We start from the raw sequence: 91,722 nt of genomic DNA on the forward strand, positions 1-91,722 counted from the left end.
TGCTCCACCGCGTCGGCGACCCGGTGCACCGCAGTCGCCGCGTCCTGGTCGAGACGGCCCAGCCGCACGATCCGGGCGGCCGCGCCACGCGGGGTCAGCGACTCGTCCGGCGAGATGCCGTGGTCCCACGCGGTGTCCGTCAGCTCGTCCCACAGGGCCAGCACGTACGGCGCCGCGTCCGCCTCCGACCGGCCGTGCCCGCCGAGCCGCACCGCCCGGACGCGCAGCCGCCACAGCACCGGCGACAGCGGCAGCGCCAGCACGGCGAGACCGGCCAGCGCCCACAGCAGCAGCCCGTACCACTTCGGTCCGTCACCGCCCGCGGGCAGCGCCACCTGCGGCGATTCGCTGCCGCACCCGTCCAGCCTCCTGCGCTCCGGCGAGCAGCTCTCGCTCTGCGAGGGCGCCGCGGACGACTCCTCCGGCGCGGCCTGGGACGGCCGGGCCGGATCGGGCACCGAACTGTCGGCGGCCTCCGGCACGGTGTACGACGGTGTCGAACCCCGGGTCGGGGTCGGCTCGAAGCGGGTCCAGCCCACGCCCTCGAAGTACAGCTCCGGCCAGGCGTGCGCGTCCCTCAGCCCGACCGCGACCGTGCCGTCCGCCTGCGGGGTGCCGGGCGCGAAACCCACCGCGACCCGCGCCGGAATGCCCAGCGAGCGGGCCATCGACGCCATGGCGAAGGAGTAGTGCACACAGAAGCCCTGCTTGTCCCGCAGGAAACGAGCGATCGCCTGCGAACCGCTGCCGACGTCGACCTGGGTGTCGTACTCGAACCCGCCGTTCAGCGTGAAGTACTCCTGGAGCTTGACCGCCTGGTCGTAGGCGCTGTCCGCGCCCGCGGTGACGTCACGGGCCGTCCGCGACACCACGGCCGGCAGTGAATCCGGCAGCTCGGTGTACTCGCGCTTCATGGCGGGCGACGGCTCCGGCGCGGCGGCCAGCTGCTCGGCGGTGGGCCGCACGTCGAGGCTGCGCACCTCGTACGACAGACCGCGGGTGTCCTGGCCGTGGTCGCCGACCAGGGTCATGCCGACGGGCTCGTAACGCCACTTGCCGCGGATGCTCACCCCGCTCGGCGGGTACGGCATCGGCAGCCAGGTCTGGCCGTACCAGTCGGCGGTCGAGATCGTCGTGCCGACCTCGGTGCGCCCGATGTCGGGGCCGAGGCCGGGCGGGGTCGGGAAGCGGTTGTCGGGCACCGTCGTGATGGACCGCTTCGACGGCTTCCACGTGGTGCCGTCGAAGTCGTCCAGGGACACGATCCGCAGGTACAGGTCCGACACGTCCGCCATCTCGGAGCGCACCGACAGCACCTGGCGGTCCTCGTCCACGTTCAGCGAGTCGCGCAGCGACACCAGCGGGTTCACCGCGGAGATCGTGCCGCCCCCGCCGCCGCCCGAGCCGACGCCCGAACCGGTGGGGTCCAGCAGGCCGCCGTTCATCGCGGGCAGGCCCAGCGGCACCACCAGGGCGATGCCGACCGCGAGCACACCGATCCGGCGCCCGGTGCGCACCGGCGCGACGGCACCCGGCTGGTCCTGGCCCGGGCCGCGCGCCGTGCCGCTGAACACCCGGCCCCACTGGGAGAGCCGCTCGCGCCCCTCGGCGAGCAGCAGCATCAGATAACCGGCCGCCGCCAGCAGGAACCACAGCCAGTCGATGCCGTTGTCGGACAGTCCCGCGGCCACCGAGTACAGGGCGAGCAGGGGGAGCCCGGCCGGGGCCGCGCTGCGGAAGGTCACCGCCAGGGTGTCCACCAGCAGGCCGATCACCAGGACCCCGCCGACCAGCATCAGCCGGATGCCGTCGGACAGCGGTGCCGGGATCGCGAACCGGTTGACGTCGTCGGCGCCCTGCTCCAGCAGCTCGGCGAAGAAGCCGAAGGCGTCCGGCCCGGGTATCAGCCCCGCCAGGGCGTGCTCACGCGCGAAGAACAGGGTCAGCAGCATCAGCGTCACGAGGACCTGCGCCGCCACGGTCACCGGCCGCGCCAGCGGTATCCGCCGGGCCGCCGCGCCCACGCCCGACTGCACGCCCAGCAGCAGCGCCGACTGGACGATCCAGGTCGCCGAGTCGACCAGCGGCAGCAGGGCGCACGCCGCCATGAGTGTGGCCGCCCACGCACAGAGGGCCAGCCTCGCCCGCCCGCTCATCACGGTCCCTCCCCACCGCTCGCCGCGGCCAGGCCCGACCGCTCCCGGTCCGCCTGCCGCCACAGCTCGTCCAGCGAGGCACCCCGCGGCACTCCCAGGGCGGTCCAGCCCGCCTCGCGCAGCATCCGCAGCCGCTCCTCGCCCTCGTCCGACGGGCCGGGCACCTCGGCCGGTTCGCGCAGCCAGGCCCCGCTGTCCAGGACGAACGCCAGGGCGCCGCCGCTGCGGTGACGCATCCGGGCCAGCACCGCGGCCTGCTCCTCGTCGAGGTCGCCGAGGAAGGCCACCAACAGCCCCTCCCCGCCACCGCGCAGCACGTCGTAGGCACGGGACAGCCCGTCCTCGTCGGAGTGGTCCACCACGGCGAGGGTGTCCATCATCAGCCCGGCCGCGTCCGCCGACTCCTGGTTCGCCCCCGCGAAACCGTCGGACCCCTCACCCGGCACCGACGTGCCGGTGTCGGTCAGCAGCCGCACCGAGAAGCCCCGCTCCAGCATGTGCACCAGCACCGAGGCCGCGCCGGACACCGCCCACTCGAACGCCGAGTCCGGTCCCGCGCCCTCGTAGGCCACGGCCCGGGTGTCCAGCAGCACCGTGCACCCGGCGCGCTGCGGCTGCTCCTCGCGGCGCACCATCAGCTCGCCGTAGCGGGCGGTGGAACGCCAGTGCACCCGGCGCAGGTCGTCGCCGTAGCGGTAGCCGCGCGGGATCACGTCGTCCTCGCCGGCCAGGGCCAGCGACCGCTGCCGCCCGTCCCCGTACCCCTTCGCCTCGCCGCTCAGCCGCACCGGCGGCAGCGGCTCCACGCGCGGGATCACCGTCAGCGTGTCGTACGTGGAGAAGGACCGGGTCAGCTCGCACATCCCGAACGGGTCGGACAGCCGCAGTTGCAGCGGGCCCAGCGGGTAGCGGCCGCGCAGGTCGGAGCGGACCCGGTAGGACACCTCGCGGCGGCCGCCCGCCTCCACCCGGTCCAGCACGAACCGCGGACGCGGACCGAGCACGTACGGCACCCGGTCCTGGAGCATCAGCAGGCCCGTGGGCAGCCGGGAGACGTTGTCCATCCGCAGGTGCACCCGTGACTCGGAGCCGGCGGGCACCCGCCCCGGGGAGAGCCGGCGGCTGCCGGCGACACGGTAGCGGGTGCGGTACAGCACCCCCGCGCACACCAGCGGCAGGACCGCCAGCAGCAGCCCCACCCGCAGCAGATCGCTCTGCCCGAGCACGTACGCGCAGACCGCGGCGGCCACACCGGCCGCCAGGAAGGAACGCCCGCGGGTGGTGAGCCCCGCCAGGGCGGTCCTGACGCCGCTCCGGTCGCCCCTGTCGCCCTCGGCGTGGGCCGCGCCGGGGGCGGTCATCACAGCCTCCGGGGCGGCTGCTGGCCGTAGTCCGGGCCACCGCGGCCCAGACCGAACCCGCTCGGCCGGCCGGCCGCCGCGGGCACCGGCGTGCGCTGCAGGATCTCCTGCACCACCTGCTCGGAGGTACGGCGGTTGAGCTGGGCCTGCGCGGTGGGCAGCAGCCGGTGGGCGAGCACGGCGACGGCGAGCGCCTGCACGTCGTCCGGCAGCGCGTACTCCCGGCCGCTGAGGGCCGCGGACGCCTTCGCCGCGCGCAGCAGGTGCAGCGTCGCGCGCGGCGAGGCGCCGAGTCTCAGGTCGGGGTGCGAGCGCGTGGCGGCCACCAGGTCCACCGTGTACCGCCGGACCGCCTCGGACACGTGCACCCCGCGCACCGCCTCGACCAGCTTCACGATCTCGTGCGCGTGCGCCACCGGCTGGAGGTCCTCCAGCGGGGAGGGACCGCCGTGCACGTCCAGCATCTGCAACTCGGCCTCGGCGCTCGGGTAACCGACCGAGACACGGGCCATGAAGCGGTCGCGCTGGGCCTCCGGCAGCGGGTAGGTGCCCTCCATCTCGACCGGGTTCTGTGTCGCCACGACCATGAACGGGCTGGGCAGCTCGTAGGTCTTGCCGTCGATGGTGACCTGGCGCTCCTCCATCGACTCCAGCAGCGCGGACTGCGTCTTCGGCGACGCGCGGTTGATCTCGTCGCCGATCACCACCTGCGCGAAGATGGCTCCCGGCTTGAACTCGAAGTCACGGCGCTGCTGGTCCCAGATGGACACACCCGTGATGTCCGAGGGCAGCAGGTCCGGTGTGAACTGGATCCGCCGCACCGAACAGTCGATCGACCGCGCCAGTGCCTTGGCCAGCATCGTCTTGCCGACGCCGGGGACATCCTCGATGAGCAGATGTCCCTCGGCGAGCAGCACGGTCAGCGAGAGCCGTACGACCTCGGGCTTTCCCTCGATCACGCCTTCCACCGAACTCCGCACGCGCTCCACCACGGCGGTCAGATCAGTGAGGCTCGCTCGATCGTCATAGGTCGTCACCCGGCCCTCCTCGGCCTTTCCCCGCGCTCCGGCAAGGAGCGGGGTCACCCCAAATGTCCCGGGCCGACGCCTTGCTGTGCGGACCGGCCCACCCCGAATCACGGACACCACGCGGGAAAAGTTCCGCGTGGCGCCCCTCACGCATTCTTGCCGCCGTTACCGATTCGTGTCACTCGCCTGTGGACAACTGACAGCGATATGTCAGGTCCTACGACCGGGAACGGCTCCGGAACTCACAGCAGCTCCGGGACGGGCGGCCAGGTCAGGCGGGGTCGACCTCGCGCAGCAGCCCCGACTTCACGTCGAAGACGAATCCGCGCACGTCATCGGTGTGCAGCAGGAACGGGGAGGTCCGCACCCGCTGCATCGACTGGCGCACGTCCTGGTCGACGTCCCGGAAGGCCTCCACGGCCCAGGCGGGGCGCTGGCCCACCTCCATCTCCAGGTCGTGCCGGAACTCCTCGGTGAGGGATTCCAGACCGCAGTTGGTGTGGTGGATGAGGACGACGCTGCGGGTGCCGAGCGCCCGCTGGCTGATGGTCAGCGAGCGGATCACGTCGTCGGTGACGACGCCGCCCGCGTTGCGGATGGTGTGGCAGTCGCCGAGCGAGAGGCCCAGCGCGTCGTGGAGGTCCAGGCGTGCGTCCATGCAGGCGACCACGGCCACGTGCAGCACGGGGCGGGCGTCCATGCCGGGGTCGGTGAAGGCGGACGCGTACTGCTCGTTGGCCTTGACCAGGCGGTCGGTGACCGAGCCGGGGGCGGCGTTCGCGGAGCCTGCGGGAACCGATGCGGAAGTCGTCATACTCATGACGTTAATGGTCAGCAGGGTGCCGGGCCCGTTGTGAGACGGGACAAAGAACAACAGAGATCCTTGTTGTGAGCTAATCCACAGCAGTGGTGTGACTCGCCACCCGGGAACGATCCGCCCGCCGCGTCCCCCGTCCCCTGGCGCGGGCCGCGACGCGCAGGCCGGTTGATTGACCGGGCGGGGGCGTGGACTAAAGTGACGCCCGGCGGGAGGCGAGAGAGCCCGCCGCACCGAAGTCCCCCGGAGGCCCCCGGCCACGACCAGGGGACCTCCCCGCGTGCGCGGAGCGTACGTACGGCTCGGCCTCCTCCCGCCGCCGCTGGGCCGACGCCTTCCGGCGCCGGCTCCCCTTCCCACCGGGGGAGGGCGGGGACCCGGCGGTGCGTGACGCCGCGCCGGATCTGAGAGGGCCCCTTGAGTCAGAGTCGACACGTCCCGGTGATGCTCCAGCGGTGCCTGGACCTGTTGGCACCCGCGCTGGAGCGGCCCGGAGCGGTGGTGGTCGACTGCACCCTCGGCCTCGGCGGCCACAGCGAGGCCCTGCTCCAGCGGTTCCCCGAGGCCCGGCTCGTGGCCCTGGACCGCGACAAGGAAGCCCTGCGCCTGTCCGGCGAGCGGCTCGCCCCCTTCGGCGAGCGGGCCACCCTGGTGCACGCCGTCTACGACGAGCTCCCCGACGTGCTCGACCGCCTCGGCGTCCCGCGCGTCCATGGCGTCCTGTTCGACCTCGGGGTCTCCTCCATGCAGCTCGACGAGGCCGACCGCGGCTTCGCCTACGCCCAGGACGCCCCGCTCGACATGCGCATGGACCAGACCACCGGGGTGAGCGCGGCCGAGGTCCTCAACACCTACCCGCCCGGTGAGCTCGTCCGCATCCTGCGCGCCTACGGCGAGGAGAAGCAGGCCAAGCGGATCGTGGCCGCCGTCGTGCGCGAGCGCGAGAAGGAGCCGTTCACCAACAGCGCGCGCCTGGTCGAGCTGATCCGTGACGCGCTGCCGCAGGCCGCCAAGCGCACCGGCGGCAACCCGGCCAAGCGCACCTTCCAGGCCCTGCGGATCGAGGTCAACGGCGAGTTGTCGGTGCTGGAGCGGGCGATCCCGGCGGCCGTGAAGGCCCTCGACGTGGGCGGGCGGATCGCCGTGCTGGCGTACCACTCGCTGGAGGACCGTCTCGTCAAGCAGGTCTTCGCGGCCGGCGCCGCCACCACCGCCCCGCCCGGACTGCCGGTCGTCCCCGAGCAGTACCAGCCCCGGCTCAAGCTGCTCACGCGCGGTGCCGAACTTCCCACCGAGGAGGAGATCGCCGAGAACCGCCGCGCGGCCCCCGCGCGGCTGCGCGGCGCCGAACGGATCCGGGCGGACGTCGGCTAGGCACGGACGGCACGTGAGGCGGGTGACGGGCCGGGCACACGGTGGGACGAGCGAACCCAGGGGAGCGTGAGTGAGCAGGAAACCCGAACCGCGGGGACGGCCCGAGCTGAGGGGACGGGCGGCCCGGCTCGCGCAGCTCCTGCCCACCGGCCGCGCCCAGGCGGCCCGCACCCCCTTCGTCCTCCTCGTCGTGCTGCTCCTCGGCGGTGGTCTGATCGGCCTGCTGGTGCTGAACTCCGCGCTCAGCGAGGGTGCCTTCCAGCTCGACGACCTCCAGCGGGAGACCAAGGACCTCACCGACGAGGAACAGGCCCTGCAGCGGGACATCGACGCCTACTCCGCACCCGACGCCCTCCAGCGCCGCGCCCGCGAACTCGGCATGGTGCCAGGCGGCGACCCCGCCTTCCTGGACGCCGACGGCAAGGTCAGGGGCGTACCCAGCGCCGCCTCCGCCGTCCGCGCCCCCCTGGTCCTCGCCCCCGAGGCGCTGGCCACCGCGACGGCCCCGCCCCCCACCGGGGCGCCGGGCCCGTCGGCGGCCGCCCCCTCCTCCGCATCGACCCCGACTCCCGGCAGGTGACGGAAGTGTCCGACAGGGAACCGCCCCGCCGCCGGGTGCCCGCACCCGCCAGGTCCGCCCGTCCTGGGACCGTCCGGCGCCCGGGACCCGGCGCCCGCCCGGCCCGGGGACCCGCGGGGCCCCGGCCCGGGGCGCCCAAGGTCATCCGCCTGGGCAGCCCGCGCCCCCGGCTGCGCCTGATCGGCGTGGCCCTGACCCTCGTCCTGCTCGCCTTCGTCGTACGGCTGTTCCAGGTGCAGGCGGTCGACGCGAGCACCTACGCCGGCAAGGCCGAACAGAACCGCTACGTCGGCCAGGTGCTGGCCGCCGAACGCGGCGAGATCACCGACCGCAACGGCGTGGCCCTCGCCACCAGCGAGGACGCCTACGACATCACCGCCGACCCCACGATGTTCGCCCCGGACGAGCTGGAGATCGGTGACGGCCCCGAGCAGGCCGCCGCCCTGCTCGCCCCGATCCTCGGCACCGACCAGGAGGCGCTGGTCAAGAAGCTGCGTCCGGAGAACGAGGCGCTGCGCTACGTCAAGCTGGCCGGCCGCCAGACCCCGCAGGTCTGGAACCAGATCAAGGAACTCAAGCGCGCCCTCGCCAAGAAGGCGGAGCACGACGACTCCACCGTCAACGTCCTGGCCGGTGTCTTCTCCGTGCCCACCAGCAAGCGGGTGTACCCCAACACCGAGCTCGCCGCCGGGATACTGGGCTGGGTCAACGCCGAGGGGGAGGGCGGCGGAGGCATCGAGCTCCAGCTGGACAAGCGGCTGGCCGGCGAGGACGGCAAGATCCGCTACGCCCAGTCGGGCGGCCGTCTGGTGCCGACCGCGGGCGGCTCCACCGAAACCCCGGCCGTGCCCGGCAGCGACATAGAGCTGACCATCCACCGCGACATCCAGTGGGCCGCGCAGAACGCCATCAGCGAGCAGGTGGAGAAGTCCGCGGCCGACCGCGGCTACGTCATCGTCCAGGACACCCGCACCGGCGAGGTCCTGGCCATGGCCAACGCGCCCGGGTTCGACCCCAACAACCTCTCCGAGGCCGATCCCGGGGCGCTCGGCAACGCGGCCGTGCAGGACGCCTTTGAACCCGGCTCCACGGCCAAGGTCCTCTCCATGGCCGCCGTCCTCGAGGAGAACGTCGCCACCCCCGGCACCCACGTCGTCGTGCCCAACCGGCTGCACCGCGGCGACCGGCTGTTCAAGGACGACATCGACCACCCGACCTGGTACCTCACCCTCAACGGCGTGCTCGCCAAGTCCAGCAACATCGGCACCATCCTCGCCACCGGCCAGCTCGGCAAGACCCAGGCCCAGGCCAACAAGGTCCTCTACGACTACCTGCGCAAGTTCGGCCTCGGCAGCCACAGCGGTCTCGGCTTCCCCGGCGAGACCAAGGGCATCCTCGCCCCGCCGGACACCTGGTCCACCTCGCAGCAGTACACGATCCCTTTCGGCCAGGGCGTCTCCGTCAACGCCATGCAGGCCGCCTCCGTCTACTCGACCATCGCCAACGGAGGCGTCCGGATCGAGCCCACGCTCGTACGCGGCTCCAAGGGGCCCGACGGACGCTTCACCCCCGCCCCGAAGCCCGAGAGGACCCGCGTCGTCAGCGAGAAGACGGCGAAGACGCTCGCCCGGATGCTGGAGTCGGTCGTGGACGACGAGGAAGGCACCGGAACCAAGGCACGTATCCCGGGCTACCGGGTAGCGGGGAAGACGGGTACGGCGAACCGCGTGGATCCGGCCACCGGCAAGTACCACGGCTACACGTCGTCCTTCGCCGGGTTCGCACCCGCCGACAAGCCCAGGATCACCGTCTACTGCGTCATCCAGAACGCCACCGAGGGCAGCTACTTCGGCGGCCAGATCTGCGGACCCGTGTACAAGCAGGTCATGGAGTTCGCCCTGAAGACCCTCCAGGTGCCGCCCACCGGGGCGGCCCCCGCCGCCCTCCCGGTCACCTTCACACCCTGACCCGTACCGAGCACCGAGCCACCAGGAACCACCTCGTGACAACGATCACCCCCGACCCCGGGAACCAGAACACCCCTCCCACCTCGCTTGGCCCCTCCACCGCCGCGCCCGGTACGCTCACCGCCGTGCCACACGCTGATCAGTCCCACATCGCCCAGAAGGGTCACCCCGTGACATATCCGGGGCCGCCCCGCCCGGACCGGGTCTCCGCCACACCCCTCGCGGAACTCGCCGGTCAGCTGGGCGCCGCCACGCCGGAGCGGGCGGCCGAGGTCACGGGCATCACCCATGACTCGCGTGCCGTCCGTCCCGGCGACCTGTACGCCGCACTCCCGGGTGCCCGCGCCCACGGCGCCGACTTCGTCACCCAGGCCGCCGGCCTGGGCGCGGTCGCCGTGCTGACCGACCCGTCCGGGGCCGAGCGCGTCGCCGCCGCCGGACTGCCGGCCCTGGTGGTCGACGACCCGCGCGCCCGGATGGGCGAACTGGCCGCCACCATCTACGGCCACCCGGGACGCGACCTGCTCCAGCTGGGCATCACCGGCACCTCCGGCAAGACCACCACCGCCTACCTGGTCGAGGGCGGCCTGAAGACCGTCCGCAGCACGGGACTCATCGGCACCGTGGAGATGCGCATCGGCGACGAGCGCATCAAGTCCGAGCGCACCACGCCCGAGGCCACCGACCTCCAGGCACTGTTCGCCGTGATGCGTGAACGCGGCACCGACGCGGTCGCCATGGAGGTCTCCAGCCACGCTCTGGTCCTCGGCCGGGTCGACGGCTGCGTCTTCGACATCGCCGTCTTCACCAACCTCAGCCCGGAGCACATGGAGTTCCACTCCGGGATGGAGGACTACTTCCAGGCCAAGGCGCAGCTGTTCACACCCGCCCGCAGCCGCTTCGGCGTGGTCAACGTGGACGACGAGTACGGCCGCCGCCTCGTCAAGGAGGCCGGCGTCCCGGTCGTCACCTACTCCGCCGAGGGCCACCCGGACGCGGACTGGCGCGCCGAGGACGTCGAGGTCGGCCCGCTGGACTCGACGTTCACCGTGGCCGGCCCGAAGGGCGAGCGGATCACCGCCCGCTCGCCGCTGCCCGGCCCCTTCAACGTGGCCAACACCCTGGCCGCGATCGTCGCCCTCGCCGCCGCCGGACTCGACCCGCAGGCCGCCGCCGACGGCGTCGCCGCCGTACCCGGGGTGCCGGGCCGGCTGGAGCGCGTGGACGCCGGACAGCCCTACCTCGCGGTGGTCGACTACGCCCACAAGACCGACGCCGTGGAATCGGTGCTGCGCGCCCTGCGCAAGGTCACCGAGGGGCAGGTGCACATCGTGCTCGGCTGCGGCGGCGACCGCGACGTCACCAAACGGGAGCCGATGGGCGCGGCCGCCGCGCGGCTCGCCGACACAGCCGTACTGACCTCCGACAACCCCCGCTCCGAGGACCCCCTCGCGATCCTCGCCGCCATGCTCCAGGGCGCCGCCTCGGTGCCCGCCCACGAGCGCGGCGAGGTGGCGGTCTTCGAGGACCGGGCCGCCGCGATCGCCGCCGCCGTCGCCCGGGCGCGGCCCGGCGACACCGTGCTGGTCGCGGGCAAGGGCCACGAGCAGGGCCAGGACATCGCCGGGGTGGTGCGTCCCTTCGACGACCGCCAGGTGCTGCGCGAAGCCATCAAGAAGACCCAGGGATGAACTTGTGATCGCCCTCTCCCTCGCCGAGATCGCAGAAGTCGTCGGCGGGCAGACGCACGACATACCGGACCCGTCCGTCCAGGTCACCGGGCCGGTGGTCCGGGACTCGCGGGAGGCGGGTCCGGGCAGCCTGTTCGTCGCCTTCGTCGGCGAGCGCGTCGACGGACACGACTACGCGGCCGCGGTCGTCGAGGCGGGTGCCGCCGCCGTGCTGGCCTCCCGGCCCGTCGGCGTGCCCGCGATCGTCGTCGAGGACGTCCAGGCGGCCCTCGGCGCCCTCGCCCGGCACGTCGTCGGCCGGCTCGGCGCCACCCTCGTCGCGCTCACCGGCTCGGCCGGCAAGACCAGCACCAAGGACCTCATCGCGCAGGTGCTCGGCAGCAGCGCGCCGACCGTCTTCACCCCCGGCTCCCTCAACAACGAGATCGGGCTGCCGCTCACCGCGCTCACCGCCACCGAGGAGACGAAGTTCCTCGTGCTGGAGATGGGAGCGCGCGGAATCGGCCACATCCGCTACCTCACCGGTCTGACGCCCCCGAAGGTCGGCCTGGTGCTGAACGTCGGCTCCGCCCACATCGGCGAGTTCGGCGGCCGGCAGCAGATCGCCCAGGCCAAGGGCGAGTTGGTGGAGTCCCTGCCGCCGGCCGGGGAAGGGGGCGCCGCGATCCTCAACGCGGACGACCCCCTCGTACGGGCCATGGCCTCCCGTACGAAGGCGAAGGTGATCCTTTTCGGAGAGTCCGGCGAAGCGGACGTTCGGGCCGAGAACGTGCGACTCACGGACAGCGGACAGCCTTCCTTCAGGCTTCACACACCCTCCGGTGCATCCGATGTGACCATGCGCCTGTACGGTGAGCATCACGTGTCGAACGCGCTCGCCGCGGCCGCCGTCGCCCACGAGTTGGGCATGTCCGCTGACGAGATCGCCCGCGCGCTCTCCGAGGCGGGCTCCCTCTCCCGCTGGCGGATGGAGGTCACCGAGCGCCCGGACGGCGTGACGGTCGTCAACGACGCCTACAACGCGAACCCCGAGTCCATGAAGGCCGCGCTGCGCGCGCTGGCCGCAATGGGCGAAGCCTCACGGGCGAAGGGGGGTCGGACGTGGGCGGTGCTCGGCAAGATGGCCGAGCTCGGGGACGAGGCGCTCGCCGAGCACGACGCGGTCGGACGGCTCGCCGTCCGGCTCAACGTCAGCAAGCTCGTCGCGGTCGGGGGCAGGGAAGCCGCCTGGCTGCAACTGGGCGCATATAACGAGGGTTCGTGGGGTGAGGAGTCGGTGCACGTGTCCGACGCACAGGCGGCGGTCGACCTGTTGCGCAGCCAATTGCGCCCGGGGGATGTCGTACTCGTGAAGGCGTCCCGTTCGGTCGGGCTCGAGAGCGTGGCGCAGGCGCTGCTCGAGACCGGTGCCGAGGGTGAGGTCTCGGCCCGATGATGAATCAGATCCTGTTCGCAGGAGTCATTGGTCTCTTCCTCACCCTGATCGGCACCCCGCTGCTGATCAAACTGCTCGCCCGCAAGGGGTACGGGCAGTACATCCGCGACGACGGCCCGCGCGAGCACGCCAGCAAGCGCGGTACGCCGACGATGGGCGGTATCGCCTTCATCCTGGCGACGCTCGCCGCCTACTTCCTGTCCAAGGTGATCACCGGCAAACCCCCGACCTTCTCGGGACTGCTGGTGCTCGGCCTCATGGTCGGCATGGGCATGGTCGGCTTCCTGGACGACTACATCAAGATCGTCAAGCGGCGTTCGCTGGGTCTGCGGGCCAAGGCGAAGATGGCCGGCCAGCTGATCGTCGGCATCGCCTTCGCGGTGCTCTCCCTGCAGTTCGCGGACTCCCGCGGGCAGACCCCGGCGTCCACGAAGCTGTCGTTCATCACCGACTTCGGCTGGACCATCGGCCCGGTGCTGTTCGTCGTCTGGGCGCTGTTCATGATCCTCGCCATGTCCAACGGCGTGAACCTGACCGACGGTCTGGACGGCCTGGCGACCGGCGCCTCCGTCCTGGTCTTCGGCGCCTACACCTTCATCGGTGTCTGGCAGTTCCAGGAGTCCTGCGCCAACGGCGACACGCTGACCAACCCGGGTGCCTGCTACGAGGTGCGCGATCCGCTGGACCTCGCGGTCGTCGCCTCCGCGCTGATGGGTTCCTGCCTCGGCTTCCTGTGGTGGAACACCTCCCCGGCCAAGATCTTCATGGGCGACACCGGTTCGCTGGCGCTCGGCGGCGTGCTCGCGGGACTCGCGATCTGCTCCCGCACCGAGCTGCTGCTGGCCATCCTCGGCGGCCTGTTCGTCCTCATCACCATGTCGGTGGTCATCCAGGTCGGCTCGTTCCGGCTCACCGGTAAGCGGGTCTTCCGGATGGCGCCACTCCAGCATCACTTCGAACTCAAGGGCTGGTCCGAAGTCCTTGTGGTGGTCCGCTTCTGGATCATCCAGGGCATCTGTGTGATCGTCGGACTCGGCCTCTTCTACGCGGGATGGGCAGCGGACAAGTGACCGACTGGCAGGGGAAGAACGTCACCGTCGCCGGCCTCGGCGTCTCCGGAGTCCCGGCGGCCAGGGTGCTGCACGGGCTCGGCGCGAAGGTCACCGTCGTCAACGACGGGGACGACGCGCGCGCCCGGGAGCAGGCCGCCGGACTGGAGGCGCTCGGCGTCACCGTGCGCCTCGGCGACGGAGACACCCTGCCCGACGGCACCGAGCTGATCGTCACGGCCCCGGGGTGGAGGCCGGACAAGCCGCTCTTCGCGGCGGCGGAGGCGGCCGGGGTGCCGGTGTGGGGCGACGTCGAACTCGCCTGGCGGCTCAGGAGGCCCGGCGCGGCCCCCTGGCTCGCGGTCACCGGCACCAACGGCAAGACCACCACCGTCCAGATGCTCGCCTCCATCCTCCGGGCGGCGGGACTGCGCACCGAGGCCGTCGGCAACATCGGCGTCTCCCTCCTCGACGCGGTGCTCGGCGAGGAGGAGTACGACGTGCTCGCCGTGGAGCTCTCCAGCTACCAGCTGCACTGGGCGCCCTCGCTGCGCGCCCACTCCGCGGCCGTCCTGAACCTGGCCCCGGACCACCTCGACTGGCACGGCTCCATGGAGGCGTACGCCGCCGACAAGGGCCGGATCTACGAGGGCAACCGCGTCGCCTGCGTCTACAACGTGGCCGACAAGGCCACCGAGGACCTGGTCCGCGAGGCCGACGTCGAGGAGGGCTGCCGCGCGGTCGGCTTCACCCTGGGCACGCCGGGGCCCTCCCAACTCGGCGTCGTGGAGGGCATCCTGGTCGACCGCGCCTTCGTCGAGGACCGGCACAGGAACGCGCAGGAACTCGCCGAGGTCTCCGACGTCAGGCCCGCCGCGCCGCACAACATCGCCAACGCCCTCGCGGCCGCCGCCCTCGCGCGGGCCTACGGCGTGCCCGCGAGCGCCGTACGGGACGGCCTGCGGGCCTTCACCCCGGACGCGCACCGCATCGCGCACGTCGCCGACCTGGACGGCGTCGCCTGGGTCGACGACTCCAAGGCCACCAACACCCACGCCGCCGCCGCCTCGTTGGCGGCCTACGAGTCGATCGTGTGGATCGCCGGCGGCCTCGCCAAGGGCGCCACCTTCGACGAACTGGTGGCGGACTCGGCGAAGCGGCTGCGCGGCGCCGTACTGATCGGCAGGGACCGCGCGCTGATCCGCGAAGCCCTGGCGCGACACGCCCCTGAAGTACCCGTGGTCGACCTCGGGCGGACCGACACTGGGGCGATGCTCCAGGCTGTCCAGGAGGCGCGACGGCTCGCACGGCCCGGCGACACGGTACTGCTGGCCCCCGCCTGCGCCTCGATGGACATGTTCGCCAACTACAACAAGCGCGGTGAAGCGTTCGCACAGGCGGTGCGCGAGCTCGGCGCCTGACCCCCGGCCCGCCTGGCGCCGGGCGACCTTGGGAGGGACGCGTGGGACCGTCCAAAGCCGCATGTCCGGCGTACGGGGGAGGCCGTGATGCCCAGTAGCCGTACCGGCCGGCCGCCGGTGCCGCGGGCCGCGCGCCGGCCCGTCGCGCCCGGGCCCCCGCGGGAGAACCCCGTGCGCACCCTGGTCGTCCGGGCGCGCAAGGCCTGGGACCGGCCGCTGACCGCCTACTACCTGATCCTGGGCGGCAGTCTGCTCATCACCGTGCTCGGCCTGGTGATGGTCTACTCGGCCTCCCAGATCACCGCGCTGCAGATGTCGCTGCCGGGCTCCTACTTCTTCCGCAAGCAGCTGCTGGCCGCGGGCATCGGCGCGGTCCTGTTGCTCGCCGCCTCCCGGATGCCCGTGAAGCTGCACCGGGCGCTGGCCTACCCGATCCTCGCGGGCGCCGTCGTGCTGATGGCCCTGGTGCAGGTGCCGGGGATAGGGGTCGCGGTCAACGGCAACCAGAACTGGATCGCCCTCGGCGGCTCCTTCCAGCTCCAGCCCAGCGAGTTCGGCAAGCTCGCGCTGGTGCTGTGGGGCGCCGACCTGCTGGCCCGCAAGCACGACAAGCGGCTGCTGACCCAGTGGAAGCACATGCTGGTGCCGCTGGTCCCGGCCGCGTTCATGCTGCTCGGGCTGATCATGCTCGGCGGCGACATGGGCACGGCCATCATCCTGACGGCGATCCTCTTCGGCCTGCTGTGGCTGGCGGGGGCGCCGACCCGGCTGTTCGTCGGCGTGCTGTCGGTGGCCGCGCTGCTCGGCGCGATCCTCATCCGCACCAGCCCCAACCGCATGGCCCGGCTGGCCTGCCTCGGCGCCACCGAGCCCCAGGCGGGCCCGGTCGACTGCTGGCAGGCCGTGCACGGCATCTACGCCCTCGCCTCCGGCGGCATCTTCGGCTCCGGACTCGGTGCGAGCGTGGAGAAATGGGGCCAACTGCCCGAAGCCCACACGGACTTCATCTTCGCCATCACAGGTGAGGAACTGGGCCTGGCGGGGACACTGTCGGTGCTCGCCCTGTTCGCGGCTCTAGGCTATGCGGGTATCCGCGTGGCCGGACGCACGGAGGACCCCTTCGTGAGGTATGCCGCGGGAGGCGTGACCACCTGGATCACGGCCCAGGCCGTGATCAACATCGGTGCGGTGCTCGGCCTGCTGCCGATCGCCGGTGTCCCGCTCCCGCTGTTCTCCTACGGAGGGTCCGCCCTGCTGCCGACCATGTTCGCCATCGGGCTGCTGATCGCCTTCGCGCGTGAGGACCCCGCTGCGCGGATGGCGCTTGCGATGCGGCAACCCCGCTTTGGTAAAAAGCGGGTAAGGGGCTCTCAGGGGTCCCGCAGATGGAACACGATGCGACGGCGCGCCCCGGTGGCGCGTCCGTCCGGAGAGCGGTGAATTTCGGTGCATGTCGTACTCGCCGGCGGAGGAACCGCGGGCCATATCGAGCCCGCGCTCGCCCTCGCGGATGCCCTGCGCAGGCATGATCCGGCCGTGGGCATCACGGCCCTGGGCACGGAACGCGGCCTCGAGACCCGTCTCGTACCCGAGCGCGGGTACGAACTGGCGCTGATTCCCGCCGTACCGCTGCCACGCAAGCCGACCCCCGAGCTGATCACCGTCCCGGGGAGGCTGCGCGGCACCATCAAGGCGACCGAGCAGATCCTGGAGCGCACCAAGGCGGACGCCGTGGTCGGCTTCGGCGGCTACGTCGCCCTGCCCGGCTACCTCGCGGCCAAGCGGCTCGGTGTGCCGATCGTCGTCCACGAGGCCAACGCCCGCCCGGGCCTCGCCAACAAGATCGGCTCGCGCTACGCCGCCCAGGTCGCCGTCTCCACGCCGGACAGCAAGCTGCGCGACTCCCGCTACATCGGCATCCCGCTGCGCCGCTCCGTGGCCACCCTGGACCGTGCCGCGATGCGCCCGGAGGCACGCGCCGCGTTCGGCCTCGACCCCAACCTGCCGACGCTGCTGGTCTCCGGCGGTTCGCAGGGCGCCCGCCGGCTCAACGAGGTCGTGCAGCAGGTCGCTCCGTGGCTCCAGCAGGCCGGGATCCAGATCCTGCACGCGGTCGGCCCGAAGAACGAACTGCCGCAGGTGCAGCAGATGCCGGGTATGCCGCCCTACATCCCGGTAAGTTACCTGGACCGGATGGACCTCGCGTACGCCGCCGCGGACATGATGCTCTGCCGCGCGGGCGCGATGACCGTCGCCGAGCTCTCCGCCGTCGGACTCCCGGCCGCCTACGTCCCGCTGCCCATCGGCAACGGCGAACAGCGGCTCAACGCCCAGCCGGTGGTCAAGGCCGGCGGCGGACTGCTGGTGGACGACGCGGAACTGACGCCCGAGTGGGTCCAGCAGAACGTGCTGCCGGTGCTCGCCGACCCGCACCGGCTGTACGAGATGTCCCGCGCCGCCGCCGAGTTCGGCCGCCGGGACGCCGACGACCTGCTCGTCGGCATGGTGTACGAGGCGATCGCCGCCCGTGCCCACCGCTAGAGGCGCATGACGGAAGGGCAGGGAGCGTGGCCGGATCGACCACCGCGGAGCGCGGTGAACGCAAGCGGGAGTCGTCCGGCCCGCCGCCCGTCCGGCGGTTCCACCGTCGGCGTCTTCGTCGGATCATCGCATCGGCAATTGCCCTGGTGTTCCTCGGCAGCGGCGCGTTCTGGCTGCTGTACGGGTCCGATCTGGTGCGCGTGGAGCGCGTCTCGGTGTCGGGAACCCGTGTCCTGACGGCCGCCCAGGTGCGCGAGGCCGCCGACGTCCCGCTCGGGGAACAGCTGATCTCCGTAGACACCGGGGCGATCGAGGCCCGGATCGCCAAGGCATTGCCCCGAATCGACACGATTGACGTGGTCCGTACCTGGCCGCACGAAATCACGTTGAAAGTGACGGAACGCACCCCGGTTCTTCTCGTCCACAAAGAAGGAAAGTTCATCGAAGTGGACGACGAAGGTGTCCGGTTCGCCACGGTTTCCAAGGCCGTCAAAGGTGTACCCGAGCTGAAATGGGAAACCCCGGGAAGGGGTTCGGCCTCGGCGAGCCTGCGCCGGTTCGGCGAGGACCGGCTGGTGCGGGCGGCGGTGCGGGTGGCCGGCGCCCTTCCGGACCCCGTGGCGGGGGCCACCCGGAGCGTCAAGGTCCGTTCCTACGACGACATCTCGCTGGAGCTGGCGGACGGCCGCACGGTCGACTGGGGGAGCAGTGAGAAGGGAGCCGAGAAGGGCCGTACTCTCGGCGCGCTGATGAAAGCCGAGCCCCGCGCGCGGCACTTCGACGTCAGTGTTCCCACGGCTCCGGCGTCATCGGGGAGTTGACGGGTATCCGTGCAGGCCAGCACCCTGGTTGGGCAGCGCTACGGCTGATCACATAGGGTGAAAAGAAAAACGGGAGGTTCGGCGTGTTCGTTGAACGTGCGCCGCTTGTCGACTTAGTGTCCTGTTCAGAAGACTCCAGGGAACAGACACACTGGTAACCCTAAACTTCAACGTTAGGGTTCGGGTCGGCGCTACGGACCGTCCCATTCGGCATCAGTCGTCGGATCGCGGCGCTTCCGCGAGAAGACGACACGTAACTCGAGGCGAGAGGCCTTCGACGTGGCAGCACCGCAGAACTACCTCGCAGTCATCAAAGTCATCGGTGTCGGCGGCGGTGGTGTCAATGCCATCAACCGGATGATCGAGGTCGGTCTCAAGGGCGTCGAGTTCATCGCCATCAACACCGACGCGCAGGCGCTGTTGATGAGCGACGCCGACGTCAAGCTCGACGTCGGCCGCGAACTCACCCGCGGACTCGGCGCCGGAGCCAACCCGGCCGTCGGCCGCAAGGCCGCCGAGGACCACCGCGAGGAGATCGAGGAGGTCCTCAAGGGGGCCGACATGGTCTTCGTGACGGCCGGCGAGGGCGGCGGCACCGGCACCGGCGGCGCGCCCGTCGTGGCCAACATCGCCCGCTCGCTCGGCGCCCTCACCATCGGTGTGGTCACGCGCCCGTTCACCTTCGAGGGACGGCGCCGCGCCAACCAGGCCGAGGACGGCATCGCGGAGCTCCGCGAAGAGGTCGACACCCTCATCGTGATCCCGAACGACCGGCTGCTGTCCATCTCCGACCGCCAGGTGTCGGTCCTCGACGCCTTCAAGTCGGCGGACCAGGTGCTGCTCTCCGGTGTGCAGGGCATCACCGACCTCATCACCACCCCCGGTCTGATCAACCTCGACTTCGCCGACGTCAAGTCGGTCATGTCCGAGGCCGGTTCGGCGCTCATGGGCATCGGCTCGGCCCGCGGCGACGACCGTGCGGTGGCGGCGGCCGAGATGGCCATCTCCTCGCCGCTGCTGGAAGCCTCCATCGACGGCGCCCGCGGCGTGCTGCTGTCCATCTCCGGCGGCTCGGACCTCGGTCTGTTCGAGATCAACGAGGCCGCCCAGCTGGTCAGCGAGGCCGCCCACCCCGAGGCCAACATCATCTTCGGCGCCGTGATCGACGACGCCCTCGGCGACGAGGTCCGGGTCACCGTGATCGCCGCCGGCTTCGACGGCGGCCAGCCGCCCGCCAAGCGGGACAACGTGCTCGGTTCGTCCTCGGCCAAGCGCGAGGAGCCGGCCCCGGCCCGCCAGCCGGAGAGCCGCCCCTCCTTCGGCTCGCTCGGCAGTGTCACGCCGAAGGAGGACCCGGAGCCGGTCGCCCCGGAGCCGCTGGCCGACCTCCCGCCCGTCCAGCCCCCGGTGCCGCCGTCGCGGACCTACGACAGCGCGGCCGAGGAACTGGACGTACCGGACTTCCTGAAGTGATAGGACCGCGCGAGAGCGTGAGCGGCGCGCACTTCGCCTTCACCGACCGGTGGGGCGGGGTGAGCGCCGCTCCGTATGAGGCACTCAACCTGGGCGGAGCGGTCGGCGACGACCCCGGGGCCGTGGGCGTCAACCGTGAACTGGCCGCCAAGTCGCTCGGCGTGGAAGCGGCCCGTGTGGTCTGGATGAACCAGGTGCACGGGGCCGACGCCGTCGTCGTCCACGAACCGTGGGGCGACCGCCCGGTCCCGGAGACCGACGCGATCGTCACCGCGCGGCGCGGACTCGTCCTCGCGGTGCTCACCGCCGACTGCGTGCCGGTGCTGCTCGCCGATCCCGTCGCCGGGGTCGTCGCGGCGGCCCACGCGGGCCGGCCCGGCATGACCGCCGGGATCGTGCCCGCGGCCGTGCGGGCCATGACCGGACTCGGCGCCGACCCCGCGAGGATCGTCGCCCGCACCGGACCCGCCGTCTGCGGACGGTGCTACGAGGTGCCCGAGGAGATGCGCGCCGAGGTGGCCGGGGCCGAACCGGCGGCCCACGCCACGACGAGCTGGGGCACCCCGGCGGTCGACGTGGCCGCCGGGGTGCACGCCCAGCTCGAACGGCTGGGCGTGCGCGACCGGGAGCGGTCGCCGGTGTGCACGCTGGAGTCGGCGGATCACTTCTCGTACCGCCGCGACCGCACCACCGGGCGGCTCGCGGGCTATGTGTGGCTGGATTGATGGGACATGACGGACCGTAAGCGCGAACTCGCCACGAACCTGGCGAAAGTGGAGGAGCGGATCGCCGCCGCGTGCGCCGCCGCCGGACGCGCGCGCGAGGAGGTGACCCTCGTCGTGGTCACCAAGACCTACCCGGCCGGTGATGTGCGCATGCTGGCGGAACTCGGTGTGCGGCATGTCGCCGAGAACCGCGACCAGGACGCCGCGCCCAAGGCGGCCGCGTGCGCGGATCTGCCGCTCACCTGGCACTTCGTGGGACAACTTCAGACGAACAAGGTGCGCTCGGTGGTCGGTTATGCCGACTTCGTGCACTCCGTCGACCGGTCCCGGCTGGTGACGTCCCTCTCCAAGGAGGCCGTGCGGGCCGGCCGCGAGATCGGCTGCCTGATCCAGGTGGCGCTCGACGCCGGGGCGAGCGGCCGGGGCGAGCGCGGGGGCGTGGCGCCCGCCGGGATCGCGGAGTTGGCCGGTCTGGTCGCCGGGGCCGAAGGGCTGCGGCCGGCCGGGCTGATGACCGTCGCCCCCCTCACCGGGGAGTACGCCGGACGTGAACAGGCGGCTTTCGAGCGGTTGATGGATTTGTCGACGGACCTGCGCAGGGACCATCCGGCTGCGAACATGGTCTCGGCAGGGATGAGCGCGGACCTCGAACAGGCCGTGGCCGCCGGAGCGACACATGTGCGCGTCGGCAGTGCGGTACTCGGAGTCCGCCCCGGGCTCGGGTAACGTCGCCAAGAAGTCGGACCACAGCAGAAAATATGGTCAGTTCCGCCGAACAGCGGACGTAAAGACCTTGTGGATCGCGGGCACTTGGCGGTCGTCAGCGGATCCACCACAGAGCGGAGGACTCGGAGCATGGCCGGCGCGATGCGCAAGATGGCGGTCTACCTCGGCCTCGTGGAGGACGATGGGTACGACGGCCGCGGATTCGACCCTGACGACGACTTTGAACCCGAACTCGACCCGGAGCCCGAGCGGGACCACCGGCGGCACGAGCCGTCGCACCAGCCCCACGGCTCACATCAGTCCCAAAGGGACGAAGAGGTACGAGTCGTGCACCCCCCCGCGCCGCGCGAGCCGGTCGCCCGTGCCGCCGCGCTTCCCGCGGAGTCGCCACGCCCGGCACGGATCGCGCCCGTGGCATCCATCACACAAGAACGCGCAAGCCTGGAGAAGAACGCACCGGTGATCATGCCCAAGGTCGTGTCGGAACGAGAGCCTTACCGGATCACCACACTTCACCCCCGGACCTACAACGAGGCCCGTACCATCGGGGAACACTTCCGTGAAGGCACACCGGTGATCATGAATCTCACTGAGATGGATGACACAGATGCGAAGCGACTTGTCGACTTTGCGGCCGGTTTGGTGTTTGGTCTTCACGGCAGCATTGAGCGGGTGACGCAGAAGGTGTTCCTGCTGTCTCCTGCTAACGTCGATGTCACGGCGGAGGACAAGGCCCGCATCGCAGAGGGCGGGTTCTTCAACCAGAGCTGAGACGCAGGACCGGATCGAGCAGTGCACAGGGGAGAGGGAAAAGCAGGCCATGAGCGTGTTCGCGCAGGTGATCTACATCGCGCTGATGGTGTTCCTCATCGTGCTCATCTTCCGGTTGGTCATGGACTACGTGTTCCAGTTCGCCCGCTCGTGGCAACCCGGCAAGGCGATGGTGGTCGTCCTGGAGGCCACCTACACTGTCACCGATCCACCGCTGAAGCTTCTGCGGCGGTTCATCCCGCCGCTGCGTCTCGGGGGCGTGGCGCTCGACCTGTCCTTCTTCGTACTGATGATCATCGTCTACATCCTGATCTCGATCGTGGGCAATCTCGCGAGGTGACTGTGGACGATACGGTCTTGCCGACTGCCGATGACTACGTTGAGGTGAAGAGATGCCGTTGACCCCCGAGGACGTGCGGAACAAGCAGTTCACGACCGTCCGCCTCCGAGAAGGCTATGACGAGGACGAGGTCGATGCCTTCCTCGACGAGGTCGAAGCCGAACTGACGCGCCTGCTCCGCGAGAACGAGGACCTGCGCGCCAAGCTGGCCGCTGCCACGCGTGCCGCGGCGCAGAACCAGCAGAACATGCGCAAGCCTCCCGAGCCGCAGGACCAGCAGCAGCAACAGGGGCCGCCTCCGGGCATGCCCCAGCAGGGCATGCGAGGTCCCGGCGCTCCGGTGCCCGCCGGCATATCGGGCCCGCCGCAGCAGCAGATGGGTGGCCCCATGGGTGGCCCGCCCCAGCTGCCGAGCGGTGCTCCCCAACTGCCCGCCGGCCCCGGCGGACAGGGCGGCCCGCAGGGTCCCGGCCCCATGGGCCAGGGCCCCGGCCCGATGGGTCAGGGTCCCGGGCCGATGGGCCAGGGCGGCCCGATGCAGGGGCAGATGGGCCACGGCGGCCCGATGGGCGGTCCCCCCATGGGCGGCCCCGGTCTTCCCGGTCAGGGCGGCCCCGGCGGCGACAGCGCCGCACGGGTGCTGTCGCTGGCCCAGCAGACGGCCGACCAGGCGATCGCGGAGGCCCGTTCCGAGGCCAACAAGATCGTGGGCGAGGCGCGTTCGCGTGCCGAGGGTCTCGAGCGCGACGCCCGTGCCAAGGCCGACGCCCTGGAGCGGGACGCGCAGGAGAAGCACCGCGTCGCGATGGGCTCCCTGGAGTCCGCCCGCGCCACGCTGGAGCGCAAGGTCGAGGACCTGCGCGGCTTCGAGCGCGAGTACCGCACGCGGCTGAAGTCCTACCTGGAGTCGCAACTGCGTCAGCTGGAGACCCAGGCGGACGACTCGCTCGCCCCGCCGCGCCAGCCCGCGAGCGCCGCTCCGTCGCTCCCGCCGTCCCCGGCGCCGTCGATGGCTCCGGCCGGTGCCGGTGCGCCGTCCTACGGCAACCAGGGCATGGGCGGTGGCCCCGGCGGTCCGGCCGGCCCGTCCTACGGCGGCCAGCAGCAGATGCAGCCGGCCATGACGCAGCCCATGGCGCCGGTCCGCCCGCAGGGCCCCGGTCCGATGGGTCAGGCGCCCTCGCCGATGCGCGGCTTCCTGATCGACGAGGACGACAACTGACGGCCCCATGGCCATGAGTACGGCGTAGCAGTCGGCAGCGTTCAGGGCGGGGCCCCGGGTTCACCAACCCGGGGCCCCGCCCTTTCGCTACGCGCGTTCACGGAGTATGCGCCGTTTGTTCGGAGCGGGGCGGGGTGTCCGACGTACGCAATGCCGAAGGCCCGGGCCGGACAGGATTCCTCCTGTCCGGCCCGGGCCTCGTACGCGGCGGGCGCCGAGGCGCGCGCCCCTACGCCTTGCGCAGCCGGAACGTCAGGGACAGGCCCTCGTCGGTGAACGGGGTGCCGTACGTGTCGTCCGCCTCGCCCCGGTCGAAGTCCGTCGCCAGGACCTCGTCGGCGATCAGCCCCGCGTGCTCCGCCAGCGCGGCGTCCGTCGCCGGGTCCGCCGACGTCCAGCGCAGCGCGATCCGGTCGGCCACGTCGAGGCCGCTGTTCTTGCGGGCCTCCTGGATCAGCCGGATCGCGTCACGGGCCAGGCCCGCGCGGCGCAGTTCCTCGGTGATCTCCAGGTCGAGGGCGACCGTGGCGCCGGCGTCGGACGCCACCGACCAGCCCTCCCGCGGGGTCTCCGTGATGATCACCTCGTCGGGAGCGAGGGTGACCGTCTCGCCGTCGACCTCCACCGAGGCCGTGCCCTCGCGCAGCGCCAGGGACAGCGCGGCGGCGTCCGTGTGCGCGACCGCCTTGGCGACGTCCTGGACGCGCTTGCCGAACCGCTTGCCCAGCGCACGGAAGTTGGCCTTGGCCGTGGTGTCCACCAGCGAGCCGCCCACCTCGGACAGCGACGCCAGCGACTCGACGTTCAGCTCCTCGGTGATCTGCGCGCGCAGTTCGGCGTCGAGGCGGTCGAAGCCGCCCGCCGCGATCAGCGCCCGCCTCAGCGGCTGGCGGGTCTTCACCCCGGACTCCGCGCGCGTGGCCCGGCCCAGCTCCACCAGACGGCGCACCAGCACCATCTGCCGGGACAGCTCCGGGTCGATCGCCGACAGGTCCGCCTCCGGCCAGGAGGACAGGTGCACCGACTCCGGCGCGCCCGGCGTGACCGGGACGATCAGGTCCTGCCAGACCCGCTCGGTGATGAACGGGGTCAGCGGCGCCATCAGCTGGGTGACCGTCTCCACGACCTCGTGCAGCGTGCGCAGCGCGGCCTTGTCGCCCTGCCAGAAGCGGCGGCGCGAGCGGCGCACGTACCAGTTGGAGAGGTCGTCGACGAACGCGGACAGCAGCTTGCCGGCGCGCTGGGTGTCGTAGCCCTCCAGCGCCCTGGTGACCTGGTCGGTGAGCGCGTGCAGTTCGGACAGCAGCCAGCGGTCGAGCACGGGACGGTCGGCGGGGGCCGGGTCGGCCGCGCTCGGCGCCCAGCCGGACGTACGGGCGTACAGGGCCTGGAAGGCGACCGTGTTCCAGTACGTCAGCAGCGTCTTGCGGACGACCTCCTGGATGGTGCCGTGGCCCACCCTGCGCGCCGCCCACGGCGAACCGCCGGCCGCCATGAACCAGCGGACGGCGTCCGCGCCGTGCTGGTCCATCAGCGGGATCGGCTGCAGGATGTTGCCCAGGTGCTTGGACATCTTGCGGCCGTCCTCGGCGAGGATGTGACCGAGGCAGACGACGTTCTCGTAGGAGGACTTGTCGAAGACCAGCGTGCCGATGGCCATCAGCGTGTAGAACCAGCCGCGGGTCTGGTCGATGGCCTCGCAGATGAACTGCGCCGGGTAGCGGGCCTCGAACAGCTCCTTGTTCCTGTACGGGTAGCCCCACTGCGCGAACGGCATCGAACCCGAGTCGTACCAGGCGTCGATGACCTCCGGCACGCGGGTGGCCGTCGCACCGCAGCCGTCCTGCGGGCAGGCGAAGGTGACCTCGTCGATGTACGGGCGGTGCGGGTCGAGGCCCGACTGGTCGGTGCCGGTCAGCCCGGTGAGCTCCGCGCGGGAGCCGACGACCGTGAGGTGGTCCTGCTCGCAGCGCCAGATCGGCAGCGGGGTGCCCCAGTAGCGGTTGCGGGAGAGCGCCCAGTCGATGTTGTTGTTCAGCCAGTCCCCGTAGCGGCCGTGCTTGACGGTGTCGGGGAACCAGTTGGTGTTCTCGTTCTCCCGCAGCAGCTCGTCCTTGACGGCCGTGGTGCGGATGTACCAGGACGGCTGCGCGTAGTAGAGCAGCGCGGTGTGGCAGCGCCAGCAGTGCGGGTAGCTGTGCTCGTACGGGACGTGCCGGAAGAGCAGGCCGCGCTCGTCGAGGTCGGCGGTGAGCCGCTCGTCGGCCTTCTTGAAGAAGACGCCGCCGACGAGCGGCACGTCCTCCTCGAAGGTGCCGTCGGGGCGGACGGGGTTGACCACGGGCAGGCCGTAGGAGCGGCAGACCCTGAGGTCGTCCTCACCGAAGGCGGGGGACTGGTGCACCAGACCCGTACCGTCCTCGGTGGTGACGTACTCGGCGTTCACCACGTAGTGGGCCGGCTCCGCGAACTCCACCAGCTCGAAGGGGCGCCGGTACGTCCAGCGCTCCATCTCGGCACCGGTGAAGGTCCGGCCGGTGGCCTCCCAGCCCTCGCCGAGGGCCTTGCCGAGCAGCGGCTCCGCGACGACCAGCTTCTCCTCACCGTTCGTCGCGACGACGTAGGTCACCTCGGGGTGCGCGGCGACGGCCGTGTTGGACACCAGGGTCCACGGCGTGGTCGTCCACACCAGGAGGGCGGCCTCGCCGGCCAGCGGGCCGGAGGTGAGCGGGAAACGGACGAAGACGGAGGGGTCGACGACCGTCTCGTAGCCCTGCGCCAGCTCGTGGTCGGACAGGCCGGTGCCGCAGCGCGGGCACCAGGGGGCGACGCGGTGGTCCTGGACCAGCAGGCCCTTGCCGAAGATCTCCTTCAGGGACCACCAGACGGAGTCGACGTACTCCGGGTCCATGGTCCGGTAGGCGTCGTCGAGGTCGACCCAGTAGCCCATGCGGGTCGTCAGCTCGGAGAAGGCGTCGGTGTGCCGGGTGACCGACTCGCGGCACCGGGCGTTGAACTCGGCGATGCCGTACGCCTCGATGTCCTGCTTGCCGGAGAAGCCGAGCTCCTTCTCCACCGCCAGCTCGACGGGCAGGCCGTGGCAGTCCCAGCCGGCCTTGCGGGCCACGTGGTAGCCGCGCATGGTGCGGAAGCGGGGAAAGACGTCCTTGAAGACGCGGGCCTCGATGTGGTGGGCGCCGGGCATGCCGTTGGCGGTGGGCGGACCCTCGTAGAACACCCATTCGGGGCGTCCCTCGGACTGCTCCAGGCTCTTGGCGAAGATCTTCTGCTCGTCCCAGAACTTGAGCACCGTGTGCTCGAGGGCGGGCAGGTCGACCTGGGCGGGTACCTGGCGGTACGTCGGCGATGTCATCAGCGGGCTTCCTCCGGCGGACTTGCTGCCTTCCGTCCGGAGGGACGAGAGCTGTCGTGATCTCCTGCGCCGCCGTCGGCGCGCTCCCGCGGTACCACCCTCCTTGGCCCCCCGGCGCGACCCGCGCTCCGGTGAGCCCCCTCATTGGGGTCGCGATGCCGGTTCTACTCGCCGCGGTCGCGGCTTTCCTCCGGCGGCTCCGGGGTGATCTTCACGTCGCGCTCGCCCCCGGGCTCACACCGTCCCCGGGTCGCTCTGGGCTGCGTACGCCGCTACTCGTCCCCATCCACGCTTTTCGCTCCGCCCAGTGTACGGCGCGACGCGGAGAGCGGCCGACCGGATGACCGCTCAGCACATGACCTGATGTGCCCCGAATGGAGCGGTATGCCTGTTCGGATCCCGTGACGTCCTCCCGGGCGGCATACCCGGCGGGGAGCTGGGCACAACGCTTGCAGGCTCGCCGCGCCGCGTGCGCGGGGCGGGGTGACCGGGCGGTGCGCCCCGTTGCCGCGGGACCCGGGTCGATTTATCGTCCCAGCACGATTCGCGCGCAAGATCACATATGTGAAGGGGTCGCGGCCATGGTGGCGAAGAAGACCGCGCGGGGCACGGAGCAGGCGGACCCGGCGGCGGAGCCGACCCCGGAGAAGATCCCGCCGGCCGGGGGGACCGCCGTCCGCGGACGGCCGCCCTCCGCGGAGGCGTCCGGCGAGCGGACGGCGAAGGCGCCGGCCCGGACACCTTCCGGGAAGAAGACGGGCAGGAAGGCGGCTCCGGCGTCGAAGAAGACGGCCACCGGGAAGACCGCTGCCGGGAAGGCGTCCGCCGAGGAGGCGCCGTCCGCGAAGGCGGCCCGCGGCGGGGCGGAGCGGACGCCCGCGGGGAAGACCGCCGAGCGGACGGCGGACGGCGGGCAAGCGGGGCGGCGGGCGGCCGGGGAGGCGGCCACCGCCGGGACCAGTGGGTCCCCTCAGGATGTGGCCGGGCACAGCGCGGCCGATGACGCGGGCGCGGCGGAGGCCGCGGCGCAGACGGGAGTGACGACAGTGGGTGCGAAGAAGACCCCTGGCCCGGCGGCCACGGCGGAGAAGACCGCCGTACCCCAGGCCCGGTTCGCGGAGGTGGAGCCGGGCGAGCTCGCGGTGCGTCCCGGCGAGGAGCCCTGGACGACGGAAGAGGTCGAGGAGGCGCGGGCCGAGCTGATGTCCGAGGTGCTGCGGCTGCGCGAGGAGATCACCAACTCCGAGCAGGCGCTGGCCGGCCTGATGCGCGACTCCGGGGACGGCGCGGGTGACGACGACGCCGACACCGGCACCAAGAACATCACCCGCGAGCACGAACTCGCGCTCGCCGCGAACGCGCGCGAGATGCTCAGCCAGTTCGAGCGCGCCCACCAGCGCCTCGACGCCGGCACCTACGGCCTCTGCGAGAACTGCGGCGACCCCATCGGGAAGGCCCGTATGCAGGCCTTCCCGCGGGCCACCCTGTGCGTGGAGTGCAAGCAGAAGCAGGAGCGCCGGTACTGATCGGCGGGCGTGCGGACCGTGCCGTACCCTCGTCCTCAGTCAGGTACCTAGGCTGAGGGACTCACGTGGCAGAGGCGGAGCGCATCATCGGTACGCCGGACATCCCGGACGCGGACCGGGACGAGCAGGACCGGGACGGACAGCGGCGGGCCGGCACCGAGGGTACGGCGGCGGACACCGGGCGGCCCGGCACCGACGGTGCGGCGGCGGACACCGGGCGGCCCGGCACCGACGGTGCGGCGGCGGACACCGGGCGGCCCCGCGGCAAGCGGCGGATCGCCGTGCTGTTCGCCGTCGCCGCCTTCGCCTACGCCCTCGACCTGATCAGCAAGATGATCGTGGTCGCCAAGCTGGAGCACCACGAACCGATCGAGATCGTCGGCGACTGGCTGCGCTTCGAGGCGATCCGCAACGCGGGCGCGGCCTTCGGCTTCGGCGAGGCCTTCACCGTGATCTTCACGGTGATCGCGGCGGCGGTGATCGTCGTGATCATCCGCCTCGCCCGCAAGCTCTACAGCCTGCCCTGGGCGATCGCCCTCGGCCTGCTGCTCGGCGGCGCCCTCGGCAACCTCACCGACAGGATCTTCCGCTCACCGGGCGTCTTCGAGGGCGCGGTCGTCGACTTCATCGCGCCCAAGCACTTCGCCGTGTTCAACCTGGCGGACTCGGCGATCGTCTGCGGCGGCATCCTGATCGTGCTGCTGTCCTTCCGGGGCCTCGACCCGGACGGCACCGTCCACAAGGACTGAGCCCTCCGGCCTCCCGTACGGGAGTGCCGGAGCCGTCCGGCATACTCGACGGGTGAGCACGATTCCCGAGATCCGTACCCTGCCCGTGCCCGACGGCCTGGAGGGCGAGCGCGTCGACGCCGCCATCTCCCGCATGTTCGGCTTCTCCCGCACCAAGGCGGCCGAGCTCGCCGCGGCGGGGAAGGTCACGGTCGACGGATCGGTGGTCGGCAAGTCCGAGCGGGTCAGCGGCGGCGCGTGGCTCGAGGTGGAGATGCCGGGGGCACCCGCGCCGGTGCGGGTCGTCGCCGAGCCCGTCGAGGGCATGGAGATCGTGCACGACGACGACGACGTCGTGGTGATCGTCAAGCCGGTCGGCGTCGCCGCGCACCCCTCGCCGGGCTGGACCGGTCCGACGGTGATCGGCGGCCTGGCCGCCGCCGGGTACCGCATCTCGACCTCCGGCGCCGCCGAGCGTCAGGGCATCGTGCACCGCCTCGACGTCGGCACCTCCGGCCTGATGGTCGTCGCCAAGTCCGAGTACGCGTACACGTCGCTCAAGCGCCAGTTCAAGGAGCGCACGGTCGACAAGCGCTACCACGCGCTGGTCCAGGGGCACCCCGACCCGACCAGCGGCACCATCGACGCCCCCATCGGCCGTCACCCGCAGCACGACTACAAGTGGGCGGTCACCGCCGACGGCAAGCCGTCCGTCACCCACTACGACCTCATCGAGGCATTCCGCGCCGCGTCGCTGCTCGACATCAAGCTGGAGACCGGGCGCACCCACCAGATCCGCGTCCACATGGCCGCCCACCGGCACCCCTGCGTCGGCGACCTGACCTACGGCGCCGACCCCACGCTCGCCAAGCGGCTGCGCCTGACCCGCCAGTGGCTGCACGCCGTGCGGCTCGGCTTCGAGCACCCCGGCGACGGGCAGTGGGCGGAGTTCTCCTGCGACTACCCCGAGGACCTGCAGAAGGCCCTGGACCAGGTCCGCGAGGAGACCTACGCGTGAGCACCCCCTGCGTCGTCCGGGTGGCGCGCGACGCCGCCGACCGCGAGGCGTGCTTCGCGGTCCGCAAGGACGTCTTCGTCGCCGAGCAGGGCGTCCCCGAGGACATCGAGTACGACGCCCACGACGCCGGCGCGGTGCATGTCCTGGCGGTCGCCGAGGACGGCACCCCGCTCGGCACCGGACGGCTGCTGCACGGCCCCGCCGCCGCCGCGAAGAACGGCGGCGACCGGGCCGTCGGTTCCCTGGGCCGGCTCGCGGTGACGCGCCGGGCGCGGGGCCTGGGCGTCGGCGCGGCGCTGGTGCGGGCCGTCGAGGAGGCGGCCCGCGAGCAGGGCCTCACCGCCGTCGACCTGCACGCGCAGACCCACGCCCTGGGTTTTTACGAGCGCTTGGGGTACGAGGCCTACGGACCGGAGTTCCCGGACGCCGGTATGCCGCACCGGGCCATGCGGCGCGCGCTGTAGCCCGGATCGGCGAACGCCCTGGTGGGGGCGGCCGGCGTGGCAGTCTGGACTCCGCCGGCCGATCATCGACCCCTGGGAGCGCTGACCGTGGATCAGTTGGCCCTGCTGTTCGCCCTGCTGCTCGGGGCCGTGGTGAGCGTCCCCGTCGGGGAGCGGCTGAGGCTGCCGGCGCCGGTGCTGATGACGGTCCTCGGCATCGTCCTGGCCCTGCTGGAGTTCGTCCCGAACGTCGACGTCCCGCCGGAACTCATCCTCCCGCTGCTGCTGCCGCCCCTGCTCTACGCCGCGGTGCGCCGTACCTCGTGGCGCCAGTTCGCGGCGAACGTCCGGCCGATCCTGCTGCTGGCCGTGGCCCTGGTCTTCGTCACCACCCTGTGCGTGGCCGTCGTCGCCCACGCCATCGTGCCCGGGCTGCCGCTGGCCGCGGCCGTCGCCCTCGGGGCGCTGGTCGCGCCGCCCGACCCGGTCGCGGCGACCGCCGTCGCCGGGAAGCTGGGGCTGCCCCGCCGCCTGGTGTCGATCCTGGAGGGCGAAGGGCTGTTCAACGACGTCACGGCCATCGTCCTCTACCACGTGGCGATCGCCGCCGCGGTGAGCGGCACCTTCTCGCCCTGGCGGGCCGGTCTCGACCTGGTGCTGTCGGCCGTGGTGGCGATCGCGGTCGGGCTCGCGCTCGGCTGGGGCACCAACAAGGCGATCAGCGCCCTCGGCGACCCGACCCTCCAGGTGGCCCTGACCCTGCTGGTGCCGTTCGCGGCCTACGTCCTGGCCGAGGAACTGCACGGCTCGGGCGTCCTCGGGGTGCTCGTCACCGCGCTGTTCCTGGTGGAGTACGCCACCGACGCCGACGACGTCATGGCCCGGCTCGCCGGGCACACCTTCTGGGACATCGTCGACACCCTCGTCACCGGTGTCGCGTTCGGACTGGTCGGCCTCGAACTGCACAACGCGGTCGAGACCGCGGCCGGCCACTGGGGCGAGCTGCTCACCTGGGCGGGCGCGGTCGTCGGTGTGGTCGTCCTCGTCCGGCTGGCGTGGCTGCTGCCGGCCACCTGGCTGACGAAGCGGCTGCACACGTCGCGGGACGTCGGCGAGGACATCCCCGTGAGCTGGCGCGAGACCGTGGTGATGTGGTGGTCGGGGATGCGGGGGGTCGCCTCCGTCGCGCTGGCCCTGGCCATTCCGCTGGAGACCGACGGCGGGGACGCCTTCCCCGCGCGGGGCGAGATCGTCTTCATCGCGTTCGGCGTGGTGCTGGCGACGCTGCTGGTGCAGGGACTGAGCCTGACCTGGCTGGTGAACCGGCTCGGAGTGCGGGGCGACACCGAACGCGAGATGGAGTTCGAGCGGCAGCTGGCCCTCCGGGCGGCGAAGGCCGCCAAGCGCAGGCTGCGGGAGATCGAACAGGTCGAGGAACTGCCGGAGGAGCTCTCCGAGCAGATGCTGCGCCGGTCGTTCGACATCGGGGTGCGGATCAGCCCGGACATCGCGGAGGACGAACGGCGCGAGGCCTACCGGCAGCGGGCGCGGCGGCTGAAGCGGGTGCGGCGGATCGAGGGGGAGATGCTCAGCGCCGCCCGGCACGAGGTGCTGACGGCGCGCAGCGAGGCGGGCGCCGACCCCGAGGTGGTGGACCGGGTGCTGCGCCATCTGGACGTGCGCAGCCTGCGCTGAGCACCGCCGGCCACGCGTTGTTCGTAGGGTCGTGGCATGACTCGCAACGTTGTGATCAGTGGGGGCGGCACCGGGATCGGACTGGCCGCCGCGCGGGCGTTCGCCGCCGACGGGGACCAGGTGCTGCTGCTCGGCCGGCGCGGGGACGTCCTGGAGCGCGCGGACGTGCCGGGCGCCCTCACGTACGCCGCCGACCTGGCCGACCCGGAGTCGGTGCGGGGCGTCGCCGGCTTCGTGGGCCGGGAGCTGGGGGCGGTGGACGTACTGATCCACAGCGCCGGCGGCAACGGGCTGCTGGAACCCCCGGCCGGCGGTGACGATCCGTTGGAGGCCGTCGCCCGCGAATGGACCGTCAACTTCCGGCTCAACGTACTGACCGCGGTGCTCCTCACCGAGGCCCTGCGGGACCGGCTCGCCGAACCGGGCGGGCGGGTGCTGTTCCTCAGCTCCATCGCCGCCTACCGGGGCTCGGGGCGGGTGTCGTACGCGGCGGCCAAGGCGTCCCTGCACCCGTACGCCCACGACCTGGCCCGGCGGCTCGGCCCGCACGGCATCACCGTGAACGTGGTGGCGCCCGGCTACGTCGAGGACACCGCCTTCTTCGGTGACGGCCTGGACGAGGAACGGCGGGCCCGGCTGGTCGCCGAGACGTCGAACAAGCGCGCGGGGACGCCCGGGGACGTCGCGGCGACCCTGCACTGGCTCGCCTCCCCGGGCGCCGGACACATCACCTCGCAGATCGTCCAGGTCAACGGCGGCGCCGAGCGCGGCCACTGAGGCCGCTCAGCGCTCCCTCTGGTGCTGGTGCACCCTCCGGGCCGCCGGTATCCCGTCGGGGGAGCGGCGCCCGTTGAGCTGGGGCGGCAGCACCGCGTCGGCCGCGTTGACCCGGGGCAGGGCGTAGGGGTGCTCGGCGGCTAGCCAGCGGATCATCTGCTCGCGGACCGTGACCCGTACCGTCCAGATGTCGTCCGCGTCCTTGGCCGTCGCCAGGGCCCGGACCTCCATGGTGCTCGGGGTGCTGTCGGTCACGGTCAGGTTGTAGGTGCGGCCGTCCCAGGCCGGGCACTCCCGGAGGATGTCGCGGAGCTTGTCGCGCATCGCGTCCAGCGGGGCCGAGTGGTCGAGGTGCCACAGGACGGTGCCCGTCATCTGCGGGGTCCCGCGCGACCAGTTCTCGAACGGCTTGGACGTGAAGTACGACACCGGCATGGTGATCCGGCGCTCGTCCCAGGTGCGCACGGTCAGGAAGGTCAGCGTGATCTCCTCGACCGTGCCCCACTCGCCGTCCACGGTCACCGTGTCGCCGATGCGGACCATGTCGCCGAAGGCGATCTGCAGCCCGGCGAACATGTTGCCCAGCGTGGACTGGGCGGCCACACCGGCGACGATGCCGAGGATTCCGGCCGAGGCCAGCAGGGAGGCGCCGGCCGCGCGCATCGCCGGGAAGGTCAGCAGCATCGCCGCCACGGCCACCACCCCGACGACCGCCGTGACCACCCGCTGGATCAGCGTCACCTGGGTGCGCACCCGGCGGACCCGGGCGGGGTCCCGTTCGCGGTGGGTGCTGGCGTAGCGCGTGTACGAGGTCTCCACGATCGCGAGCGCGATCCGGATCGCCAGCCAGGCGGCCGATCCGATCAGCACCAGCGACAGGATCCTGCCGATGGCGACCTCGTGGTCCGGCAGCAGCCGGGCCTCGTCGTAGGAGCCTCTGAGCAGCGCCGCGCAGAGCACCAGCTGGTACGGGACGCGGGCACGGCGCAGCAGCCCCCACAGCGGTGTCTCGTGGTGGCGTTCGTCGGCCTTGCGCAGCAGCAGATCGGTGGCCCAGCCGAGCAGCAGCGTGAGCACGACCGAGCCGCCGACCACGATCAGTGGGCGGAGCACGTCATCCATGCCCCCGAACCTAACCGGCTCCGCGCGGGCATGAACATGTGACTTACGCACGGTCGCGGGTACTGCCGTGATCCGGTCCCGTCACACCTGCTGGCACCATGGGCGGCATGAACATCATGCTCTTTCACTCGGCCTACGGACCGAGGCCCGCGGTGGCCGAGGCCGCCGGCCGGCTGCGCGCGGCCGGTCACGAGGTGTGGACGCCCGACCTGTTCGAGGGCCGTACGTTCGACTCGGTCGAGGAGGGCGTGGCGTACAAGGAGGAGACCGGCAAGGACGAACTGCTGAAGCGGGCCGTGCTGGCGGCGGCGCCCTACTCGGAGCGCGGGCTGGTGTACGCGGGCTTCTCCTTCGGCGCCTCGGTGGCGCAGACGCTGGCCCTCGGCGACGACAAGGCGCGCGGACTGCTGCTCCTGCACGGCACGTCGGACATCGCGGAGAACGCCGCGGTGGACGAACTCCCGGTGCAGCTGCACGTCGCCGAGCCCGACCCGTTCGAGACCGACGACTGGCTCACCGCCTGGTACCTGCGGATGGGCCGGGCCGGGGCCGACGTCGAGGTGTACCGGTACGCGGGCGCGGGCCACCTCTACACCGACCCCGGGCTGCCCGACTACGACGAGGAGGCCGCCGAGGCCACCTGGCGGGTGGCTCTCGGCTTCCTCGACTCGCTGGAGGACTGACCGGGCGGGCCGGTCAGACGGGTTCGTACACGCGCTCGGCCTTCTGCGTGCCGCTGCGGGTGCGGTAGGAGCGGGCCCAGGCGGACGTGGCGTCCGCCCGCGTGCGGCTGGACACCACGTAGTAGTCCATCTGCGCCCGCTCGGCGGTGACGTCCAGCACGCCGTAGCCGTGGCGGTCGGTGTCCACCCAGTGGACGTGCCGGTTGGCGGCCCGGATCACCGGGGCGGCGAGCGCGGTGACGGTGCCCTCGGGGACCTTGACGATGTCGTCGAGGTTGTCGGAGGTGACGGAGGTCACGACGAACTCCGTGGCGGCCGAGGGCGACAGCGGATAGGTGCCGGCGTTCACCGGCACGTCGTTGGCCCACGCCATGTGGATGTCGCCGGTGAGGAAGACCGTGTTGCGGATGGCGTTCGCCCGCAGGTGGGCGAGGAGTTCACGGCGGTCGTCGGTGTAGCCGTCCCACTGGTCGGTGTTGATGGCGAGCCCCTCCTGCGGGAGGCCCAGCAGCTTCGCGAGCGGCTTCAGCACGCTCGCGGGGAGGGAACCCACGGCGAACGGCGAGATCATCACCGAGGTGCCGACCAGCCGCCAGGTGGTGTCGGACGCCGTCAGGCCGGCCTTCAGCCAGTCCAGTTGGGCGCGCCCGGTGAGGGTGCGCTCCGGGTCGTCGACGTCGCCGTCGCCGGTGGAGACCTGCTGGGAGCGGAAGGAACGCAGGTCCAGCAGGGACAGGTCGGCGAGCCTGCCGAAGCGCAGCCGGCGGTAGGTGGTGCCGGCCAGCGCGGGACGCACCGGCATCCACTCGAAGTAGGCCTGCTTGGCCGCGGCCTGACGCGCGGCCCAGGTGCCCTCCGCGCCCTCGGTGTGGTTCTCGGCGCCGCCCGACCAGGTGTCGTTGGCGATCTCGTGGTCGTCCCACATGGCGATGACCGGCGCCGTGGCGTGCAGGGCCTGCAGATCGGGGTCGGTCTTGTACGTCGCGTGCCGGAGCCGGTAGTCGGCGAGGGTGACGATCTCGTGGGCGGGCGCGTGGGCGCGGACGGCCTGGCCGCGGGTGCCGTACTGGCCGGCGGCGTACTCGTAGATGTAGTCACCGAGGTGCAGCCAGGCGTCCAGGTCGCCGCGGGCCGCGAGGTGGCGGTACGCCGAGAAGTGGCCGGCCTCCCAGTTGGAGCAGGACACCACCCCGAAGCGCAGACCGGTCACGACGGCGTCGGCGGCCGGGGCGGTGCGGGTGCGGGCGGCGGGGGAGTCGGTGGTGCCGGCGGAGAAGCGGAACCAGTAGTCGGTGGCCGGCCGCAGGCCGCGGATGTCCGCCTTGACGGTGTGGTCGGAGGCGGCGGTGGCGAGGGTCGAGCCCCGCGCGACGACGTCGGTGAACGCCTTGTCGCGGGCCACGGTCCAGCTCACCTCGGTGTCGGGACCGAGCCCCGAGCCGGGTATCGCCTCCGGCACGGGCGTCACCCGGGTCCACAGCAGCACACCGTCCGGCAGCGGGTCGCCGGAGGCGACTCCGTGCAGGAAGGCGGGGGCCTGCTGGACCGCCCGGGCGGGCAGGGCCGCGGCCAGCGGTCCGGCCAGCGCCGCGGTGGCGGCGGCCGCCTTGACGACCGTACGGCGGCGCGGGGTGAGGGAGTGGGCGTCCGCGGTGGCGGAGACGGCGCTCTCGGATGATCTGTGTCGACTGGTCACAGCCGACCAGGCTACTGACAGGTACACGCGAAAGCGGGCGAACTCGAGGAAGTTCGCCCGCTCTTCGGCGCGCCGTCAGCCGGCCCGGGGATCAGCCCTTGAGGGCCTTGTCGATGGCCGTGGTGAAGTCCTCGGGGGTCATGGGGGTGCTCTGCCCGTCCGCGCCGGTGACCTTCTTGCCGTCCATCATCAGGCTCGGCGTGCCCTCGACCTCGCTGTCGTCGAACGTGTCGGACATCTCCAGCGCCCACTTGTCGTAGGTGCCGTCCTTCACGGCCGCCTGGAACTCCTTGTTGTCCTTCAGGGCGTCCACCGAGTTCGCGATCTTGATCAGGTACGCGTCGTCCTTGAACTTGTCGTCGGACTCCTCGGGGTGGAACTCGGCCGAGTAGAGCGCGCTCTTGTACGCCAGGAACGCCTCGGGGCTGACGTTCAGCGCGGCGCCCAGGGCGCTCAGCGCGTTCTTGGAGCCCTCACCGGTCAGGTTGCGGTCGAGGAAGGAGGCGCCGATGAAACGGATCTTGTACTTGCCGTCCTCGACGTCCTTGTCGATGGTCCCGCCGACCGACTGCTCGAACGAGGCGCAGATCGGGCAGCGCGGGTCCTCGTACAGCTCCAGCGTCTTCTTCGCCTCGGGCTTGCCGATGACGACGGTCGTGCCGTTCTCACCGCTGGAGTTGGCGGGCTTGACCAGCTTGTCGTCCGCCGCGGCCTCCCAGTAGTCGGGCTTGTTCGCCTGGACGACCGCGTAACCTATGCCGCCGGCCACGGCCAGGATGCCCACGGCCGACAGGGCGACCACGGCCTGCCGCTTGGCCTTCGCCTTCTTCGCCTGGCGCTCGCGCTCCTCGCGCAGGCGCTCCCGGGCCGCCGTCTTCGCTGCCTGGCTGTTCCGCTTGCTCATGGTGATGTCTCCACGGGGGGACGCACACGGGGGTGTGCGGGATGTGTACAGGGGGACTGCTGGTGCTCGGAGGGTCGCCTCAGGCGGAGGCGGCGGAGCACGGCGGTCCGCGGCGTCCCAGGGAGTGCGCGAGGAGCGGGGTCCGGGCGACGGCGGTGCGGACGGCCGGGCGCGCCGGACGGAGGATCTCCGGGGCCCGGCGCACGGACACCGCCGCGACCGCCAGCAGCAGCGGCCGGACCGCCGTCGAAGCGGTCGCCGCGAGCGCGCTCAGCAGCTGCTCCAGCGCGCGCTCGCCCCGGCGCAGCCAGGCGGCGGCGAGCAGACCGACCCCGACGTGCGCGCCGAGCAGCATCCAGGCGGTGGCCGGGTCGGCCTGGGAGAGCAGCACCGCCAGCCGGTCGCCGCCTTCGCCGGCGGGCCCGGTGACATGGGCGAGGGGCGCGCCCACGCTGGTGCCGTCGCCGCAGAGCACGTCGAAGCCGACGGAGCGCAGCGGGCCCGCCACGGGGCCGCCCATCCGGCCGTAGCAGAGGTGCTGGCCGGTGGTGAAGACCGTGTCGGCGGCCAGCTCCAGCGGGATCAGCAGGGCGGCGATCCGTCCGAAGGAACGCTCCCGTCCCGCCAGGGCGTACGCCAGGAGGAACACGGCGGCGGCGATGGCGACCACCGTGTTCAACGGCAGCGGAGCCCCGGACAGCAGCACGTGCGACGCGGCGCTGAGGGTCACGACGACTGCCGTGAACAGCGCCGCGCGTACGGCTCTGAGCTGGGTTCCGGATATGTCCATGGCGGGAACGAGTGTGTCACGAGCTCCGGTAAGGGATCCCTAAAGGGGCCCGGTGGGTGTGCGGAAGGTTACAGCCCTGGGATCCTGCCGTTGCGGAACAGGTCCAGGAAGGTCTGGTGGTCGGCCCGGGCACGGGCGCCGTAGGTGTGGGCGAAGTCGACCAGGAGCGGCGCCAGGGAGTCCTCGTCGGCCGCGATCGCGGCGTCGATGGCGCGCTCGGTGGAGAACGGCACCAGCGACTCGCCGGAGGTGTCGTCCGCCGCCGCGTGCATGGTCGCGGTGGCCCGGCCGAGGTCGGCGACGACCAGGGCGATCTCCTCCGGGTCGTCGATGTCGCCCCAGTCCAGGTCCACGGCGTACGGCGAGACCTCGGCGACCAGCTGCCCCGAGCCGTCCAGCTCGGTCCAGCCCAGCCACGGGTCGGCGTGCGCCTGCAGGGCACGCTGGGAGATCACCGTGCGGTGCCCCTCGTGCCGGAAGTAGTCGCGGATCGCCGGGTCGGTGATGTGCCGGGAGACCGCCGGGGTCTGGGCCTGCTTGATGTAGATCACCACGTCGTTCTCGAGGGCGTCGCTGTGGCCCTCCAGCAGGATGTTGTACGACGGCAGCCCGGCCGAGCCGATGCCGATGCCGCGGCGGCCCACGACGTCCTTCACGCGGTAGGAGTCGGGACGGGCCAGCGAGGCGTCGGGCAGCGTCTCCAGGTAGCCGTCGAAGGCCGCGAGCACCTTGTATCGGGTCGCGGCGTCCAGCTCCACCGCGCCGCCGCCGGGCGCGAAGCGGCGCTCGAAGTCGCGGATCTCGGTCATCGAGTCCAGCAGCCCGAAGCGGGTCAGCGAACGGGCGTCGCGCAGCACGTCCAGCAGCGGCCCCTGCGCGGTGTCCAGGGTGAACGGCGGCACCTCGTCGCTCTTCGCGCCGGTGGCCAGCGCGTGGATGCGCTCCCGGTAGGCGGCCGCGTACACGGTGACCAGCTCGGTGATCTGCCCGTCGCTGAGCGCCTTCGCGTAGCCGATCAGCGCCATGGAGGCCGCGAAGCGCTTGAGGTCCCAGGTGAAGGGGCCGACGTAGGCCTCGTCGAAGTCGTTGACGTTGAAGACCAGGCGGCCGTTGGAGTCCATGTACGTGCCGAAGTTCTCCGCGTGCAGATCGCCGTGGATCCACACCCGCGAGGTCCGCTCGTCCAGGTAGGGGCCGCTGTACGTCCTCCCACCGCCCCGCCCGGCGTTCTCCGCGTCCAGGTCGTGGTAGAAGAGGCTCGCCGTCCCGCGGTAGAAGGCGAACGCGGAGGCCGCCATCTTCCGGAACTTCACCCGGAAGGCGGCCGGATCGGCGGCCAGGAGCTCGCCGAACGCGGTGTCGAGGACGGCGAGGATCTCCTCGCCGCGGTGCTCGTCATTGAGCTGCGGGACCGACATCGCTGTGTGCCTCCAGGTGCGGGATGTCTCGGGACGGCTGGTCCGTCCCCTGCCCTAACGTGTGACGGATCACGGGAGTGCCCGTGCCCCGCCCGAAGGTACGTCGCCGCGGGCTCCGGGTGTCAGTGCCGGGGCATAGACTTCGACGCTGTCCCCCGGACTGTCCGCCCGCCCGTCGCCGTGAGCCCCCCTGTCGTCCGGCCACCGCCCGTCGCCGGGAGGCGCTCCGCGCCACAGCGTTCACCTTTGGAGGCCGCACCGTGTCGAAGCCGCCGTTCACGCACCTGCACGTCCACACCCAGTACTCGCTGCTGGACGGTGCCGCGCGGCTGAAGGACATGTTCGACGCCTGCAACGAGATGGGCATGTCGCACATCGCCATGTCCGACCACGGCAACCTGCACGGGGCGTACGACTTCTTCCACTCCGCGCAGAAGGCGGGGGTCACCCCGATCATCGGGATCGAGGCGTACGTCGCCCCCGAGTCCCGGCGCAACAAGCGCAAGATCCAGTGGGGCCAGCCGCACCAGAAGCGCGACGACGTCTCCGGTTCCGGCGGCTACACCCACAAGACGATGTGGGCCGTGAACAACACCGGCCTGCACAACCTCTTCCGCCTGTCCTCCGACGCCTACGCCGAGGGCTGGCTGCAGAAGTGGCCCCGGATGGACAAGGAGACCATCGCCCAGTGGTCCGAGGGCATCGTCGCCTCCACCGGCTGCCCCTCCGGCGAGGTCCAGACCCGCCTGCGCCTCGGCCACTTCGACGAGGCACTCAAGGCCGCCGCCGACTACCAGGACATCTTCGGCAAGGACCGCTACTTCCTGGAGCTGATGGACCACGGCATCGACATCGAGCACCGGGTCCGCGACGGACTGCTGGAGATCGGCAGGAAGCTCGGCATCCCCCCGCTGGTCACCAACGACTCGCACTACACGTACGCGCACGAGGCGACCGCCCACGACGCGCTGCTGTGCATCCAGACCGGCAAGAACCTCTCCGACCCCGACCGCTTCCGCTTCGACGGCACCGGCTACTACCTCAAGTCCACCGACGAGATGTACGCCATCGACTCCTCGGACGCCTGGCAGCAGGGCTGCGCCAACACCCGGCTGATCGCCGAGATGGTCGACACCACGGGCATGTTCGTCAAGCGCGACCTGATGCCGAAGTTCGACATCCCCGACGGTTTCACCGAGGTCACCTGGTTCCAGGAGGAGGTCCGCCGGGGCATGGCGCGCCGCTTCCCCGGCGGCGTCCCCGAGGACCGCCAGAAGCAGGCCGAGTACGAGATGGACGTCATCATCCAGATGGGGTTCCCCGGCTACTTCCTCGTGGTCGCCGACTTCATCATGTGGGCCAAGAACCAGGGCATCGCGGTCGGCCCCGGCCGAGGCTCCGCGGCCGGTTCGATCGTGGCGTACGCGATGGGCATCACCGACCTCGACCCGATCCCGCACGGCCTGATCTTCGAGCGGTTCCTCAACCCCGAGCGTGTCTCCATGCCCGACGTCGACATCGACTTCGACGAGCGCAGGCGCGTCGAGGTGATCCGGTACGTGACGGAGAAGTACGGCGCCGACAAGGTCGCCATGATCGGCACCTACGGCAAGATCAAGGCGAAGAACGCCATCAAGGACTCCGCGCGCGTGCTGGGCTACCCGTACGCCATGGGCGACCGGCTCACCAAGGCCATGCCCGCCGACGTCCTCGGCAAGGGCATCGACCTCGACGGCATCACCAACCCCTCGCACCCGCGGTACAACGAGGCGGGCGAGATCCGCGCGATGTACGAGAACGAGCCGGACGTGAAGAAGGTCATCGACACCGCCAAGGGCGTCGAGGGCCTGGTGCGGCAGATGGGCGTGCACGCGGCCGGCGTGATCATGTCCAGCGAACCCATCGTCGACCACGCCCCGATCTGGGTGCGGCACACCGACGGCGTGACCATCACGCAGTGGGACTACCCCCAGTGCGAGTCGCTGGGCCTGCTCAAGATGGACTTCCTGGGCCTGCGCAACCTCACGATCATGGACGACGCCATCAAGATGGTGAAGGCCAACAAGGGCATCGACCTGGAGATGCTCTCCCTCCCGCTGGACGACCCCAAGACCTTCGAACTGCTCTGCCGCGGCGACACCCTCGGCGTCTTCCAGTTCGACGGCGGCCCGATGCGCTCGCTGCTCCGCCAGATGCAGCCCGACAACTTCGAGGACATCTCCGCCGTCTCGGCCCTCTACCGGCCGGGCCCGATGGGCATGAACTCGCACATCAACTACGCGGAGCGCAAGAACGGCCGCCAGGAGATCACGCCGATCCACAAGGAGCTGGAGGAGCCGCTCCAGGAGGTGCTGTCGGTCACCTACGGCCTGATCGTCTATCAGGAGCAGGTGCAGAAGGCCGCCCAGATCATCGCGGGCTACTCGCTCGGCGAGGCCGACATCCTCCGCCGCGTCATGGGCAAGAAGAAGCCCGACGAGCTGGCGAAGAACTTCGTCCTCTTCCAGGACGGCGCCCGCAAGAACGGCTACAGCGACGAGGCGATCCAGGCGCTCTGGGACGTGCTGGTCCCCTTCGCCGGCTACGCGTTCAACAAGGCCCACTCCGCCGCGTACGGACTGGTGTCGTACTGGACCGGCTACCTCAAGGCGAACTACCCGGCCGAGTACATGGCCGCGCTGCTCACCTCCGTCAAGGACGACAAGGACAAGTCGGCGGTCTACCTCAACGAGTGCCGCCGCATGGGCATCAAGGTGCTCCCGCCCAACGTCAACGAGTCCGAGTCGAACTTCGCCGCCCAGGGCGACGACGTGATCCTCTTCGGCCTGTCGGCGGTCCGCAACGTCGGCACCAACGTCGTCGAGTCGATCATCAAGTCCCGCAAGGCCAAGGGGAAGTACGCCTCCTTCCCGGACTACCTCGACAAGGTCGAGGCGGTCGTCTGCAACAAGCGCACCACGGAGTCGCTGATCAAGGCCGGCGCCTTCGACTCCATGGGGCACACCCGCAAGGGCCTCACCGCGCAGTACGAGCCGATGATCGACAACGTGGTCGCGGTCAAGCGCAAGGAGGCCGAGGGGCAGTTCGACCTCTTCGGCGGCATGGGCGAGGCGGAGACCAGCGAGCCCGGCTTCGGCCTGGACGTCACCTTCACCGACGACGAGTGGGACAAGACGTACCTGCTCGCCCAGGAGCGGGAGATGCTCGGCCTCTACGTCTCCGACCACCCGCTGTTCGGCCTGGAGCACGTGCTGTCCGACAAGGCCGACGCGGGCATCTCCCAGCTCACCGGCGGCGACTTCGGCGACGGCGCGGTGGTCACCATCGGCGGGATCATCTCGGGCCTCCAGCGCAAGATGACCAAGCAGGGCAACGCCTGGGCGATCGCGACCGTGGAGGACCTCGCGGGCTCCCTGGAGTGCATGTTCTTCCCCGCGACGTACCAGCTCGTCTCGACCCAGCTCGTCGAGGACGCCGTGGTGTTCGTCAAGGGGCGGCTCGACAAGCGCGAGGACGTGCCCCGGCTGGTCGCGATGGAGCTGATGGTCCCCGACCTGTCCAACGCGGGCGCCAACGCGCCCGTGGTGCTCACCATCCCGGCGACGCGCGTGACCCCGCCGATGGTCAGCCGGCTCGGAGAGATCCTCACCCACCACAAGGGCGACAGCGAGGTGCGGATCAAGCTCCAGGGGCCGACGAAGACGACGGTGCTGCGCCTGGACCGGCACCGTGTCAAGCCCGACCCGGCCCTGTTCGGCGACCTGAAGGTCCTCCTCGGACCGTCCTGCCTCGCCGGGTAGGGACTTCCGCCCGAGGTCCCGAAGGGGGCCCGGCGGCCGCTTTCCCCGCGCACGCTCGAGGGGCGCACCCTGTGGTGGGTGCGCCCCTCGTCATCTGCCCGGGCCGCAACGGCCCGTCACGCGGATGTCAGTTGTGGCCGAAGCGCTTCTGCCGGCCCTTGCCCGGGCCTACCTCGCCCGGCACGACCTGCGTGGTGCGCTGCTCGTCGGGCGTCTCCATCGCGGTCGGCTGCGCCGCGCGCTGGGTGTGCTCGGCCCGGGGCTGCTTGCGGTCACGGTTCTTGTTCTTGGCCATGGTGGTGCCTCCTGTGGGGGACTAGGGGCCAGGGCCGGAACCAGATTCACACAGCCGGATGACACACGCATGTCGGACAATTACCGTGTGTGACCAGGGTGGTCGGGGGAGGAAGTGTGGAAACGCCACGCCGAAGATCGAGTTCGGGCCGTTAACCCCGGCGAGGTCGGGCAGACTCGAAGCAAGCCCGAAGCAAACCTCCCGGAAAGAGGGTGGACCGCGTGGACCGCTGCATCGTCCTGGTGGACGCCGGGTATCTGCTGGGGGCCGCCGCGAGTCTCCTCGCCGGGGAGCCCTCGCGGTCCCGCATCACCGTGGACCACGCGGCCCTCATCCAGGGCCTGCGCGACCGCGCCGAGAACGACACGCGGCAGCCGCTGCTGCGCATCTACTGGTTCGACGGCGCCCCCGACCGCGTGCCGCAGCCCGAGCACCGGCGCCTGCGCGTGATGCCCCGGGTCACCGTCCGGCTCGGCGCGCTGACCCGCAGCGACGGCCGCTGGGCGCAGAAGGGCGTCGACGCGGCGATGCACGCCGAACTGACCGAACTCGCCCGCAACCGCGCCTGTTCCGACATCGTCCTGGTCACCGGTGACGGCGATCTGCTGCCCGGCATGATGGCCGCGAAGGAACACGGCGTCGCCGTCCACCTGTGGGCGGTGCAGGCCGCCGACGGCGACTACAACCAGTCCGAGGACCTGGTCGCCGAGGCCGACGAACGCCGGGTGCTGGACCGGGCGTGGATCACCCGGGCCGTACGGGCCAAGGAACTCGCCGGAGTGTGCGCGCCGCCGCCCGTGCCGCGCCCGGAGATCGCCGCGATCCTCTCCGCCCCGCTGCCGGACTCCGCGCTCGGCGCGGCCGCCGAACGCACCGCGCAGGAACCGCGCCACCCGGCCTCCGCGCACAACGGCACCGCGGAGCGGACGTCCACGGCGAAGGGCGTCCCCACCCCGAAGGACCTGGCGGCCCTGCGCGGCCCGGGCGCCCAGCAGCCCCAGCAGCCGTCCTCCGCGACGCTGCGCTGGTCCTCCGACAAGGGCTGGGTCGACCGGCCCGCCGCCGAACCGCCCGAGGCCGCCTCCATGCCGACGCTGGCCCAGCTGACCACGGCGGAGCAGCGATGGGCCGACCGCGAGGAGGACATCACCACCGTCGGCGGTGACCCCTTCGAGGTGGGGCAGGTCTTCGCCCGGCGCTGGGTGGAGCGGCTCGGCGACCAGAGCCACATCCAGAAACTGTCCGGCATGTACCCCCGCATCCCGCACCGCGTCGACGGGGAGCTGCTCCGCTACGCGGCCCGCTTCGGCCTCCTCGCCCACAAGGACGACCAGATCGACGAGCGTGACCGCTACGCCATCCGGGCGGGCTTCTGGCGCGAGCTCGACCTGCGCACGGGCACCGAACGGGCGCCCGCCGGGGAGTGACCGGCGCCCGCCCGGCCGGTTCCGGTCAGCCCTGGTCGCCGAGCTCGGTGAAGAGGGTCAGCTGGAGGGCGCCCGGCGCTTCCAGCCGGGCGTTCAGGGAGTTCCAGGGGGTGCGGGTCGGTTCGGCGACCACCTCCGCTCCGGCGGCGGCCAGCTTCGCCGTGGTGGCGGCGGAGTCGTCCACCTGGAAGGCGACCCGGACGTGACCGGCCACCCGGCGCCCCACCTCGACCTCGTCGATGAAGGCGGCGTGGTGGGGATCGGTCAGCTCCAGGGTGGCCCGGCCCGCGTCGAGGATGGTGACGTGGCCGTCGGGTGACGAGAACGCCGCGCGCTCGGTCAGTCCTAGGACGTCGCGGTAGAAGCGCAGCGCGGCGTCGTAGTCGTCGGCGGTGACCACCAGGCGCAGCTCGCGGACGGCGGGTTCGTCGGTCATCTCGGCTCCTGCGGGATCATCGGGTGCGCGACCGGTGAACACGGTGAGCCACCGGATGATTCCCCGGAGTCCGCCGGTCGCGGCCGTGGTGTCCGGTGCGTCCGGTGCGTCCCCCTCCGGCGGGCGCGGCGCAAGGGCGACCCGAGGACGGGCAGGGGTTCCCGACCCCGTAGGCTCGTCCCTTGTGAATACGCGCGCGGCACAGGGATCCCGGCACGGCGGCGATGTCGTGTGCGCGGTGCGCGGGCTGACCAAGACCTATCCCGCGGTGCGCGGCCGGCGCGGGGTTCCCGCGACGCCCGAGGTCCGGGCCACCGACGACGTGGCGCTCGACATCCGGCGCGGTGAGATCTTCGGCCTGCTCGGGCCGAACGGCGCCGGCAAGTCCACCCTCGTGCGCCAGCTGACCGGACTGATGCGGCCCGACCGCGGCAGCGTCGGCATCCTCGGTCACGACATCGTGCGCCACCCCGAGCGGGCCTCGCGCATCCTCGCCTACCTCGGCCAGGAGTCCACCGCCCTCGACGACCTCACCGTGTCCCTCGCCGCCGAGACCACCGGCCGGCTGCGCGGCCTCGACGCACGCCGGGCACGGGCCGAACGGGACGACGTCCTGGACGAACTGGGGCTCGCCCCGCTCGCCGGGCGCCCGCTGCGCAAGCTCTCCGGCGGCCAGCGCAGACTCGCCTGCTTCGCCGCCGCGCTGGTGGGGCGGCGGCCGCTGCTGGTGCTCGACGAGCCCACCACCGGCATGGACCCGGTGGCCCGGCGCGCGGTGTGGTCCGCCGTGGACCGGCGCCGCGCCGAGCACGGCGCGACCGTCCTGCTGGTCACCCACAACGTCATCGAGGCCGAGACCGTCCTCGACCGTGTCGCGGTGCTCGACCGCGGCCGGGTCATCGCCTGCGACACCCCGTCCGGGCTGAAGGAACAGGTCGCCGGCGAGGTCCGGGTCGACCTGGTGTGGCGCGAGGCCGCGCCGCTCCACGTGCCCGAGGTCGCCGCGCTGCGCGACCGCGTCGTCGAGTCCGGCCGCCGCTGGACCCTGCGGCTGGCGCCCGAGGAGGCCCGTACGGTCGTCGCCACGGTCACCGGCGGTGCCGCCTTCGCCGCCCTGGACGACTTCACGCTGGCCACGCCCAGCCTGGAGGACGTCTATCTGGCGCTCGGCGGTGCCGTACGACAGGGACTGGTGAAGGCGTGAGCACACGGGCCGTGTCATCCGTACGGAACGGGGCGGGTGCCCGCGCGCATCCGGGCGAAGCTCCGAGCGAAGGAGAGCAGCACGACGTGAGTGTCGTACCCGCCGATGTCCTGCCGGGCGGTGCCCTGACCGCGGGGGCGGCCGCGCCGGAAACGGCCGAGCTCGGCCCCCGGGCGCGGCTGTGGCCGTCGCTGGCGGCCGTGTACCGGGCGCAGCTGTCCCGGGCCCGGGTCGCGCGGATCCCGCTGCTGTTCGTGGCGACCTTCCAGTCGGTCGGCATCATGATCCTGATGCGCGGCGTCGTGGACGGCGGCGGTGAGGCGCGGGCCGTGGTCGCCGGCTCGGCGGTGCTGGTCGTCGCGTTCGTCGCGCTGAACCTCCTTGCCCAGTACTTCGGCCAGCTGCGGGCCGGCGGCGGACTCGACCACTACGCGACCCTGCCGGTGCCACCGGCGGCGGTGGTGCTGGGCGCGGCCGGCGCGTACGCCTCGTTCACCGTGCCGGGCACCGTCGTGACCGCCGTCTTCGGCTGCGCGCTGTTCGGGCTGCCGCTGGCGCACCTGTGGGTGCTGATCGCGGTGATCCCCCTCGCGGGCGCCGCGCTCGCCGGGCTCGGAGCGGCGCTCGGCCTGCTCGCGCCCCGGCCGGAACTGGCCACGCTCCTCGGCCAGCTCGGCATGTCCGCGGCGCTGCTGCTGGGCGTGCTTCCCCCGGAGCGGATGCCGGAGGTGGTGCGTCTCGCCCGCGACCTGCTGCCGTCGACGTACGGCGTCGAGGCCTTCGCGCGGACCTTCGCGCCGCACCCCGACTGGGCCCTCGTGCTCGGTGACCTCGCCGTGTGCGGGGTCGTCGGAGTGCTCTCGCTGGCGGTGGCGACCTGGGCGTACCGCAGGGCGGCCGTCCGGTGACGCGCCGCACGGCCGGGCCTGGCACGATGGCGGGGTGAGCGCTCCCCTGACACCACCGCCGCCCCCGCACGAGCATTCCGCTCAGGACCCGTGGCAGCCGCCGTCCGGCCCGGCCGCGGAGGCCTCGGCCGGGCACGCCGGGAAGTCCGCGTATCCCCGGAGCGGCTGGTGGGACGACCAGGACGGTCCCGGGATGAAGCGGGAACTGCGGGAGGCCGCGGTGATCCTGGTGGCGGTGGCGCTCGGCGGGCTGCTGCTCGGGGTGATGTGGTGGTGGCTCGCGCCGCGCGTGCCGCTGGTGGGCGAGGTGGCCGGCGACAACTGGGCCGTCTACCTCAAGGACTCCGAGGGCGAGCAGGGTATCGGGGTGGACGGGACGTTCACGCTGCTCGCGCTGGGATTCGGCGCGGTGAGCGCGCTGGTGGTGTTCCTGGTGCGGCGGCGGGGCGGTGTGCCGCTGGTGGTGGCACTGGCGGCGGGCGGGCTGCTCGCCTCGGTACTGGCCTGGCGGCTCGGGGTGTGGCTGGGGCCGGCGCAGGACGTGATGGCGCAGGCCCGCAGCGCGGGCAAGGGCGTCACCTTCGACGCGCCGTTGCAGCTGAGCGCGAAGGGCGCGCTGCTGGCGTGGCCGTTCGCGGGACTGGTGCTGCACCTGGGGCTGACGAGCCTCTTCGGCCCCCGCGACCCGGAGGCCCTCCCGCCGGATCCGCACGTGCCGGGAGCCGGGTCCTAGGTTCCGGGGCCGGGGGCGCGGGGGTGGGCGCGGCGGGCGTACCGCAGGGGGCGTCCCCGCCTGCCCGGTCCGCTCTCGGCTTCGTGCGGGCAGGGATGACCCCGGCGCCCCAAGGGCACGCCTGTCCGCCCGGGCGTGGTGGGCGGGTGCCGCCGGTGGGGCGGAGCGGCGTGATCGGCCGGTGCTCGATCGCTCCCCTGAGCGGTGAGCCGTACGGCCGGTCGCGATCGGATGCCGGTGCGCCACTCGCGAGGGCCCCGAGGGCGGGGTCGTCACGACACGTCCGTGCCCGGCGCCCGTGCGGGGCACGGACGTCGGGCGGTCAGGCGCGTCCGATCGGGGCCAGGACGGCCGAGGTCAGGTCCCTCAGGTCGGCCGGGGAGAGCTCGACCTCCAGGCCGCGCCGGCCGGCCGAGACGCAGATCGTCTCGTGCCGCGCCGCCGATTCGTCCAGCACCGTCGGCAGCCGCTTGCGCTGGCCCAGCGGCGAGATCCCGCCCCGCACGTACCCGGTGGTGCGTTCCGCCAGCGCCGGATCGGCCATCGCCGCCCGCTTCCCGCCGGCCGCCGACGCGAGGGCCTTCAGGTCGAGCTGGCCCGCCACCGGCACCACCGCCACCGTCAGCGCCCCGTCGACGTCCGCCACCAGCGTCTTGAACACCCGGTCCGGTGAGACGCCCATCGCCTCGGCCGCCTCCTCGCCGTAGGAGGGATGGGACGGATCGTGGTCGTAGGAGTGCACGGTGAACGGCACCCCGGCCGCCGTGAGGGCCACCGTCGCGGGCGTTCCCCCCGGCTGCTGCTTCCTGGACTTCTTCGCCATTGCGGCCGTCACCCCGGACAGTCGTACGTCAGTTGAGACTCATCGGGCCGCGCGTCAGCTCCGACGCCGGCAACGACGGCAGATTACGGATGATCGCCGTCTCGGTGCGAAGGAGTTTCAGCTCGTCCCGCAGCCGGGAGGCGGTGTCCGGCGCCTGGAGCAGACGCTGCCGCGTCGGCGTGTCCAGCATCATCGCCGCGGCGACCAGGTAGGAGACCACGCCCGGCTCGTCCGGCAGGTCCGCGCCGGTCGCCAGGGACCGCTCCCGCGCCCCCGCCAGCCGCTTCTGGTACTGGCGGAACGCCCGCAGCACCACCTCCGCCGACGCCCCCGGATCGTCGCCGGGTTCCTCCTCCAGCGGCTCGAGGTCGGCCGTCAGGAACGGCCCCGAGGCGTCGACCGACAGCAGCCGCACCCGGGTCGTCCCCGTCGCCAGCACCTCGAAGGTGCCGTCGGCCCGCTCCCGGATCGTCGCCGCGTCGGCCACGCAGCCCACCTTGTGGAAGGCGCGCAGCGGATCGCCGCCGAAGCCCGCCGCCGGGCCCCGCTCGGGCTCGGCCGTCGGATCGGGCAGTCCGGGAGCCGTCTGCGCCACCTCGTGGCCGTCGCGGATCGCCACGACGGCGAACCGGCGTGGCTCGTCCTCCGGCGTCTTCAGCAGCTCGCGCATCATGGCGCGGTAACGCTCCTCGAAGACGTTGAGCGGGAGCACGAGCCCCGGGAACAGCACCGTGTTCAGGGGGAAGAGCGGGAGCCGGACGGTGGTCACGACGTAAAAGCCTAATGGGCGCCGAAGCGGAGTCGACCGCCCCGCCCGCGGTCCGGACGGTCGGGGAACGGGACGGAGCCGCCGGAACCGGGCCCCCGGGCACCGGACGCGACCAAGGCGCCCACGCCCTGACGCACCTCCAGGAACCGGCCCAGCGGGTCCTCCGCCTCCCGGTCCCAGGGGAACGACGTCGCGTACGGGCCGGTCAGCCGCAGCTGCTCCAGGGCGTCCTGCCAGCGTTCCAGCCGGACCAGGACGTACGTCAGCAGATTGCGCAGCTCGGCCGGCCAGGACTGGTCCGCGGGCAGCCCCGCGGACAGCGCGACGGCGCGGTCGGCCGCGTCCTCCAGCCGTTCGCGCGGCACCTCGGGACCGCAGCCGTCGGTCAGGTAGCCGTACGCCGCCCGCAGCGGCAGCGCCCGCGTGAGCGAGGTCTCCGGCGCGTCCTGGGCGGCCCGGTCGGCGAAGTCGAGGCACTCCCGGTGCGAGCCGTGCCACGAGGACGCCAGGTAGCGCAGGGCCGCCACATGGCAGCCGTAGTGGTGCGGGGCGCGCCGGACGGCCGCCTCCCACAGCTCCTCGACGTAGGTGTGGCCGGCCCGCGCGCCCCGGGCGTGGTCCAGGGCCAGCCGCCAGGGCACCGGGTCGCGGTTGTCCGCCCGCGCGGCGGCCGTGATCAGCGGGCTCACCTCGCGCAGCAGTTCGCCGCGCGCCGGAGAGTCCCAGGCGCGGTCCACCGCCCGCTGCGCGTCCACCACGGTGGCGTCCGGGTCGAGCGGGGCGAGCGCGCGCCAGGTGTCCAGCCACTCCGGGCGCGCCCGGGCGAACGCGGCCAGGCCCCGCACATACCGGTCGCGGTGGTCCCAGGCGCCGGCGCGCCGGGTGGCGGCGAGCAGCTCCGCGGCGGGCCCGTGGTCGCCGTCGGCCGCGCCGACCAGCGCCGGGCCCAGGACGTCGTCGGGCGCGTCGAGCAGCACCTCGTCGTCACCGGGCAGCCGGACGGGGACGGGGGACGCGTCGCCCGTCGACTTTCCTCGCACCCGGGACGTACGGATGAACGCGTGCAGCAGAGCCATGGTGTCGACCATTGAAAGTCCGCAGGTCACAGCGGCGCCAGAGCCCACACGCAAGTCGCGGAAAGTTGTACGGGGATCGGTCAAGGCCCGGTAAAAAGCAGACGGGCCCTCAGGGCGGCCCGGAATTCCGCCGTGTGACCCGTCCCGCGGGTCGCGCGCCGGCGGACTACGTGCGGCGCAGCGTCCGGGTCGCGCCCGCCGCCACCGTCGTCGCCAGGATCCAGCCCAGCAGGACGAACGCGGCCGACAGCCACTGCCAGCCGCCGCGCAGCTGCCAGAAGCCCACCTGCCCCAGGTCGATCACCGGCAGCAGCAGGTCCAGCGCGAACAGGGCCGGGTTCCAGGGTGGGTGCTCACCGCTCTTCAGCGGCGGGTGGTCGGAGTGGGCGAAGGCCAGCGAACCGGCCGCCCACAGCACCGCCATCCACACCGCGGCCCGGCCCGGACGGTATCCGTACGCGACCGTCCAGTCCTGCGCGTAACCCCACAGCTTGGCCGCGAGCGGCAGGCTCTCGCGGCGCCGGCGCTGCTTGGCGAGCAGCACCTCCCGGGCGTCCTCGTCCTCCCCGCCCTCCCGCAGCACGGCGGCCAGCCGCTCGTACGGCTCCGGGTTGTACTCGGCGCTCGCCGCGTCCACCCAGCGCAGCCGCAGCTCCAGCGGGAAAGGACCGCGCGGCACCAGGTTCTCGTAGGTGAAGCCGCCCATGTGCAGCCGGCCGGGGCCCGGCCAGCTGTCCGCCCGGTCCATCAGGTTCACCACCCGCGCACCCGACAGCACCACCCGGCCGCGCGCCGGCCGCTCCCCGAGGAAGCGCAGCTCCGGCGTCTGCACCCGGCGCAGCGACAGCTCCTGCTCGTCGGTGAGGACGAACCGGGCCCCCTCGAAGTCGACCGCGTCCCCGAACCGCCCGTCGTCCAGCCGTATCCCGCCCCGGCACTCGAAGCGCTGGATCCGCGTGCCGCGCGCCGGTGTCATCCCGCTGCGGGCCTGGGCACCGACCCCCGCCGGGGTCAGGTACAGCGAGCGCTCCACCGTCAGCTGCGGCGCGTTCAGCGCGAGCCGGGTCTGCGAGTTGCCCAGCCGCGCGCCGCGCAGGCTCAGCGAGACGCCGATCGTCGCGCTGCGCAGGCTCAGCTCGCCGTGCGACTCCAGCATCTCCGCCTGGAGGTCCTGCCCGACGCTCATCCCGTCCGCGGCGATCGAGCGGCCGCTGCGGTCCCGGTGCACCACCGCCTGGTTGAGCAGCAGATCCGTACCGATCCGCGCGTCGGTCAGGCGTATGCCGCCCAGGAACCGGCAGCGCGGCAGGTGCAGATCGCCCTCGGTGTGCAGCCGGGCCGCCTCCAGACGGGGCAGGGCGCAGTCGACCATCCGCACGGTCGTGAAGCGGCTCTCCGGCAGCAGCACGTCCCGCTCGAAGCGGCAGCCGCGCAGCTCCCAGTAGGGCACCACCGTGCCACCGGCCAGGTCCAGCACGCCGCTGATCCGCACCCCGACGAGCTTCAGCGACGACACGCGGCCGGCCAGCGCGGGCGGGCCGTGCAGCAGCAGCCAGCACACCACGCGCGCCCGGACGGTCCGCTCCGGACCCCACGGATGCCCGCCGTGCGGATCGTCGACGACCGTGTCGCCGCTGCTCAGGTCGTACACGCTGCCGTTGCGGAAGGCCTGCCACATGCCCGCCTCCGCGGCGGTCAGGTCCTCCGGCGGCTCCGTGCCGCCCGGTCCCACACCGTGGGTCACGGATCTCCCCTCCTCCTCACCTACTCGTCGGTTCGTCCCTTCGTACAACCGGTGATGCCCGGTACGGTGACCTGTTGAACACGGAAAGTGAAGAGGATCTCGCATATGTGCGCGGACCGTCACCGTGAGGGGTCCGTATCAGCCACTGGAACGGGCGGACGGTTCGCGATCCCGGTCTGAGAGAATTGAGCACGTGATCTCACGAATCGATCTGCGCGGCGACGCCCTCCCCGAGGGGGCCGCCCTGCGCGACCTGCTGCCCCGAGCCGACTTCGACGTCGCGGCCGCCCTGGACAAGGTGCGGCCCATCTGCGAGGACGTGCATCATCGGGGCGACGCGGCGCTGATCGACTACGCCGAGCGCTTCGACGGCGTGAGGCTGGAGCAGGTGCGGGTCCCGGCCGCCGCCGTCGAGCGCGCCCTGGAGGAACTCGACCCGGCCGTGCGCGCGGCCCTGGAGGAGTCCATCCGGCGCGCCCGGCTCGTCCACCGCGCGCAGCGCCGCACCACGCACACCACCCAGGTCGTGCCCGGCGGCACGGTCACCGAGAAGTGGGTGCCGGTCGACCGCGTGGGGTTGTACGCGCCGGGCGGCCGCGCCGTCTACCCGTCCTCCGTGATCATGAACGTGGTGCCCGCCCAGGAGGCCGGCGTCCCGTCCCTGGCGCTCGCCTCCCCGGCCCAGGCCGACTTCGGCGGGCTCCCGCACCCGACGATCCTCGCCGCCTGCGCCCTGCTCGGCGTCGACGAGGTCTACGCGGCCGGCGGCGCCACCGCCGTCGCGATGTTCGCCCACGGCACCGAGTCCTGCCCGCCCGCGAACCTGGTGACCGGCCCCGGCAACATCTGGGTCGCCGCCGCCAAGCGCTACTTCACCGGGAAGATCGGCATCGACGCCGAGGCCGGCCCGACCGAGATCGCGATCCTCGCGGACTCCACGGCCGACCCGGTGCACGTCGCCTCCGACCTGATCAGCCAGGCCGAGCACGACCCCCTGGCCGCCGCCGTCCTCGTCACCGACTCCGCGGAACTCGCGGACGCGGTGGAGCGGGAACTGAAGCCGCAGGTCGAGGCGAGCAAGCACACCGAGGAGCGGATCGTCCCGGCCCTGTCCGGCCGCCAGTCCGCGATCGTCCTGGTCGACGGCATCGAGGAGGGACTGCGCGTCGTCGACGCCTACGGCGCCGAGCACCTGGAGATCCAGACCGCCGACGCCGCCGCGGTCGCCGACCGGGTGCGCAACGCGGGCGCGGTCTTCGTCGGCCCCTGGGCGCCGGTCTCCCTCGGCGACTACGCCGCCGGTTCCAACCACGTGCTGCCCACCGGCGGTTGCGCCTGCCACTCCTCGGGCCTGTCCGTGCAGTCCTTCCTGCGCGGCATCCACATCGTCGACTACACCGAGGACGCGCTGGCCGAGGTCGCGCACCACGTGGTGACGCTGGCGGAGGCGGAGGACCTGCCCGCGCACGGCGCGGCGATCAAGGCGAGGTTCGGCTGGAAGGTGCCTGAGAACAAGTGAGCTTCGGAATCGACGACCTCCCCGTTCGGGACGAACTGCGCGGCAAGTCCCCCTACGGCGCGCCCCAGCTGGACGTCCCCGTACGGCTGAACACCAACGAGAACCCCTACCCGCTGCCCGAGCCGCTGGTCGAGCGGATCACCGAGCGGGTCCGCGAGGCCGCCCGGCACCTCAACCGCTACCCCGACCGGGACGCGGTCGAACTGCGCACCGCCCTGGCCGCCTACCTGACGAGGACCGCCGGCCACCCGGTCGCCGTCGGGAACGTCTGGGCGGCCAACGGCTCCAACGAGGTCATCCAGCAACTGCTGCAGACCTTCGGCGGGCCGGGCCGTACCGCGATCGGCTTCGAGCCGTCGTACTCGATGCACGGACTCATCGCGCGCGGCACCGGCACCGGATGGATCTCCGGGCCCCGCAACGAGGACTTCACCATCGACCTCGGCGCGGCCGAGAAGGCGATCGCCGAGCACCGGCCCGACGTCGTCTTCGTCACCACCCCCAACAACCCCACCGGCAACGCGGTCCCCGCGTCCACCGTCGTCGCGCTGTACGAGGCCGCCCAGGCGGCCGGGCCGTCGATGCTCGTCGTGGACGAGGCGTACATCGAGTTCAGCCACGGCGGCTCGCTGCTGCCGCTGCTCGACGGACGACCGAACCTGGTGATCTCCCGCACCATGTCGAAGGCGTTCGGCGCGGCGGGCCTGCGCCTGGGCTACCTGGCCGCGCACCCGGCCGTCGTCGACGCCGTCCAGCTGGTGCGGCTGCCGTACCACCTGTCGGCGGTCACCCAGGCGACCGCGCTGGCCGCCCTGGAACACACCGACACGCTGCTCGGTTACGTCGAGCAGCTGAAGGCCGAGCGCGACCGGCTGGTCGCCGAACTGCGCGCCACCGGCTACGACGTCACCGAGTCCGACGCGAACTTCGTCCAGTTCGGCAGGTTCGAGGACTCCCACGCCGTGTGGCGCCGGATCCTCGACCGGGGCGTCCTGGTCCGGGACAACGGCGTACCGGGATGGCTGCGGGTCACCGCGGGCACCCCGGCCGAGAACGACGCGTTCCTCGACGCGGTACGTGAAATCAAGAAGGAGCAGAGCGCATGAACCGCGTTGGACGCGTGGAACGCACCACCAAGGAAACGTCCGTCCTCGTCGAGATCGACCTCGACGGCACCGGGAAGACCGAGATCTCCACCGGGGTCGGCTTCTACGACCACATGCTCGACCAGATCGGCCGGCACGGTCTGTTCGACCTGACCGTGAAGACCGAGGGCGACCTGCACATCGACTCCCACCACACCATCGAGGACACCGCCCTCGCGCTCGGCGCCGCCTTCAGGCAGGCGCTCGGCGACAAGGTGGGCATCTACCGCTTCGGCAACTGCACGGTCCCGCTGGACGAGTCCCTCGCCCAGGTCACCGTCGACCTGTCCGGCCGCCCCTACCTCGTGCACACCGAGCCCGAGAAGATGGCGCCGATGATCGGCGAGTACGACACGACGATGACCCGGCACATCCTGGAGTCCTTCGTCGCCCAGGCCCAGGTCGCCCTGCACGTGCACGTGCCCTACGGCCGCAACGCGCACCACATCGTGGAGTGCCAGTTCAAGGCCCTCGCCCGCGCCCTGCGCTACGCCTCCGAGCGCGACCCGCGCGCGGCCGGCATCCTGCCCTCCACGAAGGGCGCGCTGTAGACCATGAACGGTCTGTCCACCGTCCTGATCGTCGTCGGCCTGTTCTTCGTCGGCGGGATCATCTCCTTCGTCAAGCAGAAGATGCCCACGAGCCTCGTCGTGCTGCTCTCCATCGGCGCGGTGCTGTGCGTGGGCACGGGCCTTCTGTACCTGGAGGTGTGAGCCCTTGAGCACCACCAAGAAGGTCGTGGTCTTCGACTACGGCTTCGGCAACGTCCGTTCCGCCGAGCGTGCCCTCGCCCGCGCCGGAGCCGACGTCGAGATCACCCGTGACTTCGACGCGGCCATGAACGCCGACGGGCTGCTGGTGCCCGGCGTCGGCGCCTTCGCCGCCTGCATGAAGGGCCTCAAGGAGGCGCGCGGCGACTGGATCGTCGACCGCCGGCTGTCCGGCGGACGTCCGGTGATGGGCATCTGCGTCGGCATGCAGATCCTCTTCGCGCGGGGCATCGAGCACGGCGTGGAGAGCGACGGCCTCGACGAGTGGCCCGGCTCGGTCGAGCCGCTCCAGGCCGACATCGTGCCCCACATGGGCTGGAACACCGTGGACGCCCCGGCCGGCTCCGAGCTGTTCGCCGGCCTCGACGCCGACGCCCGCTTCTACTTCGTGCACTCCTACGCCGTCCACGACTGGAGTCTGGAGACGACGAACCCGGCGATGCGCGCCCCGCTGGTCACCTGGTCCACCCACGGCAAGCCCTTCGTGGCCGCCGTGGAGAACGGCGCCCTGTGGGCGACCCAGTTCCACCCCGAGAAGTCCGGCGACGCCGGTGCCCAGCTCCTCACCAACTGGATCGGAACCCTGTAGAGACATGGCCAAGCTCGAACTCCTCCCCGCCGTCGACGTCCGCGACGGCCAGGCCGTCCGCCTCGTGCACGGCGAGTCCGGGACGGAAACGTCCTACGGCTCCCCCCTGGAGGCGGCGCTCGCCTGGCAGCGCTCCGGCGCCGAATGGCTGCACCTGGTCGACCTCGACGCCGCGTTCGGCACCGGCGACAACCGCGCGCTGATCGCCGAGGTGGCCGGGGCGATGGACATCAAGGTGGAACTGTCCGGCGGCATCCGCGACGACGACACCCTCGCCGCCGCCCTCGCCACCGGCTGCACCCGCGTCAACCTGGGCACCGCCGCCCTGGAGACCCCCGAGTGGGTCGCCAGGATCATCGCCGAGCACGGCGACAGGATCGCCGTCGGGCTCGACGTACGCGGCACCACCCTGCGCGGCCGCGGCTGGACCCGCGACGGCGGCGACCTCTACGAGACGCTGGAGCGCCTCGACAAGGAGGGCTGCGCCCGCTACGTCGTCACCGACATCGCCAAGGACGGCACCCTCCAGGGCCCCAACCTGGAGCTGCTGAGGAACGTCTGCGCCGCCACCGACCGCCCGGTCGTCGCCTCCGGCGGCGTCTCCTCCCTGGACGACCTGCGGGCCATCGCCGAGCTCGTCCCGCTGGGCGTCGAGGGCTCCATCGTCGGCAAGGCCCTGTACGCCAAGGCGTTCACCCTGGAAGAGGCCCTGGAGGCTGTGTCCCGATGACGTTCGATGCCGTACGGCGCGTGCAGAGCCAGAACCCCTGGGAGGAGACCCTCGGTTCCGCGCGCGCCGTGGCGGCGGGCGACCGCGTCCTGGTGGCCGGCACGACCGCGTTCCGGGGCGACGTGCTGTACGGGGAGGGCGACCCCTACGAGCAGGCCAAGGTGGCCTTCACCAACGCGCTGGAGGCGATCGGGGAGTTCGGGCTCGGCATCGGGTCCGTGATCCGCACCCGCATGCACCTCGCCCACGTGCGGGACGTCGACGCCGCCGGGCGCGCGCACAAGGAACTGTTCGACGCGGTGCGCCCGGTCACCACCCTGCTGGTGGTCGAGGGCTTCGTCGACTCGCGCGTACTGGTCTCAGTGGAACTCGAAGCATTCAGAGGAGCCGTGGATTCATGACCCTGGCGGTCCGAGTCATCCCCTGCCTGGACGTGGACAACGGCCGGGTCGTCAAGGGTGTCAACTTCCAGAACCTGCGCGACGCGGGCGACCCCGTCGAGATGGCCAAGGTGTACGACGCCGAGGGCGCCGACGAGTTGACGTTCCTCGACATCACCGCCTCGTCCGGCAACCGCGAGACGACCTACGACGTGGTGCGCCGCACCGCCGAGCAGGTGTTCATCCCGCTGACGGTGGGCGGCGGTGTCCGCACCACCGAGGACGTGGACCGGCTGCTGCGCGCGGGCGCCGACAAGGTCGGCGTCAACACCGCGGCCATCGCCCGGCCCGACCTCATCCGTGAGATCGCCGAGCGCTTCGGCCGGCAGGTCCTGGTGCTGTCCGTGGACGCCCGGCGCACGGAGTCCGGGTCCTTCGAGGTCACCACGCACGGCGGCCGCCGGGGCACCGGCATCGACGCCGTGGAGTGGGCGCACCGCGCCGCCGAACTCGGCGCGGGCGAGATCCTGCTGAACTCCATGGACGCCGACGGCACCAAGGACGGCTACGACCTGGAGATGATCGCCGCCGTCCGGAGGCACGTCACGGTGCCGGTGATCGCCTCCGGCGGCGCCGGGAAGCTCGGCGACTTCCCGCCCGCCGTCGAGGCGGGCGCGGACGCCGTCCTCGCCGCCTCCGTCTTCCACTTCGGCGATCTGCGCATCGGCCAGGTCAAGGACACGCTGCGGGGCGCAGGCCACCCGGTGCGCTGAGGCTCAGCCCTTCGGCTGGGCGAGCTGGATCAGGTTGCCGACCGTGTCGTCGAGCACCGCGGCGATCACCGGGCCCTGCTCCCGCGGGTCCTCGACGAAGTGGACGCCCTCCCCGCGCAGCCGCTCGTACTCCGCGCGGAGGTCGTCCACCGAGAACACCATCGCCGGCAGCCCCGCCTCCCGCACGGCCCGGCGGTACGGCTCGGCGATGGGGCCCTGGCCCGGCTCCAGCAGGAGCTCCAGGTCCCGCTGGGCGCCCCCGCGGGCGCCCACGGTGACGAACAGCGTCCCGTCGCCGAGGTCCATGTGGGTACGCGTCTCGAAGCCGAGGACACCGGTGTAGAAGGCGTGCGCCTTCGCCACGTCGTCGACGTACACACTGGTCATGGCCACTTTGATCACGAGGTGCGCCTTTCGGGTGCGGATCAGATGCCGAGCTGTTTGGTCTCGCGCAGCTTCGCGATCGCGTCCTCGTCGCCCTCCAGTCCGACCTTGGCCGCGCTCTGCCGGCCGTAGGCGAACAGCACCAGTTCGGACGGCTCCCCGGTCACCGTGACCACGGGCGTGCCGCGGTGCGCCACCACCGTCCGGCCGTCCGGGCGGCGCAGCACCAGCCCCGTCGGAACCCCGCGCCCCATCAGACGCGCCGAGCGCTCCAGCCGCGACCACAGGGCGTCCTGGAACACGGGATCCAGTTCGCGCGGCGTCCACTCCGGCTGGGCCCGGCGGACGTCCTCGGTGTGGACGTAGAACTCGACGATGTTCGACAGCTCGTCGACCTGCTTGAGCGAGAAGGGCGAGAAACGCGGGGGACCGGTCCGGATGAGCTGGATCAGCTCCTCGTAGGGCTTGGCGGCGAACTCCGCCATCACCCGCTCCAGACGCGACGCGAGCTGCTTGACCAGCATGCCGCCGGCCGCGTCGGGGCGGCGCTCCCGCACCACCACGTGGGCGGCGAGGTCCCGGGTCGTCCAGCCCTCGCACAGGGTGGGGGCCTCGGGGCCCGTGGTCTCCAGCAGATCGGCCAGAAGGAGTCGTTCACGCTTCGCATGGGTCGACATGCCAGCCAGCCTACGGCCGGCCGGCACGTCCGCCCACCCGGTACCCGGCCACCGCACCTCGACGGGTGGCCCGAGCGACACCGTTCCCAATCGGTGGACGACTGCGCGGGCGCACCCGGCCCTCGCGGCACAATGGTCCGCATGACCAGCACGCCCGCCCGTCGCCCGGCCACCCCTCCTCACCAGGACGCCGCGCGCCCCGGTGCTCCCGCCGGCGGCCTCGACCCGGAGATCGCCGCGCGGCTCAAGCGCAGCCCGGACGGCCTCCTGCCCGCCATCGCCCAGCAGTACGACACCGGTGAGGTGCTGATGCTGGGCTGGATGGACGACGAGGCGCTGCACCGCACGCTCACCACCGGCCGCTGCACCTACTGGTCGCGCAGCCGCCGGGAGTACTGGGTCAAGGGCGACACCTCCGGCCACTTCCAGTGGGTGAAGTCGGTCGCCCTGGACTGCGACGCGGACACCGTGCTGGTCAAGGTCGACCAGGTCGGCGCGGCCTGCCACACCGGGGCCCGCACCTGCTTCGACGCCGACGTGCTGGTGGCGGGCGTCCCCGCCGCGGATCAGTAGGGTCGGCCGGTATGGACCTCGAGACGTTCCGCAAGCTCGCCACCGACCGCCGGGTCGTCCCGGTGACCCGCAAGCTCCTCGCCGACGGCGACACCCCGGTCGCGCTCTACCGCAAGCTCGCCGGCGAACGCCCCGGCACGTTCCTGCTGGAGTCGGCGGAGAACGGGCGGTCCTGGTCCCGCTACTCCTTCGTCGGCGTCCGCAGCGCCGCCACCCTCACCGAACGCGACGGACAGGCCCACTGGGAGGGCACCCCGCCCGTCGGCGTCCCCGTCGACGGCGACCCGCTCGGCGCCCTGCGCGCCACCCTCCAGGCCCTGCACACCCCGCGCGACCTCACCCACGACCTCGGCCTGCCGCCCTTCACCGGCGGCATGGTCGGCTACCTCGGCTACGACATCGTGCGCCGCCTGGAGAGGATCGGCCCCGGCGAACGGGACGACCTGCGACTCCCCGAGCTGACCATGCTGCTCACCAGCGACCTCGCCGTCATGGACCACTGGGAGGGATCCGTCTGGCTGATCGCCAACGCGATCAACCACAACGACCTGGAGACCGGCGTCGACGAGGCGTACGCCGACGCCGTGGCCCGCCTCGACGCCATGGAGGCCGACCTGACCCGCGCGGTGGCGCAGCCCCCGGCCGTGCTGCCCCCGTCCGAACTGCCCGGGTACACCGCGCGGTGGGGCGGCCCCGACTTCCGGAAGGCCGTGGAGGACGTCAAGGAACGCATCCGCGCCGGGGAGGCCTTCCAGGTCGTCCCCTCCCAGCGGTTCGAGACCCCGTGCACGGCGAGCGCCCTCGACGTCTACCGGGTACTGCGCGCCACCAACCCGTCCCCGTACATGTACCTGTTCCGCTTCGACGGCTTCGACGTCGCCGGTTCGTCCCCCGAGGCGCTGGTGAAGGTCGAGGACGGGCAGGCCATGCTCCACCCCATCGCCGGCACCCGGCACCGCGGCGCCACCCCGCAGGAGGACCAGGCCCTCGCCGACGAACTCCTCGCCGACCCCAAGGAGCGGGCCGAGCACCTCATGCTCGTCGACCTGGGCCGCAACGACCTCGGACGGGTCTGCGAACCCGGCTCGGTCGAGGTCGTCGACTTCATGTCCATCGAGCGCTACTCGCACGTCATGCACATCGTCTCCACGGTCACCGGCCGGGTCACCGGCGACCGCACCGCCTTCGACGTGCTCACCGCCTGCTTCCCGGCCGGCACGCTCTCCGGCGCGCCCAAGCCCCGCGCGATGCAGATCATCGACGAACTCGAACCGTCCCGGCGCGGACTGTACGGCGGCTGCGTCGGCTACCTCGACTTCGCCGGGGACTCCGACACCGCCATCGCCATCCGCACCGCCCTGCTGCGGGACGGAACCGCCTACGTCCAGGCCGGGGCCGGGATCGTCGCCGACTCCGACCCGGTCGCCGAGGACACCGAGTGCCGCAACAAGGCGGCGGCGGTGCTGCGCGCGGTGCACACGGCGAACCGGCTGCGGCCGGCCTGAGACGTCCGGGACGAACCCCCGGCTGTCGGTTCGCCCGGGGTTCAGGCGATAGTGGAGGGCGTGACTGCCGTACCCACCCCCCGTCCCGAGGCCGCCGGCTCCGCCCGGACCAGCCGCCTCACCCTCGCCGTCGCCCTGCTGTCCGGCGCCCTGGGCGCGGCCGTGGCCCTGCTCGCCTCCCGGCAGCAGTGGTCCGAGGGCACCGTCACGGTGGCCGGAGGCCCCTTCCCGCTGACCGCCCGGGGCAGTGACGTCACCGGCGTCCCGGCCTCCCTGGCCGTCGTGGGCCTGGCCGCGCTCGTCGCCGTGTTCGCCGTCCGCCGGGCCGGCCGCCTCGCCGTCGCCGCGCTGCTCGCCCTCTCCGGGGCGGGCACCATCGCGGCGGCGCTGCTCGGGGCGTCCGACCGGGGGGCGCTGGACGAGCAGGCGGCGAAGGCGTCCGGCGACACGTCGGCGACGGTGGAGGCCCTCAGCCACACGGCGTGGCCGTACGTCGCCGCGGTGGGCGGCGCGCTGCTGCTGGTGGCGGGGCTGCTGGCGCTGCGGTACGGGCGGCTGTGGCCGGCGATGTCCGGGCGCCACGAGCGGGACGGGGCGGCGGCGCGGCCCCGCCGGAAGCAGGCGGCGCGGGTCGACCCGGACCGTCCGGAGGACCTCTGGAAGGCGCTCGACCGGGGCGAGGACCCGACGGGGGCCTGACGGGTCCCCGCGACCGTCCCTCACCCGTCCGGTACCCCCGGTCACCCGGGACGGCCGGGTGCGGGACAATGATGCCGAGCGCCCTGCTCAGACACGTACACAGCAACGAGGAGCATGCAATGGCGGGCAGCAACCACGGTCACACCCCGGCCGCCTGGACCGGTGTCATCATCGCCTTCATCGGTTTCTGCGCCGCGGGCGCGTTCATGGTGATGGACCAGCCGGTGGGCTTCTGGGCGAGCATGGGTGTCGTACTCCTCGGCGGTGTCGTCGGCGCCATCATGCGCTCGATGGGCATGGGCCAGCCGAAGAGCGCCCACCCCGTGCACCGGACCACCGGTGAGGACGCCCCGGCCGCCGCCCGCGGCTGAGTACCGGCCTGCACCCGTGACAGGGGCGGCGCGGCCCGCACGGCGGAGCCCGAACCGCCCCTGACCCGTTCCCGGGGCACAATGCACCCCGTGAACGCCCCCAGCCCCAGCGCGCCCCGCCGCGCCGGCCGGGCGGCCCGGCCGGCCGTCCCCGCCGCGATCCTCGCCGCCGTCGCCGGAGCCTTCGCCTACGTCGGTGCCGTCGACCCCAACGAGCCCGGCCACTACCCCGTCTGTCCGCTGCTGCACCTCACCGGCCTGTACTGCCCCGGCTGCGGCGGACTGCGCAGCGCGCACGCCGTCGCCCACGGCGACCTGCCGGCCGCGCTGCAGGCCAACGCCCTCGCCGTGCTCGCCTATGCGTGCTTCGCCGTGCTGTGGACCGTCTGGGTGGTCCGCGCGGTACGCGGCCGGCCGCCCCTGCGGATCGACCCGCCCCCGGTGCTCCTGTGGTCCCTGGGAGGTTTGCTGCTGGTCTTCACCGTTGTCCGGAACCTGCCGTTCGGCGGCTGGTTGCATCCTTGACCAGCGGGTGAATGTCCAGCTAGTGGACCGTGGAGCGGCCGGATGCGAGGCAAACGCCCTGCTCCGGATACCATCGCAGTGACCACGGAAGACCGACCGCAAGGAAGGGGGCCGCTCGCGTGAGTGTGCTCGACGAGATCATCGACGGAGTCCGTGCCGACCTCGCGGAGCGGCAGGCGCGCGTGAGCCTCGACGAGCTCAAGGAGCGCGCGGCGAAGGCCCCCGCGGCCAAGGACGGCGTGGCGGCCCTGCGCGGCGACGGCGTCAAGGTGATCTGCGAGGTCAAGCGGTCCAGCCCCTCCAAGGGCGCGCTGGCCGCGATCGCCGACCCGGCCGCACTGGCCGCCGACTACGAGGCGGGCGGCGCCGCCGTCATCTCCGTGCTCACCGAGGAGCGCCGCTTCGGCGGCTCGCTGGCCGACCTGGAGGCCGTCCGGGCGCGCGTGGACATCCCCGTGCTCCGCAAGGACTTCATCGTCACCTCGTACCAGCTCTGGGAGGCCCGCGCGTACGGCGCCGACCTCGCGCTGCTGATCGTGGCGGCCCTCGACCAGGCGGCCCTGGAGTCGCTGATCGAGCGCGCCGAGTCGATCGGGCTCACCCCGCTCGTCGAGGTCCACGACGAGGACGAGGTCGAGCGCGCGGTCGACGCCGGCGCCAAGGTCATCGGGGTCAACGCGCGCAACCTCAAGACCCTCGAGGTCGACCGCGGCACCTTCGAACGGGTCGCCCCCGAGATCCCCGCCCACCTGGTCCGGGTCGCCGAGTCCGGCGTCCGCGGCCCGCACGACCTCATCGCCTACGCCAACGCGGGCGCCGACGCCGTCCTGGTCGGCGAGTCCCTCGTCACCGGCAAGGACCCCCGGACGGCCGTCTCCGACTTGGTGGCGGCGGGCGAGCACCCGGCCCTGCGCCACGGCCGCGGCTGAACCGCCGGTAGGCTGACCCCGATGACGATCTCCCGCCTCGCCCGTGGCTGCCGGCCCCGCGGCTGCCGTGCCCCCGCCCGCAGGGTGCACGGCCGCAGGGTCCGCTACGTCATCGGCGACGAACCGGGACAGGTGAACGGGCGGCGATGGCAGCGCGCCCCACAGGGGCGCGGGGCTGTCACGGAACATCCCACTCCGTCGCGCGAGCGCGACCGGCCGCGTACGGCCTGAGGCCGGCCGACCACCCCGCCCCCACGGCGAACAGTGCCCGACACACACTCACCGTGAGGTTCACGCATGCCCAGCACCTTCTTCATCCCCGATCCGGAGGGGCAGGTCCCCAGCGCCGAGGGCTACTTCGGCGCCTTCGGCGGCAAGTTCATCCCCGAAGCCCTCGTCGCGGCGGTCGACGAGGTGGCCGTCGAGTACGACAAGGCCAAGGCCGACCCCGAGTTCGCCCGTGAACTCGACGACCTGCTGGCCCACTACACCGGCCGCCCGAGCGCGCTCACCGAGGTCCCCCGCTTCGCCGCGGAGGCGGGCGGCGCCCGGATCTTCCTCAAGCGCGAGGACCTGAACCACACCGGCTCGCACAAGATCAACAACGTGCTCGGCCAGGCCCTGCTCACCAAGCGCATGGGCAAGACCCGCGTCATCGCCGAGACCGGCGCCGGCCAGCACGGCGTGGCCACCGCCACCGCCTGCGCCCTCTTCGGCCTCGACTGCACGATCTACATGGGCGAGATCGACACGCGGCGCCAGGCCCTGAACGTGGCGCGGATGCGCATGCTCGGCGCCGAGGTCATCGCCGTGAAGTCCGGCAGCCGCACCCTGAAGGACGCCATCAACGAGGCGTTCCGCGACTGGGTCGCCAACGTCGACCGCACCCACTACCTGTTCGGCACCGTCGCCGGCCCGCACCCCTTCCCGGCGATGGTCCGCGACTTCCACCGCGTCATCGGCGTCGAGGCCCGCCGCCAGCTCCTGGAGCGCGCCGGACGGCTGCCCGACGCCGCGATCGCCTGCGTCGGCGGCGGCTCCAACGCCATCGGCCTGTTCCACGCCTTCATCCCGGACGCGGACGTACGCCTCATCGGCTGCGAGCCGGCCGGGCACGGCATCGAGACCGGCGAGCACGCGGCCACCCTCAGCGCCGGCGAGCCCGGCATCCTGCACGGCTCCCGCTCCTACGTCCTCCAGGACGACGAGGGCCAGATCACCGAGCCGTACTCCATCTCGGCCGGACTGGACTACCCGGGCATCGGACCCGAGCACTCCTACCTCAAGGACAGCGGCCGCGGCGAGTACCGCGCGGTGACCGACGACGCCGCCATGCGGGCCCTGCGCCTGCTGTCGCGCACCGAGGGCATCATCCCCGCCATCGAGTCCGCCCACGCCCTCGCCGGCGCCCTGGAGGTCGGCAGGGAACTGGGCCCGGACGGGCTGATCCTCGTCAACCTGTCCGGCCGCGGTGACAAGGACATGGACACCGCCGCCCGCTACTTCGGGCTGTACGACACCGACGCCGAGGTCGCCGCCGACGAGGCCGGCACCGCCGAGATCGAGGGGGACGCCAAGTGAGCGGCAACGTGCGACTGCTGGACGACACCCTCGCCGCGGCGAAGGCCGAGGGCCGCTCCGCCCTCATCGCCTACCTCCCGGCCGGGTTCCCGACCGTGGACGGCGGCATCGAGGCGGTCAAGGCCGCCCTGGAGGGCGGCGCCGACGTCGTCGAGGTGGGCCTGCCGCACAGCGACCCGGTCCTGGACGGCCCGGTCATCCAGACCGCCGACGACATCGCCCTGCGCGGCGGGGTGCGGATCGCGGACGTACTGCGCACGGTCCGCGAGGCGCACGCGGCCACCGGCAAGCCGATCCTCGTCATGACCTACTGGAACCCCGTCGACCGCTACGGCGTCGAACGGTTCACCGCCGAGCTCGCCGAGGCGGGCGGCGCCGGCTGCATCCTGCCCGACCTGCCCGTGCAGGAGTCGGGACCGTGGCGGGAGCACGCGGAGAAGCACGGGCTCGCCACGGTCTTCGTGGTCGCGCCCAGCAGCAGGGACGAGCGGCTCGCCGAGATCACCGCGGCCGGCAGCGGCTTCGTCTACGCCGCCTCCCTGATGGGCGTCACCGGCACCCGCGAGTCGGTCGGCGCGCAGGCCGAGGACCTGGTGCGGCGCACCCGCGCCACCACCGGCATCCCCGTCTGCGTCGGCCTGGGCGTCTCCAACCCCGCCCAGGCGGCCGAGGTCGCCCGCTTCGCCGACGGGGTGATCGTCGGCTCGGCCTTCGTCAAGCGGATGCTGGACGCCCCCGACGACGCGGCCGGCGTCGAGGCCGTCCGCGCGCTCGCCGGCGACCTCGCCAAGGGCGTACGCGGACGGGCGTGACCGGGCGGGGACCACGCGAGTAGTCGTACGAGTCCCTCGTACGGGTGGACCTGGGACCGGGGAGGCGCTGAGCGCCTCCCCGGTTCGTTCTGCGGGGTGTGAGCGAGAAGAACCGTGAGGGAAAGCGCACCGCCCGGGAGCGGCTGGCGGTCGAGCGCGAGAAGCAGAAGGCGGCGGAGAAGCGGCGCCGCGCCCTGATCGTGGGCGCGAGCGTGGTCTGTGTCCTGGGGCTCGCGGCGGTGATCGGGGTCGTCGCGGCCAACTCCGGGGGTGACGACGGCGAGAGCGCGTCGTCGGGCCCGGTCGTGGCGCCCTCCGGCGCCCTCGGCAAGGACGGCACCGCCATCCCGGTCGGCGAGCCGGGCGCCAAGGCGACGCTCACGGTGTGGGAGGACTTCCGCTGCCCGGCCTGCAAGTCCTTCGAGGAGGCCTACAGCCCCACCATCCACGAGCTGACCGACGCCGGCCGGCTCAAGGTGGAGTACCACCTGGTCACGCTGATCGACGGCGCGCTGGGCGGCACCGGCTCCCGCGCCTCGGCCAACGCCGCGGCCTGCGCCCAGGACGCCGGGAAGTTCACCGCGTACCACGACGTGCTGTTCCGCAACCAGCCGCTGGAGCGCGACGACACCTTCGCCGACAACGACAAGCTGATCGACCTGGCCGGCAAGGTCGACGGCCTCGACACCCCCGCCTTCCGCTCCTGCGTCGAGGACGGCACGCACAACAGCTGGGTCGTCAAGTCCAACGACGCGTTCCAGAAGGGCGGCTTCGGCGGCACGCCCACCGTGCTCCTCGACGGCAAGAACATCTACCAGGACAACTCGATGACCCCGCAGAAGCTGAAGCAGATGGTGCAGGACGCCAACAAGGGCTAGCGCCGACTCCCCGGGGAATCCGGGGGTTCCTGTTATGGAGCCGTTGCCGGGCCGCCCGCCGCACGGCCGGTCCGGCACGGTAGCGTCGACCTTGCCATGGAACTTGCCTACATTCCCAGCCCGTCGAGCGGGGTGCTGTACCTCGGCCCCGTTCCGCTGCGCGGCTACGCGTTCTGCATCATCATCGGCGTCTTCGTTGCCGTCTGGCTCGGCAACAAGCGCTGGGTCGCCCGGGGCGGGCGGGCCGGCACGGTGGCCGACATCGCTGTCTGGGCGGTGCCCTTCGGCCTGATCGGCGGCCGGCTGTACCACGTGATCACGGACTACCAGCTGTACTTCAGCGAGGGCCGTGACTGGGTGGACGCCTTCAAGATCTGGGAGGGCGGCCTCGGCATCTGGGGCGCGATCGCCTTCGGTGCGCTGGGCGCCTGGATCGGCTGCCGCCGCCGGGGCATCCCGCTGCCCGCCTACGCCGACGCCGTGGCGCCGGGCATCGCCTTCGCGCAGGCGATCGGCCGCTGGGGCAACTGGTTCAACCAGGAGCTGTACGGGCGGGCCACGGACCTGCCGTGGGCGGTGGAGATCACCTCCTCCTCCGACGGGCGGGTCCCGGGTACGTACCACCCGACGTTCCTGTACGAGTCGCTGTGGTGCATCGGTGTGGCGGTGCTCGTGATCTGGGCCGACCGGCGCTTCAAGCTCGGGCACGGGCGGGCGTTCGCGCTGTACGTCGCCGCGTACTGCGCGGGGCGGTTCTGGATCGAGTACATGCGGGTCGACGAGGCGCACGAGATTCTGGGGCTGCGGCTGAACAACTGGACGTCGGTCCTGGTGTTCCTGCTGGCGGTGCTGTACATCGTGCTGTCGGCCCGGAAGCGGCCGGGGCGGGAGGACGTCGTGGAGCCGGGTGCCTCCGGCGGTGGTGAGGGTGACGGGGCGGCGGGGGCCGGGGCGGGTGCCGGTGAGTCCGAGGGGTCCGAGGACTCGGAGGACAGCAACGGCTCCAAGGACTCCAAGGACTCCAAGGACTCCAAGGACTCCAAGGACTCCAAGGACTCGGAGACCTCCGAGGACACCGGTGACGGTGGAGACGCCGAGGGATCGGGCGGCCTCAAGGAGTCGGAGGACTCGACGGACGGGGCCCGGTCGCTGAAGAAGAGCTGACCGCTCGCTTGTACTGCGCCGAGGGCGCCCGGGGTTTCCGGGCGCCCTCGGTTCTTGCTGGGCGGGGGGTGCGGCGCGGCCCGGCGCCGACGGGGTGCCGTCGCGCCCACCCGTGCCGCCCCAGCGGCACGACTGCCCGCGGAGTGTGTGGAGGGTGGGGGTCGGGCGCGAGCGGTGCGGAGGGTGGGGGTCGGGCGCGGAGGCGATGTGGTGTGGGGGTGCGGAGGGCTGGTGCAGGGGCGGGGGAGGGGTCAGGGGGTGCGGGAGAGGGTCAGGGTGCGGTGGGCTGCCGCTACTACGGCGGTGTCGATGAAGGTGCCGTCGGGGAGGGGTCAGGGGGTGCGGGAGAGGGTCAGGGTGCGGTGGGCTGCCGCTACTACGGCGGTGTCGATGAAGGTGCCGTCGGGGAGGGCCTGGGCGCCCTGCGTCACGGCTGCCGCCTTGAGCACGGTCTCGGCCTGCTCGATCTCCTCCGCCGTGGGGAGGTAGGCCCGCCGGATGGTCGGCAGCTGCCGGGGGTGGATGGCGGCCCGGCCCAGGAAGCCCAGGGCGCGGCCGCGCAGGCAGGAGGCCAGGAGGCCGTCCAGGTCGCGGGTGTCCGGGTGGACGGACTGGGTGGGCGGGGGCAGGCCCGCCGCCCGTGCGGCGACGACCACCCGGGAGCGGGACCAGTCGAGGCCGGAGTCGTCGCGTACCCCCAGGTCGGCGCGGAGGTCCGCCTCCCCGATGGCGATGCCGCGCAGGGAGGGGTGGGCGGTGGCCACCGCGTGGGCGCGCTCGATGCCCAGGGCCGTCTCCAGCAGCGCGTGCAGGGGCGGCACGCCGCCGCGCGCGGAGACCACCCGGCGCGCGACCCGCACGACGTCGGAGGGGGAGGACACCTTGGGCAGCCGCAGACCGGACAGCCCTCGGGCGGGGGCGACGGCCGCGAGGTCGGCGCGGCCCCAGGGACCGGACAGGGCGTTGACGCGGACGTGGACCGGGACGGGCTGGCGATCGCGCAGCAGTTCGGCGGTGGCCGACCGGGCGTAGGCCTTGCGGTCGGGGGCGACCGCGTCCTCCAGGTCGATCACCACCACGTCGGCCCCCGAGGTGAGCGCCTTCGCCACCACGGAGGGCCGGTCGCCGGGCGCGTACAGCCAGGTCAGCGGGAAACCCGTCACAGGGCGCCCTCCGCGCGCAGTTCCGCGAGGTCGGCCGGGGTGAGGCCCAGCTCGGTGAGGACCGCGTCGGTGTCGGCGCCGTGCGGGCGGCCCGCCCAGCGGATCGCGCCGGGAGTGGCGGAGAGCCGGAAGAGGACGTTCTGCATGCGCAGCGGGCCCAGCTCGGGATCGTCGACCGTGGTGATGGTGTCCAGGGCCTGGTACTGGGGGTCGGTCATGACGTCCCGTACGTCCTGGACGGGGGCGACGGCCGCCTCCGCCTTCTCGAAGGCGGCCAGGACGTCGGTACGGGTGTGCCGGGCGATCCAGCCGCCGACCGCCTCGTCGAGGACGTCCGCGTGCCGGGCCCGGTCCTCCCCGCTGGCGAACCAGGGTTCGTCGATCAGGTCGGGGCGGCCCACCAGCACCATCACCCGCTCGGCGATCGACTGGGCCGAGGTGGACACGGCGACCCAGGTGCCGTCGGCGGTGAGGTAGGTGCCGCGGGGGGCGTTGTTCTGGGAGCGGTTGCCGGTGCGCGGCTGGACGTGGCCGAGCTGGTCGTACCAGGTCGGCTGGGGGCCGAGCGCGGTCAGGATCGGTTCGATCAGCGCCATGTCGACGACCTGGCCCTCGCCCGTCCGGTCGCGGGCGGCGAGCGCCGTCATCACCGCGTACGCCGTGGTCAGGCCCGCGATGGAGTCGGCCAGACCGAACGGCGGCAGCGTCGGCGGCGCGTCCGGTTCGCCGGTGATCGCGGCGAAGCCGCTCATCGCCTCGGCGAGGGTGCCGAAGCCCGGACGGTGCGCGTACGGGCCGAACTGGCCGAAGCCGGTGACCCGGGCCATCACCAGGCGGGGGTTGACGGCGGACAGTTCGGGCCAGCCCAGGTCCCACTTCTCCAGGGTGCCGGGGCGGAAGTTCTCGATGACGACGTCGGCGGTACCCGCCAGGCGCAGCAGGGTGGCCCGGCCGCCCGGCGTGGACAGGTCGAGGGTGATGGTGCGCTTGTTGCGGCCGAGCATCTTCCACCACAGGCCGATGCCGTCCTTCGACGGGCCGTGGCCGCGGGAGGGGTCCGGTTTCCTCGGATGCTCGACCTTGACGACGTCCGCGCCGAAGTCGCCGAGCAGGGTCGCGGCGAGGGGGCCGGCGAAGAGGGTGGCGAGGTCCAGGACGCGCAGGCCGGTCAGTGGGGGGTCGGTGGGCGTCATGGGCGGGAGGCCTCCAGGTGGGTCAGTCGGGCCAGGGTGTCGAAGCCGGAGCCGTCGAAGCCGCCTACGGAGGTGGCCAGGCGGTTCTTCAGCGGGGCCGTCCAGCGTTCGGGGAGGGCGTCGGGCCTGCCGGCGAGGAGACCGGCGATGCTGCCGGCGGTCGCGCCGTTGGAGTCGGTGTCCCAGCCGCCGGACACCGCACGGCAGACGGAGCCGGTGAAGTCGCCGTCCGCGTGGGTGAGGGCGGCGGCGATCAGGGCGGTGTTGGGGACGGCGTGCACCCAGTGGTGGGTGGCGGCGTGCGTGGCGTGCAGGGCGTCGACGACGGTGTCGAAGCCGGCGCCCGCGTGCTCGTGGGCCAGGCCGACGGCGTGCCGGACGGCTCGGGCGAGACGGGAGCGGGGCGGGACGACGGTGAGGCCGGCGCGCAGGCACGCGTGGACGTCGTGGTCGCCGGTGGCCGCGGTGGCGATGACGGCCGCCGCGAACATCGCGGCGTAGACGCCGTTGGCGGTGTGGGTGAGCGTCGCGTCGCGGTGGGCCTGTGCGGCGGCGGCCGCCGGGTCGCCGGGATTGGTCCACCCGTGCGCGTCCGCGCGGATGAGGGCGCCGATCCACTCGCGGAAGGGGTTGTGGTGGCGGGCGGTCAGCGGGGGTTCCAGCCCGCTCAGGAGGTTACGGTAGGCGACGCGTTCGGCGGTGAAGGTGCGGCCGGCGGGGAGTTCGTCCAGCCAGACGCGGGCCACGTCGGTCGTGGTGAAGCCGCGGCCGTGACGCCTGAGGAGGAGCAGGGCGAGGAGCGGGTAGTTGAGGTCGTCGTCCTCGGGCATGCCGTCGATGTTCTCGGCGAGGGAGGTGGTCGCGGAGCGGCGGTTCCAAGGGTGTCGGGCGAGCAGGTCCGCGGGGACGCCGCGGGCGGTGAAGTAGGTGGTGAGGGGCCAGTTGCCGGTGGCGCGGGCCAGGGCGCGGATGGCGGGCAGGGGGAGTTTCTCCACCGGTTTGCCCAGCAGACAGCCGGCCGCCCTGCCCAGCCAGGCCGCTTCCAGACGGGAAACATTCACTCCGGCGCGGGAGGGTTCGGTCCTTCCGGGCGGCCAGTCGGGGCACCGGGAGACGATGCCGGACAGGTCCGTGGGCTCGTGCTCCGCCAGCGTGCTGGGGAGATCGGCCAGTTCGTCCAGGAGGTCGCCGGCCAGGAGGCGGAGGCAGGGGGAGGCCGGGGCGGGGGAGGCGCCCGCCGCCAGGGGCGCCTCAAGGCCGCCCGCCGCGCGCCAGCGGGCGGCGACCGCCGAGGGTTCGCGGCCGTCCTGCCGGGCCTGGCGCAGCTCGTGGCCGATCAGGTCCTCCGGCTGGACCCAGGTCAGTCGGAGCACCCCGGGCCTCCCAGTTCCGCGAAGGCCCGCTCGTGGGCGCGACGGCGGTCCACGTCCCGCGCGAAGACCTCGCGGGTCACCCCGGTCAGGGTGACCGCCGGCTCCCACAGGTCGAGGCGGCTGGCCTCCGCCACCGTCTTGGCCCACTCCTCGGGCACGGGCGAACCGAGGGCACCGGACACGGCGCCGGCCATCGTGGCGATGGAGTCGCAGTCGCGGCCGTAGTTCACCGCCCCCAGCACCGCGTGCCGGAAGTCGCCTCCCGCCACCACCAGCATGCCCAGCGCGACCGGGAGTTCCTCGATCGCGTGCAGCCGGGACGGCCGGCGGGCGCCCAGGGACGGGGAGCGGTAGTCCGGGCCCACGGTGTCGTACGGGGCCACCGCCTCCCGCAGCGGACGCAGCGCCGACTCGAAGTCGGAGTGCCGCGCGGCCACCTCGCAGACCTTCTCGATCGCCTCCCGCGTGCCGTCCTTCGCCAGGGCCAGACACGCGGCGACCACCGAGTCCGCCGTCGCGCCCGGGGCGCACGCCGCCGCCACGGCCGCCGCGAACACACCGGCCGCCTCCCTGCCGTACGACGACTGGTGGGCCCCCGCGACGTCCAGCGCCTCGGCGTAGGCGGCGGCCGGGTGGGCGGCGTTGACCAGTCCGACCGGGGCCATGTACATCGCGGCCCCGCAGTTGACGATGTTCCCGGTGCCCGCCTCGCGCGGGTCGACGTGACCGTAGTGCAGGCGGGCCACGAGCCACTTCTCGGCGAGGAAGATCCGGTGCAGCGGGATCGTCTCCGCCTCCAGTTCCGGGATCCAGCGCGGGTTCGTCATCAGGTCCGGGACCAGGTGCGCGGCGACGGCGTAGGCGTCCAGGTGGTCGCGGACCGTCGCGTACACCCGGACCAGCGCGTGGGTCATCAGGGTGTCGTCGGTGACGTGGCCGTCGCCCTTGTGGTACGGCGCGACGGGGCGCGCGGTGCGCCAGGCGTCGCCGTGCCACGGGCCCACCACTCCGTGGACGCGCCCGCCGTGGCGCTCGGTGATCTGCTCGGGGGAGTACCCCTCGACCGGCCCGCCGAGGGCGTCGCCGACGGCCGCCCCGACGAGGGCGCCGGTGATCCGCTCGTCCAGGGGCGGGCCACCGGGGCGGGTGAGGTGCGCTGATGGACTCGTCATGCCGGAATCATCCCCTCCGGTGGGGCGGGATGGGCGGCTTCCAGGAGACCGGCGAGTTCCACCAGGTCCGTTCCGGTGAGCCGGGGAAGGACACAGCCGGAGAGGGTGCGACAGCTGTCCCGCCACGACGCCGGGACCGCCGCGCCGCCGCCCAGCGCGCCGGTGAGGGCGCCGACGAGCGCCGGGGCGGAGTCCGCGACCCGGGACAGACAGACGGCCGCGGGGACCGCCTCCGCGATTCTGCCGCGGGCGGCGGTGGTCAGGGCGAGGGCGACGGGGACGGTCTCGGCGGCGGCGACGCCGTAGCTGTAGACGTGGTCGACGATCTGGTGTTCCAGCGGTGGTACGAGGGCGAAGGCGCTGTCGGCGTCCGCCGCGAGCTGCAGGGCGTGCCGGGCGTTGCGGCCGATCTCCGTGTCCTCGGGCAGCTCGGCGCGGGCCGCGGCCACACAGGCGTCCGGATCCGCGCCGGCCAGGGCCAGGGCGACGGCGGCGGCCATGGCGCGGGCGCCGTGCACGCCGTCGCCGTCCTGGGTGTAGCGGGCGTCGAACTCGGCGAGGTCGGCGGCGGCGCGGGGGTCGCCGGGGTGGGCGACGGCCAGGACGCAGGCGCGTACGCAGGCCGCGTCGTCGAAGAAGTGGGGGTTGTCGTGTCCGGTGGCGGGCGGGCGCAGACCGGTGGCGAGGTTGCCGAGGCCGGCGCGGACGGAGATGCGGGCGCGCAGCGGGAGGACGGCGGACTCCGTCTCGGGGGCGCGGTTCGCCGCGGCGGCGACCTCGCCCGCGACGGTGTTCCAGGTCAGGTCGATGGCGGCGCGGGTGCGGCGTTCGCGGCTGAGGTCGCCGAAGGCGGTCTCGTCGCCGGCGCGGAGCACGGCCTCCGCGGAGAAGGCCGCCCATTCGGCGTCGTCGGAGGGGCCGAGGCGGAGGGGTTCGGAGGGCTGGTTGAGGGCGATCGGGACGGGGAGTGTGGTGGTCGCGTTCTGTTCGGCGAAGGTGTCGAGTTCCCGGGTGAGGCGTCTGGTCCACTCCGGCATGCGCGCGGCGCGGTGGCGGGCGGCGGGCCAGCCGGCGGCGTCGCCCGCGGCGAGGCCGAGGAGGAGGCCCTCGATGCGGGCTGCCTGCGGCGGCTGCGGGCGGGGTTCGGCGTAGGCCTGCGGCGAGTGTGTGGGGAGTCCGGCCTCGGCTGCGCCTTCGGCCCGGGTGTTCCCACCCGCACCACCCGTGCGGGTTTCGGGGTCGGGTGCGGGTGGCCCCTGTGGGGCCTGATCACCATCGGCGGGTGCGGGTGCGGGTGCGGGTGCGGGTGGGGTTTGTGGGGTGGTGGTCTGTGTGGTCATGAGGGGGTCTCCGGGGTCAGGAGGTCCGCGATGGTCAGGACGTGGTGGCCCGCCATGGCCGGCAGGCAGGTGCCCCGGGCCGGGGTGATGGCCGCCGCCCAGGCGGCCGGGACGGCGTCGACACCCTGGGTCGCGCCGGCCAGCGCCCCCGCCACCGCCGCCGTCGTGTCGGCGTCGCGGCCCATGTTGACGGCCGTCAGCACCGCCTGTGCGAAGTCCCCGTCGGCCGCCGCGTACGCGCCGAAGGCGAGGGCGACCGCCTCGGGCGCCAGGTCGGTCCACGGGTAGCCGCCGATCACCACCGCCGCGCGGACCGCGCGTTCGCCGAGGTGGGCCGCGGTCGCGGCGCGGCGCAGACAGCGGGCGGTCCAGGAGTCCTCCGGCACCACCGCCAGCGCCGAGGCGACCACCGCGACCACCGGCGCCCCCGCCATCGCCGCCGCCACGCCCGCCGCGACCGCCTGGCCGCCGTAGATGCCCTCGCCGTCGTGGCTGACCGATCCGTCGACCGCCGCCAGCCGGGCCGCCTCGTCGGGCCGGCCCGCCGCGAACACCCCGTGCGGCGCCGCGCGCATCGCCAGCCCGTCGCTCCAGGCGTGCCGGTGCTGGGCGGAGATGGGCGCGGCCAGTCCGCGGCGCAGGTTCTCCAGCGTGCCGCGTTCGCTGAAGCCGGCCCCGCGGAAGGGTCCCTCGGCGCGGTCCGCGATCCATTCGTGCCAGGCCGCCTCGACGTGCGCGGGGGTGAGGGCGGAGCCGTGCCGGGCCAGCAGCAGGCCGGAGAAGATCGCGTACTCGGTGTCGTCCGTGCCCGCCGGGCGCTCGCTCACGTAGCCCGTGATGCGGCCCCATTTCGCGCGGATCTCGGAGGGCTTCATGTTCTCGGCCGGGGCACCCAGCGCGTCACCGACGGCCAGGCCGAGCAGCGCGCCGCGCGCCCGTTCGCGGCGCCCGAGGGCGTCGCCGGACGCCGGGAGCGAGGGGATGCGGGCGGTCGATGCCATACGCGGCTCTCCTCTCAGGCGCGCCCCGAGAAGGGCGCCGAGCCCTTTGCGGAACTGTCCCCGGTGCGGTGTCCGGCGCAGCCTCACACGCCCCGGTGTCACCCGGTCGGCATCCGCGCACCCCTCCGCACACACCGTCGGGAGAAGCAAAACCGCAGGTTAGCCCAGCCTTTCCTTGCTGGCGGGCGGGACTGGAGCGGCGTAGATTGGGCACCATCAAAGACTAGAACTTGTCCAAAGAAGACGCTCTGGGGGCACAGGCATGGCCATCATCGATACCGAGGCGGCGCTGCACGAGGCGCACCGCGACAACCACACGCACCGCGACGTGAACGGCGGCTGGCTGCGTCCCGCGGTGTTCGGCGCGATGGACGGACTGGTCTCCAACCTCGCCCTCATGACCGGCGTCGCCGGCGGTTCGGTCGCTCAGCAGACCGTCGTCCTCACCGGCCTCGCCGGACTGGCCGCCGGCGCCTTCTCCATGGCGGCCGGCGAATACACCTCCGTCGCCTCCCAGCGCGAGCTGGTCGAGGCCGAACTGGACGTCGAGCGGCGTGAGTTGCGCAAGCACCCGAAGGACGAGGAGGCCGAGCTCGCCGCCCTCTACGAGGCCCGCGGCGTCGAGCCCGAGCTGGCCCGCGAGGTCGCCCGCCAGCTGTCCCGGGACCCCGAGCAGGCCCTGGAGATCCACGCCCGCGAGGAGCTCGGCATCGACCCGGGCGACCTGCCCTCGCCCACCGTGGCCGCCGTCTCCAGCTTCGGCTCCTTCGCGCTGGGCGCCCTGCTGCCCGTGCTGCCGTACCTGCTCGGTGCGAACAGTCTGTGGCCGGCCGTGCTGGTGGCGCTGCTCGGCCTCTTCCTGTGCGGCGCGGTGGTGGCCAAGGTGACGGCGCGCAGCTGGTGGTACAGCGGTCTGCGGCAGCTGGCGCTCGGCGGCGCGGCCGCCGGTGTGACGTACGCCCTCGGCGCGTTGTTCGGAACGGCCGTAGGATGATCCCCCTCGCGCTTATGCGGAGGGCCGCATAAGTAGCCGTAACTCGCTGGTTTCGGTGGCATGACCACTGGGCATGAGCCGTAAGCGCTGTGGGCAACGAGGCCGACAACGTGCCCCGCGGGGCGGGCGAAGGCGCTCTTTCCCGCCACTGACCGACGGACACCGATCTGTCCGGCCCGGTCCTCATGGCTTGCACCACCGGACGCGGAACCCCCGCCGCGTCCGGGTCGGTGTCCGCATGGTGGAACGTAAAATCCCGGTTTCCGAGAACCGCTTCATCATGTAACCTGCACCAGCTTTTGCTTCCCACGCAGAGGGCCAACGTCGTCCCTCGGCACTGCACATGCCACATGACGACGACGGGAGAGCCGATGCGTACGCCGCGCCAGCCGTCCCAGCATTCTCCGAACGACCGCCCGAACTGGTCGTTCATGGATGCTCGCCCTGCCGCGCAGGGCATGTACGACCCCCGCGACGAGCACGACGCCTGCGGCGTCGGTTTCGTCGCCACCCTCACCGGCGAGGCGTCCCACACCCTGGTCGAGCAGGCACTCACCGTTCTGCGCAACCTCGAGCACCGCGGCGCCACCGGCTCCGAGCCGGACTCCGGCGACGGCGCGGGGATCCTCTCCCAGGTGCCGGACGCCTTCTTCCGCGAGGTGGCCGGATTCGACCTGCCGGAGGCCGGCGGCTACGCCGTCGGCATCGCCTTCCTGCCGGAGGCCGGCACCGACGACGCCGTCGCCCGGATCGACGCGATCGCCGCCGCCGAGGGCCTGACCGTCCTCGGCTGGCGCGAGGTGCCGGTCGCGCCCCAGTTGCTCGGCGCCACCGCCCGCTCCACCATGCCCGTCTTCCGGCAGATCTTCGTCAGCGCCGGCGACAGCCGGGGCATCGAGCTCGACCGCAAGGCGTTCGTGCTGCGCAAGCGCGCCGAGCGCGAGGCGGGCGTCTACTTCCCGTCCCTGTCGGCCCGGACGATCGTCTACAAGGGCATGCTGACCACCGGCCAGCTCGAACCCTTCTTCCCGGACCTGTCCGACCGCCGCTTCGGCTCCGCGATCGCCCTGGTGCACTCCCGGTTCTCCACGAACACCTTCCCGTCGTGGCCGCTGGCGCACCCGTACCGGTTCGTCGCGCACAACGGCGAGATCAACACCGTCAAGGGCAACCGCAACTGGATGCGCGCCCGGGAGTCCCAGCTCGCCTCCGACCTGTTCGGCTCCGGCAAGGACCTGGAGCGGATCTTCCCGGTCTGCACCCCCGACGCCTCCGACTCCGCCTCGTTCGACGAGGTGCTGGAACTCCTGCATCTGGGCGGCCGCTCCCTGCCGCACTCCGTGCTGATGATGATCCCGGAGGCGTGGGAGAACCACGACTCCATGGACCCGGCCCGGCGCGCCTTCTACCAGTACCACTCCACGATGATGGAGCCCTGGGACGGCCCCGCCTGCGTCACCTTCACCGACGGCACCCAGGTCGGCGCCGTGCTCGACCGCAACGGCCTGCGCCCCGGCCGCTACTGGGTCACCGACGACGGGCTCGTCGTCCTCGGCTCCGAGGTCGGCGTGCTCGACATCGACCCGGCGAAGGTCGTCCGCAAGGGCCGCCTCCAGCCCGGCCGCATGTTCCTCGTCGACACCGCCGAGCACCGCATCATCGAGGACGACGAGATCAAGGCCGCCCTCGCCGCCGAGAACCCCTACGCGGAGTGGCTCGAGGCGGGCGAGATCGAGCTGTCCGACCTGCCCGAGCGCGAGCACATCGTGCACACCCACGCCTCGGTCACCCGCCGCCAGCAGACCTTCGGCTACACCGAGGAGGAACTGCGCGTCCTCCTCGCGCCGATGGCCAAGGCCGGCGCCGAGCCGATCGGCTCGATGGGCACCGACTCGCCGATCGCCGCGCTCAGCGAGCGTCCGCGGCTGCTCTTCGACTACTTCACCCAGCTGTTCGCCCAGGTCACCAACCCGCCGCTGGACGCGATCCGCGAGGAACTGGTCACCTCCCTGCTCTCCTCGCTGGGCCCGCAGGGCAACCTGCTCGACCCGACGGCCGCCGCGTGCCGCAGCGTCACACTGCCCTTCCCGGTGATCGACAACGACGAGCTGGCCAAGCTCATCCACATCAACGCCGACGGCGACATGCCCGGCTTCAAGGCCGCGACCCTCTCCGGCCTGTACCGGGTCTCCGGCGGCGGTGACGCCCTCGCCGAGCGTATCGAGGCGATCTGCGCCGAGGCCGACGGGGCCATCGAGAACGGCGCCCGCCTCATCGTGCTGTCCGACCGGCACTCCGACGCCGAGCACGCGCCGATCCCGTCGCTGCTGCTCACCGCGGCCGTCCACCACCACCTCATCCGCACCAAGCAGCGCACCCACGTGGGCCTGCTGGTCGAGGCCGGTGACGTCCGCGAGGTCCACCACGTCGCCCTGCTCATCGGGTACGGCGCCGCCGCCGTCAACCCGTACCTGGCGATGGAGTCCGTCGAGGACCTCGTGCGCGCGGGCACCTTCCTGCCCGGCATGGAGCCCGAGAAGGCCATCCGCAACCTGATCCACGCGCTCGGCAAGGGCGTCCTGAAGGTCATGTCCAAGATGGGCATCTCCACGGTCGCCTCCTACCGGGGCGCCCAGGTCTTCGAGGCGGTCGGCCTCGCCGAGGACTTCGTGGAGAAGTACTTCAACGGCACCGCCACCAAGATCGGCGGCGTCGGCATCGACGTGATCGCCAAGGAGGTCGCCGCCCGCCACGCCAAGGCCTACCCGGCCTCCGGCATCGCTCCCGCGCACCGCGCGCTGGAGATCGGCGGCGAGTACCAGTGGCGCCGCGAGGGCGAGCCGCATCTGTTCGACCCGGAGACGGTCTTCCGCCTCCAGCACTCCACGCGCTCCGGCCGCTACGACATCTTCAAGAAGTACACCGACCGGGTCAACGAGCAGTCCGAGCGGCTGATGACGCTGCGCGGGCTCTTCGGCTTCAGGTCCGGCCGGGGACCGATCCCGGTCGACGAGGTCGAGCCGGTCTCCGAGATCGTCAAGCGGTTCTCCACCGGCGCCATGTCGTACGGCTCCATCTCCCAGGAGGCGCACGAGACGCTGGCCATCGCCATGAACCAGCTGGGCGGCAAGTCCAACACCGGTGAAGGCGGCGAGGACCCCGAGCGCCTGTACGACCCGGCCCGCCGCTCCGCCATCAAGCAGGTCGCCTCCGGCCGCTTCGGCGTGACGTCCGAGTACCTGGTCAACGCCGACGACATCCAGATCAAGATGGCCCAGGGCGCCAAGCCCGGCGAGGGCGGCCAGCTGCCCGGCCACAAGGTCTACCCGTGGGTCGCCAGGACCCGCCACAGCACCCCCGGCGTGGGCCTCATCTCCCCGCCGCCGCACCACGACATCTACTCCATCGAGGACCTCGCCCAGCTGATCCACGACCTGAAGAACGCCAACCCCCGGGCGCGCATTCACGTCAAGCTGGTCTCCGAGGTCGGCGTCGGCACCGTCGCGGCGGGTGTCTCCAAGGCCCACGCGGACGTCGTGCTGATCTCCGGCCACGACGGCGGCACCGGTGCCTCCCCGCTCACCTCGCTGAAGCACGCGGGCGGCCCCTGGGAGCTGGGCCTCGCCGAGACCCAGCAGACCCTGCTGCTCAACGGGCTGCGCGACCGGATCGTCGTGCAGACCGACGGCCAGCTCAAGACCGGCCGTGACGTGGTCATCGCCGCCCTGCTCGGCGCCGAGGAGTTCGGCTTCGCCACCGCCCCGCTGGTCGTCTCGGGCTGCGTCATGATGCGCGTCTGCCACCTGGACACCTGCCCGGTCGGCATCGCCACCCAGAACCCGGTGCTGCGCGACCGCTTCACCGGCAAGGCCGAGTACGTCGTGAACTTCTTCCGCTTCATCGCCGAAGAGGTCCGCGAGCTCCTCGCCGAGCTGGGCTTCCGCTCCATCGAGGAGGCCGTCGGCCACGCCGAGGTCCTCGACGTGACCCGCGCGGTCGACCACTGGAAGGCGCAGGGCCTGGAGCTGGAGCCGCTGTTCCACGTGCCCGACCTGCCCGAGGGCGCCGTCCGCCACCGGACCGTCACCCAGGACCACGGCCTGGAGAAGGCCCTCGACAACGAGCTGATCAAGCTCGCCGCCGACGCGCTGTCCGCGGCCGGCGTCGAGGACGCCCAGCCGGTGCGCGCCCGGGTCGCCATCCGCAACATCAACCGCACGGTCGGCACCATGCTCGGCCACGAGGTGACGAAGAAGTTCGGCGGGGCGGGCCTGCCCGACGACACCATCGACATCACCTTCACCGGTTCCGCCGGCCAGTCCTTCGGCGCCTTCGTCCCGCGCGGCATCACGCTGCGCCTGGAGGGCGACGCCAACGACTACGTCGGCAAGGGCCTGTCCGGCGGCCGCATCGTGGTCCGCCCGGACCGCGGCGCCGACCACCTCGCCGAGTACTCCACCATCGCGGGCAACACCATCGCGTACGGCGCGACCGGCGGTGAGCTGTTCCTGCGGGGCCGCACGGGCGAGCGGTTCTGCGTCCGCAACTCCGGTGCGCTGGTCGTCGCCGAGGGCGTGGGCGACCACGGCTGCGAGTACATGACCGGCGGCCACGCGGTGGTCCTCGGCGAGACCGGGCGCAACTTCGCGGCCGGCATGTCCGGCGGCATCGCCTACGTCATCGACCTGGACCGGGACAACGTCAACGCGGGCAACCTGGACGCCGTCCAGGCCCTGGACGACGCCGACCGGCAGTGGCTGCACGACGTGGTCCGCCGGCACCGGGAGGAGACGGGCTCCACCGTCGCCGGGAAGCTGCTCGCCGAGTGGGACACCGCCGTGGAGCGCTTCAGCAAGATCATCCCCCGTACGTACAAGTCAGTGCTCGCCGCCAAGGACGCCGCCGAGCGAGCCGGTCTCTCCGAGACCGAGATCACCGAGAAGATGATGGAGGCGGCGACCCATGGCTGATCCGAAGGGCTTTCTGAACCACGGCCGCGAGGTCGCCAGGTCCCGTCCGGTCCAGGAACGCACCAAGGACTGGAACGAGGTCTACGTCCCCGGCTCCCTGCTGCCGATCATCAGCAAGCAGGCCAGCCGCTGCATGGACTGCGGCATCCCGTTCTGTCACAACGGCTGCCCGCTCGGGAACCTCATCCCCGAGTGGAACGACTACGCCTACCGCGAGGACTGGGGTGCCGCCTCGGAGCGGCTGCACGCCACCAACAACTTCCCGGAGTTCACCGGCCGCCTGTGCCCCGCTCCGTGCGAGTCGGCGTGCGTGCTGGGCATCAACCAGCCGCCGGTCACCATCAAGAACGTCGAGGTCTCGATCATCGACAAGGCGTGGGAGACCGGGGACGTCGCCCCGCAGATCCCCGAGCGCCTGTCCGGCAAGACCGTCGCGGTCGTCGGCTCGGGCCCCGCGGGCCTGGCCGCCGCCCAGCAGCTGACCCGGGCCGGACACACCGTCGCCGTGTACGAGCGCGCCGACCGCATCGGCGGCCTGCTGCGCTACGGCATCCCCGAGTTCAAGATGGAGAAGCGGCACATCAACCGCCGCATCGAGCAGATGCGCGCGGAGGGCACCAAGTTCCGCACCGGCATCGAGATCGGCCGCGACATGCCGGCCACCGCGCTGCGCAAGCGGTACGACGCCGTGGTCCTCGCCGTGGGCGCCACCACCGCGCGCGACCTGCCGGTGCCCGGCCGCGAGCTCAAGGGCATCCACCAGGCCATGGAGTACCTGCCGCTGGCCAACAAGGTGCAGGAGGGCGACTACGTCGCCCCGCCGATCTCCGCCGAGGGCAAGCACGTCGTCGTCATCGGCGGCGGTGACACCGGCGCCGACTGCGTGGGCACCGCCCACCGCCAGGGCGCGGCCTCCGTGACCCAGCTGGAGATCATGCCCCGCCCGGGTGAGGAGCGGAACCCGGTCTCCCAGCCGTGGCCGACCTTCCCCATGCTCTACAAGGTCACGTCCGCCCACGAGGAGGGCGGCGAGCGGGTCTACTCCGTCTCCACCACCCACTTCGAGGGCGACGAGGACGGCAACGTCCAGTGGCTGCACCTGACCGAGGTGGAGTTCGTCGACGGCAAGCTCACGCAGAAGCCGGGCACCGAGCGCAAGATCCCGGCTCAGCTGGTCACCCTCGCCATGGGCTTCACCGGCACCGACCGGGACAACGGCATGGTCGACCAGTTCGGCCTGGACCTCGACGAGCGGGGTAACATCGCCCGCGACGCCGATTTCCAGACCAACGTGCCCGGCGTGTTCGTGGCCGGTGACGCCGGCCGCGGCCAGTCGCTCATCGTGTGGGCGATCGCCGAGGGCCGCTCGGCGGCCCGCGGCTGCGACCGCTTCCTCACGGGGGCGAGCGAGCTGCCGGCCCCGATCCGCCCGACGGACCGCGCGCTGATGGTCTGACGGCCCGACAAGACGTTACGTACAAAGGCGTACGGAACACCGACGGCGCCCGCCCCATCGTCCCCGACCGGACAACGGGGCGGGCGCCGCCACATCTCCCGGGCTCACGCCACCTTGTAGGGCGTCCCGTACATCTCCCACTCCAGCGGGGTCTCGAGGTCCAGGTTCCCCTCGTCGAGGAAGCGGCGCTGGACGGTGACGCGGCTGGTGTCGTGCGTGGGGTGCAGTTCGTTCATGGCCTTGCGGCGGACGTCCAGGAACGCGGCGAGGTACTTCTCCTCGTCACCGCCCCCGGCCGGGGCGTCCGCCCGCTTCAGCGCCGCCGCGCGGATGCCGCCGAAGCTCGTGGCGCCGTCACCGGGGCCGTGGTAGACCATCGCGTCGTAGTAGATGAACTGGCCCAGCGCCGACAGCCCGTCCCGCTCCGCCCGCCGCACCGCCGGGCCGAAGTACTCGGCGTCCCGCTTGGCGTCCTGCGCGGCACGGAACCCCTGCCGCTCCGCCTCCGCCTTCCAGGCCGCGGTGAACCCCGGGTCAAGCCCTTCGTGCGAGTCCGTGCCGTCCACCGCGCGCAGCGCCGGAAGGTAGCGGGCCAGGCCGTTGCCCGGGTGCTCCTCGGTGTACCGCTCGACCAGGGTCAGCAGGTCGTGCGTACCGGTGCAGAAACCGATGATGCCCGCGGTGTAGCCCTGGCCGTCGCCTATGTCCTCGATGTAGCCGTAGGCGCTGCGCCAGTCGAGCGTGCCGTTCTCGGCGGTGGCGACGATCTGCTGCGCGAGTTCCTTCTTGGCGGGGCTGGTCAGCCCCGCCGCTTCCTTCCCGTCGGACGGGGCGGACGAGCAGGCCGCCGCCGCGAGCGCGACGACGGACAGGACCGTGAGCAGGGCGCGTTTCATGGCCCAAGCGTACGGAAAAGAGGGCTCAGACCGCCCCGCCGCCGAGCGCCGCCGCCTTCCCCAGGGCCAGCACGGCCAGCAGCGCCAGCAGCGCGACGCAGGCCGCCGCCTGGATCAGCGCCCGGTGCCTGCCCCGGGGCACGTGGGCGAAGACCAGCGCCACCGCACCGCCGGCCAGCAGCCCGCCCAGGTGCCCCTGCCAGGACGTGAACACCGCGGAGATCACCAGCCACAGCAGCAGCCCGGCCATGAACCGGTTGACCTGGCCCATGTCGGCGCCCACGCGCCGTGCCATCACGTAGTACGCGGCGCCCACACCGAAGATCGCACCGGAGGCGCCGACCACCGCGTCCCCGGGCGCGATCAGCAGCACCAGCACCGAACCGCCCAGCGCGGACAGCAGGTACAGGGCGAGGTAGTGGATCCGGCCGAGCATCGGCTCGACGAGCCGGCCCAGGTTCCACAGCGCCACCGTGTTCATCACGACGTGGAGGATGCCGAACGTGCCCGCGGTGGGCGGCAGATGCAGGAAGGCGCCGGTCAGCAGCCGGTACCACTCACCGGCCGCGACCCCTTCCGGGGTGAAGCCCGCGGGGTACGGATCCATCCACAGGTAGTGCTCGCCGTCCGGCCCGAGCAGCCCCGCGCCCACCATCGCGAACCGGTCCACGATCTCCGGGCGCAGCACCTCCGCCAGATACAGCAGCAGGTTGACGGCGATCAGGACGTACGTCACCACGGGCACCACGGAGACCCGGCCGCCCACCAGGGTGCGGGCCTGCCGCATCGAGCGGACGCCCTCCTTCACGCACTCGGGGCACTGGTGGCCCACGGCCGCCTCCCGCATGCAGTCCGGGCAGATGTACCGCTCGCAGCGGGTGCAGCGGACGTGGCACTCCACCTTCGGATGGCGGTAACAGGTGGTGACGGTGGACTCGGAATCCACGGGCCGGCTCCTCGGGAGGGACGGAAGGGGAAAAGAGCCGGTGATGACGGCGGCGAACAAAATAGCGAACGCCGGCGGACGGCGTGAGGGGCGGGGTACGAGTGCCGTACCGCCGGTTCCGGGACCCGGGGGAGGGGCGACGGCCGCGACCGGTGGTCCGCACCCGGTGGACGGGACCGCGCCCGGTCCGGCCGGCCTCTACGTGTCACACTCCAGCACCGTCCGGCACAGCCCGCACCGCGCCCGCACGCGTCCCTTCACCGGGACCCTGATCCGCTGGTGGCAGGTGGGACAGGGGAACGACACCCGCAGGGGGCCCTCGCCGTCCGCCGTGAAGCGGTACGGCACCTCGTGCCGCACCCCGGCCTCCACCGAGCGGTCCTGGGCGTGCCGCCGGTCCCGCGCGTAGCGCCGCCGCCCCGCCCACCCCGCGGAGCGCAGCGGCGGCTGCTCCCCGTCCCGCCGCGCCAGCGCCATCCCCTTCCCGTACGCCGTGTACGCCTGCGCGCTGGTGAACCACACCGACGGGTCCTCCCCGAACGCCAGCGACCGCTTCGCCAGCACGTACCCGAACTCCTCCGGCGTGAGGTACCCCAGCTTCTGCGACGACGCCCCGTCCTCCCGGAACGCGTCCAGCAGCAGCCACCCCGCGCCCAGGTACGTGGCCGTCGTGTCCGTCAGGATCTCGTTGTCCCGCGTCCCCGGGAACGACAGCCCCAGCCGGTGCAGGTACACATGGGCCACCTCGTGCGCCAGCGCCGCCCCGATGTCCCGCCGGTGCGTGCGGAACCGGTCGTTCAGCTCGATGAAGTACTCCGGACCCGCCGTCAGCTCCACGTTCGCCGCGTGCGTCATCTCACGGAAGCCGACGATCAGCCGCGCGTCCGGCAGCCGGTAGTGCCGCACCATCTCGCGGGCCACCCGCTGCGCCCCCAGGTGCAGGTCGTCCGTGTCGCAGAACGCCACATCGGCGGGCGCCACACTCACCGGGAACGTCCGGACCGTGTCGTACGTCAGCCGCCTGTACAGCGCCGTGACCGCCTCCCGCACCGTCTCCAGATGCGGGTAGCCGTGCTCCACCGGTCCGCCGTTCGCCACGTCGCACCCCCGCGCGCCCAGAACCCGCCTCCACTGTACGGTCCCGCCCCGGACACCGCCGCCCCCGGCGCCACCCGCCCCGTAGGCTGACGCCCCATGACCACCAGCAACACCGCCACGGGCGACGCCGACCCCGCCGTCCGCGAGGAACTCACCCGGCTGCGCGACAGCATCGACAACATCGACGCCGCCGTCGTCCACATGCTCGCCGAACGCTTCAAGTGCACCCAGCAGGTGGGCCGGCTCAAGGCCGAGCACCGGCTGCCGCCCGCCGACCCCGGCCGCGAGGCCCGCCAGATCGCCCGGCTGCGCGCCCTCGCCGAGAACGCCAAACTCGACCCGGCCTTCGCGGAGAAGTTCCTCAACTTCATCATCGCCGAGGTGATCCGGCACCACGAGCGCATCGCCGACGACACGCCCTCGGCGAACGCGGCCACGACCTCCCCCGCCGGGGAGTGACAGAACGGCCCCCGCGGGGCATGCTGCGCTGTGCACCCCTTGTCGGCTGACGGCCACCGTCCGTCAGCGCCGGACAGCCATCCGGTCCCTTACGAGGAGGGACGTGCGCCATGCCGCCCAACGCCCGCATCCTCATCGTCGACGACCACGAGGACACCCTGTACGCCCTGGAGAGCGCCCTCGCCCCGCTGGGTCACCTGCTGGGCCGGGCCACCAGCGGCGACGAGGCCCTCAAACAGCTCCTGCGCGGAAACGTCGGCCTGCTGCTCCTCGACGTCCACATGCCGGGCACCGGCGGCCTGGACGTCGTGCGCTACATGCGGCGCCTGGAGCAGACCCAGCACATCCCCGTCGTCCTGCTCACCGGGTTCGCCCGCGACCGGCAGCTCGGGGCCGCCGCGTACGGCCTCGGCGTCGCCGACCTCGTCGCCAAGCCCGTCGACCCGTGGGCGCTGCGCACCAAGATCCGCCACCTCTACGACGTCCATCAGCGCCGGCTCGCCCTGGAGGCCGAGGTCCGCGCCCTGCGCGCCCGGCTCGACGAACGCAACCCCGCCCCCGCACACCCCGCGCTGCCCCACCCGCACGCGCACATGGCGCCCGGACAGCCCGCGGGGGCGCAGAGCGGGGAGCTCGAACGAGACCGGACATAGGCCGCGAACCCGATCCGCCCCTGTGCCCGGGCCATGGCATCGGGCAGCATGGCCCGCATGTCCGTACTGACGCGCGACGAAGCGCAGAACCGAGCACAGCTCCTCGACGTCCACCGCTACACGATCGACCTCGATCTGACCGCCGGCGACGAGACGTTCGACTCCCGCACCCTGATCAGGTTCGACGCCCGCGCGGACGCGGACACGTTCGTCGAGATCAAGCCCGCCGAGCTGCGCTCCGTCACCCTCGACGGACAGCCCCTCGACCCGGGCACCCTCGACGGCAACCGGCTGCCGCTGAAGAACCTCACCGCCGGCGAACACGAGCTGCGCGTCGAGGCGAGCATGAGCTACTCGCGCACCGGTGAGGGCATGCACCGCTTCACCGACCCCACCGACGGGGAGACCTACGTCTACACGCAGCTCTTCCTCGACGACGTGCAGCGGGTCTTCGCCGCCTTCGACCAGCCCGACCTGAAGGCCGTCTTCGACCTCACCGTCACCGCGCCCGAGGGCTGGAGCGTCCTCGCCAACGGCGTCACCGAGCACACCGGCCGGGGCGTGTGGCGGGCCGCCCCCACCCCGCTGATCTCCACCTACCTCGTCGCCGTCGCCGCCGGGCCCTGGCACTCGGTGCGCACCGAGCACCGCGGACTGCCCTTCGGCATCCACTGCCGCCGCTCGCTCGCCCCGTACCTCGACGCCGACGCGGACGAGATCCTCGACATCACCCGCGCCTGCTTCGACCGGTACCACGAGAAGTTCGAGGAGCCCTACCCCTTCGACTCCTACGACCAGGCCTTCGTCCCGGAGTTCAACGCGGGCGCCATGGAGAACCCCGGACTGGTCACCTTCCGCGACGAGTTCGTCTTCCGCTCCGCGGTCACCGACACCGAGCGCCAGACCCGCGCCATGGTCGTCGCCCACGAGATGGCCCACATGTGGTTCGGAGACCTCGTCACCCTCCGGTGGTGGGACGACATCTGGCTCAACGAGTCCTTCGCCGAGTACATGGGCTACCAGACCCTCAACGAGGTGGCCCCCGGGGGGCCCGGGGGGCAGCCCCCCCGATGGAGGGGCACCGACACCTGGACCGACTTCGGGGTGGCCCGCAAGGCCTGGGGCTACGACGCCGACCAGCGGCCCTCCACCCACCCCGTCGCCCCCGGGAACGTCCCGGACACCGCCTCGGCCCTGCTCAACTTCGACGGCATCTCCTACGCCAAGGGCGCCTCCGCCCTGCGCCAGCTGGTGACCTGGCTCGGCGAGAAGGACTTCCTCGCCGGCATCAACATCCACTTCCAGCGGCACCGGTTCGCCAACGCCACCCTCGCCGACTTCATCGACTCCCTCGCCGCCGCCACCGAACGCGACGTCCACGCCTGGGCCGACGCGTGGCTGCGCACCACCGGCGTCGACACCCTCACCGCGTCCGTCGACTCCCGCCCCGGCCAGTGGACCCTGGACCTCGGCCGCGACGGCGAACGCCCCCACCGCGTCACCGTCGGCGTGTACGACCGTGACCTGCACGACGGCCGCAGCCTCCTGCTGCGGGAGCGCTACGAGACCGACGTGCCCCGGGGCGAGGCGCCCGAGCCGCGCGCCGGCACCCGCCCCGCCCTCGTCGTCCCCAACGACCTGGACCTCACCTACGCCAAGATCCGCCTCGACGAGACCTCCCTGGAGACCGTCCTGCGCGGTCTGTCCGGCATCCCCGACGCGCTCACCCGCGCCGTCGTGTGGAACGCCCTGCGCGACATGGTCCGCGACGGTGAACTCCGCCCCGCCGACTACCTGGCGACCGCCGCCGCCCACCTGCCCGAGGAGACCGACCTCGCCCTCGTCCAGGGCGTCCTCGCCTTCGCCTGCGTCCATGTCGCCGACCGCTACCTCACCCCCGACGAGCGGCCCGCCGCCCTCTCCACCCTCACCACCCTGTGCCGCGACCTCATCCGGCGCACCGAGGACGGCGACCACCCGGGACTGCGGCTGATCGCCGTACGCCACTACATCGACGTCGCCGCCCGTCCCGAGACCCTCGCCGCCTGGCTCGCCGACGGCACCGTCCCCGGCGGCCCGGAACTCGACCCCGAGCTGCGCTGGCGGGTCCTGGCCCGCCTCGCCGTGCTCGGCGCCGTCGACGAGGCCGCCATCGCCGCCGAACTCGACCGCGACCCCAGCGCCACCGGCCAGGAGGGCGCCGCCCGCTGCCGGGCCGCCCTGCCCGACGCGGACGCCAAGGCCCGCGCCTGGGACGCCCTGTTCGGCTCCGACGACCTGTCCAACTACCTGTTCACCGCCACCGCCCGCGGCTTCTGGCAGCCCGAACAGGCCGACCTGGTACGCCCCTACGTGGCCCGCTACTACAAGGAGGCCGTCGCCCTCGCCGCCCGCCGCGGACCGGCCATCGCCGAGGCCGCCGGACGCTGGGCCTTCCCCGCCCACGCCGTCGACGCCGAGACCCTCAAGCTCGGCGAGAAGTGCCTGCGCAAGTCCGACCCGACGCCCGCCCTGCGCCGCAGACTCGCCGACCAGCTCGACGACCTGGCCCGCGCCCTGCGCGTACAGCAGGCGTAGCACGACGCCCGCGGGGGCGCCTCCGATCCGTCCGGAGGCGCCCCCCACGTACGTCATCAACCGGGACGTACCTCCTTTTGGGTCTGATCCCCGGGCTTTCCGGGCGCGGCACCCGCTCCCCGTACAAGCTGGAGCCCTCCCGCGCACCGCCCCGGAGGACAGCCATCAGCACGCCGCCGCCCCTCGCCTCGGGCCCCCGAGGCCCCGACCACCTGAGGCCGTTGCTCGACACCGTCCTCGCCGCCCTGCGGGAGGGCGGCGAGGCGCGCGGAGGGCCGCTGCCCGCCGGCGGCCCGGACGCCGTCACCGCCACCGTCCGGGAAGCGGTCGGCGAGGTCCTGCCGGAGAAGGGGGACCCCGGCGCCCTGCACACCCTCGTGCGCGTCATCGCAGAGGGCGCCGCCGACCCCGCGCACCCCCGGTGCGCCGCCCACCTGCACTGCCCGCCGCTCGCCGTCGCGGCCGCCGCCGACCTCGCCGCGAGCGTCCTCAACCCCTCCCTGGACTCCTGGGACCAGGCCCCGGCCGCCTCCGCCCTGGAAAGCCTCCTCACCCGCGCCCTCGCCCGCGAGGCCGGCCACACCGACGGCCTCGTCACCACCGGCGGCACCGAGGCCAACCAGCTCGCCCTCCTCCTCGCCCGCGAGGCGCACGGCGGCTCGGTGCGCCTCGTGCACGCCGCCGGCGCCCACCACTCACTGCCCCGCGCCGCCTGGCTCCTCGGGCTGCCCGACCCCGTCGAGATCCCCGCCCCCGCCGGCACCCTCGACCCGGCCGCCCTCGACGACGCCCTCACCCGGCTGCCGGGACCCCACCTCGTCGCCGCCACCGCGGGCACCACCGACGCCGGACTCATCGACCCCCTGCCCGAGATCGCGGCCCGCTGCGCCGCCCACGGCGCCCGCCTCCACATCGACGCCGCCTACGGCGGATGCCTGCTCTTCAGCGACCTCCACCGGCACCGGCTCGCCGGTCTCGAAGCCGCCCACACCGTCACCCTCGACCTGCACAAACTCGGCTGGCAGCCCGTCCCCGCCGGACTCCTCACCGTCCGTGACGCCGGCGACCTCGCCGTCCTGCACCACCCCACCGACTACCTCAACGCCGACGACGACACCGACGCCGGACTCCCCGACCTCCTCGGGCGCTCCCTGCGCACCACCCGGCGCCCCGACGTCCTCAAGGTCGCCGTCACCCTCCAGACGCTGGGCCGCACCGGACTGGGCGCCCTCGTCGACCGGGTCTGCGCCCTCGCCCGGGAGTTCGCCGGTCTCCTCGACGACGACCCCCGCTTCGACCTGTACGACCGGCCCGTCATCAGCACCGTCCTCTTCCGGCCCGCCCACGCCGACGACACCGGTGTCGCGGACGTGCGCCGGCACCTCCTCGCCACCGGCCGCGCCGTCCTCGGCCGCGCCCGCGCCGACGGCCGGCTCTGGCTCAAGGCCACCCTCCTCAACCCCACCACCAGCACCGGTGACCTGGCGGACCTCCTCACCCTGGTCCACCGGGCCCACGCGGAAGGACCCCGATGACGACCC

General features: G+C 72.6%; 82 protein-coding genes (1 of these 82 cut by a window edge). 54 read left to right on the forward strand and 28 right to left on the reverse strand.

From position 1 onward, the window contains the following. The 4 genes from IE172_RS04210 to IE172_RS04225 form a co-directional block, all read right to left on the reverse strand. Nucleotides 1-2,156, reverse strand: partial view of a transglutaminase TgpA family protein gene (locus tag IE172_RS04210; protein WP_190095670.1) — the 5' portion only. 232 nt of this gene lie to the left of the window's left edge; only the first 2,156 of its 2,388 coding nucleotides appear in the window; the start codon lies at nt 2,154-2,156; its stop codon lies off the left edge, out of view. Beyond that, nucleotides 2,156-3,517, reverse strand: a complete 1,362-nt coding sequence (locus IE172_RS04215) for a DUF58 domain-containing protein (RefSeq protein WP_190095671.1) — start codon at nt 3,515-3,517, stop codon at nt 2,156-2,158. Before IE172_RS04215 ends, IE172_RS04210 begins: the two co-directional genes overlap by 1 nt. Next, complete coding sequence (locus tag IE172_RS04220) at nt 3,517-4,554, reverse strand: AAA family ATPase (protein WP_190095672.1); 1,038 nt, start codon at nt 4,552-4,554, stop codon at nt 3,517-3,519. Before IE172_RS04220 ends, IE172_RS04215 begins: the two co-directional genes overlap by 1 nt. A 262-nt stretch (nt 4,555-4,816) precedes the next feature. Further along, nucleotides 4,817-5,359, reverse strand: coding sequence for a beta-class carbonic anhydrase (locus IE172_RS04225; RefSeq protein WP_190095673.1), 543 nt, complete (start codon nt 5,357-5,359; stop codon nt 4,817-4,819). A 420-nt stretch (nt 5,360-5,779) separates the two neighbouring features. Here IE172_RS04225 and rsmH point away from each other — a divergent pair, with 420 nt between their 5' ends. The 16 genes from rsmH to IE172_RS04305 all read left to right on the forward strand — a co-directional run bounded on the left by rsmH (nt 5,780) and on the right by IE172_RS04305 (nt 23,498). Then, nucleotides 5,780-6,736: a 16S rRNA (cytosine(1402)-N(4))-methyltransferase RsmH gene (rsmH, locus tag IE172_RS04230; protein WP_190095674.1), complete on the forward strand. Its 957-nt coding sequence runs from the start codon at nt 5,780-5,782 to the stop codon at nt 6,734-6,736. A 70-nt stretch (nt 6,737-6,806) separates the two neighbouring features. After that, nucleotides 6,807-7,316 carry a cell division protein FtsL gene (ftsL, locus tag IE172_RS04235; protein WP_190095675.1) on the forward strand — a complete coding sequence of 170 codons (510 nt, stop codon included), beginning with the start codon at nt 6,807-6,809 and terminating at the stop codon, nt 7,314-7,316. A 5-nt stretch (nt 7,317-7,321) separates the two neighbouring features. Beyond that, nucleotides 7,322-9,283, forward strand: a complete 1,962-nt coding sequence (locus tag IE172_RS04240; protein ID WP_306432774.1) for a peptidoglycan D,D-transpeptidase FtsI family protein — start codon at nt 7,322-7,324, stop codon at nt 9,281-9,283. A gap of 170 nt (nt 9,284-9,453) precedes the next feature. After that, nucleotides 9,454-10,974: a UDP-N-acetylmuramoyl-L-alanyl-D-glutamate--2,6-diaminopimelate ligase gene (locus IE172_RS04245; protein ID WP_190096007.1), complete on the forward strand. Its 1,521-nt coding sequence runs from the start codon at nt 9,454-9,456 to the stop codon at nt 10,972-10,974. Nucleotides 10,975-10,978: 4 nt separating this feature from the next. Beyond that, nucleotides 10,979-12,409 carry a UDP-N-acetylmuramoyl-tripeptide--D-alanyl-D-alanine ligase gene (locus IE172_RS04250; protein ID WP_190095677.1) on the forward strand — a complete coding sequence of 477 codons (1,431 nt, stop codon included), beginning with the start codon at nt 10,979-10,981 and terminating at the stop codon, nt 12,407-12,409. Further along, nucleotides 12,406-13,479, forward strand: coding sequence for a phospho-N-acetylmuramoyl-pentapeptide-transferase (gene mraY, locus IE172_RS04255; protein ID WP_190095678.1), 1,074 nt, complete (start codon nt 12,406-12,408; stop codon nt 13,477-13,479). The genes IE172_RS04250 and mraY overlap by 4 nt, the downstream gene beginning before the upstream one ends. Then, the gene (gene murD, locus IE172_RS04260; protein WP_190095679.1) at nt 13,461-14,879 is read left to right on the forward strand and encodes a UDP-N-acetylmuramoyl-L-alanine--D-glutamate ligase; all 1,419 of its coding nucleotides are present in this window, start codon (nt 13,461-13,463) and stop codon (nt 14,877-14,879) included. The genes mraY and murD overlap by 19 nt, the downstream gene beginning before the upstream one ends. Nucleotides 14,880-14,966: 87 nt before the next feature. Next, nucleotides 14,967-16,319 (forward strand): putative lipid II flippase FtsW, encoded by a 1,353-nt coding sequence (gene ftsW / locus IE172_RS04265; RefSeq protein WP_190095680.1) that lies wholly within the window; start codon nt 14,967-14,969, stop codon nt 16,317-16,319. A 6-nt stretch (nt 16,320-16,325) separates the two neighbouring features. Beyond that, nucleotides 16,326-17,420: an undecaprenyldiphospho-muramoylpentapeptide beta-N-acetylglucosaminyltransferase gene (gene murG / locus IE172_RS04270; RefSeq protein ID WP_190095681.1), complete on the forward strand. Its 1,095-nt coding sequence runs from the start codon at nt 16,326-16,328 to the stop codon at nt 17,418-17,420. Between the two features lie 26 nt (nt 17,421-17,446). Next, nucleotides 17,447-18,241, forward strand: a complete 795-nt coding sequence (locus tag IE172_RS04275; protein ID WP_190095682.1) for a cell division protein FtsQ/DivIB — start codon at nt 17,447-17,449, stop codon at nt 18,239-18,241. 279 nt (nt 18,242-18,520) lie between these two features. Continuing rightward, complete coding sequence (gene ftsZ, locus IE172_RS04280; RefSeq protein ID WP_190095683.1) at nt 18,521-19,714, forward strand: cell division protein FtsZ; 1,194 nt, start codon at nt 18,521-18,523, stop codon at nt 19,712-19,714. Then, entirely contained in the window at nt 19,711-20,439 is a 729-nt protein-coding gene (pgeF, locus tag IE172_RS04285; RefSeq protein WP_190095684.1) for a peptidoglycan editing factor PgeF, read from the forward strand. Before ftsZ ends, pgeF begins: the two co-directional genes overlap by 4 nt. Before the next feature lie 6 nt (nt 20,440-20,445). Continuing rightward, a complete protein-coding gene (locus IE172_RS04290; RefSeq protein WP_190095685.1) occupies nt 20,446-21,165 on the forward strand; it encodes a YggS family pyridoxal phosphate-dependent enzyme in 720 nt (239 codons plus the stop codon). Between the two features lie 129 nt (nt 21,166-21,294). Beyond that, nucleotides 21,295-21,936, forward strand: a complete 642-nt coding sequence (locus tag IE172_RS04295; protein WP_190095686.1) for a cell division protein SepF — start codon at nt 21,295-21,297, stop codon at nt 21,934-21,936. 49 nt (nt 21,937-21,985) lie between these two features. Beyond that, nucleotides 21,986-22,276, forward strand: coding sequence for a YggT family protein (locus tag IE172_RS04300; protein ID WP_004932337.1), 291 nt, complete (start codon nt 21,986-21,988; stop codon nt 22,274-22,276). Between the two features lie 52 nt (nt 22,277-22,328). Next, nucleotides 22,329-23,498 (forward strand): DivIVA domain-containing protein, encoded by a 1,170-nt coding sequence (locus IE172_RS04305; protein ID WP_190095687.1) that lies wholly within the window; start codon nt 22,329-22,331, stop codon nt 23,496-23,498. 229 nt (nt 23,499-23,727) lie between these two features. Here IE172_RS04305 and ileS read toward each other — a convergent pair whose 3' ends face one another. Both ileS and IE172_RS35410 read right to left on the reverse strand, forming a co-directional pair. Further along, nucleotides 23,728-26,871: an isoleucine--tRNA ligase gene (ileS, locus tag IE172_RS04310; protein ID WP_190095688.1), complete on the reverse strand. Its 3,144-nt coding sequence runs from the start codon at nt 26,869-26,871 to the stop codon at nt 23,728-23,730. Nucleotides 26,872-27,427: 556 nt separating this feature from the next. Then, entirely contained in the window at nt 27,428-27,820 is a 393-nt protein-coding gene (locus tag IE172_RS35410; protein ID WP_438817003.1) for a hypothetical protein, read from the reverse strand. Between the two features lie 28 nt (nt 27,821-27,848). Between IE172_RS35410 and IE172_RS35415 the strand changes: the two genes are divergently transcribed. From IE172_RS35415 to IE172_RS04340, 6 genes are all read left to right on the forward strand, one after another. Then, nucleotides 27,849-28,397, forward strand: coding sequence for a TraR/DksA family transcriptional regulator (locus IE172_RS35415; RefSeq protein WP_403376680.1), 549 nt, complete (start codon nt 27,849-27,851; stop codon nt 28,395-28,397). A 65-nt stretch (nt 28,398-28,462) separates the two neighbouring features. Beyond that, a complete protein-coding gene (lspA, locus tag IE172_RS04320) occupies nt 28,463-29,146 on the forward strand; it encodes a signal peptidase II (protein ID WP_190095689.1) in 684 nt (227 codons plus the stop codon). Nucleotides 29,147-29,198: 52 nt separating this feature from the next. After that, the gene (locus tag IE172_RS04325) at nt 29,199-30,143 is read left to right on the forward strand and encodes an RluA family pseudouridine synthase (protein ID WP_190095690.1); all 945 of its coding nucleotides are present in this window, start codon (nt 29,199-29,201) and stop codon (nt 30,141-30,143) included. Continuing rightward, complete coding sequence (locus tag IE172_RS04330) at nt 30,140-30,607, forward strand: GNAT family N-acetyltransferase (protein ID WP_190095691.1); 468 nt, start codon at nt 30,140-30,142, stop codon at nt 30,605-30,607. The genes IE172_RS04325 and IE172_RS04330 overlap by 4 nt, the downstream gene beginning before the upstream one ends. An 81-nt stretch (nt 30,608-30,688) precedes the next feature. Continuing rightward, nucleotides 30,689-32,281 carry a Na+/H+ antiporter gene (locus tag IE172_RS04335; RefSeq protein WP_190096009.1) on the forward strand — a complete coding sequence of 531 codons (1,593 nt, stop codon included), beginning with the start codon at nt 30,689-30,691 and terminating at the stop codon, nt 32,279-32,281. A gap of 36 nt (nt 32,282-32,317) precedes the next feature. After that, complete coding sequence (locus tag IE172_RS04340) at nt 32,318-33,058, forward strand: SDR family NAD(P)-dependent oxidoreductase (RefSeq protein ID WP_190095692.1); 741 nt, start codon at nt 32,318-32,320, stop codon at nt 33,056-33,058. A 6-nt stretch (nt 33,059-33,064) separates the two neighbouring features. On the opposite strand, the gene IE172_RS04345 is transcribed toward IE172_RS04340, so the two are convergent. Further along, nucleotides 33,065-34,180 carry a mechanosensitive ion channel family protein gene (locus tag IE172_RS04345; RefSeq protein ID WP_190095693.1) on the reverse strand — a complete coding sequence of 372 codons (1,116 nt, stop codon included), beginning with the start codon at nt 34,178-34,180 and terminating at the stop codon, nt 33,065-33,067. A gap of 107 nt (nt 34,181-34,287) precedes the next feature. Between IE172_RS04345 and IE172_RS04350 the strand changes: the two genes are divergently transcribed. Further along, nucleotides 34,288-34,863, forward strand: a complete 576-nt coding sequence (locus tag IE172_RS04350) for a dienelactone hydrolase family protein (protein ID WP_190095694.1) — start codon at nt 34,288-34,290, stop codon at nt 34,861-34,863. A gap of 13 nt (nt 34,864-34,876) precedes the next feature. On the opposite strand, the gene IE172_RS04355 is transcribed toward IE172_RS04350, so the two are convergent. From IE172_RS04355 to IE172_RS04370, 4 genes are all read right to left on the reverse strand, one after another. Beyond that, entirely contained in the window at nt 34,877-36,559 is a 1,683-nt protein-coding gene (locus tag IE172_RS04355) for an alkaline phosphatase D family protein (RefSeq protein ID WP_190095695.1), read from the reverse strand. Nucleotides 36,560-36,650: 91 nt separating this feature from the next. After that, nucleotides 36,651-37,463: a DsbA family protein gene (locus tag IE172_RS04360; RefSeq protein ID WP_190095696.1), complete on the reverse strand. Its 813-nt coding sequence runs from the start codon at nt 37,461-37,463 to the stop codon at nt 36,651-36,653. A gap of 79 nt (nt 37,464-37,542) precedes the next feature. After that, entirely contained in the window at nt 37,543-38,253 is a 711-nt protein-coding gene (locus tag IE172_RS04365; protein WP_190095697.1) for a hypothetical protein, read from the reverse strand. A gap of 68 nt (nt 38,254-38,321) precedes the next feature. Beyond that, complete coding sequence (locus IE172_RS04370; RefSeq protein ID WP_190095698.1) at nt 38,322-39,671, reverse strand: DUF2252 domain-containing protein; 1,350 nt, start codon at nt 39,669-39,671, stop codon at nt 38,322-38,324. A gap of 260 nt (nt 39,672-39,931) precedes the next feature. On the opposite strand from IE172_RS04370, the gene dnaE reads away from it, so the two are divergent. Beyond that, nucleotides 39,932-43,471: a DNA polymerase III subunit alpha gene (gene dnaE, locus IE172_RS04375; RefSeq protein ID WP_190095699.1), complete on the forward strand. Its 3,540-nt coding sequence runs from the start codon at nt 39,932-39,934 to the stop codon at nt 43,469-43,471. A gap of 127 nt (nt 43,472-43,598) precedes the next feature. Here the strand turns inward: dnaE and IE172_RS04380 are convergent, their stop codons facing one another. Further along, nucleotides 43,599-43,766, reverse strand: coding sequence for a hypothetical protein (locus IE172_RS04380; protein ID WP_190095700.1), 168 nt, complete (start codon nt 43,764-43,766; stop codon nt 43,599-43,601). A gap of 221 nt (nt 43,767-43,987) precedes the next feature. Between IE172_RS04380 and IE172_RS04385 the strand changes: the two genes are divergently transcribed. Beyond that, complete coding sequence (locus IE172_RS04385; protein WP_190095701.1) at nt 43,988-45,193, forward strand: NYN domain-containing protein; 1,206 nt, start codon at nt 43,988-43,990, stop codon at nt 45,191-45,193. Nucleotides 45,194-45,218: 25 nt separating this feature from the next. Here IE172_RS04385 and IE172_RS04390 read toward each other — a convergent pair whose 3' ends face one another. After that, complete coding sequence (locus IE172_RS04390; protein ID WP_190095702.1) at nt 45,219-45,629, reverse strand: VOC family protein; 411 nt, start codon at nt 45,627-45,629, stop codon at nt 45,219-45,221. 229 nt (nt 45,630-45,858) lie between these two features. Here IE172_RS04390 and IE172_RS04395 point away from each other — a divergent pair, with 229 nt between their 5' ends. From IE172_RS04395 to IE172_RS04405, 3 genes are all read left to right on the forward strand, one after another. After that, nucleotides 45,859-46,833, forward strand: coding sequence for an ABC transporter ATP-binding protein (locus IE172_RS04395; RefSeq protein WP_190096010.1), 975 nt, complete (start codon nt 45,859-45,861; stop codon nt 46,831-46,833). 86 nt (nt 46,834-46,919) lie between these two features. After that, nucleotides 46,920-47,741: an ABC transporter permease gene (locus tag IE172_RS04400; protein ID WP_190095703.1), complete on the forward strand. Its 822-nt coding sequence runs from the start codon at nt 46,920-46,922 to the stop codon at nt 47,739-47,741. A 34-nt stretch (nt 47,742-47,775) separates the two neighbouring features. Continuing rightward, entirely contained in the window at nt 47,776-48,474 is a 699-nt protein-coding gene (locus IE172_RS04405) for an AAA family ATPase (RefSeq protein ID WP_190095704.1), read from the forward strand. Between the two features lie 322 nt (nt 48,475-48,796). On the opposite strand, the gene ybaK is transcribed toward IE172_RS04405, so the two are convergent. The 4 genes from ybaK to IE172_RS04425 form a co-directional block, all read right to left on the reverse strand. Beyond that, nucleotides 48,797-49,297 carry a Cys-tRNA(Pro) deacylase gene (gene ybaK, locus IE172_RS04410; protein WP_190095705.1) on the reverse strand — a complete coding sequence of 167 codons (501 nt, stop codon included), beginning with the start codon at nt 49,295-49,297 and terminating at the stop codon, nt 48,797-48,799. Nucleotides 49,298-49,325: 28 nt separating this feature from the next. Then, nucleotides 49,326-50,066, reverse strand: coding sequence for an LON peptidase substrate-binding domain-containing protein (locus IE172_RS04415; RefSeq protein WP_190095706.1), 741 nt, complete (start codon nt 50,064-50,066; stop codon nt 49,326-49,328). An 11-nt stretch (nt 50,067-50,077) separates the two neighbouring features. Next, entirely contained in the window at nt 50,078-51,154 is a 1,077-nt protein-coding gene (locus IE172_RS04420) for a hypothetical protein (RefSeq protein ID WP_190095707.1), read from the reverse strand. Nucleotides 51,155-51,308: 154 nt separating this feature from the next. Further along, nucleotides 51,309-52,886, reverse strand: coding sequence for an oxidoreductase (locus IE172_RS04425; protein ID WP_190095708.1), 1,578 nt, complete (start codon nt 52,884-52,886; stop codon nt 51,309-51,311). A gap of 193 nt (nt 52,887-53,079) precedes the next feature. Between IE172_RS04425 and hisD the strand changes: the two genes are divergently transcribed. The 8 genes from hisD to hisF are packed head-to-tail and all read left to right on the forward strand — an operon-like array spanning nt 53,080 to nt 58,792. Then, nucleotides 53,080-54,405, forward strand: a complete 1,326-nt coding sequence (hisD, locus tag IE172_RS04430; protein WP_190095709.1) for a histidinol dehydrogenase — start codon at nt 53,080-53,082, stop codon at nt 54,403-54,405. Then, nucleotides 54,402-55,511, forward strand: a complete 1,110-nt coding sequence (locus IE172_RS04435; RefSeq protein ID WP_190095710.1) for a histidinol-phosphate transaminase — start codon at nt 54,402-54,404, stop codon at nt 55,509-55,511. The genes hisD and IE172_RS04435 overlap by 4 nt, the downstream gene beginning before the upstream one ends. Further along, the gene (gene hisB / locus IE172_RS04440; protein ID WP_190095711.1) at nt 55,508-56,101 is read left to right on the forward strand and encodes an imidazoleglycerol-phosphate dehydratase HisB; all 594 of its coding nucleotides are present in this window, start codon (nt 55,508-55,510) and stop codon (nt 56,099-56,101) included. The genes IE172_RS04435 and hisB overlap by 4 nt, the downstream gene beginning before the upstream one ends. Before the next feature lie 3 nt (nt 56,102-56,104). Then, nucleotides 56,105-56,263, forward strand: coding sequence for a CG2302 family histidine operon protein (locus IE172_RS04445; RefSeq protein ID WP_190095712.1), 159 nt, complete (start codon nt 56,105-56,107; stop codon nt 56,261-56,263). 4 nt (nt 56,264-56,267) lie between these two features. Continuing rightward, a complete protein-coding gene (gene hisH, locus IE172_RS04450) occupies nt 56,268-56,909 on the forward strand; it encodes an imidazole glycerol phosphate synthase subunit HisH (RefSeq protein WP_190095713.1) in 642 nt (213 codons plus the stop codon). A gap of 4 nt (nt 56,910-56,913) precedes the next feature. Further along, entirely contained in the window at nt 56,914-57,639 is a 726-nt protein-coding gene (gene priA, locus IE172_RS04455) for a bifunctional 1-(5-phosphoribosyl)-5-((5-phosphoribosylamino)methylideneamino)imidazole-4-carboxamide isomerase/phosphoribosylanthranilate isomerase PriA (RefSeq protein WP_190095714.1), read from the forward strand. After that, on the forward strand, nt 57,636-58,040 hold the full coding sequence (locus IE172_RS04460; protein WP_190095715.1) for a Rid family hydrolase: 405 nt from the start codon (nt 57,636-57,638) through the stop codon (nt 58,038-58,040). The genes priA and IE172_RS04460 overlap by 4 nt, the downstream gene beginning before the upstream one ends. Beyond that, nucleotides 58,037-58,792 carry an imidazole glycerol phosphate synthase subunit HisF gene (gene hisF, locus IE172_RS04465; protein ID WP_190095716.1) on the forward strand — a complete coding sequence of 252 codons (756 nt, stop codon included), beginning with the start codon at nt 58,037-58,039 and terminating at the stop codon, nt 58,790-58,792. Before IE172_RS04460 ends, hisF begins: the two co-directional genes overlap by 4 nt. Before the next feature lie 3 nt (nt 58,793-58,795). On the opposite strand, the gene IE172_RS04470 is transcribed toward hisF, so the two are convergent. Both IE172_RS04470 and IE172_RS04475 read right to left on the reverse strand, forming a co-directional pair. After that, entirely contained in the window at nt 58,796-59,194 is a 399-nt protein-coding gene (locus IE172_RS04470; RefSeq protein ID WP_190095717.1) for a VOC family protein, read from the reverse strand. Nucleotides 59,195-59,217: 23 nt separating this feature from the next. Next, on the reverse strand, nt 59,218-59,853 hold the full coding sequence (locus IE172_RS04475; protein WP_190095718.1) for a TIGR03085 family metal-binding protein: 636 nt from the start codon (nt 59,851-59,853) through the stop codon (nt 59,218-59,220). Between the two features lie 141 nt (nt 59,854-59,994). Here IE172_RS04475 and hisI point away from each other — a divergent pair, with 141 nt between their 5' ends. From hisI to lgt, 11 genes are all read left to right on the forward strand, one after another. Then, the gene (hisI, locus tag IE172_RS04480) at nt 59,995-60,426 is read left to right on the forward strand and encodes a phosphoribosyl-AMP cyclohydrolase (RefSeq protein ID WP_190095719.1); all 432 of its coding nucleotides are present in this window, start codon (nt 59,995-59,997) and stop codon (nt 60,424-60,426) included. A gap of 11 nt (nt 60,427-60,437) precedes the next feature. Beyond that, nucleotides 60,438-61,931 (forward strand): anthranilate synthase component I, encoded by a 1,494-nt coding sequence (locus IE172_RS04485; protein WP_190095720.1) that lies wholly within the window; start codon nt 60,438-60,440, stop codon nt 61,929-61,931. Between the two features lie 51 nt (nt 61,932-61,982). Beyond that, a complete protein-coding gene (locus IE172_RS04490) occupies nt 61,983-62,630 on the forward strand; it encodes a TIGR02234 family membrane protein (RefSeq protein WP_190095721.1) in 648 nt (215 codons plus the stop codon). Between the two features lie 119 nt (nt 62,631-62,749). Next, nucleotides 62,750-63,001: an HGxxPAAW family protein gene (locus IE172_RS04495; RefSeq protein WP_190095722.1), complete on the forward strand. Its 252-nt coding sequence runs from the start codon at nt 62,750-62,752 to the stop codon at nt 62,999-63,001. Between the two features lie 81 nt (nt 63,002-63,082). After that, on the forward strand, nt 63,083-63,526 hold the full coding sequence (locus tag IE172_RS04500; protein ID WP_190095723.1) for a DUF2752 domain-containing protein: 444 nt from the start codon (nt 63,083-63,085) through the stop codon (nt 63,524-63,526). A 119-nt stretch (nt 63,527-63,645) separates the two neighbouring features. After that, nucleotides 63,646-64,455 carry an indole-3-glycerol phosphate synthase TrpC gene (gene trpC, locus IE172_RS04505; protein ID WP_190095724.1) on the forward strand — a complete coding sequence of 270 codons (810 nt, stop codon included), beginning with the start codon at nt 63,646-63,648 and terminating at the stop codon, nt 64,453-64,455. Between the two features lie 21 nt (nt 64,456-64,476). Continuing rightward, a complete protein-coding gene (gene trpM, locus IE172_RS35330; protein ID WP_368858526.1) occupies nt 64,477-64,686 on the forward strand; it encodes a tryptophan biosynthesis modulator TrpM in 210 nt (69 codons plus the stop codon). Between the two features lie 66 nt (nt 64,687-64,752). Then, entirely contained in the window at nt 64,753-66,036 is a 1,284-nt protein-coding gene (gene trpB / locus IE172_RS04510; RefSeq protein WP_190095725.1) for a tryptophan synthase subunit beta, read from the forward strand. Beyond that, on the forward strand, nt 66,033-66,848 hold the full coding sequence (trpA, locus tag IE172_RS04515) for a tryptophan synthase subunit alpha (protein ID WP_190095726.1): 816 nt from the start codon (nt 66,033-66,035) through the stop codon (nt 66,846-66,848). Before trpB ends, trpA begins: the two co-directional genes overlap by 4 nt. Nucleotides 66,849-66,946: 98 nt before the next feature. Beyond that, nucleotides 66,947-67,726 (forward strand): DsbA family protein, encoded by a 780-nt coding sequence (locus tag IE172_RS04520; RefSeq protein WP_190095727.1) that lies wholly within the window; start codon nt 66,947-66,949, stop codon nt 67,724-67,726. 96 nt (nt 67,727-67,822) lie between these two features. Beyond that, nucleotides 67,823-68,890 (forward strand): prolipoprotein diacylglyceryl transferase, encoded by a 1,068-nt coding sequence (gene lgt, locus IE172_RS04525; RefSeq protein WP_190095728.1) that lies wholly within the window; start codon nt 67,823-67,825, stop codon nt 68,888-68,890. Between the two features lie 332 nt (nt 68,891-69,222). Here the strand turns inward: lgt and IE172_RS04530 are convergent, their stop codons facing one another. The 6 genes from IE172_RS04530 to IE172_RS04555 are packed head-to-tail and all read right to left on the reverse strand — an operon-like array spanning nt 69,223 to nt 76,132. After that, entirely contained in the window at nt 69,223-70,053 is an 831-nt protein-coding gene (locus IE172_RS04530) for an HpcH/HpaI aldolase/citrate lyase family protein (RefSeq protein ID WP_190095729.1), read from the reverse strand. Continuing rightward, complete coding sequence (locus IE172_RS04535; RefSeq protein ID WP_190095730.1) at nt 70,050-71,246, reverse strand: CaiB/BaiF CoA transferase family protein; 1,197 nt, start codon at nt 71,244-71,246, stop codon at nt 70,050-70,052. Before IE172_RS04535 ends, IE172_RS04530 begins: the two co-directional genes overlap by 4 nt. Beyond that, nucleotides 71,243-72,619 (reverse strand): ADP-ribosylglycohydrolase family protein, encoded by a 1,377-nt coding sequence (locus IE172_RS04540; protein WP_190095731.1) that lies wholly within the window; start codon nt 72,617-72,619, stop codon nt 71,243-71,245. Before IE172_RS04540 ends, IE172_RS04535 begins: the two co-directional genes overlap by 4 nt. Then, a complete protein-coding gene (locus IE172_RS04545; protein ID WP_190095732.1) occupies nt 72,607-73,791 on the reverse strand; it encodes an ADP-ribosylglycohydrolase family protein in 1,185 nt (394 codons plus the stop codon). The genes IE172_RS04540 and IE172_RS04545 overlap by 13 nt, the downstream gene beginning before the upstream one ends. Further along, a complete protein-coding gene (locus IE172_RS04550; RefSeq protein ID WP_190095733.1) occupies nt 73,788-75,131 on the reverse strand; it encodes an ADP-ribosylglycohydrolase family protein in 1,344 nt (447 codons plus the stop codon). The genes IE172_RS04545 and IE172_RS04550 overlap by 4 nt, the downstream gene beginning before the upstream one ends. Beyond that, the gene (locus IE172_RS04555) at nt 75,128-76,132 is read right to left on the reverse strand and encodes an ADP-ribosylglycohydrolase family protein (protein WP_190095734.1); all 1,005 of its coding nucleotides are present in this window, start codon (nt 76,130-76,132) and stop codon (nt 75,128-75,130) included. The genes IE172_RS04550 and IE172_RS04555 overlap by 4 nt, the downstream gene beginning before the upstream one ends. Nucleotides 76,133-76,394: 262 nt before the next feature. Here IE172_RS04555 and IE172_RS04560 point away from each other — a divergent pair, with 262 nt between their 5' ends. The 3 genes from IE172_RS04560 to IE172_RS04570 all read left to right on the forward strand — a co-directional run bounded on the left by IE172_RS04560 (nt 76,395) and on the right by IE172_RS04570 (nt 83,552). Continuing rightward, nucleotides 76,395-77,126 (forward strand): VIT1/CCC1 transporter family protein, encoded by a 732-nt coding sequence (locus IE172_RS04560; protein ID WP_190095735.1) that lies wholly within the window; start codon nt 76,395-76,397, stop codon nt 77,124-77,126. 371 nt (nt 77,127-77,497) lie between these two features. Then, nucleotides 77,498-82,096, forward strand: a complete 4,599-nt coding sequence (gene gltB, locus IE172_RS04565; protein WP_190096011.1) for a glutamate synthase large subunit — start codon at nt 77,498-77,500, stop codon at nt 82,094-82,096. Beyond that, nucleotides 82,089-83,552, forward strand: a complete 1,464-nt coding sequence (locus tag IE172_RS04570) for a glutamate synthase subunit beta (protein WP_190095736.1) — start codon at nt 82,089-82,091, stop codon at nt 83,550-83,552. The genes gltB and IE172_RS04570 overlap by 8 nt, the downstream gene beginning before the upstream one ends. Before the next feature lie 104 nt (nt 83,553-83,656). Here IE172_RS04570 and IE172_RS04575 read toward each other — a convergent pair whose 3' ends face one another. The 3 genes from IE172_RS04575 to IE172_RS04585 all read right to left on the reverse strand — a co-directional run bounded on the left by IE172_RS04575 (nt 83,657) and on the right by IE172_RS04585 (nt 86,492). Further along, on the reverse strand, nt 83,657-84,448 hold the full coding sequence (locus tag IE172_RS04575) for a chitosanase (protein ID WP_190095737.1): 792 nt from the start codon (nt 84,446-84,448) through the stop codon (nt 83,657-83,659). 25 nt (nt 84,449-84,473) lie between these two features. Next, complete coding sequence (locus IE172_RS04580) at nt 84,474-85,394, reverse strand: rhomboid family intramembrane serine protease (RefSeq protein WP_190095738.1); 921 nt, start codon at nt 85,392-85,394, stop codon at nt 84,474-84,476. A gap of 198 nt (nt 85,395-85,592) precedes the next feature. Then, the gene (locus tag IE172_RS04585) at nt 85,593-86,492 is read right to left on the reverse strand and encodes a hypothetical protein (RefSeq protein WP_190095739.1); all 900 of its coding nucleotides are present in this window, start codon (nt 86,490-86,492) and stop codon (nt 85,593-85,595) included. Between the two features lie 96 nt (nt 86,493-86,588). Here IE172_RS04585 and IE172_RS04590 point away from each other — a divergent pair, with 96 nt between their 5' ends. The 4 genes from IE172_RS04590 (at nt 86,589) to IE172_RS04605 (ending at nt 91,716) form a co-directional block, all read left to right on the forward strand. Continuing rightward, a complete protein-coding gene (locus IE172_RS04590) occupies nt 86,589-86,951 on the forward strand; it encodes a chorismate mutase (protein WP_190095740.1) in 363 nt (120 codons plus the stop codon). Nucleotides 86,952-87,061: 110 nt separating this feature from the next. Beyond that, complete coding sequence (locus tag IE172_RS04595) at nt 87,062-87,604, forward strand: response regulator (RefSeq protein ID WP_190095741.1); 543 nt, start codon at nt 87,062-87,064, stop codon at nt 87,602-87,604. A 48-nt stretch (nt 87,605-87,652) separates the two neighbouring features. Next, complete coding sequence (pepN, locus tag IE172_RS04600; protein ID WP_190096012.1) at nt 87,653-90,181, forward strand: aminopeptidase N; 2,529 nt, start codon at nt 87,653-87,655, stop codon at nt 90,179-90,181. 221 nt (nt 90,182-90,402) lie between these two features. Next, complete coding sequence (locus tag IE172_RS04605; RefSeq protein ID WP_229885766.1) at nt 90,403-91,716, forward strand: pyridoxal phosphate-dependent decarboxylase family protein; 1,314 nt, start codon at nt 90,403-90,405, stop codon at nt 91,714-91,716. The last annotated feature ends 6 nt before the right edge of the window (nt 91,717-91,722 follow it).

The organism is Streptomyces griseoflavus, from assembly GCF_014649995.1.
GTDB classification, from domain to species: domain Bacteria; phylum Actinomycetota; class Actinomycetes; order Streptomycetales; family Streptomycetaceae; genus Streptomyces; species Streptomyces griseoflavus.

Bases quoted from the DNA above. Each gene is read 5' to 3' on its own strand.
- IE172_RS04370 (WP_190095698.1), bottom strand. From the start codon at position 39,671: ATGTCGGTCCCGCAGCTCAATGACGAGCACCGCGGCGAGGAGATCCTC.
- IE172_RS04535 (WP_190095730.1), bottom strand. From the start codon at position 71,246: ATGACGCCCACCGACCCCCCACTGACCGGCCTGCGCGTCCTGGACCTC.
- hisB (WP_190095711.1), top strand. From the start codon at position 55,508: ATGAACCGCGTTGGACGCGTGGAACGCACCACCAAGGAAACGTCCGTC.
- IE172_RS04380 (WP_190095700.1), bottom strand. From the start codon at position 43,766: ATGGCCAAGAACAAGAACCGTGACCGCAAGCAGCCCCGGGCCGAGCAC.
- IE172_RS04475 (WP_190095718.1), bottom strand. From the start codon at position 59,853: ATGTCGACCCATGCGAAGCGTGAACGACTCCTTCTGGCCGATCTGCTG.
- IE172_RS04445 (WP_190095712.1), top strand. From the start codon at position 56,105: ATGAACGGTCTGTCCACCGTCCTGATCGTCGTCGGCCTGTTCTTCGTC.
- IE172_RS04345 (WP_190095693.1), bottom strand. From the start codon at position 34,180: ATGGATGACGTGCTCCGCCCACTGATCGTGGTCGGCGGCTCGGTCGTG.
- IE172_RS04560 (WP_190095735.1), top strand. From the start codon at position 76,395: ATGGCCATCATCGATACCGAGGCGGCGCTGCACGAGGCGCACCGCGAC.
- IE172_RS04500 (WP_190095723.1), top strand. From the start codon at position 63,083: ATGCACCCCGTGAACGCCCCCAGCCCCAGCGCGCCCCGCCGCGCCGGC.
- IE172_RS04595 (WP_190095741.1), top strand. From the start codon at position 87,062: ATGCCGCCCAACGCCCGCATCCTCATCGTCGACGACCACGAGGACACC.
- trpB (WP_190095725.1), top strand. From the start codon at position 64,753: ATGCCCAGCACCTTCTTCATCCCCGATCCGGAGGGGCAGGTCCCCAGC.
- IE172_RS04365 (WP_190095697.1), bottom strand. From the start codon at position 38,253: ATGGACATATCCGGAACCCAGCTCAGAGCCGTACGCGCGGCGCTGTTC.
- IE172_RS04300 (WP_004932337.1), top strand. From the start codon at position 21,986: ATGAGCGTGTTCGCGCAGGTGATCTACATCGCGCTGATGGTGTTCCTC.
- IE172_RS04340 (WP_190095692.1), top strand. From the start codon at position 32,318: ATGACTCGCAACGTTGTGATCAGTGGGGGCGGCACCGGGATCGGACTG.
- ybaK (WP_190095705.1), bottom strand. From the start codon at position 49,297: ATGGCGAAGAAGTCCAGGAAGCAGCAGCCGGGGGGAACGCCCGCGACG.
- IE172_RS04575 (WP_190095737.1), bottom strand. From the start codon at position 84,448: ATGAAACGCGCCCTGCTCACGGTCCTGTCCGTCGTCGCGCTCGCGGCG.
- ftsW (WP_190095680.1), top strand. From the start codon at position 14,967: ATGCCCAGTAGCCGTACCGGCCGGCCGCCGGTGCCGCGGGCCGCGCGC.
- IE172_RS04570 (WP_190095736.1), top strand. From the start codon at position 82,089: ATGGCTGATCCGAAGGGCTTTCTGAACCACGGCCGCGAGGTCGCCAGG.
- IE172_RS04305 (WP_190095687.1), top strand. From the start codon at position 22,329: ATGCCGTTGACCCCCGAGGACGTGCGGAACAAGCAGTTCACGACCGTC.
- hisF (WP_190095716.1), top strand. From the start codon at position 58,037: ATGACCCTGGCGGTCCGAGTCATCCCCTGCCTGGACGTGGACAACGGC.
- ileS (WP_190095688.1), bottom strand. From the start codon at position 26,871: ATGACATCGCCGACGTACCGCCAGGTACCCGCCCAGGTCGACCTGCCC.
- IE172_RS04225 (WP_190095673.1), bottom strand. From the start codon at position 5,359: ATGACGACTTCCGCATCGGTTCCCGCAGGCTCCGCGAACGCCGCCCCC.
- IE172_RS04295 (WP_190095686.1), top strand. From the start codon at position 21,295: ATGGCCGGCGCGATGCGCAAGATGGCGGTCTACCTCGGCCTCGTGGAG.
- pepN (WP_190096012.1), top strand. From the start codon at position 87,653: ATGGCCCGCATGTCCGTACTGACGCGCGACGAAGCGCAGAACCGAGCA.
- IE172_RS04545 (WP_190095732.1), bottom strand. From the start codon at position 73,791: ATGACGAGTCCATCAGCGCACCTCACCCGCCCCGGTGGCCCGCCCCTG.
- hisI (WP_190095719.1), top strand. From the start codon at position 59,995: ATGACCAGCACGCCCGCCCGTCGCCCGGCCACCCCTCCTCACCAGGAC.
- IE172_RS04420 (WP_190095707.1), bottom strand. From the start codon at position 51,154: ATGGTCGACACCATGGCTCTGCTGCACGCGTTCATCCGTACGTCCCGG.
- IE172_RS04550 (WP_190095733.1), bottom strand. From the start codon at position 75,131: ATGACCACACAGACCACCACCCCACAAACCCCACCCGCACCCGCACCC.
- IE172_RS04590 (WP_190095740.1), top strand. From the start codon at position 86,589: ATGACCACCAGCAACACCGCCACGGGCGACGCCGACCCCGCCGTCCGC.
- IE172_RS04555 (WP_190095734.1), bottom strand. From the start codon at position 76,132: ATGGCATCGACCGCCCGCATCCCCTCGCTCCCGGCGTCCGGCGACGCC.
- IE172_RS04485 (WP_190095720.1), top strand. From the start codon at position 60,438: ATGGACCTCGAGACGTTCCGCAAGCTCGCCACCGACCGCCGGGTCGTC.
- IE172_RS04350 (WP_190095694.1), top strand. From the start codon at position 34,288: ATGAACATCATGCTCTTTCACTCGGCCTACGGACCGAGGCCCGCGGTG.
- priA (WP_190095714.1), top strand. From the start codon at position 56,914: ATGGCCAAGCTCGAACTCCTCCCCGCCGTCGACGTCCGCGACGGCCAG.
- gltB (WP_190096011.1), top strand. From the start codon at position 77,498: ATGCGTACGCCGCGCCAGCCGTCCCAGCATTCTCCGAACGACCGCCCG.
- trpM (WP_368858526.1), top strand. From the start codon at position 64,477: ATGACGATCTCCCGCCTCGCCCGTGGCTGCCGGCCCCGCGGCTGCCGT.
- IE172_RS04495 (WP_190095722.1), top strand. From the start codon at position 62,750: ATGGCGGGCAGCAACCACGGTCACACCCCGGCCGCCTGGACCGGTGTC.
- IE172_RS04460 (WP_190095715.1), top strand. From the start codon at position 57,636: ATGACGTTCGATGCCGTACGGCGCGTGCAGAGCCAGAACCCCTGGGAG.
- IE172_RS04215 (WP_190095671.1), bottom strand. From the start codon at position 3,517: ATGACCGCCCCCGGCGCGGCCCACGCCGAGGGCGACAGGGGCGACCGG.
- IE172_RS04290 (WP_190095685.1), top strand. From the start codon at position 20,446: ATGACGGACCGTAAGCGCGAACTCGCCACGAACCTGGCGAAAGTGGAG.
- murD (WP_190095679.1), top strand. From the start codon at position 13,461: ATGGGCAGCGGACAAGTGACCGACTGGCAGGGGAAGAACGTCACCGTC.
- lgt (WP_190095728.1), top strand. From the start codon at position 67,823: ATGGAACTTGCCTACATTCCCAGCCCGTCGAGCGGGGTGCTGTACCTC.
- IE172_RS04390 (WP_190095702.1), bottom strand. From the start codon at position 45,629: ATGACCGACGAACCCGCCGTCCGCGAGCTGCGCCTGGTGGTCACCGCC.
- IE172_RS04360 (WP_190095696.1), bottom strand. From the start codon at position 37,463: ATGAGCAAGCGGAACAGCCAGGCAGCGAAGACGGCGGCCCGGGAGCGC.
- mraY (WP_190095678.1), top strand. From the start codon at position 12,406: ATGATGAATCAGATCCTGTTCGCAGGAGTCATTGGTCTCTTCCTCACC.